The sequence below is a fragment of the Pseudomonas graminis genome, from assembly GCF_001705435.1.
Lineage (GTDB): Bacteria > Pseudomonadota > Gammaproteobacteria > Pseudomonadales > Pseudomonadaceae > Aquipseudomonas > Aquipseudomonas graminis_B.
This window is the reverse complement of the sequence record NZ_MDEN01000068.1, coordinates 342,524-457,866: the sequence shown is the minus strand read 5'-3', so window position 1 is coordinate 457,866 and position 115,343 is coordinate 342,524. Positions and strand designations below refer to the sequence as shown.

General features: G+C 58.3%; 93 protein-coding genes and 7 pseudogenes (2 of these 100 running past the window's edge). 42 read left to right on the top strand and 58 right to left on the bottom strand.

All coding sequences use genetic code 11. The annotated features are described in order from the left end of the window. Both BBI10_RS22055 and BBI10_RS22050 read right to left on the bottom strand, forming a co-directional pair. A protein-coding gene (locus BBI10_RS22055) for a DUF6710 family protein (protein ID WP_065991725.1) crosses the window boundary here: on the bottom strand, positions 1-524 show its 5' portion. Its footprint begins 181 nt before the window's first position; the window shows 524 of its 705 coding nt (coding positions 1-524); the start codon lies at positions 522-524; its stop codon lies off the left edge, out of view. Positions 525-760: 236 nt separating this feature from the next. After that, positions 761-1,321, bottom strand: coding sequence for a 3'-5' exonuclease (locus BBI10_RS22050; protein WP_065991724.1), 561 nt, complete (start codon positions 1,319-1,321; stop codon positions 761-763). Between the two features lie 537 nt (positions 1,322-1,858). Here BBI10_RS22050 and BBI10_RS22045 point away from each other — a divergent pair. Both BBI10_RS22045 and BBI10_RS22040 read left to right on the top strand, forming a co-directional pair. Next, positions 1,859-2,320, top strand: coding sequence for a hypothetical protein (locus BBI10_RS22045; RefSeq protein WP_065991723.1), 462 nt, complete (start codon positions 1,859-1,861; stop codon positions 2,318-2,320). A 230-nt stretch (positions 2,321-2,550) separates the two neighbouring features. Beyond that, a complete protein-coding gene (locus tag BBI10_RS22040) occupies positions 2,551-3,603 on the top strand; it encodes a hypothetical protein (RefSeq protein ID WP_065991722.1) in 1,053 nt (350 codons plus the stop codon). 338 nt (positions 3,604-3,941) lie between these two features. On the opposite strand, the gene BBI10_RS22035 is transcribed toward BBI10_RS22040, so the two are convergent. Beyond that, positions 3,942-6,725, bottom strand: a complete 2,784-nt coding sequence (locus tag BBI10_RS22035; RefSeq protein ID WP_065991721.1) for a tetratricopeptide repeat protein — start codon at positions 6,723-6,725, stop codon at positions 3,942-3,944. Positions 6,726-7,206: 481 nt separating this feature from the next. Between BBI10_RS22035 and BBI10_RS22030 the strand changes: the two genes are divergently transcribed. After that, positions 7,207-8,412 carry a HEPN domain-containing protein gene (locus tag BBI10_RS22030; RefSeq protein WP_065991720.1) on the top strand — a complete coding sequence of 402 codons (1,206 nt, stop codon included), beginning with the start codon at positions 7,207-7,209 and terminating at the stop codon, positions 8,410-8,412. A gap of 801 nt (positions 8,413-9,213) precedes the next feature. Next, positions 9,214-9,408, top strand: a complete 195-nt coding sequence (locus BBI10_RS22020; protein ID WP_065991718.1) for a hypothetical protein — start codon at positions 9,214-9,216, stop codon at positions 9,406-9,408. A gap of 161 nt (positions 9,409-9,569) precedes the next feature. On the opposite strand, the gene BBI10_RS22015 is transcribed toward BBI10_RS22020, so the two are convergent. Continuing rightward, positions 9,570-10,139, bottom strand: a complete 570-nt coding sequence (locus BBI10_RS22015; protein WP_244160415.1) for a hypothetical protein — start codon at positions 10,137-10,139, stop codon at positions 9,570-9,572. Between the two features lie 269 nt (positions 10,140-10,408). Continuing rightward, on the bottom strand, positions 10,409-10,627 hold the full coding sequence (locus BBI10_RS28120; protein ID WP_065991716.1) for a hypothetical protein: 219 nt from the start codon (positions 10,625-10,627) through the stop codon (positions 10,409-10,411). A gap of 323 nt (positions 10,628-10,950) precedes the next feature. On the opposite strand from BBI10_RS28120, the gene BBI10_RS22005 reads away from it, so the two are divergent. Further along, a complete protein-coding gene (locus BBI10_RS22005) occupies positions 10,951-11,661 on the top strand; it encodes a hypothetical protein (protein ID WP_065991757.1) in 711 nt (236 codons plus the stop codon). 192 nt (positions 11,662-11,853) lie between these two features. On the opposite strand, the gene BBI10_RS22000 is transcribed toward BBI10_RS22005, so the two are convergent. Further along, entirely contained in the window at positions 11,854-13,854 is a 2,001-nt protein-coding gene (locus BBI10_RS22000) for a 3'-5' exonuclease (RefSeq protein WP_065991715.1), read from the bottom strand. Positions 13,855-14,354: 500 nt separating this feature from the next. Here BBI10_RS22000 and BBI10_RS28390 point away from each other — a divergent pair. From BBI10_RS28390 to BBI10_RS27370, 4 genes and pseudogenes are all read left to right on the top strand, one after another. Further along, positions 14,355-15,763 (top strand): annotated as a pseudogene (locus BBI10_RS28390) (AAA family ATPase); the annotation flags it as partial. 47 nt (positions 15,764-15,810) lie between these two features. Continuing rightward, positions 15,811-16,854 (top strand): hypothetical protein, encoded by a 1,044-nt coding sequence (locus BBI10_RS28115; RefSeq protein WP_244160414.1) that lies wholly within the window; start codon positions 15,811-15,813, stop codon positions 16,852-16,854. Between the two features lie 240 nt (positions 16,855-17,094). Further along, the gene (locus tag BBI10_RS26845; RefSeq protein WP_083233221.1) at positions 17,095-18,492 is read left to right on the top strand and encodes an AAA family ATPase; all 1,398 of its coding nucleotides are present in this window, start codon (positions 17,095-17,097) and stop codon (positions 18,490-18,492) included. A 13-nt stretch (positions 18,493-18,505) separates the two neighbouring features. After that, positions 18,506-19,282, top strand: a complete 777-nt coding sequence (locus BBI10_RS27370) for an HNH endonuclease (protein WP_122240965.1) — start codon at positions 18,506-18,508, stop codon at positions 19,280-19,282. Between the two features lie 101 nt (positions 19,283-19,383). Here the strand turns inward: BBI10_RS27370 and BBI10_RS28755 are convergent, their stop codons facing one another. Beyond that, complete coding sequence (locus BBI10_RS28755) at positions 19,384-20,121, bottom strand: histone-like nucleoid-structuring protein, MvaT/MvaU family (RefSeq protein ID WP_141695242.1); 738 nt, start codon at positions 20,119-20,121, stop codon at positions 19,384-19,386. Positions 20,122-20,362: 241 nt separating this feature from the next. Between BBI10_RS28755 and BBI10_RS21960 the strand changes: the two genes are divergently transcribed. The 3 genes and pseudogenes from BBI10_RS21960 to BBI10_RS27365 all read left to right on the top strand — a co-directional run. Next, positions 20,363-21,226: a hypothetical protein gene (locus BBI10_RS21960; RefSeq protein ID WP_065991709.1), complete on the top strand. Its 864-nt coding sequence runs from the start codon at positions 20,363-20,365 to the stop codon at positions 21,224-21,226. A 915-nt stretch (positions 21,227-22,141) separates the two neighbouring features. Then, positions 22,142-22,858, top strand: a pseudogene (locus BBI10_RS21955) (ATP-dependent endonuclease); the annotation flags it as partial. Next, positions 22,855-23,400 (top strand): annotated as a pseudogene (locus BBI10_RS27365) (UvrD-helicase domain-containing protein); the annotation flags it as partial. The pseudogenes BBI10_RS21955 and BBI10_RS27365, both read left to right, overlap by 4 nt. A gap of 401 nt (positions 23,401-23,801) precedes the next feature. On the opposite strand, the gene BBI10_RS21945 reads toward BBI10_RS27365, so the two are convergent. From BBI10_RS21945 to BBI10_RS21925, 4 genes are all read right to left on the bottom strand, one after another. Next, positions 23,802-24,431, bottom strand: a complete 630-nt coding sequence (locus BBI10_RS21945) for a hypothetical protein (protein ID WP_065991707.1) — start codon at positions 24,429-24,431, stop codon at positions 23,802-23,804. A gap of 677 nt (positions 24,432-25,108) precedes the next feature. After that, a complete protein-coding gene (locus tag BBI10_RS21935) occupies positions 25,109-26,128 on the bottom strand; it encodes a zinc-binding alcohol dehydrogenase family protein (RefSeq protein WP_065991706.1) in 1,020 nt (339 codons plus the stop codon). A gap of 10 nt (positions 26,129-26,138) precedes the next feature. Further along, complete coding sequence (locus BBI10_RS21930) at positions 26,139-26,432, bottom strand: putative quinol monooxygenase (RefSeq protein ID WP_065991705.1); 294 nt, start codon at positions 26,430-26,432, stop codon at positions 26,139-26,141. Positions 26,433-26,661: 229 nt separating this feature from the next. Next, positions 26,662-27,660: a zinc-dependent alcohol dehydrogenase family protein gene (locus BBI10_RS21925; protein WP_065991704.1), complete on the bottom strand. Its 999-nt coding sequence runs from the start codon at positions 27,658-27,660 to the stop codon at positions 26,662-26,664. Between the two features lie 102 nt (positions 27,661-27,762). On the opposite strand from BBI10_RS21925, the gene BBI10_RS21920 reads away from it, so the two are divergent. Next, entirely contained in the window at positions 27,763-28,650 is an 888-nt protein-coding gene (locus tag BBI10_RS21920; RefSeq protein WP_083233219.1) for a LysR family transcriptional regulator, read from the top strand. A 774-nt stretch (positions 28,651-29,424) separates the two neighbouring features. Here the strand turns inward: BBI10_RS21920 and gloA are convergent. Then, the gene (gloA, locus tag BBI10_RS21915) at positions 29,425-29,820 is read right to left on the bottom strand and encodes a lactoylglutathione lyase (RefSeq protein ID WP_065991703.1); all 396 of its coding nucleotides are present in this window, start codon (positions 29,818-29,820) and stop codon (positions 29,425-29,427) included. 202 nt (positions 29,821-30,022) lie between these two features. Between gloA and BBI10_RS28100 the strand changes: the two genes are divergently transcribed. Both BBI10_RS28100 and BBI10_RS21910 read left to right on the top strand, forming a co-directional pair. Then, positions 30,023-30,202, top strand: coding sequence for a helix-turn-helix domain-containing protein (locus BBI10_RS28100; RefSeq protein WP_244160413.1), 180 nt, complete (start codon positions 30,023-30,025; stop codon positions 30,200-30,202). Between the two features lie 78 nt (positions 30,203-30,280). Beyond that, positions 30,281-30,883, top strand: coding sequence for a LysR substrate-binding domain-containing protein (locus tag BBI10_RS21910; protein ID WP_244160412.1), 603 nt, complete (start codon positions 30,281-30,283; stop codon positions 30,881-30,883). Positions 30,884-30,979: 96 nt separating this feature from the next. Here the strand turns inward: BBI10_RS21910 and BBI10_RS21905 are convergent, their stop codons facing one another. Next, positions 30,980-31,471 carry a phosphate-starvation-inducible PsiE family protein gene (locus BBI10_RS21905; RefSeq protein WP_065991702.1) on the bottom strand — a complete coding sequence of 164 codons (492 nt, stop codon included), beginning with the start codon at positions 31,469-31,471 and terminating at the stop codon, positions 30,980-30,982. Positions 31,472-32,115: 644 nt separating this feature from the next. Here BBI10_RS21905 and BBI10_RS21900 point away from each other — a divergent pair. Beyond that, positions 32,116-33,099, top strand: a complete 984-nt coding sequence (locus BBI10_RS21900; RefSeq protein ID WP_065991701.1) for an LLM class oxidoreductase — start codon at positions 32,116-32,118, stop codon at positions 33,097-33,099. A gap of 359 nt (positions 33,100-33,458) precedes the next feature. Here BBI10_RS21900 and BBI10_RS21895 read toward each other — a convergent pair whose 3' ends face one another. From BBI10_RS21895 to BBI10_RS21875, 5 genes are all read right to left on the bottom strand, one after another. Next, on the bottom strand, positions 33,459-36,218 hold the full coding sequence (locus BBI10_RS21895) for an AAA family ATPase (RefSeq protein WP_432213766.1): 2,760 nt from the start codon (positions 36,216-36,218) through the stop codon (positions 33,459-33,461). Between the two features lie 278 nt (positions 36,219-36,496). Further along, positions 36,497-37,036 carry a DsbA family protein gene (locus BBI10_RS21890; protein ID WP_065991699.1) on the bottom strand — a complete coding sequence of 180 codons (540 nt, stop codon included), beginning with the start codon at positions 37,034-37,036 and terminating at the stop codon, positions 36,497-36,499. A gap of 8 nt (positions 37,037-37,044) precedes the next feature. Then, on the bottom strand, positions 37,045-37,590 hold the full coding sequence (locus BBI10_RS21885; protein WP_065991698.1) for a redoxin domain-containing protein: 546 nt from the start codon (positions 37,588-37,590) through the stop codon (positions 37,045-37,047). Positions 37,591-37,955: 365 nt separating this feature from the next. After that, positions 37,956-38,258, bottom strand: a complete 303-nt coding sequence (locus BBI10_RS21880) for a putative quinol monooxygenase (protein WP_065991697.1) — start codon at positions 38,256-38,258, stop codon at positions 37,956-37,958. A gap of 265 nt (positions 38,259-38,523) precedes the next feature. Continuing rightward, positions 38,524-40,734, bottom strand: coding sequence for a putative bifunctional diguanylate cyclase/phosphodiesterase (locus BBI10_RS21875; protein WP_065991696.1), 2,211 nt, complete (start codon positions 40,732-40,734; stop codon positions 38,524-38,526). 821 nt (positions 40,735-41,555) lie between these two features. Here BBI10_RS21875 and BBI10_RS21870 point away from each other — a divergent pair. The 3 genes from BBI10_RS21870 to BBI10_RS21860 all read left to right on the top strand — a co-directional run bounded on the left by BBI10_RS21870 (position 41,556) and on the right by BBI10_RS21860 (position 44,799). After that, entirely contained in the window at positions 41,556-42,656 is a 1,101-nt protein-coding gene (locus BBI10_RS21870; RefSeq protein ID WP_065991695.1) for a low temperature requirement protein A, read from the top strand. A 748-nt stretch (positions 42,657-43,404) separates the two neighbouring features. Continuing rightward, positions 43,405-43,881, top strand: coding sequence for a hypothetical protein (locus BBI10_RS21865; protein WP_065991694.1), 477 nt, complete (start codon positions 43,405-43,407; stop codon positions 43,879-43,881). A gap of 408 nt (positions 43,882-44,289) precedes the next feature. Next, a complete protein-coding gene (locus BBI10_RS21860; RefSeq protein ID WP_244160411.1) occupies positions 44,290-44,799 on the top strand; it encodes a hypothetical protein in 510 nt (169 codons plus the stop codon). 516 nt (positions 44,800-45,315) lie between these two features. On the opposite strand, the gene BBI10_RS21855 is transcribed toward BBI10_RS21860, so the two are convergent. Next, complete coding sequence (locus BBI10_RS21855; RefSeq protein ID WP_065991693.1) at positions 45,316-45,564, bottom strand: CsbD family protein; 249 nt, start codon at positions 45,562-45,564, stop codon at positions 45,316-45,318. 255 nt (positions 45,565-45,819) lie between these two features. Here BBI10_RS21855 and BBI10_RS21850 point away from each other — a divergent pair, with 255 nt between their 5' ends. Continuing rightward, a complete protein-coding gene (locus tag BBI10_RS21850; protein WP_065991692.1) occupies positions 45,820-46,446 on the top strand; it encodes a glutathione S-transferase family protein in 627 nt (208 codons plus the stop codon). 124 nt (positions 46,447-46,570) lie between these two features. Here BBI10_RS21850 and BBI10_RS28095 read toward each other — a convergent pair. Further along, positions 46,571-46,666 (bottom strand): annotated as a pseudogene (locus BBI10_RS28095) (transcriptional regulator); the annotation flags it as partial. A gap of 127 nt (positions 46,667-46,793) precedes the next feature. Further along, positions 46,794-47,738 carry a LysR family transcriptional regulator gene (locus BBI10_RS21845; RefSeq protein WP_065991691.1) on the bottom strand — a complete coding sequence of 315 codons (945 nt, stop codon included), beginning with the start codon at positions 47,736-47,738 and terminating at the stop codon, positions 46,794-46,796. A gap of 103 nt (positions 47,739-47,841) precedes the next feature. On the opposite strand from BBI10_RS21845, the gene araD1 reads away from it, so the two are divergent. The 4 genes from araD1 (at position 47,842) to BBI10_RS21825 (ending at position 53,532) form a co-directional block, all read left to right on the top strand. Then, a complete protein-coding gene (gene araD1 / locus BBI10_RS21840; protein ID WP_065991690.1) occupies positions 47,842-48,840 on the top strand; it encodes an AraD1 family protein in 999 nt (332 codons plus the stop codon). 69 nt (positions 48,841-48,909) lie between these two features. Beyond that, positions 48,910-50,232 (top strand): MFS transporter, encoded by a 1,323-nt coding sequence (locus BBI10_RS21835; protein WP_141695239.1) that lies wholly within the window; start codon positions 48,910-48,912, stop codon positions 50,230-50,232. Positions 50,233-50,287: 55 nt separating this feature from the next. Further along, on the top strand, positions 50,288-51,844 hold the full coding sequence (locus tag BBI10_RS21830; protein ID WP_065991688.1) for a UxaA family hydrolase: 1,557 nt from the start codon (positions 50,288-50,290) through the stop codon (positions 51,842-51,844). A 107-nt stretch (positions 51,845-51,951) separates the two neighbouring features. After that, positions 51,952-53,532 (top strand): aldehyde dehydrogenase (NADP(+)), encoded by a 1,581-nt coding sequence (locus BBI10_RS21825; RefSeq protein ID WP_065991687.1) that lies wholly within the window; start codon positions 51,952-51,954, stop codon positions 53,530-53,532. Positions 53,533-53,628: 96 nt separating this feature from the next. On the opposite strand, the gene BBI10_RS21820 is transcribed toward BBI10_RS21825, so the two are convergent. Continuing rightward, positions 53,629-54,087, bottom strand: coding sequence for a winged helix-turn-helix transcriptional regulator (locus BBI10_RS21820; protein WP_065991686.1), 459 nt, complete (start codon positions 54,085-54,087; stop codon positions 53,629-53,631). 135 nt (positions 54,088-54,222) lie between these two features. On the opposite strand from BBI10_RS21820, the gene BBI10_RS21815 reads away from it, so the two are divergent. Next, a complete protein-coding gene (locus BBI10_RS21815; protein WP_083233217.1) occupies positions 54,223-55,506 on the top strand; it encodes an MFS transporter in 1,284 nt (427 codons plus the stop codon). Here BBI10_RS21815 and sfnG read toward each other — a convergent pair. Beyond that, positions 55,471-56,571 (bottom strand): dimethylsulfone monooxygenase SfnG, encoded by a 1,101-nt coding sequence (gene sfnG, locus BBI10_RS21810; RefSeq protein WP_065991685.1) that lies wholly within the window; start codon positions 56,569-56,571, stop codon positions 55,471-55,473. The genes BBI10_RS21815 and sfnG overlap by 36 nt on opposite strands. 400 nt (positions 56,572-56,971) lie before the next feature. Between sfnG and BBI10_RS21805 the strand changes: the two genes are divergently transcribed. After that, a complete protein-coding gene (locus tag BBI10_RS21805; RefSeq protein ID WP_065991684.1) occupies positions 56,972-58,210 on the top strand; it encodes an acyl-CoA dehydrogenase family protein in 1,239 nt (412 codons plus the stop codon). Positions 58,211-58,314: 104 nt separating this feature from the next. On the opposite strand, the gene BBI10_RS21800 is transcribed toward BBI10_RS21805, so the two are convergent. The 4 genes from BBI10_RS21800 to BBI10_RS21785 form a co-directional block, all read right to left on the bottom strand. Then, the gene (locus BBI10_RS21800) at positions 58,315-59,016 is read right to left on the bottom strand and encodes an MlaA family lipoprotein (protein WP_065991683.1); all 702 of its coding nucleotides are present in this window, start codon (positions 59,014-59,016) and stop codon (positions 58,315-58,317) included. A gap of 105 nt (positions 59,017-59,121) precedes the next feature. Further along, complete coding sequence (locus tag BBI10_RS21795; protein ID WP_065991682.1) at positions 59,122-60,516, bottom strand: efflux transporter outer membrane subunit; 1,395 nt, start codon at positions 60,514-60,516, stop codon at positions 59,122-59,124. Next, entirely contained in the window at positions 60,513-63,647 is a 3,135-nt protein-coding gene (locus BBI10_RS21790) for an efflux RND transporter permease subunit (protein ID WP_065991681.1), read from the bottom strand. Before BBI10_RS21790 ends, BBI10_RS21795 begins: the two co-directional genes overlap by 4 nt. 2 nt (positions 63,648-63,649) lie before the next feature. Next, the gene (locus BBI10_RS21785) at positions 63,650-64,834 is read right to left on the bottom strand and encodes an efflux RND transporter periplasmic adaptor subunit (RefSeq protein ID WP_065991680.1); all 1,185 of its coding nucleotides are present in this window, start codon (positions 64,832-64,834) and stop codon (positions 63,650-63,652) included. Positions 64,835-64,977: 143 nt separating this feature from the next. On the opposite strand from BBI10_RS21785, the gene baeS reads away from it, so the two are divergent. Beyond that, the gene (gene baeS, locus BBI10_RS21780; protein WP_065991679.1) at positions 64,978-66,363 is read left to right on the top strand and encodes a sensor histidine kinase efflux regulator BaeS; all 1,386 of its coding nucleotides are present in this window, start codon (positions 64,978-64,980) and stop codon (positions 66,361-66,363) included. A 3-nt stretch (positions 66,364-66,366) separates the two neighbouring features. Beyond that, on the top strand, positions 66,367-67,050 hold the full coding sequence (locus tag BBI10_RS21775; RefSeq protein ID WP_065991678.1) for a response regulator: 684 nt from the start codon (positions 66,367-66,369) through the stop codon (positions 67,048-67,050). 27 nt (positions 67,051-67,077) lie between these two features. On the opposite strand, the gene BBI10_RS21770 is transcribed toward BBI10_RS21775, so the two are convergent. Together BBI10_RS21770 and BBI10_RS21765 are read right to left on the bottom strand one after the other, a co-directional pair. After that, positions 67,078-68,571 carry a chemotaxis protein CheW gene (locus BBI10_RS21770; protein ID WP_065991677.1) on the bottom strand — a complete coding sequence of 498 codons (1,494 nt, stop codon included), beginning with the start codon at positions 68,569-68,571 and terminating at the stop codon, positions 67,078-67,080. After that, positions 68,568-70,334, bottom strand: coding sequence for a methyl-accepting chemotaxis protein (locus tag BBI10_RS21765; RefSeq protein ID WP_065991676.1), 1,767 nt, complete (start codon positions 70,332-70,334; stop codon positions 68,568-68,570). Before BBI10_RS21765 ends, BBI10_RS21770 begins: the two co-directional genes overlap by 4 nt. 564 nt (positions 70,335-70,898) lie before the next feature. Between BBI10_RS21765 and BBI10_RS21760 the strand changes: the two genes are divergently transcribed. Further along, positions 70,899-73,145 (top strand): putative bifunctional diguanylate cyclase/phosphodiesterase, encoded by a 2,247-nt coding sequence (locus tag BBI10_RS21760; protein ID WP_141695237.1) that lies wholly within the window; start codon positions 70,899-70,901, stop codon positions 73,143-73,145. A 355-nt stretch (positions 73,146-73,500) separates the two neighbouring features. Beyond that, positions 73,501-74,640 carry a glutathione-independent formaldehyde dehydrogenase gene (locus BBI10_RS21755; protein WP_065991674.1) on the top strand — a complete coding sequence of 380 codons (1,140 nt, stop codon included), beginning with the start codon at positions 73,501-73,503 and terminating at the stop codon, positions 74,638-74,640. Positions 74,641-74,766: 126 nt separating this feature from the next. Here the strand turns inward: BBI10_RS21755 and BBI10_RS21750 are convergent, their stop codons facing one another. From BBI10_RS21750 to BBI10_RS21730, 5 genes are all read right to left on the bottom strand, one after another. Beyond that, positions 74,767-75,729, bottom strand: a complete 963-nt coding sequence (locus BBI10_RS21750) for an ankyrin repeat domain-containing protein (protein ID WP_083233216.1) — start codon at positions 75,727-75,729, stop codon at positions 74,767-74,769. A 20-nt stretch (positions 75,730-75,749) separates the two neighbouring features. Next, positions 75,750-76,313, bottom strand: a complete 564-nt coding sequence (locus BBI10_RS21745; RefSeq protein WP_065991672.1) for a DUF6891 domain-containing protein — start codon at positions 76,311-76,313, stop codon at positions 75,750-75,752. A 24-nt stretch (positions 76,314-76,337) separates the two neighbouring features. After that, positions 76,338-76,994 carry a dTMP kinase gene (locus BBI10_RS21740; RefSeq protein WP_083233215.1) on the bottom strand — a complete coding sequence of 219 codons (657 nt, stop codon included), beginning with the start codon at positions 76,992-76,994 and terminating at the stop codon, positions 76,338-76,340. A gap of 130 nt (positions 76,995-77,124) precedes the next feature. Then, the gene (locus tag BBI10_RS21735) at positions 77,125-77,673 is read right to left on the bottom strand and encodes a glutathione peroxidase (protein ID WP_065991671.1); all 549 of its coding nucleotides are present in this window, start codon (positions 77,671-77,673) and stop codon (positions 77,125-77,127) included. Between the two features lie 185 nt (positions 77,674-77,858). Next, the gene (locus BBI10_RS21730) at positions 77,859-78,440 is read right to left on the bottom strand and encodes a CGNR zinc finger domain-containing protein (protein WP_065991670.1); all 582 of its coding nucleotides are present in this window, start codon (positions 78,438-78,440) and stop codon (positions 77,859-77,861) included. A gap of 72 nt (positions 78,441-78,512) precedes the next feature. Between BBI10_RS21730 and BBI10_RS21725 the strand changes: the two genes are divergently transcribed. The 3 genes from BBI10_RS21725 (at position 78,513) to BBI10_RS27350 (ending at position 81,774) form a co-directional block, all read left to right on the top strand. Next, a complete protein-coding gene (locus BBI10_RS21725; RefSeq protein WP_065991669.1) occupies positions 78,513-79,700 on the top strand; it encodes an MFS transporter in 1,188 nt (395 codons plus the stop codon). 97 nt (positions 79,701-79,797) lie between these two features. Then, positions 79,798-81,381 (top strand): putative bifunctional diguanylate cyclase/phosphodiesterase, encoded by a 1,584-nt coding sequence (locus BBI10_RS21720; protein ID WP_065991668.1) that lies wholly within the window; start codon positions 79,798-79,800, stop codon positions 81,379-81,381. Between the two features lie 231 nt (positions 81,382-81,612). After that, complete coding sequence (locus tag BBI10_RS27350; protein ID WP_141695236.1) at positions 81,613-81,774, top strand: hypothetical protein; 162 nt, start codon at positions 81,613-81,615, stop codon at positions 81,772-81,774. A 126-nt stretch (positions 81,775-81,900) separates the two neighbouring features. Here the strand turns inward: BBI10_RS27350 and BBI10_RS21715 are convergent, their stop codons facing one another. Next, positions 81,901-82,830 carry a helix-turn-helix domain-containing protein gene (locus BBI10_RS21715; protein ID WP_065991753.1) on the bottom strand — a complete coding sequence of 310 codons (930 nt, stop codon included), beginning with the start codon at positions 82,828-82,830 and terminating at the stop codon, positions 81,901-81,903. A gap of 290 nt (positions 82,831-83,120) precedes the next feature. Here BBI10_RS21715 and BBI10_RS21710 point away from each other — a divergent pair, with 290 nt between their 5' ends. Next, complete coding sequence (locus tag BBI10_RS21710; RefSeq protein WP_065991667.1) at positions 83,121-84,434, top strand: ABC transporter substrate-binding protein; 1,314 nt, start codon at positions 83,121-83,123, stop codon at positions 84,432-84,434. A gap of 55 nt (positions 84,435-84,489) precedes the next feature. Then, complete coding sequence (locus tag BBI10_RS21705) at positions 84,490-85,263, top strand: L-iditol 2-dehydrogenase (protein WP_065991666.1); 774 nt, start codon at positions 84,490-84,492, stop codon at positions 85,261-85,263. 31 nt (positions 85,264-85,294) lie between these two features. Here BBI10_RS21705 and BBI10_RS21700 read toward each other — a convergent pair whose 3' ends face one another. Then, positions 85,295-85,537 carry a LysR substrate-binding domain-containing protein gene (locus BBI10_RS21700; protein ID WP_244160410.1) on the bottom strand — a complete coding sequence of 81 codons (243 nt, stop codon included), beginning with the start codon at positions 85,535-85,537 and terminating at the stop codon, positions 85,295-85,297. A gap of 110 nt (positions 85,538-85,647) precedes the next feature. On the opposite strand from BBI10_RS21700, the gene BBI10_RS21695 reads away from it, so the two are divergent. Next, entirely contained in the window at positions 85,648-86,430 is a 783-nt protein-coding gene (locus BBI10_RS21695; RefSeq protein ID WP_083233213.1) for a YkgJ family cysteine cluster protein, read from the top strand. Positions 86,431-86,464: 34 nt separating this feature from the next. Here BBI10_RS21695 and BBI10_RS21690 read toward each other — a convergent pair whose 3' ends face one another. Continuing rightward, the gene (locus tag BBI10_RS21690; protein WP_065991663.1) at positions 86,465-87,421 is read right to left on the bottom strand and encodes a threonine dehydratase; all 957 of its coding nucleotides are present in this window, start codon (positions 87,419-87,421) and stop codon (positions 86,465-86,467) included. A gap of 123 nt (positions 87,422-87,544) precedes the next feature. Here BBI10_RS21690 and BBI10_RS21685 point away from each other — a divergent pair, with 123 nt between their 5' ends. Next, entirely contained in the window at positions 87,545-88,354 is an 810-nt protein-coding gene (locus BBI10_RS21685) for a helix-turn-helix transcriptional regulator (RefSeq protein WP_065991662.1), read from the top strand. Between the two features lie 12 nt (positions 88,355-88,366). Here the strand turns inward: BBI10_RS21685 and BBI10_RS21680 are convergent, their stop codons facing one another. Both BBI10_RS21680 and BBI10_RS21675 read right to left on the bottom strand, forming a co-directional pair. After that, entirely contained in the window at positions 88,367-88,993 is a 627-nt protein-coding gene (locus tag BBI10_RS21680; protein WP_065991752.1) for a glutathione S-transferase, read from the bottom strand. A 17-nt stretch (positions 88,994-89,010) separates the two neighbouring features. Beyond that, positions 89,011-89,226 carry a DUF6434 domain-containing protein gene (locus BBI10_RS21675; RefSeq protein WP_065991661.1) on the bottom strand — a complete coding sequence of 72 codons (216 nt, stop codon included), beginning with the start codon at positions 89,224-89,226 and terminating at the stop codon, positions 89,011-89,013. A 158-nt stretch (positions 89,227-89,384) separates the two neighbouring features. Between BBI10_RS21675 and BBI10_RS21670 the strand changes: the two genes are divergently transcribed. The 3 genes from BBI10_RS21670 to moaA all read left to right on the top strand — a co-directional run bounded on the left by BBI10_RS21670 (position 89,385) and on the right by moaA (position 92,954). Further along, positions 89,385-90,734 (top strand): cation:proton antiporter, encoded by a 1,350-nt coding sequence (locus tag BBI10_RS21670; RefSeq protein ID WP_065991660.1) that lies wholly within the window; start codon positions 89,385-89,387, stop codon positions 90,732-90,734. A 318-nt stretch (positions 90,735-91,052) separates the two neighbouring features. Beyond that, positions 91,053-91,880, top strand: a complete 828-nt coding sequence (locus BBI10_RS21665; protein WP_065991659.1) for a formate/nitrite transporter family protein — start codon at positions 91,053-91,055, stop codon at positions 91,878-91,880. 75 nt (positions 91,881-91,955) lie between these two features. After that, positions 91,956-92,954 carry a GTP 3',8-cyclase MoaA gene (gene moaA, locus BBI10_RS21660; RefSeq protein ID WP_065991658.1) on the top strand — a complete coding sequence of 333 codons (999 nt, stop codon included), beginning with the start codon at positions 91,956-91,958 and terminating at the stop codon, positions 92,952-92,954. A gap of 229 nt (positions 92,955-93,183) precedes the next feature. Here moaA and BBI10_RS28750 read toward each other — a convergent pair. From BBI10_RS28750 to BBI10_RS21575, 19 genes and pseudogenes are all read right to left on the bottom strand, one after another. Next, positions 93,184-93,783, bottom strand: a pseudogene (locus BBI10_RS28750) (methyl-accepting chemotaxis protein); the annotation flags it as partial. Between the two features lie 525 nt (positions 93,784-94,308). Then, a pseudogene (locus tag BBI10_RS28745) lies at positions 94,309-94,932 on the bottom strand (PDC sensor domain-containing protein); the annotation flags it as partial. A gap of 397 nt (positions 94,933-95,329) precedes the next feature. Next, positions 95,330-96,079, bottom strand: coding sequence for a phosphonate metabolism protein PhnP (gene phnP / locus BBI10_RS21650; protein WP_065991656.1), 750 nt, complete (start codon positions 96,077-96,079; stop codon positions 95,330-95,332). Next, on the bottom strand, positions 96,070-96,636 hold the full coding sequence (gene phnN / locus BBI10_RS21645) for a phosphonate metabolism protein/1,5-bisphosphokinase (PRPP-forming) PhnN (RefSeq protein WP_065991655.1): 567 nt from the start codon (positions 96,634-96,636) through the stop codon (positions 96,070-96,072). The genes phnP and phnN overlap by 10 nt, the downstream gene beginning before the upstream one ends. Further along, positions 96,636-97,811 carry an alpha-D-ribose 1-methylphosphonate 5-triphosphate diphosphatase gene (locus tag BBI10_RS21640; RefSeq protein ID WP_065991654.1) on the bottom strand — a complete coding sequence of 392 codons (1,176 nt, stop codon included), beginning with the start codon at positions 97,809-97,811 and terminating at the stop codon, positions 96,636-96,638. The genes phnN and BBI10_RS21640 overlap by 1 nt, the downstream gene beginning before the upstream one ends. Continuing rightward, a complete protein-coding gene (phnL, locus tag BBI10_RS21635) occupies positions 97,805-98,554 on the bottom strand; it encodes a phosphonate C-P lyase system protein PhnL (RefSeq protein ID WP_065991653.1) in 750 nt (249 codons plus the stop codon). Before phnL ends, BBI10_RS21640 begins: the two co-directional genes overlap by 7 nt. Before the next feature lie 22 nt (positions 98,555-98,576). Further along, positions 98,577-99,407 (bottom strand): phosphonate C-P lyase system protein PhnK, encoded by an 831-nt coding sequence (gene phnK / locus BBI10_RS21630; RefSeq protein ID WP_065991652.1) that lies wholly within the window; start codon positions 99,405-99,407, stop codon positions 98,577-98,579. Then, positions 99,404-100,291 (bottom strand): alpha-D-ribose 1-methylphosphonate 5-phosphate C-P-lyase PhnJ, encoded by an 888-nt coding sequence (locus BBI10_RS21625; protein WP_065991651.1) that lies wholly within the window; start codon positions 100,289-100,291, stop codon positions 99,404-99,406. Before BBI10_RS21625 ends, phnK begins: the two co-directional genes overlap by 4 nt. Next, a complete protein-coding gene (locus BBI10_RS21620) occupies positions 100,288-101,361 on the bottom strand; it encodes a carbon-phosphorus lyase complex subunit PhnI (RefSeq protein ID WP_065991650.1) in 1,074 nt (357 codons plus the stop codon). Before BBI10_RS21620 ends, BBI10_RS21625 begins: the two co-directional genes overlap by 4 nt. Next, complete coding sequence (phnH, locus tag BBI10_RS21615) at positions 101,361-102,008, bottom strand: phosphonate C-P lyase system protein PhnH (protein ID WP_083233228.1); 648 nt, start codon at positions 102,006-102,008, stop codon at positions 101,361-101,363. The genes BBI10_RS21620 and phnH overlap by 1 nt, the downstream gene beginning before the upstream one ends. A gap of 26 nt (positions 102,009-102,034) precedes the next feature. Beyond that, positions 102,035-102,517, bottom strand: coding sequence for a phosphonate C-P lyase system protein PhnG (phnG, locus tag BBI10_RS21610; RefSeq protein ID WP_065991649.1), 483 nt, complete (start codon positions 102,515-102,517; stop codon positions 102,035-102,037). Positions 102,518-102,531: 14 nt separating this feature from the next. Then, the gene (gene phnF, locus BBI10_RS21605; protein WP_065991648.1) at positions 102,532-103,254 is read right to left on the bottom strand and encodes a phosphonate metabolism transcriptional regulator PhnF; all 723 of its coding nucleotides are present in this window, start codon (positions 103,252-103,254) and stop codon (positions 102,532-102,534) included. Between the two features lie 96 nt (positions 103,255-103,350). Beyond that, positions 103,351-104,139 carry a phosphonate ABC transporter, permease protein PhnE gene (gene phnE, locus BBI10_RS21600; RefSeq protein ID WP_065991647.1) on the bottom strand — a complete coding sequence of 263 codons (789 nt, stop codon included), beginning with the start codon at positions 104,137-104,139 and terminating at the stop codon, positions 103,351-103,353. Between the two features lie 90 nt (positions 104,140-104,229). Further along, positions 104,230-105,234, bottom strand: coding sequence for a phosphonate ABC transporter substrate-binding protein (gene phnD, locus BBI10_RS21595; protein ID WP_065991646.1), 1,005 nt, complete (start codon positions 105,232-105,234; stop codon positions 104,230-104,232). 66 nt (positions 105,235-105,300) lie between these two features. Further along, positions 105,301-106,134: a phosphonate ABC transporter ATP-binding protein gene (gene phnC, locus BBI10_RS21590; protein ID WP_065991645.1), complete on the bottom strand. Its 834-nt coding sequence runs from the start codon at positions 106,132-106,134 to the stop codon at positions 105,301-105,303. A 987-nt stretch (positions 106,135-107,121) separates the two neighbouring features. Further along, positions 107,122-107,886 carry a methyl-accepting chemotaxis protein gene (locus BBI10_RS28740; RefSeq protein ID WP_432213765.1) on the bottom strand — a complete coding sequence of 255 codons (765 nt, stop codon included), beginning with the start codon at positions 107,884-107,886 and terminating at the stop codon, positions 107,122-107,124. 93 nt (positions 107,887-107,979) lie between these two features. Then, a pseudogene (locus BBI10_RS28735) lies at positions 107,980-109,014 on the bottom strand (HAMP domain-containing protein); the annotation flags it as partial. 551 nt (positions 109,015-109,565) lie between these two features. Next, the gene (locus BBI10_RS21580) at positions 109,566-110,237 is read right to left on the bottom strand and encodes a response regulator (protein WP_065991644.1); all 672 of its coding nucleotides are present in this window, start codon (positions 110,235-110,237) and stop codon (positions 109,566-109,568) included. Continuing rightward, the gene (locus tag BBI10_RS21575; protein ID WP_065991643.1) at positions 110,212-113,613 is read right to left on the bottom strand and encodes an ATP-binding protein; all 3,402 of its coding nucleotides are present in this window, start codon (positions 113,611-113,613) and stop codon (positions 110,212-110,214) included. The genes BBI10_RS21580 and BBI10_RS21575 overlap by 26 nt, the downstream gene beginning before the upstream one ends. 260 nt (positions 113,614-113,873) lie before the next feature. Between BBI10_RS21575 and urtA the strand changes: the two genes are divergently transcribed. Further along, positions 113,874-115,118, top strand: a complete 1,245-nt coding sequence (gene urtA / locus BBI10_RS21570; RefSeq protein ID WP_065991642.1) for an urea ABC transporter substrate-binding protein — start codon at positions 113,874-113,876, stop codon at positions 115,116-115,118. 160 nt (positions 115,119-115,278) lie between these two features. After that, positions 115,279-115,343, top strand: partial view of an urea ABC transporter permease subunit UrtB gene (gene urtB, locus BBI10_RS21565; protein ID WP_065991641.1) — the start only. Its footprint extends 853 nt past the window's final position; only the first 65 of its 918 coding nucleotides appear in the window; it begins with the start codon at positions 115,279-115,281; its stop codon lies off the right edge, out of view.

Here is a 115,343-nt window from a genome sequence, read left to right as displayed (position 1 = left end):
GCCAGAATCCCTGCAGCGATCGAGTGATTCCCTCCATATACAAAACCGATACCCCAAGGTAACCAAAGATGCACACTATGATTATCGTCCTGAACCCACGGCCCTTGATAGTTACGGCTGTAGGGCCTTGTAGATGTCTGGCTCATGGCGACGGGTGCTTTGGCGGAGCCAATAGTCGCCAGAGCTGAAACGTAACCTCGGAGACTCCATGGCCATGGAAGCACGATATCCCGGGAAAGCTTGAGGACGTACTGGTTTTGGGGAAGTGGTCGGCCAAGCCAGCGAGATCCAGAGGTGGAGAATAATCTGTCGCGCACGGCTGATCCAAAGAACCAAGCACCATCAAGGTTTGGCAGCGCGTCTTGACCACGTTCAGCTACCGCTAGCAGATGTTCGGACTGAAGCGGCCTGAGGATTGCGCGGATCAAATCAGGAAGACCTTTTGGATTGGTCAGCGCAATCTCCTTAGCGACCTTCATGAGGTGGTTGTATACCGCAATATTGGTGCTGTCGGTTGTGTACATGGAGCCCTCTTTTGGAGTGATACCTCCTATTCAACGGTAAGCGGCCCACAAGCGCGCACCGTCTAACGGATCAATCACACCCACTGCTATTTTCGATTGTCCATTGATTTTCCTGAGATACACGATTTCAGTGTCAATCCCAGCTTCAGCAACCACCATGGCCCATTCTGATCACCGGCTAAGCCCTCAAGCCAAGTTGGTAACAGTAAAGTGCTTGGCAATCCACCCACAAAAATTTACGAGCGCTTGCTAGCAACCAGCTTCTGTCGAATCAAATTGAACAGCTCTGCCTGATACACGGCATCGTCCAACGCATCGTGATTGCCAGACGTTTTAGGGCTTACGACCTTCTCAATCTCGCTCGACCGAGTCGATTTCCAGGTGCACTGGGCGGTACCGAAGAACATCGATTTGATGTCCAACGCTGCGATGCCAAATGGGTTCTCACCGAGGTACTGGTGGAAGTAGTAATTCACGAAGCTCCAATCGAAGGATGCATTGAAGCCCACGAACACTACCGACTGGTCTGCACCGGCAAGAGACTCAACCCAAGCCTTGAACTGTGACATTGCCTCAGTTGGCTCCAAGCCCTCTTTACGCAGCTTATCCAAGGACAAGCCCGTCACCTCCAGAGCTGCAGGAACGAACTTTTCAGAGATCGGTTTCAGGTAGCAAGAAAACTGCTCCTCCGGGTTTGAGGTCAAGCACGCCCCGATTGACAGCATGCTGTACTTCCCGGGAATTGGGCCTGAAGCCTCAATATCTACGGAAACGAAAATTTCTTTGTCGGCGTTCATAGTTACCCCGTTTGAGCAGTTGCCAGGCTGACAACCACAGCGTCCATTACCAGACACCAAAATGCTGGAAATGATCGGCAGGCAAATTCGATGGGAGAGAAGGCAAGTCGCCCCGCCCTAGCCCCATCAAACCCTTTCACCGACCACGGTCTTGGTCGATTACTTGTCTTCCATCACCGGAGACGGCCGCATCGACAGAATCGAGTCGGTCAGATCTTGAAAGGTCAGCGGCCTGTTCGGGAAAGCCTTTGCCATCGCAGTAGGATACAAACGAGTCCGGATACGGGGTATTCGACGCCTGCGATAAGCAGGAAGTCCCCGTCTTGGTTGTGCGCGGCATCAGCGATTACGGCGACATCACTAAAGACAATGCTTTCCATAAGATAGCCTCGGAAGCGGCAGCCATCGTGACCCTTGACTACGCCACGCATGGCTGGAGTCGGCGGATTTAACTACGGTCAGGGGCCGACAGACTCAACGATCGAGGTGACCACGCGATCGCGACTGACGGCCCCTTTTAGACTAAGAGATTAAGGCATGAAAAGATCAAACCCGATCGAAAACTACTTTGACGAGTCAGCCAAAGAGTTGCTGTTTTCACTGGTGGATCGTAAAAGTCCGTGCGGCATCGCGAGCGGTGATGACGATACTTACATGCACACCATATCTGCGGTGTTTGGCTTATTCGCGTCCCTGCTGGACGAAAACACACCAGATCTTTACCCGTCTGAATGGCAAATCATTGCAGAGTCTCAGCGAGAAAGTCAGGGCGCACATCGCTTACCGCTGAGTCCAATCGAGTTGAAGTCACGGCTGGTCGTAGGTGTTGAAGACGTATCGGATGGACGCGGGGAAATCTCAAGTGGCCTGGTGGCCAATAAGCTCGCAGGTTTCAGCTCAGCGCAGCTGTGCTCCGTAGCTGTCCATGTCCAGCGTTACCATGTAGCTAGGAAGCGGGGTCAGGGTTACAAGTTCCCTGAGATCAAATTCAAAGGATGATCCTTGCTGGCGGAAGGAGCTCCCTCAAATAATAAAGGGGGGCGCGCTACCTTGATGCAGGATGTTTCGGCTGAGGGTTCGTCGCAGGGCTACGGTGAAGATGCAGGTCACTCTGAACAGAGAGGCCATTAAGTCGAACAAGATGCCGGTCACAAGAACTCTAGGGCGCGGCCAACCTCCTCACCCATGAGTTTCGTCACGTGCTGGCATCATATTTAGGAACGAGTCAGATGGATCTATTTACTCCAGTTGTCCCTGCAGAGCGGCAGCATGAAAACTTTAGACGCGTTCTGGTGCCGGGACGAATCTCCGAAAGAGCAGTCGTGACAGGTTGGTCTGAAGGTTTTCCAGATCGTGATAACAAATTTATAAATGAGTTCCAGACGACATTTAATTCGTCATTTTGGGAGGTGTATTTATACGGAGTATTTAAATCTTATTCGTTCGACATGGATTGGTCTCAGGCGCGCCCTGACTTTTGGCTCTCGACACCACACGGAGAGATTATAGTCGAGGCTGTTACCGCGAATGCTGCAGAAGGTAAGGAGCCTGAATGGGACAAGAAACGCCTGATGAGTGACCCAGTAGCTAGAAAGGAATTTTGGCCTCTTAATCGCGAAGCAATCATTCGCCTTTCAAATGCTCTGAGCTCAAAGGTGAGAAAATACAACAAGAGCTATAAAAATTTGTCCCATGTGCCCGGCAAGCCATTTGTGATAGCTGTAGCTCCGTTCGAGCAGCCAGATTTCCAGCACCAATACGATCGTGCCATGCGGGCCTTGCTGTACAACGACTACGTAGATGAGACAGCGTACTTCAAAGATCCAGCCCAATTCCCGGACGGCCCACCTAGCGTTAGGCTTGATGAAATCACAAAGGACAACGGCTCGACCTTCGATTTAGGTATTTTCGAGAATGATGATTGGGCGGAGGTTAGTGCAGTCATTTTTTCTTGTGTCGCGACGTGGGGAAAAGCAGTTGCGATGTCAAACGACCGCCGTGATGGATTCATCATGGCGAGTTGGGGCACTGATGTATCCGGCAAGTCAGAGGCAAGGAGGAGCCGGGTCGGCATCCCTAGTGAAGAGATTCATGACGGACTTCAGATATTCCACAATCCACACGCTTCAAATCCAGTAGACCTGCGAGTCTTTCGTCGGAAGGGGGTAGTACAACACTATCTATCTGAAGGGGTTTGGATACGCGAAGGTTATGACAACTGCCTGCAATTCAGATTTACCTACGCATCAGGGTTACCTCTTACAGACTCTCCGCACAGGTAACAGCTTTCCGAACGTTAGCGAATGACGCAAGCCTCAGCACCCATACTAACAAAATGGTGCCACAGTGCTGGATCCAGGTACCTGCGCAGCAGGGCTGCGCTGAGTGCCGCGACGTATAGGTTCTGGTGGGTGCGCTGAGGATGGCGGGGTCGCGTTGACTGTGGGTTAGGGGTTCCCAAGTTCGATTTGTTCAGTGATGTACGCCGCTAAAATACTGGCTAACGTTGAGGCAGATATGACAATCCTTCAAAAGGCGCAGGCCCTCGGGTTGCCGACGTAAATCATCAGCACCCCGGCCGCCAATTTCGGCGGCTCGCGGGGGATGTACCTCATTCAGCTCAAGATCGATGCTCAGCAAGTATCGTCTCTCCTATGGAGAGCTTTTTCTGAACCTTAGCTTTCAAGGTAGTGCTCAGATAGGGCATGGCCTTGCGATAGTTTTCAAGTGCTAGCTCTATGTGCCGCACATCACCGCCCCTCTGGCCCAAAGTGAAAAATGCATGCCCAAGCCAGGCGGTGGTTCTTCCCCAAGCAACCGCATCGCGCTCAAGGGTGCGCTCCAGCAAAGCCCCCTGATAAGCCTCGATGGAGGAATGTAGGGATCCGAGGCTTGCATCAAAGTCCGCGAGTGCACACAGAGCATTACCCAAATTATGTTTCGTCATCCCCCAGTCAAGGGGGACGCGCTCTCGCGTTCGTTCCTCCAGAGAATCTTCGTATGCGTCCACAGCCTGCAAAATCAGAACTGAGTCCTCTTCCCGACTTCCGAGCTCCAGAAGTACGTTGGCTAGAATGTTCTGCGTTCGAGCCCAATCTAATGGTACGCGTTGCCTGGTACGCTCTTCCAAGGCGGCTAGGGCTGCCTCTAACGCCTTCTCAAGCCATTCAGAGCTGCCATCACGGACGGCAAGCTGAAAATACACATGAGAGAGATTATGCTGCGTGTTAGCCCATTCGAGGGGAATGTGCTCTCGCTGCACGTGAGACAACGCAGCATGATATGCCTCAGCCGCTTGATGGAAGAATTCGAGATTTTCGGTATGTTCACCCAAAGCGAGTAGAGCATTGGCGAGATCGTTCTGCGTGATGCCCCAGTTCAAAGGTGAGTCCTGCGTGCGCTCAGCCAACGCTGCTCGGAAAGCCTGAACACTTTGCTGAAGGAGCGAGAGGTTATGTTCACGCTCACCAAGGACACGTAAAGCATTCCCCAGATTATTCTGGGCTCTTGCCCACTCGTGTTTCATTCGGGTGAAAGCAGGTTCAAACACCGCTTCCTGAAGACAGTCTACCGCTTCGTGAAGCCGGGTCACACCGCTCTCACGCTCCCCTGCAAGGCGCAGCGCCGCACCAAGATTACTTTTTACGATAGCTACCGTGACTACGTCCCCCGCATCGCTGAAAAACTGCAAAGGGAGGGTGAAACAGTCAACGGCCTGGAGTAGCAAATCCTGTCGGCTATCTCTGATGCCCAAAGCCAGGCGCACTCCGCCGAGACCAATGAGAGCGTGAGCATATGTGGCTGAAATCGAGTCGCTAGAAGCCAAGGCGTTCTGATACACCACCTCTGCTTGTCGAAGAAGTTCGTCATGAGGCACGCGTTCGCCTAACACTACCAAAGACTTCCCTAGCCAGAGTAACACCACACTCCCATTCTGACTGTCCACCGCTTGATCAGCCCAGATACAAGACAGTTCTACCGCTACTTCCAGCGGAAAGTTTAATCCAAGCATTTCTCCCTTCCGGAAGTAGTCCTCCAATCGATTCATGAAGGCGAGGCTAAGGAAAGGGGCTTCCGGGTGATCAAGCGAGATGAGTTTCAGCACCTCATCAGCCACTCGCCGAGGGTTTTGCAGCAACGTGTACTGCGTAATCGAAGCTTCGAGCAGTTCCGTGCGCTGACGTTTGATCGACTCACGCGCATCAGCCTCTTGCTGGTCAAGGGATGCAAGGGCTTGCTCAATCGTCGATGCGCCCTGTTCAAGCTCTCCAGTTTCAATGGACTCTCGAACTCCAGCCATCGTCTCATTGACCAGTTGATCCCGACATTGAGCAGCGTCTGCGGTTGAATTCATTTTTTCTATTAAGGAGAGGTCGTAGTCCAGCTTTTTGTATGCTTGCGACGGATCTCGCACGATGTCTGGATAACGGCGCTTAACCAATGCAAGGATTGCTTTATCCGAAGCGGGACTGCCACTGTCGCTGTGGTGAGCCATGACCAGCTTGAGGAGGTGAGCAAGCCCCCCCTTGATCTGAGCAAAGTTCTCGTTGGCATCGGAGAAACCGTTGTCAACCTTGGAGCCAAGCTCCTGTAGTAAATCGACAGCGATCTTCAAGCGCTGCGTCAAGATGGCATCAATGTCTCTGACCCAAGACTGAAGTCCGTCAGCACTGGGCATATCCCCTAGCGTCTCGAGAATGATGTCGATGCGTTCGTCCAGCCCTTCTAAAGCCTTCAGGCACTCCCGCCCTAGATCTATTCCGAGGCTGCTGACTGCGATCTGAAACGCCTTTTCGGCCTGCGGGTATTTATTCGGGGTCTGAATAGTCTCAACAAACGTCAAGTAGACGAGGTCGCCAAAGGTCATCCGAGCAGTGCCCCCGGGGATGACAACTCCAGCCTCAGCCGTCTGAGAGTACAAGTCGGGAATGTCACTTGGCTCACAGCTTACGATTTCGGCAACGATGTTGCGGAAAGCTCGAGTGAGTGGGTCATCGCTTTCGACCTCTTTACCTATTAGCGTCGCGGGAGCGTTGAGCACTACACGTTCAAAATGGTGATCAATCGGTGAGGCCAAGAGAGGGATTCGACGATCAAAAGCGATAGCGCGCAGCTCTTTGAGTCTTGTCTGAAGGATGCCTGAGAAGGTGTTAACAGGAGCCGCCTGCCCATCAGCCTCAGGCGTTTTACAGGCGCTCAAGACCGTACGGTCTACCTCCAGGGCTGATTCGATCCAAGAGATCCTCAAAACGCGAAGCAAGTCATCACGCGCTCCAAGCGAGGAGAACGGATTGTGGTCGTTCAGCCGTGCTGTGATGTCTTTTCTTTGCCGCTCGGGCACCAGCTTGATCAGCGCCGGTAGGCTTTTGACTACCGTGCCGACCAGCTTTACCGTCCACACCATTCCGCACCCCGCTGCAAAAAATTGCCGTAGCCTATCAATAAGTCGTCTCTTCCGTGTAGCAGGAGATAGAGCGGCCATGTGGAAAATGCGTACTCGGTGCCCCCATGATCGAATACTCGCGGCGACTTGGATGACGAGGGGTGGCGAAGCTGGTATGAGCCGAGCAGTGGTAAGCATGATGAGGATGCTCGACCGACTATGAGACATCCGCTTTCTAGGCCTTAGGCTGGAGACTGGGCCTTAGTCGCCGTCAGCAATACTTCTGTCCCCTCAAAAAGTTGGGGAGAGTGCGGTCAAGCCTCTGCGTTTACAGATGATTTTCACTCAGAAGCGCCCTCCGCTGGGTGAGACCTAACCGGCCGTTCTGTAAATCTCGAAATTACATCGCGTCAACCTGTAACGACCAGATGATAACGTTACGGCGGGAGCCTAGTAGGCAAGCGAACGGCAATTGAAGGATGATCAGCAAGGGAGTGTTGCGATGAGTTTTACAGAAAAAATGAGCGCCATGATGGAGCTCTTGAGGCTGATCAACACCGATGACCTGATCAAGGAAACATCGTATAAGTCTTGGACATCGCTAGACGGCACATCGATTGTTGCAACGGATAGCAATACCTATTTTATAGTGATCGAGCTTTTAGCAATCGAAAATTCGACAATAGCAAGTAGATTCAGTCGCAAGACTATTTACAAGTTCATTGAAGACCGCTTACCAAAAATCAAACGTTCTGGAGAGATCCCCGTTTCCGCTGAGGTATTTTTTTCAGAACTCCTGGAGCAACAACCGACGTCAATGAAGATCACCGTTCCCATTTCGGGCATTCGCCTAGACGATGGCATACGTGAGTTCGAGCTGGCGTGCTTCAATTTTGGATATTTGCAAGATTTAGAAATGCCTTTGGCCAACCAAAAAGGCATGTACATCAGCACGACTATCAGCGAGGTTTACGATAAAGAAATCGCTTATGAAAAGGCCGAAAACGCATTCCTTAACTTTGGTAAGCTGATCGTTTTTCTGGCGGGAAAACAGGACAAAAGCATATTGATTGAGACCGGGCTTCCGCTAAAGCCAGATATGTCTCATGAGCTAATGTATGTGAGCACTAACTCTTATCAAATTCGCGACGCCAAAGGTTTTATGTCGACGGGCGATATCCGGAACAAAACGATAGAGAAAATTCCGGTAAACAATCAGTTCTTTACTTCGCGTGAAGAGCTAGGAAAGCTTTGGGGGCTATACGAACGCAAGCATAGAGGCGCTAAGCTTCAGGATCTGGAAGCAAGGATTTTGAATACTGCCCTCGCCCTAGGTGAGTCGGCGTCAACCAAGGACATGCGCAACTCAATACTCTATACCTGTATAGCACTGGAAGTTTTGTTCTCCCACAATGACGCATCGCTCTTCCAGAAAAGCATTGGTCAAAACGTTGCCGACCTGTTTGCATTTATCGTAGCGAAAGATGTTAACGGACGGAAGCACGTTGCGAAGCTAACCAAGAAGGTTTATGGGATGCGGTCAGCGATTGTCCACGGTGGGGATAAGGAATTGTCTAACGACAACATTACTGTAAACCACTTCATGCGTGGTGCGCTTACAGAGCTTTTGACTGCCGAGCGCTTCAAAGATACAAAGCGACTTTCCACTATCTACGACATGATGCAAGACGCTCAATACTCTTACTGAAGTCAATTAACGTGAGCGTAGCTATCGTGCGCTCACGTTTATAAAATAATCCAGAATCTTTCTACCCAGCACCTCCTTACGTAAGTGCGGCTAATTTTTAAGGGCATGCCTAGAGGTTACGCTTTTTCGTCGGAAACGCTTCCCCCGAGCTGCTTATCACCTTGACCCCCCTGGTCATCTTTATATCCCGACTACATCCAGAGGAAATGAGATGACGAATTCATCCTTGCCTAGCCTCCAAAAACACACGTTGTCTGACCCTGCAAACCACACAATGGTCACGTGGATTGTGTGGCGAGAGCTGTCCGACGAGGGGAACAGCACGTACAAAGCAAGCATCCATGACGACAGTCTTGATCTGCTTCTGGTCGGCTTTCTAGGGCAAGATTTAGAGCTTACGCATGACATGCTCTTGTTTAACGATGAGTGGGCGCCAGAAAATATCTGCGGGCTTGCCCGTGCTGGGGAACACGAGGCGGAGGCGGAGCATGCGCAAAATGTCTTATGGATGTCTTTGACGATGACTTGGATTTGTGGCGAGAGTCGGCTACCGGTTGCAAATCGATTCCAAAGAAGCTGGTGCTGTCCCGTGAGGTGAACATAACGTTTGCGTGCCCTGCCGGGACGGCTGTCGTAAATCAGGCCCGGCGATGCTCGCCGTTGTCCTGACCCTGCCGGGCTTCCATCCTCACGTCCGCGCGCTCCGCTTGCATAGAGATCGAGGTCACTAGCTAGCTTGGACATTCCCTGCGGCTACCACATACTAGCTTCCATCCATCGTGGAGTGAGGTTACGCAAAAAATGGCATGGTCATTTTGGAAGGACAAACGCCCTGCCTGGATACAGGCGGAGGAACGAGATTTTATCAAAGCAGCCAACAGCCTGAAGACACTGCAGGTGACACCACGAGGCGGCATGAGGATTGACCCCGAAGAACTGAGAGATCAGATCCTCGCCGCACGAGAACAGTACAAAGATTTGGTCAAGAAACAGTGATGCTGGATGTCCTACCTATGTTGTAGCTGTGGCTGAAGCCGCACCGGGTCGCGAGACACGTGCTGACCTAACGAAGGAGGGTCGGCAGAGTCGAAAGGCGAGCCTCTACGATACCGGGCACCTCCACCACTGAACTCTCGCGGGGCCCACGCAGGTGGATACTAAGGTTTCCACGCACCGTATCCTGCTTCCAGCAAGCGCACTCGGGGGTGCTGCTTTGGAGGCTGCTGGATTACCTCGAGGAGCTTCTCTTGCAACCAGAGTGCATCCTGCGTAGAAAACGAGTAGCCCATCTCTTCAAGTTCTAGTTCGAAGCCGCCCTCCTCTATGGTTCGAACCGCAACAAAGGTGCCTGCGCTTTGCGTACCTTTAAGAAGCTCAATGCTAGCATTCTCAACGGGAAAAACACCGGTAGCACTGAACTGCCATGCGCCATGCGAGAATCGATACTTTCTTTTGAGCAGGCCCTCGTAACGTAGTGCTGCCGTCGCGCTTTCTACTTCCGTTTGCTCCGTCATGGCCAGAGCTTCGGAAAGGCAAAAGGCAATATCCGCCGCTACTTCCGAGCCGACATAGATTCCTTCGAACTCAAACTCAATACTCGCGCCCCTTCCCTCGATAGCTGCAACACGGCATTCATAGCGATCATCGAACTCCCGGCCCCGCCAGCAGAGAAATTCCCGCTTGAAAGAGAGAGTGCTAGTCAAATCAGGTGACTCAAGCATATGCATTTACCGTCTCGGCTAAATACAAACATAAACGGTTTGTCATTCAAAAAACTTTAGCGGACATGAAAATTAATTATGACAACGCTGCCGCGATGACAGGAGCGTTTGTAAAGTTGTCTGGGCGCGTCCTCCGGGACGGCTGTGGTGAACCGAGCCGCTCAACGCGGCTCGGCCCGGTGGGCTTCCATCCTCGCGCCTCGGCCTTTCGGCCTGCGAGCTCCGCTTGCCAGTTGCATCTGACTCGGATGTTGGAAGGTTTCGACTTAGAGGTATCAGTGTGGCCGCCGGCCGAGTCCGCCTTCGCAACGGATTTGCTCCTCGACGAATTCTATCGACGAGTCCAGCTCGTACTGTATCTCTTCGAAGACTGCGCCTAGTCCAGGATGGCTGCCTGATGCTCGTAGCTCAGCCACTAAAAGAATGAGCTCTCGCCCCTTGGCTATAGGCATCTGAACGTTGCAGTAAACAGTGTCCTTGGTGTCACGAGTCATAAAGCCTCCAGTTTGCAATGGATGGTAGCTTACCTGGATGGTAAATCGTATTTGTGGTGATGGAAGCGCCCGAAGGGACGGCTGTCATGCACCAAGCCGCCTAGCGGCGGCTCGGCCCTTCGGGTTTCCATCCTCGCCTCTACGGCTACGCCTGCGCGCTCCGCTTGCCTGTTGGATCACACATATCGCCTGTACCATCAAGTTTGAGTAATAGTCGCCCGAAGCAGTAGGCGCACAAACTGATCCGCATCTTGACCTGGTAGGTTTCCATACGCCCGGCTAAGACCTTGCTAGCCTATCCAATGCTCATAGAGAGGGAATTCATGACCTGTATTCTGGTTGCTCATCTAGGTGATGAGGTCATCATCGCGGCTGACAAACGTGTAACCCAAATCACTGAGAACGGCGCAAGAGTCCCTTGCGGTGACAATGAAGAAAAGCTCGTCAGGACAGAGACTGGCGTCATCACCGGCGCCGGCTCGCTGGCGATGCTGGATCCCGTCAAATCCCTCGCTAGAGATCGTGGTTTCGACAGTTCTGATGTCGTACTGAAATGGATCTTGAACACCCGCAAATCATTTTCAGAGGCGCATGCCAACAGCCCTCGCCTGGCAGCAGATCTGGCCGAGACATCATGGATGTTCACATACCCGACTGTGGTGAATGATCAGCCCGTTACACGGTTCGTCTACTTCCACCAGCATCACAGCACCGAATCGTTATGCGTCCTGACCGAGGGTAGAGCGATGTGCTTCCCGGGTGGCTTCTCCATGGAGCAAGCTCAGGCATTACAGGCCAAGCTGCAGGCTGTGGTTACTAAAGCCCTCGAGTCCCTGCCAGCCAACCAAGTCAGACAGACGGTGGTGTCTGGGATGCTCACGTTGATGAGTGAGACTGCAGAGATCAGCGAGACTGTTTCGAGCACCTGTGATATTGCGGTTATAAACGGTAGGCAGGTAGATATAGCTCTGTCCGTCACGGAAAGTAATGGTGTTCGGGAGTTTATTCCGATGGCCCACGTAGCAGCTTCGTGAGCTGTGCCAGGCTGCAGGCAAAAGCTGGGCGGCCTACGGGCCTCCTGAGCTAAGCAGCCAAGGTATCGGGCTGTATTACACCGTCGCCACCATTCCTGGCTGTGCGCTCCACTTGGCAGACATCCCAGACCATGTAAATGCATTCTGATCGCCCCTGCTCTCGAAGAATTCGGTAGCTGGGACGATGTTTACTTACTTCCGGAAATCGCGAAAGTAGGGTTGGCGCTCGTCAATCTTTTCTGACGCTTTCGGGAAGCTCTTCGCACCACCCTTCGACTCGTCTAGGAACCAGTAGCAGTGGAGCTTCGCCCTGGTGATAGCCACATACGCAAGCCTCATCACCTCTTCTCCTTGTGCCAGGTCATATGCCCTCGCCTCACCATTCATCTCGAGCTTGGCTAAGGCATACGCTTGATTGCGCCAATCGGACGAGGTCAACTGCTCACAGTCGCCTAACATGAACACGGCGTCGGCCTCCAATCCCTTGGAGCCATGATAGGTCATGAGGCGAATTTGGTCGGGGTGCTTGTCATCACTTGCTCGCTGCTTGAGATGGCTTATCAGCTGACCCGCTTCTTTCAGCGTCCTTCTGGATCGAGACAGCACCATAATCTCGTGGCCGCGCTCGTAATGTTGCTCGACCAGATTAACAAGCTGCTCGTCATCTCTGTCCCATAGCTGGACTGGGTCATTTGAATCCTTCACATCGGGATGCGCCGCTTCGCCATGCTTACCAGGGATACCTCGAGTGTGCTTCACGATGCTTTCAGCAGCGTCAATGACCATCTGCTGAGATCTGTAATTCTGCTGTAACTTAAGATCTAGAGTTTTAGGAGATGGAAAGTATTGCTTGAAGTGCTGGAAGAACTTGGGTGAGCTTCCTCTCCATCCGTAGATGCTCTGCCAATCATCCCCAACCGCCATGAGAGAAGGACAGATCAGGCCACTGGGGGAATGGAAATTTAGCTCACGCTTGCGAAGCTCTCCCAGGACACCGCGCAGCCAGCTAATGGTATTCGCGCCACAATCTTGGAATTCATCCACGAGGGTAACCATCTGAGCGCCCAACACAGAACTGGGGATTTTTTTGAAATTATCCTCCGCATGCTCGTTAAACATCGAAAACATTTTGTTAAAAGTGAAAACTGGCGGGTTCTGATTGGACAAGAAGTCTTCAAATGCCGGCCAGAAAATACCGAGCGCTTCAAAAAACTTTGCCTCAATGGCGTTTTTCTTGAAGTCCATACCCTTGGTGGCGACGGGAACAGCCAACCCGAGATTCTCTAAGAAAGAAGCACAGCTGTGAAACGCCTCCATGATCGGGGCTGGCTTGATATCCCCTCCGACCTGATAGCTAAACTTCGGGACACCTGAGACCTTACCTCGCAATGTCTCAAGAGAATGCAACGCATCGGCATAACTGGTGAAGTAGAGGACTCGCTTCGAGAAGAACAGCTGGAAGAAGATTCTCCGCATGTGCAATGCCAGAGAAAGCTTGACCTGTTTTTTTCCATCTTTAATTTTGATTGTATCTGGCTCATTTGCGTCAAGCCCGAGCACCACGTAGGCATTCAAGTCTTTAGCATAGCCATGGGCATGGAACGTCTTCCCGAAGAGGGTTACCGGCTCAAGCTCCGCGTTGATCCCTGGCAGAGGCCAATGACCAGCCTTCCGCCATAGCGCCTCTACCGCCTGGCAAACATCCTCATCCCGATCCGAGCAAGCTTTGATGGCAGAAATGCGTTTAGCGTTCTCTGGATCATCAGGATTTAGGCGATCCCCTACTCCGATACCGTGCTCGAACAATGCCAAGATGAGCTCTCGGAAGCGCTTGTCAGTTTCGAAGAGATTTTGATAGCACCGATCCATCAAATTCAGCTGCCGCACGTTGAGCCGGAGGTCTAAAACATTTTCTGGTTCTTCGTCCTCGCCGATTGGATCCTTGCTAAGGAATTCAAAAGCCTTAGCGCCCTGGAGCTGCGGCGACCACCTGAAAAAATCTAGGATACGAGAGTGGAATGTCCGTACGAAAGATTTCCCCTTCTCTTCGTCCATAGGAATTCCCCACTTGGTGAACACCTTGACCACCTTGGAGATAAAGTCGAAGCGAGAGTCACGCGTAAACGTTACGACGGTGATTTTTGATTCAGGTACTTTCAGATAGTACCGCAGCACGAGAAGGCGCAGAACCATCGTGGTGGACTTGCCACTAGGCGCTGCGCCACGATATGGAAGAAGGTAGCACGATGCCATACCTGATCAGCAAGCTGAGATAGGTGAGAAACTCCCCCAAGGCTCAGGGATATGTATCCACAAAGCCACCTCGATATCGCAGTAATGACGTTTCACCAGCACAAAATCATGATCATCATCGGGCTCAAGTAGCTCGTGGGTGGTATTCCAGTCGCTACTCCCACTACGCCACAAATGGACACATCCGCTCCCTTGAGCTCTGGGACTTGGCACATCGGCTTCAGATTGACAGAACTCGCCAAATCCAAAATAGTGGCACGATGACAGCTCATGCTCGCACCCGCTTACCGGACGTTATGAGCACAGTGCGCCTCCCATCTGCCTACAAGGATGTGAATATGCAGACCGAAATTGAGCGGTTCGCGCATGTCATTTTTGCCTCCAACCCAAACCAAAGGGATTTCTGGCTAGGTAGAAAAGCTTTATCAGCGGAGAGTTTGGTTGAGCGGTACAACGGCCTGAAGCCGTGCTTGCATGGCAGCGATGCGCATCAAACTGCCAAGACTGGGGCGCCTGATGGGAAGAGATTCAGCTGGCTCAAGGGAAGCCCTACCTTCGATACGCTTCGTCAGGCTTGTATCGATCCGGCAGGCCGGGCTTTCATCGGTGAGGAACCACCACCTTACGGAAATGCTTCCGAGGTCATCTCCCAAATCGATATAACCAATGCACCATGGCTCAAGACACCATCCCTGGCTCTGAACCCAGGCCTGATTGCCGTGGTAGGCGCAAGAGGCTCAGGAAAGACCGCGCTTGCTGACATCTTGGCGGCAGGCTGTGACGCACGAGGCAACGCAATTACAGGGCACTCGTTCTTGGTGAGAGCCCAAGACTACCTACAAAATGCCGAAGTGAATATCACCTGGTGCAACGGTGACACGCAAGCCAGCCCGCTCAACCAGACGACTGACGATGAGTTCGTGTACCCAAGAGCTCGGTAACCGACCATGTGGGGGCCTCCCAACGTCTCGAAGTCTTGGTGAGTGAACGGTGCGATTCATACAAGCGCGTTTTCTCTGCCCTCATTGCTGAGGAGCAAGTTCTCCAAGAGCTTTACTCGCCCATCAAACAGCGCCTGGAAAGTGCCCAAGGGACTCTGAACAAGCTTTCTTTCTCGGTAGCCCGAACTGTCGACATTGAGGCATGGTCAGCCGAGGGTGAGTCCTTGCTCAACCTATCTAAAAAGGGCCCTTTCAGAGGCCGAGGTACCTTGCGCGAAAAAGTGCTCGAGTCGCTGAATACTCCCTGGCTCTGCGGGGATGACGAGACCGTGCTAGCTGCGCTGAGAGAGTTTATTAAGAACTACCATGAACAGCTCGTTGAGCATGCACCAGTCGCCACATCGGATCTGGCAGAGTATCGGCGGTGGACGAAACGCTTAGCCCAATGGCTCTATGGTACTGACCACATTTCTGTACGTTATGCCATAAATTACGACGGCGTCGAAATCCAAAAGCTCTCTCCTGGCACCAGAGGAATTGTGCTGTTGCTGCTTTACCTTTCGCTTGATGCGAAAGACAGCCGGCCACTGATCATTGATCAGCCAGAAGAAAATCTAGACCCCAAATCGATCTACAACGATCTCGTTCCATTGTTCATGGCCGCCAAGTCGACTCGACAAGTCATTATGGTGACCCACAATGCCAACCTCGTCGTGAACACGGATGCCGACCAAATCATCATCGCCGAATGTGGCCCTCATGGTAACGGGCAGTTGCCTCCTATCACCTACTTGTCAGGAGGACTTGAGGACAGGTTGATCCGGGAGCGGGTATGCGAGATTCTCGAAGGTGGTGAGACCGCGTTTAAGGAGCGTGCTCGCCGACTGCGAGTCCGGCTTTCACGGTAATTTCCAAGATCGCTGCTCGCTATGGTGTTTTGTCATCGAGCGGCGGATTGGAAACATTATCAATGGTGAGCGGCCATCTTTTGGAGCTCATAAACAGGGATTTCGGTAAGGAGAAAGGGATGTCAATGCGGGATAACGCTGTAGCTTCCATCCGGCTTGGAGTGGAGGATTTCAGGGCTGCAGAACACGATGAGGCTCGAGCTCTCTCCTCTATTCGAAATCTGACATCGGGGCTTTTGTTGCTTTTCAAGGTCAAGTTACAAGCTATGAGCACACCTGGTTCAGGTGAGGCGTTGCTCAAAGAAAAAGTGACGCCCATCATGGGGCTAGATGGTCAGCCCATTTGGATGGGCAGTGGAAAAAAGACGGCCGATGTACAGACGATAATTTCTCGACTCAATGGGTTGGGAATCGCTGGAGTCGAGTGGAAGCTGCTTGAAGCACTCACCAGCACAAGAAATGATATCGAACACTATTACAGCACCCGTCCGACATCTGTGCTGCTGGAGACCGTGGCCAACTGCTTTCACCTGATACAACAGTTTGTTCCGACCCACCTAGGGATTAGTCCAGTAAGTCTGCTTGGGAAAGACATCTGGACGTTTCTAACTGAGCAGGAAGCTTTCTACGAGCGAGAGCGAAAAGCGTGTATGGAATCACTCAGTATCGTCTCTTGGCCCTCGCAAATTCTTGCAACGGCTACAGAGCATCTGAGTTGTCCTAAATGCAGGGCGAAGCTCATGAAAGCCTCAGGCGACGTCGATACACATTCTCTAACAACGTTTCACTGTACCCGATGCGATGCCACATCGCAGTTTGGTGATGTGGTCGACTCCATGCTCACAGGAAAATATTTCACAGATCTTTATATTGCGGCCACTCAAGGTGGGGAAGGCCCTCTAGACGTCTGCGATAACTGTGAACGTGATTCCTACGTTATCGAGGAAAACCAGTGCGCCATCTGCGGAGATGGCCCAAAAGCCCCCGCATGCAGGCAATGCGGGACAATACTTGATGACGATGCGGACATTGAAGAAATTCATTCGGATGCACTGTGCGACCATTGTCGCTACATACTCGAAATGGATTAGTGAAACGGCCTGAAGGTCAGTTGACACAACCAGATCACAGATGCACTGACTAGGCGATTCGCTGACAAGGCCGACCTACTTGATTGATGCGCCTCATTAGCCAATCAAATGCGGTTGAGATAATCCTTCGAAGCAGATGAAACTATTAGCTGACAGGGTGGCAAAGCGCTATCAAAATCGATACCATCCGTAGGATGCTATTTTGCTTAACAACTTAATGAGTTAGAAAGGACTCTTGCAATGCGGATTCGTGAAATACATACCTCCGTTGGATTCACAAATGGGCTCGGAAAACATGATTTCAACACTAACAGAATAGACGTTATTACAGGCGCAAATGGATCCGGGAAGACCATCCTTCTGAACTCGATTCTGGAATTTTTCACAGAGAAACGAAAACATTCAGTATCCACACCCTCTGTGATTTATACTATTGACAATGTTAATTACGGTGATCCCGCCAAAGCAAAACCTCTAAAACTTGTCGCTCAAACATTCAGCCCATTCAGTAGATTCCCGCCTCCCAAACCAACTCAAAAATCGTTACTTGAACGTTACACTACTGAATCACGATCTATAATAGATGAATATATTTGTGCAGGAATTCATCGCAGCACTAGGTCAATTGGCCCCAACCTCTCCAAATCAGTTTTAGAAAATTCGATATTTAGGCTGAGTGAGTCATCTGAATATACTGGAGCCTTGGCCCACGCCTTATCAATTTTAAAGTTCAGCAGCAAACTCACCTTTATATATTCATCAAGAAAAATATTGACAGGTATTTTTTCTGCAAGAGACCGGAAAACGGCCATTCTAAACCTGATCACAGAAGCGATCAACGCTGTCCCCATTGGTGCAAAGCCGCGCTCACCACTGGCAGTTGAAGCATCACTATCCGACCACTCAGCCTTAGCCAGTCTAATTGAAAGTGCAATGGAGCAACTTGAACGAACAACATTAGACTACCGACATTTCGAACTCAGCTTTGACTTCAACAATCGGCACCTTCTTGACTTTGCGACACTTCAGTCCCTGGCTTTTTTAAGAAAACTCGGGTTTTTGAAAATCGTCAATTGCTTCGTCGGATCAGAACAACATCCGGGCTCGGATATTGCCTACTCAAGTTCTGGTCAGCAGCAAATACTTTGCTCACTACTCAGTTTAGTCTCCTCGCTATCCGATGGCGCGGTGGTATTGATTGACGAACCTGAGCTGAGTCTTCATCCCACTTGGCAGCAACTCTATTTCGACATCCTACTGGCTTCGATCGCCCCGTTCAAAAACTGCCACGTAATCATAGCAACGCATTCGCCACTCATTGTACAACGTGCTCAGAACGCTGGTGCAGGCGTGATACGCATGGGGACGAACGTCCGGGAGGTAGATTTAAAAGATGAAAGAGCTTCTGTGGAGGATGCGTTGCTAGACATTTTCGAAACTCCAATCACTGATAGTGTAGAGATGGCCAGTAAAATATTTGATGCTGTAACCGAAGCGGAAGGCGGCTCTAAAGCGGAGCGAGCGTTGGCCTTAGAAAAGCTCAAAAGGCTTCAGCACATTTATTCGGGCGGGCCTACGCGAAGCGATAAAGACCTGGCCATGATCAATGATGCTTACAGAATGCTTTCTGAAGATTAATTCGGGGTGAGTGATGAATAGAGCTAGGCCACCTATTTTCAAAACTCCAAAATCGTTCACAGATGATGAGCATCAACTGCTCAAGACGAAAGGAGCAGCTGACAAGAACTTTTGGGAAACGAAAGTACCTGCCGATAAAGCTGTGATTACTAGGTTCAAGAACGAGATAAAAGACCACTACTGGCACGGTCAACTTAGGCGTTGCTGTTACTGCAGTTCGGAGCTCCAAAGCCACAAGGCGACTTATGATGCCGAACACATTATAGATAAGTCTGGACATCCTCAATTCATGTTTGAATATACAAATCTGGCTGTTGCATGCAAGGTATGCAATCGAGGGAAGTGGGATGCTGAGATCACTGTGGGCCCGCCGACCACACCTGGCCCACCATCACTATCAAACGACTATACAATCGTGCACCCGCACTTGGATGAGTGGCATGATCACTTAGAGTTCGATCGTTGGAACCGAATACACGCCAAAGCAAACAGTTCAAAAGGAACGCGCACTATTGATCTTTGCAAAATTCACAACTTGAACGCTGCTCGCTTGGCTGATCGCTTCGCCACCGACCGTAAAGAGGCAGAGACTTACCTTCGTCAAATTTACGCAGAGAAAAGCATCCAAAAAAAGGAAGCCGCACTAGCCTTGCTGCGTAAGCTCGCTGACCAATACAACTTGCCACAAGCCAAGGCGGTTGTAGGGGCTGTCGAAGAGGAAGTTCTAAGGATTCGTCAAGAAAGTGAACAGTCCGAACTTGAGCTGCACCTACTGCGCCAAGCTGAGTAGCAAGATTTCAATTGGGGCACAGAGGTGCGCATGGCGAACGGATAATTTTAGCCCCTTAAGAAAAGAAGGGCCTACTGGCCCTTCTTTACACTCGGCACACTTTAATTCGAGAGCCAGCTCTCAACTTGATCAGAGCCGTATTCAGCTTTCCATTCCTTCAAAACCTTGTGGTTACCGCCTTTGGTTTCAACGACCTCACCGGAGTGCGGGTTTTTGTACACCTTAACGGAGCGAGCCTTCCGGGTACCTTTGGTCTCTGCGGCTGCAGGGGTGCGGCGGGTTGCGGCCTGAGGATCAAGGATAGCGACAATATTGCGGAGGCTGTAACCATACTCGCCTAATAGAGTGCGGAGCTTCTGCTCGAACTCTATCTCGCGTTTGCCGAAATAATCCTCGACCGAAGACATTAATGCCCCGTCGCGATCGTTGACTACGACTGATGCTTCGTAGTTGCTCGAAAAACCTCCAGCAGTCATGTTCGCCGAACCAACGATCACTTTATGGCCACTTAGCCCACGTACCGCATAGATTTTTGGGTGGAAAGTGTCTTCGGTATTGCTCAGATACAGTTCCAGCTTGGTCGGAAATAGCTTTTCCAACCCGAGCAACTCAGAAAGAATCTCAGGATCGGTAACGAACAGGCTCAAGCCAATCGCGACTCGAGCCGTCATCCCGCGATCAATAGCTTGCTTGAGAGGCTTCAGAAATGTCTCGCCAACCGACAACTTGGCAAATGCGACCATGCATTCCAAATGCTGCGCATCAGCAAGCAGCCCGATGATCTCGTCTCCGTGACCAGTGTCATGGCCGTTAAGTAAAAGCTTTAATCCTTCTGCCATCTCATCTCTCACTGTCTATGCCATGACTTGCTTTCATCAGAATTGAAGGGCTGTTCAGGTGCCAAAGAGATGGCCAAGCACCTCCTCTCAGCCGAGACCTTCCTCGATCGGCTACCACCCAATGCATGCATCCGAGGAACGAGCCCAGGCACCACCCATGGGATTCAGCATTTGTTGATCGGTGATAGATCTCTGAACTTGATTGCGATACGGTTGGCACAATGCCACCACGATTACTCGGATGATGCAAGGCACTCTGATCCACCGACTCAAAACCAAGATCTGGCCACAACTCCCGATAAGCGATCATTTCTATCGTGCAGCCATCGGCGCAGGCATCCTTGCAATCATCTGTCTGTTTGCAGGCCAAGCACCGTCGTCTCGTGCTTTGTTTTTCCTATCTTGGGCTCTCGCATGCGCGGGCTTTTGTACCTGGCTGATCAAGCATGCAATCAATCTCTGGAAATTTGAGGTCAGCAAGGCTCTGTTGGCGTGGCTGCATGCCGCGATGCTATTGGGTGCCTATTTACTTTCGAGATGGTGTGTTGCGTTGACGTTGGGCTTGCCGGCAAAGGACTTCGATGGCGCTGTCGCAGTTATGACTATCCTGTGCGCGTGCATCGTCTACCTCGCGATGATTTTGCTAGGTTGCATAGCGGTTGCGGTTGGATGTCTGATCCTGGCCCCAGTGCTTGAGTCAGCCTGGCTCATCTCCACCTTCCCTGAGGGTGAGCGGTTACGTCAATACCTATCGATGAAACTTGGCATCCGCTTCTTCAAGCAGCCCAGCCCCATGCACAAACCCTCAGGTCTGAACCTTCTGGCTCACCTGTATGGCGGTCTGTGCGTAATATTTGCGCTTGTTGAATCAGTACAACCCATCCTGGACTTCTCAATCAACAACGCGCAACTCACGAGACGAGTTGCCTACTATGCGGACTACCATTTTCAGGAAAGGTACCCGGGGATCGTTCCAGGCCAGCGCTTCATCCTCCACGACAACAATGTCATTTCCGTCGCCAGAGAGGTCGAAAGCAAGATCGAGATCGCCGTGGGTGTGATTGATCCCCTGAAAGGAATTACATTGCTTTCACCGTATAGATGACGATATCGGGGGGACGAAGCGGGGCCGTATAGGCTAGGTTCAAGAAAGCCACCCGCAAGAACGGCCAATCAAGACGTAGATCAAGCCCCACTCCCTCAGTCTCATACGTTCAGATAGGCAGTGCTGGTAATCGCAAAGTGTTTTCAAGCGCACCTAGACTGGATTCAGTTCGTATCTTTCTCCACTGCAGCAACGACAGAGGACGCCTGGCCATCCTCTTTCAGCTTCGCGCGATGCCGCCGGTCTTGACCGCGTTGCCGCGAGGCTTGTCGCTTCGCATGCATAGCTTGAGACAGTTGACGCCTGGTGCTGGATCGGCGTTGGTAAGCTAGCTACGCAGTTGGTAGAGACATACTGGATCAGGTTGCCTTGCCAGCACCTTCCCCACCCTGGCCACTTAGCCCATAGCATATCGTCAGGCCACCGGCCATCGGGTGGTCATTCCCATCACCACTAAGTGAATCCGCTAGCTGACGCTCTAAAGGCGCACTGATTCAAAGCAGCCGGACGGAATCATCCCGCCATTCAGGAAGCTCAACTACCCATCTAGAAATTAACGTCTTTGATTTTCTTTTGATTCCAAAAAATAGCAGAGGGCCTAGCGGCCCCAACGGACGACCTGCTGAACAGAGGCGCGTAACCGCCCCCCTTCCCTGCTACGAATCAAAAATAGTGACGTAAAAAATAGCCGTATCAAGGGCAAAAACAGCCAAAGCACATGACAGGGAAAGCCAGAACAAGCCGACTGCCAGGCCCACGAATCAGAGCCACCGCAGCTTTTTTTTGGTATCAAATAATAGATCTCCGGTTTTGAAAAACGATTTCAATGGTGGCCATTTGAAATTTGTGTAGAGTTGTTATCAAAGGCGCGGAAACCAGCGTTTCACGACGACACCGGGCTCTGTGATCTTGGGTGAACTGTACTTCGCTCGCTTGGTTGTGCTGGGGGAAGGTGACAGCGAAGAGATTGTTCTGCCTAGAATTCTACAAGCGAAAGGCGCCCCCGTAGATGAGTTCGCAGTTGCCATTGCTCCATTAGGCGGACGGCACGTGAATCATTTCTGGCGGCTCCTTTCGGCACTTGGAACGCCGTACATCACCCTTCTGGACTTGGATGTTGGTCGCCATCAGGGCGGGTGGGGACGGGTGAGCTATGTAAGGGATCAGTTAGAAAAATATGAACCAGAGGACAATCTGCCAAGCCATTGGGAACGTCACGCATGGAACGACCCTCTAGTGCCAGTGACGACCCATCATTTCTTCGAAAGAAACCTCGTCAACCTATTCGATGAACTTGAGAAACGAGACGTTTTCTTCTCTTGGCCCTTAGATCTCGATTTCTCAATGCTGTGTGCTTTTCCGGACGCATTTAAAGCAGAAGCAGCTCCTGCCACACAGAAAAACTACGTGGCAGTGCTTGGCGAAAACTATTTCAATCCGGGGCAATACAATGAGGAGCAGCAGAGCTGGTTCGCTGCTTATCACAAACTTTTCAAATTGAGCAGCAAGCCAGCCGCACACCTTGATGCTCTAGCGAACCTCAGTGATAGGGAGCTACTGAAGGCCCTACCCGCATCCCTACACCGACTGGCTGATCGAGTGATCGAGCGCCTGGCAGAGTCCCCAGAATGATCAACCCAAATCGATGGGCTCCTTCTCTAGGGATTCGCTTAGAGAAAAATGCTTGGGAGGTCATTCGGGAATGCGAGAGATCAGTGGTGCTGACTGCTGGGCCTGGCGCAGGAAAAACCGAAGTTCTTGCTCAACGTGCCGACTTCCTCCTGCGCACCAACAGCTGTCGCTACCCGAAAAGGATCCTCGCTGTCTCGTTCAAAACAGACGCCAGTCGGAACCTCAAACAACGTATACAAATGCGTTGCGGCGTGGAGCATGCTTCCAAGTTCGACAGCGTGACCTTCCACGGTTTTGCGAAGCGGATCATTGACCGGTTTCGGCCTGTCCTAGTGGATGAGGCGCTTTGCCAAGATTATAAAATCGGGCCGGAATACATCGCCGGGAAACAGATTACATTCAAGCAGCTTCTGCCGTTCGCATTGAAAATTTTGAGAACCAGTCAGATTGCGCGCAATGCGATACGCAAGACGTACTCCCATGTGTTTCTCGATGAGTTTCAAGATTGCACTGGCGATCAATACGAACTCATCAAGCTCCTACTGCCCTTAATAAGTAGGATCACATGCATGGCAGCAAAAAAACCGCCACACCCTTTACGAGCAAGCGAAATTGAACGTTTCGAACGAAACCTTGCGAACTGGCTGAAACTGGACGCTGCGGATGCGATGTACCACCGATTCCAAGGGATACTGGAAAGCCAAATCACGACACTACAAATCTGTGGAGTAATCACCCGCCAAGGAGCAGTGAATTTGCTGATGCGCATGGGTGAAGCGAGGCGAGAAAAGGATGCAGCCGCCGACGTCGACACACCCGGTGGTTTGAGATTGGTTTGAGACGTGGGAGGCCACACGCCCATCCCGTACCGTCTCAACCATGCGTGACCCGAGCCTGGTAAACCACCCTTGCTCGTCGCCCGGGCCGTCGGTGGATCCGTGCTCTAGAGAAACTCACCGCCGCTGCGCTGGAACTTGAGGCCAGCCCGCCCCGCTTTGGAAAACTTGACCCAGCCAAAACAACGGATAGCGTCCACCGCCTCAAGATCATCATCGTCGGGATCAGCACGATCATCCATTCCATGGACTGTGCCAAAACCAGATACTTCCCAAGTATCAGAAGCCCCCCAAAGCGGCTCGCTGAACGATCTTCCCTCCTCCAGCTCGACCGAAAATGGCTCAGATCCTGCCGCAGCGATGACACCCTCATCCGAAAGAATCACATCCCGAAGCTCGTGTTGAACGTAACCATCGAGAAAATCGGGCAGATCTGAAAACACACCATCGCGACAGCTGGCGATAGCATCGATGAAATCCTGAACTATGAAGGCCTGCAGTACCTCGAGCTCAGCCAGCCGGGATACGCCGCCTTGGTAATCGAGTACGATAACCTCAGCATCAGCCAGATGATGTTTCAGATCCTCCCTACGTTCTTCAACCACAAACGCGGCGTAGGTTTTGTAGCCGAGAAACGCAGCGACGACCTCCAGCGCGATACCGTGCTGGACTTTGATGCCTTTCGCGGCAAGCGAAGTTTTGGCTGCAAATGCAGCTGCCTTGACGAAGTCTGTCATCTGAAAATTCCGGAATGTGTCGCTGTGCTGGGCGTTTTGTCGTTAGCGAATAACCGGGAAATCCGGATGCGAGAACAGAATATTGAGGCGGGTGTGACGTTCTCTTTTTTAAGCCGACCAGAGCTTCGGCGGAGAGCCGAGGACGATCGTATCGGAGGGGGTGATACCGGACAAGACCTTAAATGAACGATGAAAACCAGATTCTTAGACTGCTCGTCACTCAAGGCGCGCACGTCTCCTGTGAATGCTGTGCCACTAGGTCGCTGATTGGCGCTTGGCGGTGGCCCAAGCCCCCCGCCAAGCCCACCACAAGGCGCGCGTCACTCAATCAACCAATACGCCCGGGTGGCATTTACGGGGCGTGCTGAGCAATCGTGCGTCCGACGTGGGCATCCGCCAGCCGATAGATATTCAACAGTTCAGCATCAAAGGCCTGTGCTATCTCTTCCAGGGTTGGAGAGTCACCTACTCGGTCAAACGTGCGTCTGAGCCGGGACTTCACCTTCTCGTAGACTCTGCTAAGCACCTGGTCGCTCTCCAGATACCTTTTCAAGCTAGAAAGCTTGTAGGGATCAGTAAATCTAGCTGCCGCATCCTGAACCATCTCGTCGTATTTCGACGTATCTACCGAAAATGCGGGGACAGTGTAGATTACCCAGTCGTTTCTGTAGTACCTCTTAGAAGCCCTTCAGAACGATCTTGCCTTTCGCCTTGCCGCTTTCCAGTAGAGCATGGGCACGGCGAAGATTTTCTGTGCTGAGGCGTCCGTAGTTATCGCCGAGAGTGGTGCGCAAGAGACCCGAATCAACGTGCCGCGCAATTTCGTTGAGGATGTTGTGCTGCTCCTGCATGTCCTCGGTTTCGTAAAGCGAGCGGGTATACATCAGCTCCCAGTGCAACGACAGGCTCTTACGCTTCAGCGGTACAGCGTCAAGCGTGGCCGGATCATCGATCAGGCCCAGCTTGCCCTGAGGCTTCAGTGATTCGATGATTTGCTCGTAGTGCCGATCAGTCTGGGTCAAGCTTGCGACATAGCTGACTTGTCCAATGCCAATGCGCTTGAGCTCTTCGCTGAGTGGCTTGGTATGGTCGATGACGTGATGCGCACCCAGCTCGGCGACCCAAGCCTGGGTTTCCGGGCGCGAAGCCGTGCCGATGATTGTTAGTCCGGTCAGTTGACGCGCCAACTGAGTCAGGATCGAACCCACCCCGCCCGCAGCGCCGACGATGAGCAGCGTTTCGCCCCGGTCGGTGGTATCACTTGCAACACCGAGGCGATCGAAGAGTAACTCCCAGGCGGTCAGGGAAGTCAGTGGCAATGCCGCAGCCTGGCTGAAATCCAGCGACTGGGGCATTGAACCGACGATACGCTCGTCCACCAGTTGCAGCTCACTGTTGCTGCCCGGGCGGATCAACGATCCGGCGTACCAGACCCTGTCACCAGGCTTGAACAGCGTCACGTCGCTGCCGACCGACTTGACCACACCGGTAGCGTCCCATCCGAGGATACGGGGCTGGCTTTCGTCTTCGTGCGGTACGTAGCCCTGTCGCACCTTGGTATCGACAGGATTGACCGATACGGCCTTTACCTCTACGAGCAGGTCGCGCGGCTTCGGCACTGGCTCGGGTATATCGATCTCCACCAAAGCGTTGGGATGTTCGATAGGCAGGCATTTGAAGTGTGCAATGGCTTTCATTCGAAGAACCTCAGGAGATGCGATACATTTTCGTGATGGTGAGTTTTTCAGCAGCACGCTCGATGAAAGGGAGCGCGGCCTGAAAATGCGGTGTCGCTTCGTGAGCAGTCAGCGCCGCTTCAGTGCGCCACTGTTCGATCATGTGGAAAGTGCGAGCCTGCTCGGCATCACGATGGAAATCGTACTGGATGCAATCCGCTTCGGCTCGGCTCGGGCCTTGCAGGCGCTGCAGCGTCTCCTCGAGTTCGGCTTCAAACCCGGCCTTGGCGGTCAAAGTGGCAATCAGTGTCAAAGGGGTGGTCATCAAACCTCCTGCTTGTGGGCGTTATAAAGAGAGAGCGCATTGGCTGGCACGGGTGTATCGAAGATATCCATGCCGTCGGCCGTGCGACCAACAATTTGAATCCGCGGTGCTGCGAGATGGCGGCCTGGTCGAGATCCAGGTTATCGGCACGACACACATGAACTCGTCGCAGGGGAAGACTGAGTCACTGTCTTCCAGGCCCGGTGCACACGATCCTGTGTCGGCGTGACTAAGCCTTTCGCTCAATGACGACTTTGCCAATGGCACGACCTGACTCTAGGCGATCATGTGCCGCACTGACGCCCGCAGCAGTGAAATCATGGCGCTCATCGATCAGTGGCTTGACCAAGCCGCGATCAACCAGGGCAGCCAGTCTTTGCAGGATCTCGCCATGGTGCTTGCGGTCTTGGTTATGAATGATCGAAACAGCCATAAATACCAGGTCGAGTCTCAATGCCTTGAAGTGCATTTCGGTCAGATCGTAGGTGTCGTAACCGATGATCGAGACGACGTGGCCCTTGAGCTTCGCGGCTTTCAGCGAGGTCTGTAAGACCTCGCCGCCCAGGGTATCGAAGACCGTATCGAATCCCTTTCCTCCAGTGATTCGCTGACTGTATTCCTCAGGCGTCTCGCCGTTATAAAAAATAATTTCATCGGCGCCCAACCGACGGGCAATTTCCGCTTTTTCCGGTGTGGAAACCGTCGTCGATACCTTGGCTCCCAGAACCTTGGCCAATTGAATCCCTATGTGCCCTACACCGCCGGTGCCACCATGTACAAGGACATTGTCATTGGGTTTGATCGAAGCACGGTCGATCAGCGCCTCCCATGCAGTAATCGCCACGAGCGGCAAGCTTGCTGCTTCGCCAAATGAGAGTGACGTGGGTTTTAGCGCCAGCATATTGGCATCGACCTCCATCTGATCTGCCAGCGCACCGGGAATCCCCACGATGCCGCCGAAACAGCCATAGACTTCATCGCCTGGGTTGAAGCGAGTCACGCCAGTACCGACGGAGCTGACCACCCCTGAAACATCAATGTGAAGAGTGGCCGGGAAAGTCAGACCAGCCGTACCTTCGCTGCCACGGCGAATTTTCGTGTCCACTGGATTCACGCTTGTCGCCCGCACATCGACAATCACATGACCTGCTCGCGCGCGGGGATTGTCCGTCTGAATTTCGACAAAAAGGTCTGAGCTACCATGCTGATTTATCACAATGGCTTTCAAGGGTTTAACTCCGAGGAACTATAGGCCACCAAATTATCATCAATAAAATTGGATAAGTACGTTAGAGTTGTTGAATCTTTCGGTCCTGTTGGTTGGTAATAAGTGCTGGATTCCATCGATGAATTGCGTTTGTTTGTTGCCGTTTTTGAAGAGGGATCCATCCGTGCGGCTTCCGAACGGCTGGGGATGACAGCTGCGGGTGGAAGTAAGCGTCTTCTGGCCCTTGAAGACAGCGTGGGCCGGAGACTTTTTAACCGAACCACCCGTAAACTCAGCCCCACTTCTGACGGTGAGAAGCTTTATCAGCATGCCCTGAGCATCCTCGAAAGCGTCGAGAAGGCCGAGGGAGGATTTTTCCAGAAGACCGAGATTACCGGTCATCTGCGCATAACCGCTTCCGCGACATTTGCCCAAGGTTATTTATCGAGCGTCGTAAGCAGTTATCTCAAACGCTACCCTGGCGTCATCGTCGATCTTCATCCAACGGATCAACTGGTCGATCTGGCCGCCCATGGTACCGATCTTGCGATTCGGCACGGCGTGATGGCCGATTCGTCCCTGATCGCGCAAAGAGTTGCTGCCTCTCGACGTCTGATATGCGCCGCCCCCCAGTATTGGGAAAAACAGGGCATGCCTATCTCTCCAAAAGAACTGGCCATGCTGGACGGGCTGATCGTTGGTAAGGATTCCAGCTGGGCCATGTCCCGGGGAGGCGTCAAAAAAACCTGCAAAATACGCAAACGGTTTTCATCCAGTCTTGGGGAAGTGGTTCGCCAGATGGTGATAGATGGACATGGAATAGCGCTGCTCATGGACTGGCATGTACGAGATGATCTTGATTCAGGCGCTCTGGTGGAGGCATTGTCCGACTGGGCCATTGAGCCGCCGGTGGGAATTTATGCGGTCTACCCTTCAAGAGAAAACATTGCTCCGACTGTCCTGAGCTTTGTTGCTCATCTCAAAGAGTGGGTCGCGGCCCACCCCGTTTGAAGAAAGCGACAGTGCCGCCACGATAAATCCTGCCGGATGGAGTAAGAAGACCAGATGGACCCTCGCCCTCACTGTTCTGATTACGCTCGTCGGTATATGCCTAGCACTCATCGCTAGCAAAAAAACACCCAACCTCAATGGCACCTCTTTCGCACAGGGCCATTGTCGCTCATTACGCTGCAACGCCATTGTTTGACATGCGCAAACGTGGTTCCTCCCGTTGGACACACTGCTCTCGCCACGTCCTTGATCGGCGTATGGATCATCGAGATAGCGATGAATACACCCAGCCGAAATCGCGCAACCAAAGCTATCAAGAACATGCAATTGTCAGTGGCGCGCAGAGAAAACAACTTCGTTGTCATCGGGCCGTACAAAAACGGGAAGGACGCAGTGCGCGTCGTAAGAGACCTGAATGACAGTTATAGCATTAGAGGTTGGATTATGAAGGGTAATTGATTTCTGACACTGACAAATTTGGGGATCAGAGATACGCGCGTGCATCAGAACATACAGGAGTTTCCGAACGACCCAGTGCATCCTGATTATTTGAGCCCATACGCCGCCATTTTAATGCGGCGTTTTCGGCGAAGTTGATATTTTTATCGGCAGTCAGGGTGCTGTTTTAAAGCGGTAGGATTCGTTACCGGCTTGAAGATGTGGCAGTGGAGGATCAGTTTATTCAATGATGCACCTAAAACTTCAAGCCTCATGCAAATGAGGTGTTGAGTGGATATATGGTAACGATCCTTATCGCGCGATCGCGGCGCTCGCTCAGTCGAATTGCGTACCTTTTTGAATCAGCTCAATCTTATATCCATTGGGGTCCTCAATGAACGCGATGACCGTACGCCCATGTTTCATAACACCTGCTGGTCGCGGAACGCGATATCCCATGATCGCAGCACGGCTGCATAACGCGTCTGCATCTTCAACCTCGATAGCGACATGCCCGTAAGCATCACCAAGCTCATAGCTGTTTTGTCCCCAATTATGCGTCAGCTCCAGGGCGACCGCCTCGGTCTCCGGACCATAACCAAGGAAAGCCAGTGTGAACTCGCCCTCTGGGTAGTCTTTGCGTCTTAAGAGGCTCATGCCAAGCAGCCTCGTGTAGAAGTGAATGGATTTGTCCAGGTTCACTACACGCAACATGGTATGCAGTATGCGCATCTACTTCTCCGCGGCAGCGTCGGCCATTGCATAGCCAACATCTCTAAAAATACTTTCATCGTAAGCCCGATTTCAGCTCTGGTGCTCAGCCAATAGCCAGTCTGTTTAAGGCTGGATGCATTTGACGGGACAATGTTAAGCTGCAAAGCCAATCACTAAAAGTGATCAGAAGTGAGCCAGGCCATCACAAAAGGAGATTCTCTTGAAACTTTCGCAGCTGGGCTTTTTTTGCGCTGTCGTCGACCACGGCACGATAGCCGCAGCAGCCGCATCGCTGCATTGTGTGCCGTCGAACATCACGGCCAGACTGCGAGAGCTCGAAATTCAACTCGGCGTCGTTTTGTTCAACCGCGAAAATAACCGATTGCTGGTCACTCCCTAGGGCAGGTTGGTATACCGAAAAGCCAAACAGCTCATTGACCTGGCAGCTGAAACGCGCTCGTTGTTCTCAAACGATTCCATGCAGGGAGTGCTTCGCGTCGGAGCGCTGGATGTAGCACTGGCCAATCATCTACCGGAGCGCCTCGTACGCTATCGCCTTGAGGCGCCGGGGGTAGAACTTCACATTCGCCCGGAGCACTCGCTATTCCTTGAGCGACTTTTGATGGATGGCGAGCTTGACTTGATTCTTACTGACGGCCCGATCCAGCATCCTTTGCTGGATAGCCGACTAGCGTTTCGTGAGCGCTTGATCAGAGTAGTGCCCAAAGCTCTTTCCTCGCCCACTCCCCAAGACTTGTCGGGGCTCGAACTATATGTATTCGGTCGCACGTGTCACTACAGACAACAGGTCGATAACTGGTTGGAAAGCAGCGGTATCCAGCCTCGGGCTATTCTGGAAATCGAATCGTATCCGAGTATCTTCGCCTGTATCGCGCAAGGGATAGGTTTCGCCTGCATACCAGAGAGTTACGTGGATCGTTTTGCCAGTCAGGCGCACACGTTTCAGGCTGACCAGGTGCCCAGTCTGGATTCAAGCGATATCTATTTCGTCTGGAGAAAGAACCAGCAATCACCCCTGATCAGAAACTTCATCGAGGTCATCGACAGTCAGGGTGTTTAATTGCAACCACGTCTAAGCGATTCGAACTCGTCAAACCCCGACGGCGTCTTTTGGCGGGGAATGGTTGTAATCCCCAACGAAATAGGGCTGGGCCGTCTATTCCTCCAGCCATCTGCCCCGTTTTGTGAACAACCAATAGATGATCCCCAAGACCAGCGTTGCAAACCCCAATGCAGCGATAGTGGCGGCGGGCGTTGAAGCGGAATCAAGAATCACGAATTTGCGACTCAGGGCCAGGAGCGAGATAAGAATCACTGTTCGCAGTTGCACGATGCTACCGTGCCTGAACGCCGGACGAATGATGGAGTGCTTGAACTCCAAGGCGATCAATACAGTGAAGATCGAACCGAACAGTAACTGGAAATCGCCGTGATCCAAGGGATCAATCGCGCCGCCTACCACCAGCGGCAGCACTCGTCTATAGAGCTGGATCAAAGCAATGACGATGACGCACGAGATCATCACGCCAAGCGCCAGCACGATGATCTGCTCGAATCGCTCATAGGCGTTCATCAGTGACCACTGGACACGAAGGCTTTTCAACGTCGATCTCGGAGGCAGTGGCGCTGAGGGGTCCGGATTCTTCATTAGGTTTTTGCTCCAGCACGTGTGGTTTCAGCCGTCGGCATGGCTCGCCTGTAGCCGCTGATCCAGCGCGCCAGATAGTTGAGTGAAGCAGAGTTTCGGGGGTACGGCCGAATCATTCCCAGTGCTCTCGATGCGCTACCCGCATCGGAGTCTGCCCGACCTCCTCGGCAACAGTGAACCCAGCTGTTGACGTGAGCTGGTCTGGGTTCTAGTCACTGACAATGGAGATCTTATCGTTGCGCTCGATGATTGCGAGCGTGATCTGTTCAACCCGCTCAATCCCCTGCCCAGTATTGCCGCCAGCGATCGCGGCTGGCTCATCGACGCGTATCAATCATCGTCACAACCAGCATGGCGATTCATTGCAAACCCGCCTACGCTTGTTGGATGACCCCACGCCTTTACTCAGTTGAGGCAAAGGCTGGGGCAATCAGATCCCTTCTGACTGTCCGTTCGCCGCGATCTGGACCTGCCCGCGTGTATCGCCAGCCACTGGCCCCTTTATACGTCCCGCCCGACCAACATTTATCGCACAACGGGTAAACGTTTTACGCACTCCCCCACCTGTCGTTCTCAAGCGACCGATGCCGCAGCACCTTTGGAAATGAGACCGCTGTTCACGTTCTCCATTGAGGAAAATCAGTATGTATCGGCCGAGCACCATTACTTATCAGCAGCATCGAGGGTTCAGCCGGACCTTCACTCAAGGTCATTTGAGCCTTGGATTGTTTTTCCCTTTGGAGGCTTTCGATGGGGACATGCCCAGCATGCTCAACCAGGTCGCTTTGGCCAAACGAGCGGAGGCGTTGGGTTTCTGCGCACTCTGGTTTCGTGATGTGCCTCTTCGGGATCCCGGTTTCGGCGATGTTGGCCAACTGTTCGACCCTTGGGTTTATCTGGGCTACATGGCCGCGCATACGTCTGAGATTGCGCTTGGCACTGCGTCCATTGCCATACCGTTGCGCCATCCGCTGCATACCGCCAAGGCATCTGCCAGCGTCGATCAACTGAGCGCAGGTCGCTTGATTCTGGGGGTGGCTTCCGGCGATCGTCCGGTGGAGTTTTTAGCTTTCGGCGTCGATCCCGAAAGGCGCGGAGAGATCTTTCGAGAGCACTATGAGGTGATCCGCCGCGCCCACAGCACCAGCTTCGAACCCATCCGCTGGAGCAGTGGTGAGATGCAGGGCGCTGACTTGATTCCCAAACCCACAACCCAATCCATTCCAATGCTTGTGACTGGAAACAGTCGCCAGTCGCTGGACTGGATCGCGCGCGAAAGCCTCGGATGGATCAACTATCCACGCATACCGAACATGCAGCGGCTGATCGTTGAAGACTGGCGACGTGAGGTCATGAAGCAATGTGGCGCCGTCTATAAGCCCTTCGCTCAGTCGCTTTATATCGACCTCGACGAGACTCCATCCACGCCGCCTACACGCATTCATTTAGGGTTCAGACTGGGACGCTACCATCTGCGATTTTTGCTGGAGTCGCTTGAGGAGATAGGGGTGGACCACGTTATCCTGAACCTCAAATACGGAAAGCGCCCTGCTGAGGAAGTCATTGAGGAGCTGGGTACTCACATTGTTCCGGAATTCGCAGTACAGCCGCGTCCTGAAGCGGACTGATACACCCACCACCGCCACGCCCGAGTAATGTGATTTCCGGCTGGGTGACCATGAGTTGCTTTCACCCGAAGGCGAAGCCTGCCAGGCTGGCGCTGTTCCAGCGCCATGGAGAGCACTACGATAGCCGTCATGTTGGCGTTGACTTCGGTACTGATGACCTTGAGTTTGAGCCTGGCAAATGGCACAAACGCAATTTCGCCGCCCTGTGCCATCAATGGACCTTCAGGACCAGGCACCTCCTGAGCCTGCATCAAGCACGCATCATCGTCTGCCGGGTTCGTCCAGGCATCCGAAGATCCCGTGCTTGATTGCACGACGTCATCAACAGTCCTGCTACCCAATGACGGGAGCACGTTGAGCTAAGTCCCTGTCCCCGCGATAGACACGCGATCATCAGGCTGGTCGGGCGGACTCATGTTTGCCGAGGCGCTTGGCGCATCCAGCTTATTGAAGAGCACTTCGTTACGCGCTTTGTCGTAACCCAGCTCAACGCTGTCGCCGGCCTGTAGCTTGCCAGCGAGCATTTCCTTCGCAAGCCACGTTTCGACGGTCTGGCGAATCTGACGTTTCAACTCGCGCGCGCCAAACTCGGGCTGATAACCAACATCCGCCAGATGATCAATGAGGGTGTCAGCCACTTTCACCGTGATGTTCTGGGCAGCCGCGGTTCGAATGACCCGATCAAGTTGAATGCCTACAATCGATCTGATGTTGTCACGGGTAAGGGCATGGAACACGATGATGTCATCAATACGGTTCAGGAATTCGGGACGAAAATGCCCTTTCAAGACTCCCATTAATTCATCACGTAACGCTTTATCCGTAAGGCGTTCATCTTCCGGGCGCTCAAGATTCTCCATGATAACGGGTGAGCCCAGATTGCTGGTGGCGATGATGATCGTATTGCTGAAGTCGACAACACGCCCCTTGCCGTCCGTGAGACGACCATCATCGAACACCTGCAGCAATACGTTGCTCACATCGGGATGCGCCTTCTCGATCTCGTCGAGCAGAATCACACTGTAGGGCTTGCGGCGGACACGCTCTGTCAACTGACCACCTTCTTCGTATCCCACATAACCGGGTGGCGCACCGATCAACCGGGCAACCGCATGACGCTCCATGTACTCCGACATATCGATGCGAATGATCGATTGATCGTCGCCAAACACCGTCTCTGCCAACGCTTTGGCCAACTCGGTTTTGCCCACGCCGGTTGGACCAAGAAAGAGAAACGTGGCAATAGGTCTGTTGGCCTGTCCAAGGCCGGCGCGGGACAAACGAACCGCATCGCTGACCGCAAGCACGGCGTCTTCCTGCCCGACCAGCCGATCACGCAAAGTGTCTTCCATGTTCAGCAGCTTCTGACGCTCTTCCTGGGTGAGTTCGGTTACCGGAATACCGGTCAGACGGGAGAGTACTTCGGCAATCGACTCGAGGGTCACCTCGAGGGTTTCGGAACCCGTCTTGCGCTCCCAGGCTTCTGTCTCCTCTCCCAACTGGGCTTGTTTTTGACCGATGCGCTCTTGGAAGCCTTTGGATTCATCAAAGCGTTTACGCGAGGATGAATAGTCCTGTTCGCGTTTGAGCTGGGTGATTTCTGCTTCCAGCTCCTGAATGCCAGCGGGCCTTGACGAGGCGCTGATGCGCACGCGGGCCGCAGCCTGGTCGATCAGGTCAATGGCCTTGTCCGGCAGAAAGCGCGAGGTAATGTAACGATCCGACAGCTCCGCCGCTGCCACGAATGCTTCGTCGGCGAACGTCACCTGATGGTGCGCCTCAAGCTTATCGCGCAGCCCACGCAGGATAATGATGGTCTGTTCTACAGTGGGCTCGGATATCAGGACGGGCTGAAAACGTCTTTCGAGCGCCGCATCCTTTTCGATGTGCTTTTGGTACTCATTGAGCGTCGTCGCACCGATCAGACTGAGCTCCCCGCGTGCCAGTGCGGGTTTCAATACGTTGGCAATGTCCAAGCCGCCCTCTTCACCTCCCTGCCCCGCGCCAACGATCGTATGCAGCTCATCGATGAACAGAATCAGCTCCGAGCTCTTTGCAGCCACTTCATCGAGCAGTTGCTTGGCGCGCTCCTCAAATTCACCACGGTATTTGGAGCCCGCGACCATTGAGTTCAGATTGACTTCAACTAGCCGTCTGCCACGCAGAATTTCCGGGACATCGCCCTTTACTATGCGCTGTGCAAGCCCCTCAACGATGGCGGTCTTGCCAACGCCGGGTTCGCCGATCAGGACCGGATTGTTCTTCCTCCGGCGGGCCAGCACCTCGATGGTGTTTTCGATTTCCACCGCGCGGCCCAATACGGGATCCAGCTTGCCCTCACGAGCCAATGACGTCAGGTCGCGACCGAACTTGTCGAGTGTCGGTGTTCCCGTGGGGGTCTCGACTCTCCCGTCCTCAGCCCCCTTACCCACCACTTTGACCACCTTCTGCCGCAAAGCTTCAGGGGTCACGCCGTATTTTTTCAGCAGCGTTCCGGCAATGCTTTCGGGCACCGAGGAAAGCCCGATCAACAGATGCTCGGGGCCAACATACGAGTGCCCTAAATCACGAGATGCCTGGAACGCAAAATTGAACACTTTCTTCAGTCGAGGCGAGATGCTCATCTGATCCACCGGAGCCTGCGCCTGCGCTGCGCCCCTTTGAGCGTGTTGATCGATGTAGCCTTTGATGTCGTCCGCAGAAAGCTTCAATTCTTTGAGCAACGCTGTGCCTACGTCGGTATCGGCAAGCACATACAACAGATGCTCAGTATCGAGCTCGCTGCGGTTGAACTCATGGGCTTTATCTCCAGCGCGTTGCAGGATTTCCAGCGTCTGGGAGCTGAATGCATCAGTTGCATCGACAGATTCGCGAGGCACATGCGCAGAGAGCCTTAAGTCATCACCCCCCTGTTCCGCCGCTCCGCCAATGCTGTCGAAAAAGCGGGACACTCCACCGCCCAGCAAAGAGTCGAAGGGGTTCAACATGCTTTGATGGCGTAAAAGTTGACGGTAATCGTGGTCGCAAATTGACATGGTTCTGGCCTGACCATTTTGCGACACGGTCACTCGCGCGACAGCGGGTCTGGCGTTACATATTTCACAGAGAGTAGCCATGATGAGTTGTCTCCAAAAATGGATAACACGGACTCATACAGATGGATCTACGTGCCCTCAACGATGCTCAGGAAACAGGGGCATGAGACCAGCAATACGCTGAGCTTGGTCGGCAAGACGATGACGTGGGAGGGAATGGCAGCCTTGGGAAACGATGCCACCCGATCAACATAGTCGCGATCTCATGAAAGCGCGCCACGGCTACTTGATTACCGACGAACGACGACCAGACATTTCGTGTAAATAAAAAGCCTATCGTTAGCTATCAACCCAGGCGCTAGCTAGCGATTGAGTCCACGCATCGAGGAAAGCTCAATCGCCTGACTCATCTCGGTGACCTCGGGAGGCCCGTCATAGCGAAGCCCGTCGATGTAGAACGCAGGCGTGCCGTTTACCCCGCTACGTACGCCGCCATTGAAATCGGATTGTATTTTGGGCAGATAGATATCGGTTTGCATGGCAACAACGAGTTCATCGCTGGAAAGGCCGTGTCTCAGTGCGATGGCGCCATACAGCGGCACGCCCAATCGATCCTGATTTTCATACAACTCGTCGTGGGCCTCCCAGAAGAATCCTCGACTCCCGGCATATTCAGCGGTGACAGCTGCACCCAGCGCATGCGGGTGAGCAGTGGTTAGTGGAAAGTTGCGGAAAACAAGCAACAGATCCTCGCCAAAATGCTGCTGCAGCTTCTTGACGACCCAGTACGCCAAACCGCAATAGGGGCATTCGTAGTCGCCATATTCCACCAGTGTGACCTTGGCATGCGCCCTTCCCTGGCGATGGTCGTTTGCAGTTACCGGGACTTTGAGAGTGGCCATGTGATCACCTACTGGCTTTTGGAGGGCGTGCTGTGTGGGGAATCCGCCAGAGCATCCAGCGCATCCAGAATGCCGTCCGCTCCAGGATTGATTGCCATCGGTGAAACGTAACTCCAGACGACCACCCCCTCCTTGTCAATCACGAACAACGCCCGCTTACAAACTCCAAGGTGGGATTCGTACGCGCCATACTGTCGCGCCACCGCTCCTTTGGGCTCGAAATCGGCAAGCAGGCTGAAGTGAAAACCACGATCTTTGACGAAGGCCTGATGACACCAGACGCTGTCCACGGAAATACCCAGCAGCGTCGCGCCGTACTCTCTGAATGTGGGGAGCACCTGGTTGTACAAGGTCAGTTGGTCGCCACACACCGAGCTCCAGTCAGCGGGATAGAACGCCAATATTACGGGACTTCCTTTTAGCTCGTGCAGGGACAGCCGCTGATCGGGGGTCGCGTACAGGGAGAAATCGGGGGCGACAGTGCCGGCTGGAAGTGGTCCTTGAACCGGGCCGTCGGTCGTTTCTTTTGCATCATCCAATGCTGAAGTGTTCATTGCTTGAGCCCTGATAGATGGGGGTGGGTTCTGCTCAGCCGGATACGACTCGCCCGGCGGGATAACTCCATCCACCGTCAAGGGATTCAGAGTGGCGAAGAGGCCTCGATACAAGCCTGAGTGTCTTCGGCTGCGAGGGTTATGGTCCGCATCAACGAGCACGAGGCGATCCGCCGTGCTTTTGCGGAACGGGGTTGAGGCCAAGTTGGCAGCACAACGGCTGATTTGATCTGACGCACCAATGACTATAGTCGCTGTTGGCACCTCCCCCGCGAAAAGAGACCCGCGGTAACGTCCAGACTCAGCCGCGTCCCTGACGCGGCAAACGGCGGCAGGGACGGGTTGGAATGCCTCGTCGGGCTTGCCTAGCCGGGCAGCTTTGCCGCAAGGACGTCAACCTTCTCGATTGACGGCGGTTCGGCAAACAGATCGGCAGCCTTTGCCATAAGCGCGGCGGCGACCTTGCCCGAAAGATGAGCCTGTCGGCCTGCTTCATCCGGGAAGGCGTCAAAGATGCCAAAGGTGGAAGGTCCCAAGCGGATGGCGAACCAGGCCGTGGTGGCTGGCTCCTCCGCCACGATTGCAAGACCACTCACTAAAAAGCTCTCAACCTCTTTCTCTTTCCCGGGTTTTGCTTCGAGACGAACGAACAACGCTACGTTGACCATGACGTGTGTCCTCTTGTTATGACCAGGTCATCATGCGCCATGCTTTCCAGTAAGCCCAACGGGATATTTGCCGACTTGGCAGCAAGCTCCAGCGTCGTGGGGATGGGAGATAGCGTCGAGTCATTCCGCCGGCAGAGCAAACGGCCAGAAGCAGACGCCGGACTGCCTCGCACCCGTCATTAGCTGCACCCAGCCCATTTACTCGACAGCGGCGCCCTTTCCCTCAGCATCCGATGTTCAAGACGCTGACCAACCGAACGGCCGGTCAGCGATGAAACTCTGGATGGCTCAGGAACGCTTCGAGGGCGGCAAACGGCATCGGTCTGGCGAAGTGATAACCCTGAAAAATATCGCAGCGACTGCCTTTCAGGAATTCCATTTGGGACGCCGTTTCAACGCCTTCGGCGACCACAATGAGGCTGAGGTGGTGGGCCATGGAAATAATGCCCTGGGTGATCGCTGCATCGTGATGATCGGTAGCGATTTCCCGGATGAACGAACGGTCGATCTTGATTTTGTCGATCGGCAAACGCTTGAGGTAGCTGAGGCTGGAAAAACCGGTGCCGAAGTCATCGAGTGCAATCCGCACCCCCAATGCCTTGAGCCGGTGCAACGTCTCGATCGCCTGTTCAGCGTTGTGCAACAGCAGCGACTCGGTGATCTCCAGCTCCAGTTGTTCACCTCGCAGACCATGTTTGTCCAGCGTGGCCTGGACATACTGCACGAAATGGCCACGCTGAAAATGCATCGGTGAGATATTGACGGCCATCGAGATGCCCGTGATGCCCTGCTCGTCCAGCAGGCGCAACTGAGCGCAGGCCGTATCGAGCACCCAAAGGCTAAGCGCGATGATCTGACCGCTGTCCTCGGCCACCGGTACAAACACCGCTGGGGGGATAAATCCCTTTTCCGGATGCTCCCAGCGCAGCAACGCTTCGATCCCGACCACACGCCCGGTGCGTGCGTCGATCTGCGGTTGATAATGCAGCTGTAACGACTGAGTCTCGATAGCCTTTTGCAGGTCATTGCGCAGCGTGGCGTGCTCGCAAACTCGCTGATTCAGGTCGCTGGTGTACCACTGAAAGTTGTTACGCCCTTGTTGTTTGGCTTTGTACATAGCCATGTCAGCCTGCTGGATCAACTGCATCGGCTGCTCAAGGTGACCATCGCTCAGAGTGATGCCGACACTTGCGCTTACGTGCAGGTCGATGCCCTGGATGCAGTAGGGTCTGGCAATGCTGGCCATCAATCGCTCGGCCACCGGCACGACGTCTTCATCACGCAGCAGGTCCGGCAACAGAACGATGAATTCGTCACCGCCCATGCGCACGATCGTGTCCCCGGGCCTAACCTGCTCGGCCATGCGTCGCGCTACCTCGACCAGCACCTGATCGCCAAAGTAGTGGCCGATCGAATCATTGATGGATTTGAAACCATCCAAATCTATGCACATCACCGCCAACAGCCGCTTACGCCGACGACTGAGGTGACAATCCAGAATAAGCTGGTCTTCAAGCGACACACGGTTAAGCAAGCCGGTCAGTTGGTCATGGCTGGCGTTGAAACTCAACTGGCGCTCGAAATGCTTCTGATCGCTGATGTCACGGGCAATGCCAAACACACCAACGATCTCGCCGTTGACCATGATGGGCAGGTTCGAAATGTCCATGGTCAACAGTTTTTCATTCTCGTCTCGAAGCCGTGCCTCGAAGCGTTGAGGGGCTCCGGCGCGCGCTGCGGAAAAATGCCGACTGACCCGCATCAGGTCTTCCTCAGGCACCAGACGGGAAAAGTGATGGCCAATGAACTGGGTTGCAGTCTGCGGCTTAAGCTTCAGGCCTGCGGGATTCACACTCTGGATGTTGCCGAGCAGATCGAGCGCGAACACCGGGTTGGGGTTATAGGTGAACAGTGAACGAAAGCGTTGCTCGCTCTCCTCCAGACGCTGACCGTCACGCTCATGGCGGATTGCGATGACTGCCAGTTGGGCCGCGCACGCAAGTTGTTGAATCTGTACTTCGTCTGGCGTATGGGTGCGATTCTGATACAGGGCAAATGTGCCCAAAACGCTGCCTTCATGGGAGAGCAAAGGAACCGACCAGCACGAATGCAAGTTATGCCCAAGCGCCAGGCTGCGGAAACGCTCCCAATTCGGATCTTGAGCGATGTCTTCAGTGACCACCATTTCGCGCCGGAAAGCTGCCGTGCCGCAGGTGCCTTCCATTGGACCGATCGCCATTCCATGAATCGCCTCACTGTATTTGGCCGGCAGGCCGGGCGCTGCGCCGCTGAGCAAGTGCTTACCCTCGGCGTCAGTGAGGAGAATGGAACAGAACGTATCGGGGCTCAGGGCGTTTTGCATCTGGCAAATAGCGGAAAGTATTTCGTCCAGATGCTGGTCGCTTGCGATCATGCCGAGAATGTCACGTTGCGACTCGGGGAACGTATTGCTGTGAAAATCGGGACGAGTATTCATGGTGGTTCCTGAAGACTCTCGAGGTCGTCCGCTCTACAGAGAGCCAGAAATAATGGGCGGCCGATCAGTGTCCACTAGTGCGTCGGTCGCGCACTGTAGGCAGCGGCGCCCCGCTGAAGAAAGGCTCAGAGGTGACATAAAAAGCAGTGTCAGATTGACGCCGTTTGGCGGTGAACGGACCACGACCATTCGGCCGATGTGATCGCCCTCTGCCCGAACGATCATCATGAAGCGCACTATCGAATGAACAAGGCAGAGGTGCGCGAATTTCCTCACCTTGGCCCAGGGTTTTTACCTGATCGTCACACGTTCGAGACGTGGCTCTGGTCAATTTCTGGGTGCCGTAACGAGCAGCGATTGTCCTTCAGAATGCAGAAGTACCCTCGACTTAGGTAGCTAAACAGCTGCAAAAACCATCGACTGAAAAAAGTCGCCTGAAACTGCAGCGAGAAAAGTGCGCGAACTGCTGGTGGTCTCGGATGCCGAAAATTCGTTCTACGGCTACGGTAGGTGCCAAACACGACTATAGTCACTGGTGAGCCAAGAGGCATCCAACCGTTCTGCTACACACTTGGCCCTCAATCCAATACCGCGAAGACACGGAGGATTACCTCATGCTTCTTCCCGCGAAACTTGAACGTCTGGCTGCTTAAAACACTCAGGCTCAGGCTGAGATTAGGGCCCGTTTCTTTTGTGAATCCACTGATAGTGGATTGAGTGATCCCGCCGGGCACGTTGCATCCCGCTAAGCATGCCCTAACCACCCATCTATCAAGGTTCAGGCAATGGACTCTTCTAGATGCACGCGGAGCCAGCAGCGAATGAAATCTTTAAAGTATTATGAACAAAATCGACACGCCACCTGGTTAGAGTTGTTTTTTGACCTGATTTTTGTCGTGACTATTGGCAAGGTGACTCATACGCTCGGGCATCTACATCAAGGCCACTTTGAACCTGAGCAGATATGGAGTTTCTTACTGCTTTTCGTTCCATTATGGTGGATCTGGTCAAGCCACACTATTTACTCCAACAGGTTTGACACGGACAGTAATCTTCACCGTCTGTCAACATTATTTATAATGCTGTTGCTCATTGTGCTGTCCGCACGGATTGGGGAAGAACTGGAAGTATACTACCCGCTTGTTATCGTCTGCTATGTGGGTATACGTGCCATCATCAGCATCATGTACATCTCGACCATCAATACGGTCGACGGCCGTAGCGAATACGCCTCCAGGCTTGGCTTCGCCCTTTTGGTAAGCTCAGCGATCAGTCTTTCATCCCTTATTTTTGACCCTCCGATTCGATACATTGTAGCTTACATTGGAATTTTTCTTGATATTCTGCTTCCTGTTTTCCCCTGGAGCAAACTAAAACCCCTGCCAGCGCATACAGACCATTTGGTTGAACGACTAGGCTTGCTTACCCTTATCTTATTGGGCGAGTCAGTGATCAGCCTTGCTGGAGGGTTATCTGACATTCAATGGAATCCTTATAATGTAATGGCGGCAATTACCGGATTTGTCATGACATGTAGTATATGGTGGATCTATTTTGATAGCTTTTACCTGCTGAGCAGAAATGAAAGCAGCATGAGTGGGCATTCCTTGATCTACTCGCACCTTTTCCTGTTTTTAGGGCTGGCCCTACTCGCTAACTTGATCAGACACGCGATCTTGAACGACATTGCGATACACGATTTTCAAATTATGTCAGTCATCGGCATGGTCTTATTTTTCGTAGGCAAGCAATATGGCTACTTCATAGCCGTACCTAAGATCAGGAAATACATACTTCAAAACACGTTGATCGTATTTTCTTTAGGTGGCTCATTTATATGGCTGCCTCGTGTCGAATACATATTGATCGGTCTAACGTTAACCATGATCAGTTATGTTTTGCTGAATTTCAGGTATCGTTGAGTGATTCTTGTTGACCAGAGATTTGGGGGAGTTCCGCGACACCCCGCAGAGGGGATTGAACTTCCAAGCGGCTAAACTGATGTCTTTGGCGCGTTGTTCAATCCCTACTCCTGAACCCAGTTCACCCGCTGGCGATCGCTCGCCCGGAAGCCCTACCCCCTTAAGCACGGCTCTTAATAGGGGAATTATACCGTTCGGGTGCAAACCTTTCTCCGAAGTGCCCTCAGCGATCAATGCTGCGGAATATCGGGATCGTCAGAGGTTGGGGCAGCGAGGCTAAACGGGTTGGGAAACTGGTTCTAGGGACATGAATCGATGAACAATCTACTTAATTTCTAGGGTGCTGATGCTGAGTGAGCAATTTCAAGGCCCGTAAGCTTCTTATGGACATAAGACATCGCCCATAAGTTAAATTGTGTGTCTGAATGTCGAATCACTTGCTGATACTCCAACTCTTCGCCCTGGGTTGCTCCTTCCCGCTACGCATCCCTACTTCCAAACAACCTGGTAGCGCCGGACAAGCATTCCGCAGCCACCAGCTCGAGCTGCCAAATGAAGGTTTAATAATCTTGTGCGAACCTGATTAGTACGTGAAAAATTCTTGCCTAGGCGAAACGCGAGCCCGCTTTGACATGCTCCTTTTTTACCCTGTGCTCAATTACTAGCCTTCCATCCTTGTTAGCGGGTCTGTTAACAGGTCGAACCGCGCAATCAATCGTTCCCATCCTCAATGGAGTTATCAGACCTCATGGAATCTTCACTGCATAGCTATGTTAAGTGGTACATCACTGCCCGAGCTGAGTTTTGCCAGCGTGTCTATATCGACCGCAGCACTTGGCTAAAAAGGAAATTGATGCCGTTTGCCGACTGGGACTGTGAATCGGTCATGTCCCAAGAGGTTGATTTCAGCATCGCTGCTCTATCAGAATTGAAGAAAAGAGAATTAGCGAAACACTCCCTCTCCCTTGCAAGCCTGACGCTGAGTAACCGCAGCGAATACATCAGTGATCAAGCCGATGCCTTTACCACCTTTGCCTCCCTGATTGTGGTGATGCTGGCCTTCTTCAGCTTGACTCTCTCGCCTTGGCTGAAACTGGTCGTTGCGAGTGTCGCCTTCTGTGGTCTGGTTTGGCTGCTCCTTCAAAGGATAGAGCTTCGCGGGAAAGTGGCGTGTTACAAGGAGATTATCAATCTGCTTAAGCAGTATGAATCTAGACATGCGTGACGCGGCGCGGGCGCCGTAAGTCCTCCTGCTGCTTGGATCAAAGCCTGCGATTACGGGTTTCTCCTCCCACCCTAACGCTGCTGAAGCAAAGCGCCAGAGCAGTGCTCTCTCATTCTCTGGTGTACCGCGCAAAGCCCCACAGGCAGCGCCGCGCTCTGCAATTTGAGAAAGCAGGCATCTCGCGTGTGCCCCCCCGGGGCTTTCATACATACCGCTGAGCGTAAGCTATGGGTATATAGCTGCCGCTAGGAATTGGGCACTTGAGAGAGGGCGACACAACTTGGCGGTCCACCTCAGCTTCAACGAAGGAGAAAGCAGACCTTGCTGACCTCCAGTCCATTACAATCGTTCTTCGCCCACCATTAGGTGAAGCGAACCAATCAACGCAGTAGTGAATGGAATCATCTCATGCTGAAAGCAAGCAGTCTCGGTATTGCAACAGTCCTGGCGTCCCTCGGCACAGCACAGGCGGCGACGCTAGCGGAAGTGTTTACGGGCGATATGCTGGGCACCAATCAACGGTACTTTGAATCGATAGCCGGCATTCCTCGTGCGTCAAATGGGAACGATCACAAATTCAAGGTCCAGGGCTGCAACGTTACGGCGACGATCGAGGGTGGCAATGTCACCAGGCTTAGGCTCGAAAGTGGGCCTAAATGCCCTGCAGATCTTACGAAATTCGTAGACAGCTACGCGCCGGCCCCAGGCAAGCCGCTTACCTTCGGAGCGTTTGGAGAGTCCTCCGGTGGTGGCTTCGCCTACTCCGCTGACTGCCTCACCATGTGTGGCAACGCCTTCGATCCGTCCGTCTACGCCCTTTGGGAAGGCCCCCATGCGGTGAACTACATGCAGGTCCTGCTGGAGGTCACTCTGTCTTCAGATGAAGCGATCTCGGCTGCGGATGCATGGAAGGCCTAGATCGTAAAAGCCAAAGGGGAGGATTTCGTTACAGATATGACCTTTAACTGTGACCCCCAGTTCTCAGCTGGGGCGAAGAATGCCTTTGCAGGCGTTCCTGTTACCGCTGTGACCATTGGTACCGATTTGAAATCTCCAGGCTGCATAGAATAGGGTGTGAGGGCTTGTTGAACACGTAGTTGTGTACTCAAGAAGCTTTGAGTACTGCTTCATTAGCTACGACGATTAAGCTCCCAGACAGCCTCTGCAATGTACAAAGGTTGCAGTGCAGAGGATCTGTCGCGGCCCAAAATGATACCTCGTACGGTGGTGTCTTTGTGCAACGTGAATGCTGTCGAATTAAAGCGTAGCAGCAGATAACCTGCCCTAGTCATGGGCAGATTATTATTGGCCCCATCTATGCCTGCTTTTCTCAGGGTTGCTTTCCACTGATCAAATTCCTGTGAATCGATCCAGCTGGTGAGCTGTACGTAAACAAACGTGGACGCCCCTATCGGAGCTTCCCTTTCTGCTCAATCAGCGGCGAAAGAGACGGTCCAGAATCAGCAACGCAATTCCACCAATGGCAACTGCAGCGACTGGTTTTTCTTTAACAAACGCAGATACGCTCTCCATGGCATCGCCGTAGGCCTGGGTCAACTGACCAGAAGCCTGGCGACCGGTACCCTCCGCCTCCAGCTTCGAATCACCAAACAGTTTCCCAACTGCGCTCTGTGCTTTGCCGGCAACCTGCTCTACAACGCCTTCTACCTGTTCGCTCTTCATGATTCACCAAACCTTCGTGTGTGAGTGACCCAGGATCAGCCTGGGATTGGGCAACGTGCGCAGAATTAGGGGACGGGCGCAGTGATTAGTTCAGCGAGGATGAGCCGATGGATTCCTCGCGCATTAGGTTTTGCATCATGATCGAGGCGCCGCCTTCGGGACGGTGCTACTGACTGCTGATTTCGCAACCATTTAGAACCTCAGTGGGCCACGACAGGCTGTCCCTACACACCTTTACCCCTCATAGGGAACTTCATGATCATCGTTCACCATCTCAATAATTCCCGCTCGCAGCGCATCCTCTGGCTACTCGAAGAGCTCGCCCTGCCCTACGAGATCAAGCACTACCAAAGAGACGCCAAGACCAACCTGGCGCCCCCTGAACTGAAAGCCATTAACCCGCTGGGCAAGTCACCGGTTATTCAGGACGGACCTCATGTGCTGATCGAATCCGGTGCTATCGTCGATTATCTGATCCGCCGACACGGCGATGGCCGCTTGCAGCCTGACCCGGCCACCGCGACCTACGACGAATACGTGCAATGGCTGCATTTCGCAGAAGGGTCGGCCACGCTGCCGCTGATGCTCAGCCTTTATATCGGGCGTCTTGGGGACGCTGGCAAGCCGCTGCAGCCGCGAATTGAATCTGAACTGGCTAACTATCTAGGTTATCTGGAGACCGCGTTGAAACTTACCCCGTATTTGTTGGGTGAAGAAATCAGCGGCGCGGATATCCAAATGAGCTTTATTGGCGAGTTTGCAAAATCCCAAGGCATGCTGAACGACTACCCTGGCCTAGCCGCCTGGATCGACCGGTTCCAGGCGCGGCCGGCCTATATCAATGCGATCAAAAAAGGCGGTGATTACAAGTTCGCGGGCTGAGTGGTAAACACGCAGGCTTGGTAGGTCCTGCCCTGAAAAGCGTCTCCAAGCCTCCACTGATCACGTCAGCGCGATCCCAGCGGAAAAAAAGCCGTCTCACGACGGCTGCTACAGCTTAAGCGGATCATTTAACCAACCAATTCTCAACCTCGTCGCCGAACAGACCTTTCCAGGCGTTCAAACGCTTATGGTTGCCGCGTTTGGTTTCTACGACCTCACCTGCAGACTCCAAACACCCCTGCTCTTCTCGAGGATTAATCACATGCTCCAGACGGCCTCGCTGTGCGATCACATGGACTATAGCTAGACATTTGCATCGTGGCTGCATGAACAGTTCGCGGGCGAGCCTACTCATCCCTTGTTGAATCCAAACCCACCCCCGTCATCTCCTCAATCAGCAACACCATCGACGCCGTGTACTCCACATTCGATCGAGTAACAATCTCATAAGGCTCGCTGGTGGACTGAATCGTCAGCGGCAGTTTGACCAACATGCCGTGATCCAGCGCCATCTGCGCGACATCGTTCGGCATCACCGCCACCAGATTCGGATCCTTCAGCAACAACGACAACGTCGTAAACGTCGACGAGGTTTCAATGGCGTAAAGCGGAAAGCTAAGCCCCACCTGGCGAAACTCGCGCTCCAGCGTCAAGCGCATGGGCATGTTGACCGGGAACACCACCCAGCGGCTGTCCATCAAGTCGTCCAGTTGCAGCGTCGGCGCATGGGCCAGGCGATGCGCAGGATTGGCCACCACCACCAGCGGTTCCTGTGCGCGGAAGCGGGTTTGATAAGCGCCCGGACGTGGGCTCACGCTGGTTCGGCAGATCGCGACATCCACCCTTCCCTGATCCAGCAAGCTCAACAACCGCGAACTGGTGTCTTCGACGATGGAGATCGACAACTCCGGCTGTTTGTCGCGCAGTCGCGCCAGGCTGTCCACCAGCGTCGGCACGGCGCCCATGATGGTCCCGATGGCCAGGCGCCCGCCTTGGCCTTTGAGGATGCCGACCATTTCTTCGCGAAGGTGCTCAAGGTCGGTGTGAATCAGGCGGGCATAACGAATCACGCAGCGGCCAAGATCGTTGGCCTCCAGACCCTTGCTGGTGCGCTCGAAAAGGCTTGAACCGAAGACAGTCTCGATTTCCTGCAATGCCTTGGTGGCGCCCGGTTGCGACAGCGCCATGATCTCGGATGCCTTGCGCACCGAGCCATGCTCGTCGAGCGCTATCAATAGCCGCAGCTGCTTGAGTCGCAGACGAGACACCATGGATGAGAGGGACGGCAGCATGGGTATACCTAAAGGTTATCGCTTGGGTCGTAACTCTCATTAGGCAGCAGCAGGCTGGAAATTTAAAGTGACCTCAACGATAACAACACGTCGAGGCCTCACCATGCGTTTAATCCAGTTTGAAGATGCCACGGGTCAGCGCCGTGTCGGCGTGGTCGAGGGCGACTCGATTCAGGTGGTCAACGGCACAGCCAGCACCCGCACCCTGGCCCTCGCCGCCATTGCCAATGGCCACAGCCTGCAGCAGGAAGTACGGAGCGTGGGCACGGTACTGAGTGCCGACAGTTATACCCATCTGCTGGACACCGGCCGCGTCCTGCCGCCACTGGACCATGAAGACCCCGCTCACTGCCTGATCAGCGGCACCGGCCTGACTCACCTGGGAAGTGCTTCGACCCGCGACAAGATGCACCAGAAAAACGCCGACAGTCAGGCTGCGCTGACGGACACCGCGCGGATGTTCCAGTGGGGGATCGACGGCGGCCGTCCGGCGGCGGGTACCGTGGGCGCTCAGCCAGAGTGGTTCTACAAGGGCGACGGCTCGATTGTGGTACGCCCGAACCAGGCGTTCCAGTCGCCGGGCTTCGCTGAAGATGCGGGCGAAGAGCCCGAGCTGACCGGCCTCTACGTCATCGGCCATGACGGCACGCCTTACCGCCTGGGCTTCGCCTTGGGCAACGAGTTCTCCGACCATGTCATGGAACGACGCAATTACCTGTATCTGGCCCACTCCAAGCTGCGCAACTGCGCCTACGGGCCAGAGCTGCGCGTCGGTGAATTGCCACGGCACCTGGCGGGCACCAGCCGGATCTGGCGCGACGGCAACCTGTTATGGGAGAAAGAGTTTCTCAGCGGCGAGGACAACATGTGCCACAGCCTTGAGAACCTGGAGTATCACCACTTCAAGTACACCCAGTTCCTGCGCCCGGGCGATGTGCATGTGCACTTCTTCGGCACGGCCACCCTTTCGGTCGCAGACAACGTCAAAACTCAGCCGGGTGATCGGTTCGAGATCAGCATGAACGAGTTCGGAAAACCCCTGTGCAACTCCTTCGAAGTCGTCGACTCAGCGTTCAATGTTGGAGAAACAAGATCGCTCTGACGGGTGAGGCCCTGCACCGGGCCCTTAGCAACGGATGCATTTCATAATAAACATAAGAGTGAGATGAACATGACCACTGGCAATGTACAGGTCGTCACGCCTGCTGCTTCCACGAGTGCCGCAAGCGCCCGTCCCACCACGGTGCGATGGAGGATCTTCCTGCTACTGCTGCTGCTGCTCTCCGCCATCAACTACATCGACCGGGCTTCCTTGTCCGTTGCGCTGCCGCTGATCTCCGCTGATTTCAACATGACGCCGGCGCTGGAAGGTTTGATGCTCAGCGCGTTCTTCTGGTCGTATGCGCTCATGCAGATTCCTGGCGGCATGCTGCTCGACCGTTTTCAGACCCGCAATATTGTCGGCATTGCCACCATTGGCTGGGGCCTGTTTCAGGCGCTGGCGGGCGGCGCGCACAACTGGATCACCCTGCTGATCACGCGCATCGGGCTGGGCGTCGCAGAGTCGCCGATCATGCCGGCCGGGGCCAAGCTCAACGGTGCCTGGCTGACGCCCAATGAGCGCGGTCGCGGCGCGACCCTCGTCGACGGCGGCGCACCCCTGGGCACTGCACTGGGGGCCATCCTCATTGCGGGACTGATCACCTGGTTTGACTCCTGGCGGATCGCCTTCGTCATCGCCGGCGTGGGCACCATGGTCGTAGGCGTCTGGGCGTGGTGGTACATCAGAAACCACCCCAGTGAACACCCCAAGGTCAATGCGGCAGAGCTGGCGTACATCACTGACGCCAATGAGGCCGCCAGAAAAGCCACGGGCGGGCGCAAGGCGATCCTCAAGGAATTGCTCAAGAGCCGTTCCGTGCTGGCGATGTTCGCGGGCTTTGCTTGCTACAACAGTGTGTTTTACGGCCTGCTGACCTGGATGCCGAGCTACTTGCACCAGGCCCATAACCTGGACATCAAGGCCATGGGCGGCGCGACCTTTCTGATCTTCATGTGCGGGTTCATCGGCGAATTGTTTGGCGGCTGGGTGGCCGACAAATGGAAAGCCGCCGGCGGCCAACCCAACACCGTCATGCGCAGCATGTTCGCAGGCTCCGCGGCCATTGCCGCCATTTGCATTCTCGCTGTGGCTTATACCCGTAACGCCGTCGTTGTTATCTCGCTGCTGTGTGTGGCGCTGTTTTTCATTCGCTGGTGCGGCATGTACTGGTGCCTGCCCGCGATCCTCGGCGGCCAGTCCAAAGCCGGTGTGTTGGGCGGCAGCATGAACTTCTGCGGCAACATGGTCGGTGTGATTGTGCCCATCCTGATTGGCCTGATCGTGCAGTACACCGGCTCGTACTTCTTGGCGCTGATTTTCTTCGTCGTCATGGCGTCCGGTTTGATGCTGTTCTCCAGCCTGATTGATTACCGCGAGCGTGGATTGGCCTGACCTGCCCTGCTCTCCCCATTCCCATTGCGCTCACTGAATAACCGAGGCAATCGTCATGCAGCTCATAACAACAACAGGCAGCGACACCGCTGCCCATGCCGTGATCAGACTCAACCCGCTGGACGATGTGCTGATCGCGCGGCAACCACTGATCAAAGGTCTGGTGCTTCAAACCGAAGGTATCGAGGTGCTTGAGCCTGTGCCTTCCGGTCACAAAGTCGCGGCCCGTCATATCGACGTGGGCCAACCCGTGCGCCGCTACGGTCAGATCATCGGCTTCGCCAGCCAGCCCATCGAAGCGGGGCAGCACGTGCATGTCCACAACGTCGCCATGGGGGATTTCTCTCGGGACTACGCGTTCGGTGTCGACGCCAAAGGCAGTCCTGCCCCCACCGCAGAGACGTTCATGGGCATCGTGCGCGCCGATGGCCGTGTGGCCACTCGCAATTACATCGGCATTCTGACGTCGGTCAATTGTTCGGCCACGGTGGCGCGGGCGATTGCCGACTATTTTCGCCGCGACATTCACCCTGAGGCGCTGATTGAATACCCCAACGTCGACGGTGTCGTTGCCCTCACCCACGGCGTGGGCTGCGCGGTCGATCCGGGTGGCGAGGCGCTGGCCATGTTGCGCAGGACCCTTGGCGGCTATGCCGTTCACCCGAACTTTGCCTCGGTCCTGATGATCGGCCTGGGTTGCGAGACCAATCAGATCCCCGATCTGCTGGCGGCCCAGGGCCTGACCAGCAGCCATTCGCTGCGCACCTTCACCATTCAGGGCACGGGCGGCACGTCGAAAACCATTGCCAGCGGCATCGCGCAAGTCAAGTCCTTGCTGGCAGAGGCAAACCACGTCAAACGCGAACCCGTCAGCGCCAAACACCTGATCATCGGCCTGCAATGCGGTGGATCCGACGGTTATTCGGGCATCACGGCCAACCCTGCATTGGGCAATGCAGTCGATCGTCTGGTGGCGGCCGGCGGCACCGCGATTCTGTCGGAAACGCCGGAGGTCTACGGCGCCGAGCACTTGCTGACCCGCCGCGCCGTCAGCCAGAACGTCGGTGAGAAACTCATCGCCCGTATCCACTGGTGGGAAGCCTATTGCAAGCGGATGGACGCCGAGCTGAACAATAACCCTTCAGCGGGCAACAAAGCCGGAGGCTTGACCACCATTCTGGAAAAATCCCTGGGTGCCGTCGCCAAAGCGGGCTCCACCGATCTGGTGGATGTCTACGAATACGCTGAAACCGTCAGGGCACACGGCCTGGTGTTCATGGACACCCCCGGCTACGACCCGATCTCTGCCACCGGCCAAGTCGCGGGCGGGGCCAACCTGATTGCCTTCACCACGGGGCGCGGTTCGGCGTATGGCTGTGCGCCCTCGCCGTCCATCAAGCTCGCCACCAACACCCGTCTGTGGGAAACGCAGGAAGAAGACATGGACGTCAACTGCGGCGGGATTGCCGACGGCACCATGACCATCGAGGAACGCGGTGACTACATCTTCCGCATGATGCTGCGCATCGCCTCGGGTGACAAAAGCAAAAGCGAACAGCATGGCTACGGCCAGAACGAGTTCGTGCCTTGGCAGATCGGGGCGATCACGTAAGACCTTTCATTCACTCCAGCACTCCGGCTTCCGTCGTCCGGCACGATGGGGAGCCGCTTGGCTCAGCGGGAGTCCCGACATTTACTCAATCAATCAGGAGCCCTGACATGACTCAGATTCTCGGTCTGAACTACATCGGCGGACAGCGACTCGGCGCCGGCAGTGTGCAGTTGCAAAGCTTCGATGCGACCACAGACGAGGCCCTCCCAGGTCATTTCATCCAGGCGACGCAAGACGAAGTCGACGCGGCGGCCAAGGCGGCCGCTAGTGCCTACCCGATTTACCGCAATCTGCCCGCCTCGTGCCGCGCCGAATTTCTCGACACCATCGCCGACGAGCTGGATGCCTTGGGCGACGATTTTGTCAGCACTGTCTGCCGTGAGACGGCGTTGCCTGCCGGGCGTATCCAGGGCGAGCGTGGTCGCACCAGCGGGCAAATGCGCCTGTTCGCCAACGTGCTGCGGCGCGGTGACTTTTACGGGGCACGCATTGATCGCGCCCTGCCGGATCGTAGACCCCTGCCCCGCCCCGATTTGCGTCAGTTCCGAATCGCGCTGGGTCCGGTGGCCGTGTTCGGCGCCAGCAACTTCCCGCTGGCGTTTTCCACTGCCGGTGGCGATACCGCCTCTGCCTTGGCGGCGGGCTGCCCGGTGGTGTTCAAAGCCCACAGCGGCCACATGGCCACCGCCGAATGGGTGGCGGACGCGATCATGCGTGCCGCGGCGCGCACCGGTATGCCCGACGGTGTGTTCAACATGATCTATGGCGGGGGCGTCGGCGAGTGGCTGGTCAAGCATCCAGCGATTCAGGCCGTGGGGTTCACCGGTTCTCTCAAAGGCGGCAACGCCTTGTGCAAGATGGCGGCGGAGCGTCCCCAGCCGATTCCGGTGTTCGCCGAGATGTCGAGCATCAACCCGGTGATCATTCTCCCCCAGGCCCTTAAGGTGCGTGGCGACACCCTCGCCAACGAGCTCGCTGCCTCGGTGACCCTGGATTGCGGGCAGTTTTGCACCAACCCCGGGCTGATCATCGGCGTGCAGTCGGCCGATTTCACGGCGTTCCTGGAGCGCTTCACTGCACAGATGAACGATCAACCGGCGCAGACCATGCTCAACGTCGGCGCCCTCGCCAGCTACAGCAAGGGGCTGCAACACTTGCTCGCGCACCCGGGCGTGAAGCATCTGGCGGGACGTCCGCAACAGGGTACACAAGCCCAACCGCAGTTGTTCAAAGCCGACGTCAGCTTGCTGCTCAAGGGTGACGAACTGCTCCAGGAAGAGGTATTCGGGCCGGCCACGATCGTTATTGAAGTTGCCGACCAGGCGCAACTGGCCGCAGCACTCAATGGCCTGCGCGGGCAGTTGACGGCCACCGTCCTCGGCGAAGCCGATGAGCTGCTGGAATACCGCTGGCTGACCGAGTTTTTACAGGAAAAAGTCGGCCGGATTCTGTTGAATGGCTATCCGACGGGGGTGGAAGTCACCGAGACCATGGTGCATGGCGGCCCGTACCCGGCGACGTCGGACGCACGCGGGACGTCGGTGGGGACATTGGCCATTGACCGCTTCCTGCGCCCGGTGTGCTTCCAGAATTACCCCGATGCTTTGCTGCCCCCTGCGCTGCAAGACGCTAACCCGTTGGGGATTCAGCGGCTGGTGGATGGGCAACATACGAATGGGCCGCTTTGACGGTCAAGCCGTGGGAGCAGTGAAAAACCGCCTGATTCGGGCGGTTTCTGTCAGCGATTCAGCCCAGCTGATGGTGCCACGCGCTGTTTTCAAGATTCAAACATCGTCAGGCGTGACTCTGATGCGATGGCAATCCGCTGGCCCAAGCGTCTCGCCACTCGCAGATTGAACCGCCATCCTCATCACCGGCTGACCGGTTGCGTTGTCCACCAGCACTGAGCGGGTTTCATGGGGTGCAAACTGAAAACGTTCGCCCCACTGACGCAGGCTGACCACGATCGGAAATAGTTCACGTCCTTTTTCGGTGAGGACGTATTCCTTGTAGGCGCTGCCATCGGACGCCGGGCAAATCTCAAACACCCCGACCTCGACCAACGCCTTCAAGCGCGCAGCCAGAATATTCTTGGCCACGCCCAGGCTCTTTTGAAACTCGCTGAATCGACGAATATCGTCGAACGCATCGCGGACGATGAGCAACGACCATCGGTCACCGATGACCTCCGATGCTCTGGCAACCGGGCACTCGTGACGGTGTGAGGAATCGTGGTCGAGCATTTTTAACCTTCCGAGCCGTGAGTCAGGTGGAGCCCTGCGCAACACCTGAAAAATCTGGTTGCAAACTAAAACAGGATTAAGCCAGAATCCAAGCAGGTTGCAGATTGCAACCAGTCTACCGGCAAGGAGCGGGTTATGACAGAGGGTACTGATTCGAGACTGGGACGACTGTCCCCATCTTGTCCACCGCCATCCAGGCCGCACAGAAGTCCGGACGTCATCCCCCAAGAACCGGCGCTGTCGCCGTGGCTGACGCTTTTGTTATCGGTCACCTGTGCGCTGGCGGTTGCCAATGTTTATTTCGCCCAGCCCCTGCTCGACGCCATGGCCTACAGTCTGGCCGTTGACGCAGGACTGATCGGCGTCGTCGTCACGGCGACTCAGGCCGGTTATGCACTGGGTTTGCTGCTCATCGTCCCATTGGGTGATCGGGTCAACCGCAAAAGGCTGGTGCTGGGTCAGACAGCCATATCGGCCATTGCGCTTGCAGCAGTCGGCGCGGCGCCGTCGTGGCTGGCGCTACTGGGGGCCTTGATCGTCGTGGGTTTGATGGCCGTGGTGGTTCAGGTGCTGGTCGCCTATGCCGCCGTCCTTGCCGCGCCGTCACAACGGGGGCAGATCGTTGGCACGGTCACCAGCGGCATTGTGCTGGGGATTCTTATGGCGCGTTTTGCCTCAGGCCTCGTTGCGGACCTGGCGGGCTGGCGTGCGGTGTATTTCGTGTCCTCGGGCTTGATGCTCACGCTCTGCGCAGTGCTGTGGCAAGGCTTGCCTGACTCCCCATCGCCCCGCGGCTCAGGCACCTACCTGAACCTGATCGGGTCGGTTTTCAAGCTGGTGATCAGTGAGCCTGTGTTGAGGATACGCGGGGTGCTGGCGCTGCTCATCTTCGCGGCGTTTTCTGTGTTGTGGACGGCGATGGTGCTGCCCTTGAGCGCCCCGCCGCTCTCGCTTTCGCACACGGTCATTGGCCTGTTCGGTCTGGCCGGAGTGGCAGGTGCGCTGGCCGCCAGAAGGGCAGGACGCTGGGCCGATCAGGGGCTGGGGCAACGAGTCACCGGCGTTGCGCTGGGCGTGCTGACGTTTTCCTGGTTACCCATCAGCTTTGCGCAGACGTCACTGCTGGCCTTCGTCTGCGGCGTGATCCTGCTCGACTTCGCCGTCCAGGCAGTCCATGTCACCAGTCAGAACCTGATCTTCGCGGCGCGCCCCGATGCTCAAAGTCGAGTGGTCGGGGCGTACATGTGTTTCTACTCGATAGGCAGCGCATCAGGCGCGGTGGCTGCAACCCAGGCTTATGCGCGCTGGGGATGGTCTGCCGTGAGCCTGCTGGGCGCCTGCATCAGCGCCGCTGCGTTGATTGTGTGGTTTGTGACCCGTACCTCAAGCGCTTTGAGCCACAGAAACAGTGTGATCTGACGCTTCCAGCTCCCGTACAAGTGGCAGTACGTGTTCACCGAAATACGCCACTTCCTCCTGAAAGTGCAGAAAGGCAGAGAGCACCAGGTCCACGCCCACGGCTTTCAACGCCACAATGCGCTCGGCAATCTGTTTCGGCGTCCCAATCAGATTCGTTTTAAACCCGTCGTTGTATTGGACCAGGTCTTCGAACGTGGACTTGGCCCAATTACCCTCGCCTTCAGGGCTGGCCTTGCCGGCCTGTTTTGCCGCATCGCCGAACGCATTCACCGCTTCAGGATCAGCCTGATCGATGATTTCCTGAAGCACCGCGCGCGCTTGCTCTTCGGTTTCGCGAGCGATGATGAAAGCGTTGACGCCGATCTTGACCGAATGCCCGTTGGCCACTGCCTTCGCGCGAATATCATCCACCTGCGCCTTGATGCCTTCTACCGTGTTGCCATTGGTGAAGTACCAGTCGGAGACGCGTGCAGCCATGTCGCGGGCGGCGCGGGAGCTGCCGCCCTGAAAGATTTCAGGGTGGGGTTGCTGAATGGGTTTCGGACGCAGCGTGTAATTGTGGAAGCGATAGAAATCGCCTTTGAAGGTGAAATTGTCGGTTGTCCAGATGCCTTTCAACGCCTGGATGAACTCCTCCGAACGACGGTAGCGCTCGTCATGCTCGAGCCATGGCTCACCAATGGCTTGGAATTCACCTTTGAACCAGCCACTGACAATGTTGATCGCCACACGGCCGGCCGTGAGTTGATCGATCGTCGCCAGTTGCTTGGCAACGACGGCGGGCGTCCAGGGCCCGGGGAGGATGGCGGCGATCACCTTGAGTTTCTCGGTCGCCGCCAACAACGCATGGCTGAACGCAACGGACTCATGCTGGTTGTCGGCGCCGTAGCCGGCTGTGAAACGGATTTGCGTGAGCCCGTACTCAAAGCCCGACTTTTCAGCAATCTGCGCCAGCTTGCGGTTGTACTCGATGCCCCAGTCAGTGCGCTGCTCGATTTTACTGACGATCAAACCGCCGCTGACGTTAGGTACCCAGTAAGCGAATTTAATTGCGTTCTGACTCATCTGCCTATCTCCAAATAGAGCAAGGAAGCCGCCCGGCGTGGTCGCCAAGTACGGTGTGTCTACCTGCCTGATGAGGAAATAGCAGCAACTGTGCCAGCTGTTTATACCCTGCCTTTTCAATAGGTTACGACCGGGCCATGTCTTTATTCGACGTCTGGCAAACAACGTTTTGCTGAACAGGTGTTTCCACGCAAACAGTTGTCTTTACCGCACGCCGTGAAACGCTGTCGCGGGGCAGCCAGCGAAACAGCACAACTGTTGATGCATCAACAGTAGCGTCCGTGGATTCAACGGATTAACCGCGATGACTCGGCTATTTATGTTTCGGCATGGTGCATGCACATCGGATGTATTTAACGCCGTTACCACCGAGCGGCTTTCATCATCACGGGAGTTCCCCATGCCTGACACGCCAAACAATCCGCTTTCTCTGGGCACCGACTACGAAGCACTCGCCAATCGTTTTCGGCCGTTGTTCCAGCACATTGCAGCGGGCACCGTTGAGCGAGAAAACGCTCGTACTCTCCCATACGAGCCCATCAAGTGGCTCAAACAGGCCGGGTTCGGTGCTGTGCGCGTGCCGAGGGGATATGGCGGCGCCGGCGCTTCTGTTGAGCAGCTGTTCCAGTTGCTGATCGAACTGGCCGAAGCCGACTCCAATATTCCGCAGTCCCTGCGCGGCCATTTTGCCTTCGTCGAAGATCAACTGAATTCGCCCCCGACGGCCGAACGCGACACATGGTTCCGGCGCTTCGTTGAAGGCGATTTAGTGGGTAACGCCTGGACAGAAACAGGCGATGTAAAGCTCGGTGAAGTCATCACCAAAGCGACTCCGGAAGGAGCGCAGTTTCGTTTGAGCGGCAAAAAATACTACAGCACCGGCAGTCTGTTTTCTGACTGGATCGATGTGTACGCGCAGCGTTCCGACACTGGGGCGGACGTGATTGCGGTCGTGGATGCCCGTCATGCCGGCGTACAACAAAGTGATGATTGGGACGGTTTTGGACAACGCACTACCGGCAGCGGGACCACAGTGTTCAATAACGTGCCGGTTCCCGCTACACACATCATCCCCTTCGAAAACCGTTTCAACTATCAAACCGCGTTCTACCAACTGGTGTTGCTCGCCGTATTGGCGGGCACAGGTCGGGCGATAGAACGCGACATTACCCAGCAGATCCGCGAGCGCACACGTGTTTACAGCCACGGCAATGCCAGCCGCGTGAGCGCCGATGTTCAGATCCAACAAGTGGTCGGTCAGATTTCCGCGCAGGTTTACGCTGCACAGGCAACCACCCTTCGCTCTGCAAGGCCGTTGCAGCAAGCCTACGAGGCTCGCTTTTCGGGGAATGCCGAGGCAGAACGAACGGCAAACATTGCGGCGGAAATCGAAACGGCAAAAGCACAGGTCGTCGTCTCTGACCTGATTCTGCGAGCCGCTACCGACCTGTTCAATGCGCTTGGCGCCTCAGGCATCAGCGTCAATAAAGCCCTGGATCGACACTGGCGTAATGCGCGGACCGTCGCGTCCCATAACCCGCTTATTTACAAGGCCAAGATCGTCGGTGACTGGAGTATCAACGGCACCGAGCCACCCTATGTCTGGCAAATCGGGCAGGGAGAGCCCAAGGCCAGTTGAAAGGGTTGTTCCCAGCCAGGGATTTCGATCCCTGGCCTTAAATCTGGCAAGCCCGTTGCGGTGCCTCATTGTGGCACGCGCCGTTTTGCGGGTCGTCCAGCGGATCAAAAATCATCCTGCACCTCTCCCCCGTTGATCTTGAACGCTCGGGTTTGCAGATAGACGCTTCGGATGAAGTTGTACTTGTCGCCGGTGATGAGCTTTTCAGACTTCAGGTATTGAGCCCGTCCGTCGATGATGCTCGCGCCATACAGGCTATTACGCGTTGGGACGTCGCCGATGTAGCGAATCGGGTTGGCGTAGGCATCGGGGAGGATCGCCGGTGCATCGCGCAGTGTGCTCGGCCCCAGCAACGGCAGCACCAGGTACGGGCCGCTCGCGACACCCCAGCGACCGAGGGTTTGGCCAAAGTCCTCGTCACTGCGAGGCAAGCCCATCGGCGTTGCAACGTCGATCAAGCCCGCCAGGCCAATCGTGCTGTTGAACAAAAATCGACTCGTATCAACGCCGGCGCTGTGAAACCGGGCTTGCAGCAGATGGTTGGCCAGATTTTTCACCTCACCCAGATTGTTCAACACGTTGTGAATCCCGTCCCGGACAAGGTGCGGGGTGACGAATTGATAACCTTGAGCCAGGGGTTTGAGCGCATACCTGTCCAGGGTGTCGTTGAACGAAAACACAGGCCGGTTGAAACCTTCCCATGGGTCCGTTTCCGGATCCGCATGGCAAAGCGGTGAAACGGTGATCAGGCAGGCGCAGGTGAGCCCTTGAAGGCGACGGCTGAGTGCGGAACGAAAAGCGCACATATTTATTCCCCAGTGAGTGAAGTAACCCGATTTGTGGTGCGCAGGCCGTTCCATCGCTGCGGTTGTTGTGTGTGTGCACGTGGCAGCGGCGTTTCGCCGTCACCTTCAGTACCAGCCGCCCCCCAGCACTTTGTACAAGGTGATGCGGTTGCTCTGCTCGGTCAGGCGCAGCGTGATCAGGTCTTGCTGGGCGCTGTAGAGCGAGCGTTGTGCATCCAGGGCTTCGAGGTAGCTTTTCGAGCCACCGCGATACAGCGCATCCGAGAGTTCGAAGCTTTTGCGGCTGGCGTCGGTCAGCGCCTGTTGCGCGGCGATACGGCGATCCAGGGTACTGCGCACGGCCAGCGCGTCAGCCACTTCACGGAACGCGGTCTGCAGGGTTTGCTGATAGGTCTGCACCTGAATGTCACGTTCGACCTTGGCCGAATCCAGGGTCGCGCGGTGACTTCCCCCGTTGAAAATGGGCACGCTGATGCTCGGCGCGAAGGTCCAGGCCCCGCTGCCGGCTTTAAACAGGCCGGCCAGCGCAGCGCTGGATGAGCCGGCGCTGGCGGTCAGGGTGATGCTGGGGTAGAACGCCGCACGGGCCGCGCCAATGTCGATGTTGGCGGACCTGAGCGTGTGCTCCGCTGATAACACATCCGGGCGTTGTTGCAACAGGCTGGAGGGCAAGCCCGGCGGAATGTCCACCAACACCGCCGCCGACTCCAGGTGCGTACCCGGCAGGAGCGCTTCTGGCACATCACTGCCCACCAGCAGGCGCAAGGCGTTGCGGTCCTGCAGAATCTCGCTCTCATAGAAGGCCACATCGCCCCGTGCCGTTTCGACCGTGGTCTGGGCCTGGGCCACGGCCAACTCCGCAGACCCGCCCAAGGCATAGCTGCGCTGTGTCAGGTCGTAGGTGGCCAACTGGCTGGTGAGGGTTTCCTGGGCCAACAGCAACCGTTCGTTGTCGGCGGCCAACGTCAGCCAGGCCGTGGCGACCTCGGCCACCAGGCTGATCTGCGTGCTGCGCCGGGTCTCCGTCAGCGCCAGGTAGTCTTCCAGCGCTTCGTCACGCAGGTTGCGGACCCGGCCAAACACGTCCAGCTCATAACTGCTCAGCCCCAGTTCAGCGCTGTAATCGTGGGTGGTGACCGCAGAGCCGGAATTGGACAGCCCTCCCGGCGTGCGGCTGTGGGTGCCGCTGACGCTTGCGTCAATGGCAGGAAACAGGTCCGCGCGCTTGATGCGGTATTGCGCCCGGGCCTTTTCGACGTTCAGGCTGGCCAGGCGCAAATCCCGATTATTGACCAGCGCCAGGCTCTGCACCTGCGCCAGGCGGCGGTCAGTGAAAAACTGCTGCCATTTGATGTCGGCGCTCACCTGCCCTTTTGGCAGGCTGGCGGCTGGCAACCATTGCTCGGAGACGGGCGCTTCAGGCCGCTCATACTGCGGCGCCAGATTCACGCAGCCGCCCAGGGCCAGGGCGGCCAGCAGAGGCCAGTGTGATTTGATCATGCATCACCTGTCGGGGCAGATTGGTTAGCGTTGCGTACGCGGCCAAAACGGCGGCGAATCAGCAAAAAGAACAGCGGTACAAAGAAGATGCCCAACGCCGTGGCGCTGAACATGCCGCCCAGCACGCCCGTGCCGATGGCCTGGCGCCCGGCGGAGCCTGCGCCGGTACTCAAGGCCAGTGGCAACACGCCGAACATGAACGCCAGGGACGTCATCAGGATCGGCCGCAGGCGTTGCCGCACCGCGATCAGCGTGGCGTCGATCACGCTGTTGCCCTGCTCTTGCAGGTGCTTGGCGAACTCAACGATGAGGATCGCGTTTTTCGCCGCCAGCCCCACGGTGGTCAAGAGACCCACCTGGAAATACACGTCGTTGCTCAACCCGGCGACACGGGTCGCCAGCACTGCACCGATCACCCCCAGGGGCACCACCAGAATCACCGAAAACGGCACCGACCAGCTCTCGTACAGCGCGGCCAGGCACAGGAACACAAACAACACCGATATCCCGTAGAGCAGCGGTGCCTGGGAGCCGGACAGCCGCAGTTGATAGGACTGTCCGGTCCACTCGTAGCCGATGCCTTGGGGCAATTGCCCGACGATGGCTTGCACCGCGTTCATCGCGTCCCCGGAACTGACCCCTGGCGCGGGATCGCCGACGATTTCCAGGGACGCATTACCGTTGTAGCGCTCCAGCAACGGCGAGCCGTAACTCCACGCGCTGCTGGCAAACGATGAGAACGGCACCATTTCGCCGTTGCTGTTGCGGACAAACCAATGATCAAGGTCCGCCGCCTGCATGCGTGAGGAGGCCTGCCCCTGCACATAGACTTTTTTCACTCGGCCCTGGTTGAGAAAGTCGTTCACATACGTACCGCCCAAGGCCGTCGACAAGGTGGCGTTGATGTCGCTGGTGCTCAGGCTCATGGCGCCAGCCTTGCGGTCGTCGATGCTGATCTTCAGCTGCGGCGCATCGTCCAGGCCATTGCTGCGAACCCCCTGCAGGCGCGGGTCCTTTCGGGCCAGCTCAAGCAACTTTTCCCGAGCCGCCACTAACGCATCATGGCCGAGACCGCCAAGGTCCTTGAGTTGCAGGTCGAAGCCCGAGCTCTGGCCCAGGCCGCGCACCGTTGGAGGCTGCATGACGAATGCGTCGGCATCACCGATGCTGGACAGCGCCATGGTCGCCCGCTGGGCAATCGAGGCCGCATCCTGGCCGGAGCTGCCACGCTCGGCCCAGTCCTTGAGGCGGATAAAGGCCCGCGCGGTATTCTGGCTGTTACCGCCCATACCCAGCCCGCTGATGCTGATCATCGATTCGACTTCGGGCTGTTTGAGAATGTAGTCCTCGAATTGCTTGATCACGCTTTGCGTACGGCTGTCCGTCGCGCCTACCGGCAACTGGATCTGTGCCAGCAGAATCCCCTGGTCTTCGTCCGGCAGGAACGAGGTGGCCAGATTCATGTAGCCCACCGCCATGACCGCCAGCACCAGCCCATAGAGCAACAAGCTTCGCCCCCACCGCCGCAACACCACACCGACCCAGCGCTCATAACCGGCACTGGCCCGTTCAAAGGTGCGGTTGAACCAGCCGAAGAACCCGCCCTGAGCACCCGGCGTCTTACCGTCGGGCGCTTTGAGCAGCGAAGCGCACAACGCGGGTGTCAGGGTCATGGCGACCAGTACCGAGAGGACCATGGCCGAGACGATCGTCACGGAAAACTGCCGATAGATAATCCCGGTGGAGCCGCCGAAAAACGCCATGGGGATGAACACCGCACTCAGCACCAGGGTAATGCCGACCAGTGCGCTGCTGATTTCACTCATCGATTGTCGCGTGGCCGCCATGGGCGACATCCCCTCGCCCATCAACCGCTCGACGTTTTCCACCACCACGATGGCGTCGTCCACCAGCAAGCCGATCGCCAGGACCATGGCGAACATGGTCAGGGTGTTGATCGAGTAGCCGAACAGCGACAACACGCCGAACGTGCCCAACAGCACCACCGGCACGGTAATCGCCGGGATCAGCGTGGCGCGCAGGTTCTGCAGGAACAGAAACATGATCAACACCACCAGCACGATCGCCTCGCCCAGGGCCTTGACCACCTCCTCGATGGACAGGCTCACAAAGGGCGTGGTGTCGTAGGCAATCACGTTCTTCAACTGCATTTCTGTGGGGTAGAACGGCTCCATTTCCTGAAGCTTGGCCTTGACCGCGTCGCCGACGCTCAGCGCATTGGCGCCTGCCGCCAGTTGCACGCCCATGGCCGCAGCGGGCTTGCCGTTGAGGGCCGTACTGATGTCGTAGCTTTCACTGCCCAATTCCAGGGTCGCGACGTCGCCCAGCAGGACCACGGCCCCATCGCTGTCGGACTTGACCACCACGTTGCGAAACTCGTCGACGGTTTGCAGTTTGCTGCGGGCGCTGATGGTGGCGTTCAACTGCTGCCCCTTGACGGCCGGCAAGGCACCGAGCTGGCCGGCAGAGACTTCGGTGTTCTGCGCCTCCAGGGCACTGCTGACGTCCGAAGGCATCAGCGCGTATTTTTCCAGCAGCGCAGGGTCCAGCCAGATACGCATGGCGTAGCCTGATCCCAGCGTCTGCACGTCGCCGACACCGTCTATCCGGCTGATCGAGTCCAGCAAGGTGGTGGAGATGTAATCACCGATCTGGGTGCCCGTGACACTGGGGTCGGCCGACGCCAGCGCGACAATCATCAAAAAGTCCGAGCCGCCCTTGGTCACCGTCAGCCCTTCGCTTTGCACCGTTTGCGGCAGTCTTGATTCGGCTTGTTGCAGCTTGTTCTGCACCTGCATCTGGGCGACATCCGGGTCGGTGCCGGCGGTAAAGGTCAAACTGATGCTGGCGCTGCCAGCCGAACTGCTGGTGGCCGACATGTAGGTCAGGTTATCCAGCCCCTTCATTTGCTGCTCGATGACCTGGGTCACCGAGTCTTCCACGGTCTTGGCCGAGGCCCCGGTGTACGTGGCGGAAATCTTGACGGTGGGCGGCGCGATGTCCGGGTATTGCTCAAGGGGCAACTGGCTGATGGACAGGCCGCCGCCGAGCATGATCACGATGGCGATGACCCAGGCGAAAATCGGTCGATCAATGAAAAAGTGCGCCACGTTCAACCCTCCTTCACGGGGGTGGACGGTGTGGCTGCCTGATCACTCGCGTCCTGCACCTGGACGGCGGCACCGGCACGCACTTTTTGTCCGCCTTCGACGATCAACTGATCACCCGCCTTCAAGCCGCCCGTGACCCACCACTGATTGCCCACGGCCCGATCGATGGTCAGCTCGCGCTGTTGCACCTTGCCATCCACCACCAGCAACGCCGTGGTCAGGCCGCTGGCGCTACGGTTCACGGCTTTCTGCGGCACCAGAATGGCCTGGTCATTGCGCGCCTGCTCCAGCACCCCGCGGACATACATGCCTGGCAACAGCAGGTGATCCGGGTTGGCGAATTCAGCCCGAAGGGTGACGGTGCCCGTGCCCTCGTTGACACTGACGCCGCTGACCTTGAGCCGCCCCTCGTGGGTGTAGGTGCTGCCATCGTCGAGTGTCAGGCTGATGCGTGCCTCGCCCTCGCCAGTGGACTGTAAGGCGCCGCTGGCCAGGTCACGCTTGAGCCGCAGCAGTTCGGTGGTCGACTGAGTCACATCCACATAGATCGGATCGAGTTGCTGCACCGTGGTCAATGCGCTGTCCTGATTGGCCACCACCAACGCCCCCGGGGTCACGGTGGAGGTTTCAATCCGGCCGCTGACCGGCGAGGTGATACGGGTGTAAGCCAGATTGATTCGGGCGGTCTGGACTTCGGCCTCGGCGACTTTTACGTCGGCGGCCGCCGTCAGCAAGGTCGCCTGAGCGTCTTCGTTGTCTTGCTGGCTGATGGCGTTGATTTTGACCAGCCCGGCGTTGCGCCTGGCCGTGGCCTGGGCTGAGTTGAGCGTGGCCCGGTACTTGGCCAGACTTGCCTGAGCCTGGGCCAGCGCGGCGGTATAGGTTGCCGGATCCAGTTGGTACAGCGGTTGTCCGGCCTTCACATCCGCGCCCTCGACAAACAGACGCCGCTGGACGATGCCACCGACCTGCGGACGAATCTGCGCCACCATGAAGGCCTGGGTGCGCCCCGCCAGCTCGGTGGTCAGCACCTGGCTCTGGGGTTGGATGGTGATCACCGAGACTTTCGGGATCACCGCTTCAGGGGCAGGTTCGCCGCCGGAGCAACCGCCCAGGATAACCAGAATGATCAGGGCCAGGAGAACCGCGGCGGTTACCAGGAATTTGGCGAGTATTTTCGTCGACATAGCTGCCTCTGCAAGACGGAATGGCTTGAGTCGGCGCCATCGTGCAAGGCAAATGTGCAGGAAAATTGAAGATTGCCCGGCCGGCTTGAATCTTTCTTTCGTGAGGGCCTAAATGCCCCATCCCTTCTTACCGGCCGGCCTCCATGAAGTTGAGCATCTCCACCAAGCTGTTTATCGCCGTACTGGCTGGCGTGCTGCTGGTCATCCTGAGCATGGGCCTGGCGACGAGCTGGAGTTTCGGGCGGGGCTTTCTGGGCTACCTCAATGAGCAGGCGCTGGACCGCATGGCGCCGGTGTTACCGCGCCTGGCCAGTGCCTACGCCCGTGAGGGGAACTGGGAATTCCTGCGCAACCAGCCGGACCGCTGGTTTGACATCATGCGGCCGGAACTCGGCGAGGATCCGTCGAAGAACGATTTGCGCACACCCCTGGCCTCGGACCTGACGGGCGCGCTGTTTCGCATCGCGTTGCTGGATCAACACAAAAAACGCGTGAACGGCTACCCGGACATCGGCAACGACGCCCTGTTACGCCCGATCGTGGTGGCGGATGAAACCGTCGGCTGGCTGGCCGTTACCCCGTTCCAGAGCGTGACGGAAGCCGGCGGCGAACGGTTCCAGCAATACCAGTTGCGCACCAGCCTGGTCATGGGGGCTTTTTCGCTGCTGCTGGCGATGCTGATTGCCTGGTGGATCGCGCGCACATTGCTGGAGCCGGTCAAGCGGGTGGCCGCTGCCACGCATCGCCTGGCCAGCGGCGATTACAGCGGGCGGGTGGCGGTGGCGTCCAATGACGAGGTTGGCCAACTGGCCCGTGACTTCAATCAGCTCGCCTACACCCTGGAACGCAACGAACAGATGCGCCGCGAGTTCATGGCGGATGTGTCCCACGAGTTGCGCACCCCGCTGTCGGTATTGCGGGGTGAGCTGGAGGCCATCGAAGATGGCGTACGCACCCTCAACCAGGGGTCGATGAAGTCATTGCAAGGTGAGGTCAGCATGCTCAGCAAACTGGTGGATGACTTATACGAGCTGTCCCTGGCGGATGTCGGCGCGCTGACCTACCGAAAACAGCCCTGCGCACTTGATCAACTGCTGCAGGACAGCGTGTCGATGTTCCAGGAGCGCTTGACCAACCGGCAGTTGCGCGTCGAACTGGACCTGCCGTCCCAGCCTCTGGAACTGTCCGCCGATGCCAATCGCCTGCAGCAACTGTTTTCCAACCTGCTGGAAAACACCGTGCGCTACACCGACCCAAACGGGCTGATCCACATCCGGGCCGTCCTGGATCGCGACGACGTATGCATCGAATTCCTGAACTCCGGTCCCGGGGTGTCGGACGAGCAACTGCCACGCCTGTTCGAACGTTTCCATCGGGGCGAATCGTCACGCGCCCGGGCCAGTGGCGGAGCCGGCCTGGGGCTGGCGATCTGTCACAGCATCGCCCTCGCCCACGGCGGCAGCCTCAGCGCCGCTCACTCGCCCCTCGGTGGGCTTTGGCTGACCCTGCATCTGCCACGGAATATCTGAACCATGACCGACGACTGCCCGATCCTGATCGTTGAAGACGAACCGAAGCTGGCCGCATTGCTGCAGGATTATCTGATCGCCGCGGGCTACCCGACTCGATGCCTGGATAACGGCTTGCAAGTGGTGCCGACCGTGCGCGCCCAGACACCGCGCTTGATTCTGCTCGACCTGATGCTGCCCGGGCGCGACGGTATGCAGGTCTGCCAGGACCTGCGCGGTTTCAGCGCCGTGCCGATCATCATGATCACCGCTCGCGTCGAAGAAGTGGACCGCCTCCGGGGCCTTGACCTGGGTGCGGACGACTATATCTGCAAGCCGTTCAGCCCCCGCGAGGTGGTGGCCCGGGTCAAGGCCATCCTGCGCCGCGGCCCGCAACTGCTGACCGGCGCTGCGCCGCGGCTGATCATTGATGACGCACAGCACCGCGCGTCACTCAATGGTGTCGAGCTGGACCTGACACGCCTTGAACTGCGGTTGCTCAGCACGTTTGCGCGTTCGGCCGGACGGGTCTTTTCCCGAGATCAACTGCTCGACAAGCTCTACTCCGACCACCGCGTGGTGACTGACCGTACGGTGGACAGCCATATACGCAACCTGCGGCGCAAGCTGGAGCAGGCCTGCCCTGGTGAGACGCCCATTGAATCGTTGTATGGCGTGGGTTACCGGTTTCAGCTCACTGATGCGTAAAGCGTCAGCGAGGCAAATGCCCCTGGCTCACCCCGCGAGGCGCTGGGTCTGCACCTCAGTCCCGGTCATCTCCAACCCTCTGACGATGTTGCTCAGATTGATCAGCGTCATCCAGCGGACCTGATCACCCTTGCCGATGCTCACCAGGCTGCGCATGCGGTCATTGACTGAACCCCGGATGCTTGCGCCGTGCTCCCAACCCTCGGGATGCTCGGAGGCCGGATGGGTGAAGGTTTCTATGGAGTCGGTCCGGTTAACCACCAGCCCGAAGCTATGACGTTCGCCCTTGACCAGCAGCACCCGTTCCAGCGTATTGCCGGGAGGTGTTGTGCCTTCAATCAAGCTGCTCAGGCAAACCAGCGGGATCTGCTCGCCCCGCAAATTGAAACTGCCCAGCAGATGCGTCTCTTCTTGCGCAAACCGCACGAAGTGCTCGGGCATGTCGAGGATTTCCAGCACTTGATCAAGGGGCACCACGAACGGCTGGGCCGCCTGGAACACCAGGCAGGTCTGGTTCATCTGCATGAGACGAGAACCCGGCGCGTCCTGGCTGGACGGGCTGGTCTGATAGATCCTGGCGAAACTGAGCGTCTCCTTGCGCTCGAGCAACTCGCGGTACTCAAGCAACAACGCCTGCTCTCCGTTCTCCAGCCCGACAACGCCGGCAAACAGGCCCGGCTCCCGTAACCCATAGCGGGGCAACGGCAGGATTTCGTGAGCACGCTTGCGCACAATCGAAATCATCCGGTCGTACACCAGCCCGATGCGATAGCCTTCTCGCGAAGTCAACACCAGCAACTGGTTCTGGTTCTGGGCCGCCTGCGCCGTCGCCGGGGAATCAATGCCCAGTACCCGGTTCAGGCTCAAGGCAGGCACATCAATGCCACGGCGGTTGACGACGCCCAGGCAATAATCCCCACCCAATTTGCTTGGCAGCATGTCCGGGCGGTCCACCAGCTCGGTAATCGCCCTCGCGTCCAGCGCATAGCGCTTTCCTTCGCACTCAAACAACAGCAAGTGATGCAGCTCCCGGGACGGATCCTGAACCTCCACCGTGTCGCCGACGTCCCTGGACTGCGCAGTCAACACCTGGGGCAAACCGCACAGCGCGTCCAGGTCGAGCCGGTAAATCATTCGCTCATTTTCCACCAGCACGAGTTCTGGCAGCAGCGCGACCGCGGTGCCCTCGCCGCCGAGACGGCACAGGTTTCGCACTTCGACTTTCATCACGTCACTGACGCCGCTGACCGCAATGCCCAGGCGCCGGCCTTGATGGTTGACGATGGCAACCATCTCCAACGGATCATGGCAGGAGACGTCATGCGCACCCAGCAACGACCGCAGCTCAATCAGTGGCAGGGCCTTGCCGCGCAGGCTGAACATGCCAAGCAAGGCGCCGCCCTGCAGCGGATGAGGCTGCAGCCGCGCGGGCCAGTTGATCACCTGCTCCAGTGCCTGGGCGTCAATCGCGACTTCCAGCCCGCCCAGCCTGACTACCCCAAACGCAAGGGCCTCGCTCATAGGCTTTCAACCTGGCCCGGGGCGCTCAAGCCCTTGCCCAACCCGGTCGCCAGCTTGATACGGTTGAGCTCGCCGATCAGTTCCGATACCCGCTCAGCCAGGTGATGCTGTTCCTGCGTGGCGGCACCGATGGTACTCATCGCACCATTGGTCTTTTCGACCCCGGCCACGATCCGCTCGAACGCACTGCCCGCGCTGCGGGAGATCTCGCTGCCGGAATTGATGCGGCGAACCGTCTCCTGGATCAATTTGTTGATTTTGGTGGTGGCGTGGGAAGACTTTTCAGCCAGCTTGCGCACCTCATCGGCCACCACTGAAAAGCCCAGACCGTGCTCACCCGCCCGTGCCGCCTCAATCGCGGCGTTGAACGCGAGCATGTTGGTCTGACCGGCGATGGTACTGATCACCTCAATGATTTCCTGGATGTCCTCAGCCGATTTGCCGATGGTGTCCATCGCTGCGGACGCCTCGTTGAGGGTCTGGGAACCACGCTGGGCTTCATCCTGGGTAATGCGTGCCTGATCGTTGGCGTCGCCGGTGGTTTTGACCACTTCGGCAATGGCGTCCATCAGACGGGTGACTGACTCATCCATCGCCTGGGTCTTGGCTTCAATGGCTTCTTCCAGCTCGACCTGAGCGGTAATGTCGGTGGCGAACTTGACCACCTTGTAGGGTTGCCCCGTCGCGTTGAACACCGGGTTATAGGTCGCTTGAATCCAGATTTTCTGGCCGTACTTGCTGATGCGCATGAAGCGCCCGGTGAAGAATTTGCCGCTGCTGAGTGCGCCCCAGAATTCCCGGTAAGGCGTGGTTTTGACGTACTCGGGTTCGCAAAACAGCGAATGGTGGCGGTTCTTCAATTCCTCCATCCGGTACCCCACCAGATCCAGAAAGTTAGCGTTGGCCGAGAGGATATTGCCGCTCAGGTCGAACTCGATCACGCCCTGGGCGCGGTTAATGGCGTTGACCTTGCCTTCGTGCTCCATCGTGCGAAGTTTGGTCTCGGTCACATCGGTGGCGAACTTGACGATCTTGTAGGTCTGCCCCTGGGCATCGAGGATCGGGTTATAGGACGCTTGAATCCAGACATCCCGACCGTCTTTGCTCAGGCGCTTGTACTCGTTGGAGTCGTACTCGCCTTTGCCCAGCTTCTCCCAAAATTCGCGGTACACCAGAGAAGCTGCGTATTCCGGCTCACAAAACATGCGGTGGTGCTGGCCCACGACTTCATCCAGCGTGTAGCCCATGGCCGAGAGAAACTTGCTGTTGGCGGTCAATACATAGCCGTCAGGGGAGAACTCTATCAACGCCTGGGAGCGCTCGATCGCCTCGATTTTGCCTTCCCACTCGGCATTGCGATTGCGCACTTCAGTGACGTCGCTGGCGAATTTGACGATCTTGAATGGCTTGCCGTTATTGTCCATCACTGGATTGTAAGTGGCCTGCAGCCAGATCTGGCGCCCGTCCTTGGCCTGACGCTGGTACTGGCCGGCGTCAAATTTGCCGGTGCCCAGCTTCTCCCAGAACATCAGGTATTCCTTGCTGGTCGCATAGTCGGGCATGCAAAACAGCCGGTGATGGCGCCCGCGAATTTCATCGAGGTCGTAGCCCATGCAGTCGAGAAAATTCTGGTTGGCGTACAGCACATTGCCCTGCAGATCGAATTCGATGACGGCTTGGGAGCGGTCAATCGCGCTCAGCAGAGAGTTCAGGTCGGCGCCGGTTTGGGCGAGTTCTGCAGTGGCATTGGATTTATTGTTCATGGCGCAGGTCCGCTAGCTAAATGATGTTGAGTGGGCGGGGCTCCTTCCCTGAAAAGCGTTAGGCGACCGCTGTTTTTTATCCGCGAAACGCCTCGGACAGAGGCGCGCTCAGGCCGGACTTACGGGTGCTCGCCTTGGATTAAACGTTTCAGATATTCGATCGGCAGCGGATGCCATGAACTTTAGCGAGGGTTGTACATTTATTTAATGCTGTATAGGTTTGAACCTTCGTCGCGGATGACAAGACCGTCCCAAAGACGGAGCGTTTAGCTGTCCAGCGCGTGGTAGTGTCTTCGCTGCAACCACGTATGGAGCGATATTTTCCATCGAGCCCACCTTCGATGCTGTCATAGTGAAATCGCGGAGTGGCCACCCCTTGGTCCTTTCCTCATTTCGCGCAGATTGTTTGCCACAGGGTCCTGTTGAACTTCGTCGCCACGCCGATACCGAAAGTGCTAACCGGCGCCAGGTGCACACGCTCTACTGCGCGGCTGCTACTGGTTCCCGATCTCTACGCGTGTCGAATGTCCACCTGGTACATCGTCCCTCTTTCAGGTAATGCATATGGCCGGCAAGGCTCATCTCGGTTTGAAGAATCATGAAGTGTTGGGTCATTTCCTGGACGCGGCTTCCCACCTGACCGGGGCGACCGGCGCCATTCTGATCGTGCGAGACCAAGAGCAGTGGCGCACCGTGGCGACCTACGGCACGGCACCGGAGGTGCGCGCAGACGAAATCACCGGTGGATGGCTGAAGATGGTGTTGTCCTACGGCGACGTCGTCGACGTTGGCGAGGCCATGCCCGCTGATGCCGCGCTGCCTGCCGGGCTGGATCGCGTGGTCAACGAGTCGCTGGTCTGCGTCGCCATTCGCGATGGCAACGCCGCCCTGACCGGCGCGGTCTTGATGACGATCCCCCTTCCCCACAAACGTCTCAGCGCCGCGCACATCTATGGCGTGCAGACCCATGCGGCCGATCTCTACGACTCCCTCAAGTTGACCCCGACACAGGCGGCTGGCGGATCAGCGGTCATCGAGCGCCTGCGCTTGCTGGAGTCGGTGGTGGTCAACGCGAAGGACGCCATCCTGATCACCGAAGCCGAACCCATCGATCTGCCCGGCCCGCGCATCGTGTATTGCAATCCGGCGTTCCTCACCACCACCGGGTTCAGCCTGGAAGAAGTCATGGGGAAGACGCCCCGGATTCTGCAGTGCGCCGAGACTGACCGCGCCACGCTTCAGCAGATCAGGGACGCGCTGCAGCGCTGGGATCCCGTCGAGGTCGAGCTGATCAACACCCGTCGTGACGGCACCAAGTTCTGGGTGCAGCTCAGTATCGTACCGGTCGCCAACGAGAAAGGCTGGTTCACCCATTGGGTTTCCGTGCAGCGCGACATCACAGAACGTAAAGACGCAGAGCAGAATTTTCGCCAGGCCCAGCTTGATCGTGAGGAGCGCGTGGCGCTCGAGTCACGGCTGATCGAGCGGGAGCGCATTCAGGACGAACTGTCCTACGCAGCGTTCCACGACGAGTTGACGAGGCTCAAGAACCGCGGCTATTTCATGGCCCGCATCCATTCGGCCTTGAGCAAGGGGAACGCCGATCAACCCGGCGCGGCCACGGTGGTGTACCTGGATCTGGACCGATTCAAATACGTCAACGACGGTATGGGGCATCATGCGGGCGACATCTTGCTCAAGAGCGTTGCAGAACGCCTGAGCGAGTGCATTGATCCCTCGGCGGTGATCGCCCGCATCGGTGGCGACGAGTTCGCGATCCTGCTGACCGACGAAGGCCATCAGGAACAGGCCATCGAGACGGCCAAGCGCGTGACCCACGCCCTGAGCCTGCCGACCGCCATCGACGGGCAACAGCTCTTTATCTCCTGCAGCATCGGCATTGCGACGCTGGACGTTCAGCACACCACCGCCGAAGACCTGATCCGTGACGCGGACGTGGCCATGTACGCCGCCAAAAAGAAAGGCCGTGGCAGCTGGGCCGTCTTCGACCTCTCGATGCGCCAGGCCTCGATTGACCTGCTGGTGATGCAGAATGCGCTCAAGCACGCGATAACCCGCGACGAGTTCTATCTGGTCTACCAGCCGATCTTCTCCATCACCACTGAGACGATTGTGGGCGTTGAAGCATTGGTCAGGTGGCGCCACCCGACCCTGGGGATTGTCGCCCCTGATGTGTTCATCAGCGTCGCCGAAGACATTGGCGTGATTTGCAATCTGGGTCAGTGGGTCATGCGCAACGCCTGTCGCGAGGTCAAGAAGTGGGCTGCCGCCACCGGTTCGGGCGGTATCAAGCTGAACGTCAACGTGTCAGGGGTCGAGCTCAATCGCAAAGACTTCGCCCTTCAGGTCGCCGAGATCATCGCAGAGACCGGGTTCGATGCCCGTGCCTTGCAGATCGAGATCACCGAGTCAGTGTTCCTGCATGAACCGGAGATGGTCGCCAAGACCCTCGAAGACCTTCGCGCCCAGGGTATCCGGATTGCGCTGGACGATTTCGGCACCGGCTACAGCTCCCTGGGCTACATCGATCGCTACCCCATTGACGCCATCAAGATCGATCGGTCATTCGTCACGCGCATGATGAAACATGAGCGCAGCGTCGCCATCGTCAAAAGTATCCTGTCCCTGGGCGAGGCGCTGGACCTGGCAATTGTTGCCGAGGGCGTCGAAACCCTCGGCCAACTCGACCAGCTCAGGGAGCTGGACTGCCCTTATGCTCAGGGTTTTCTGCTCAGCCCACCGGTGCTGGCCGAGGATGTGCTGGCGTTGCTGGTTGCGAGCAGGCGATGACCAGGCGCCGGCGCTGACCTCCTGAGTGCCCGCAGTCTGTCTGCGCAGGACCGGTTTCAGCCGCACAATCGCTCAGGCTTCTCACACGGTGTCGTTGACCACACCGCCGTCGACCCGCAGCAGGGTTTCAACGCCAGGTGGGAAGACCGAGCTCACCCTGTTGGACCTGCCACGGCTTGCATAGACGCCGTGATGTTTTTGGCCATCGACTGGCCACAAGCCGCGTGTCAGAGCCTTTTGCCAGCATTTACCGTTCGTCACTCCCGGCCAATCTCTTTGAACGACAGGCCGGCACGGTCGTACTAAATCTGGCGCATATATGTCCGTATCTGCACCTCATTCTTCTGGAGAACCCATGAAAGCCATTATTTACAACGGTCCTTACGACGTCAGCGTTCAGAACGTTCCCGATGCCAAAATCGAAAAAGCGACCGATGTCCTGGTCCGCATTACCACGACCAACATTTGTGGGTCCGACCTGCACATGTACGAAGGCCGCACCAGCTTCGAGACGGGCCGGATTCTGGGTCACGAGAACCTGGGTGAAGTCATCGAAGTGGGCGCTGCGGTCGATCGCGTGAAAGTGGGCGATATGGTCTGCCTGCCGTTCAACATCGGCTGTGGGTTCTGCGAAAACTGCGAGCGTGGTCTCACCGGCTACTGCCTGACCGTCAACCCCGGCAGTGCTGGGGGCGCGTATGGTTTTGCCGAGATGGGGCCTTACGAGGGCGGCCAGGCCGAACTGCTGCGCGTGCCGTATGGCGACTTCAACTGCCTGGTGCTGCCTGAAGATGCCAAGGAGAAAGAAGACGACTACGTCATGCTGTCGGACATCCTGCCTACCGGCTGGCACGCGACTGAATTGTCCGGCCTGCTGCCAGGTGAGAGCATCGCCATTTACGGCGCAGGCCCGGTCGGGCTGATGGCGGCCCATGCCGCGATGATCAAAGGTGCCTCACAAGTCTTTGTGGTCGACAACCACCCAGACCGTCTCGCCCTGGCAGCCAAACTGGGCGCCACGCCGATCAACACGGCACAGACCCAGGCGGTTGAGCAGATCATGAACCTGACCAACGGCAAAGGCACGGACCGTGGCTGCGAATGCGTGGGTTATCAGTGCTGCGACAAGCACGGCCATGAAGCCAATCACGAAACCATGAACAACCTGGTGGCCTCCACCAAGCCCACCGGCGGTATCGGTGTCGTGGGTGTCTTCGTGCCGGAGGACCCGAACGCTGCGAGCGATCTGGCGAAGGAAGGCAAAATGGCCTTCGACTTCGGCTCCTTCTGGTTCAAGGGTCAGCAGATCCGTACCGGCCAGGCCAACGTCAAGGCGTACAACCGTCGCCTCGCCGAGCTGATTCACCACGACCGTGCCAAGCCGTCGCAGATCATCTCCCATAGCCTGAAGCTGTCCGAAGGTCCGGACGCCTACAAGCACTTTGATCAGCGCGACGACGGCTGGACCAAAGTGGTGCTCAAGCCTTCGGCATAATCCTCTGGCGCACTCCGTTGAGCTGTTGGGACGGTCGCGCCTGAAAGATGTTAATGGGTGATCCGTGCCGAAGCGTTCGCTTTGGTCTGGATCACTCCCATCAACATGGCAGCTTCAAGGTTCCTCTCACAGTATCGACCTTTCCCAATCAGCGGCTTCGCCCCAACCGCGCCGCTTCTTTGTATCAATGCGCCAGATATCACCTTTGCGGGTCAGGCCGAACAGCACCTCATACCGCAGTCTCGTACTGGGCGCCTGCCGCGTCATGATCACCGCCCGGCGAGCCTCACGCTCGACACTTACCAGTGCATCTTTGGGCGAATACTCCGGTGGAAACCCGAAGCTGCCGAGGCGCCCGTAATTACGGGGCTTGGACGTACAAAAACGCTCGATTATTTGATTCTGCGCCGCCTGAATAACCGACCAGGCAAGCTCGCCATCATCGATGCGTTGCTTTTGGCTGTAGCAGTCGGTTTCCCAGGCATACATGGCCAGGATGAAGCCACGCAGGACGCTTGCAGGGTTGCTGTCATCCACATCTGACCCGTCCGCTGCCACGGCGGGCCAAGGCATCGAATACTCATCAGGCGGGGAAGGCGCCAGCGCACCGTGCTGCTGCAACAGCGCCACGATTTCCGTGTGGTTTCGCGCATCGGCCATCGACAGCGCATTGTGGCCGTTGCCGGTTTGTGAATGCACATCGGCCCCGGCCGCCAGCAAGGCAGCCACGACACCAGCGTGCCCCTCACGGGCAGAGAGCATCAAAGGCGTCTGTTGATAGGTGTGGGCTGTCAGATCGACGGACGCCTGAGCCACCAGTAACGCGTTCACTGCGTGAAGATCACCTCTGTCGGCGGCCCAGCCGAGGGCCGTGAACCCCAGGGTCTTATCAGCCTTGTCCAGGCTCGCGCCGCGGGCGATCAACAGGTTGAGGGTGTGTACATGGCCGGCAATGGCCGCTTCGATCAATGCCGTACGACCGGGCATCTTGTCGATAAAATCGATGTCGGCGCCACCGTCCAGCAGGCTCAGCAACGTATCGTTCTGGCCTCGGGAGGCCGCCTTTAACAGTTTCTTGCTCAAGGGCATCTCCTGATATTGATCGCCGTTCAGTCGCGGGGCGCTCTGCGCTGCCAGTTGAAGTTGTGAATTTCCACACGCTGCTCGACGGTTTCATTCCAGAAGACTTCAAAGCCAGCGGCTTTCAACACGCTGCACAACCGGTGCCCTACCTTGAGACTCTGTGCAGGATCATCATCGATTGCGCCAAAAGCGATGAGCAGGGCCTCTCCCTCTACAGCGCGTTCCACGTCTTGTCCGTGATAAAAACAAAAACCGTGGTAATGATCGTTCGGCGCTTGGTGAATCGCTTCGGCTACCTCCGTGAATCCGTCCGACAAGGTATAACCCGCATTGGACAGGGCACAGATACCCTCTTCATGGAGATCGTAGAACACTGCATCGAGCCGCTCGCAGGCAGTCGCCTCTGGCCAGTCACGCTCTGCGTCGAGCTTGCGTTGCCACTCCGGCAGGATCAACGCCTTCAGCGCTGGTACATCACAGTCATCGTCAATGATGTCATCGACCATCTCATCCATCTCTTCAGGGGTGTAAAAGCCCGACCACACCCACGTCCGTATGCTGTCGGCCACGTATTCATTGCTGTCGGCCATTGGCACCTCGCCTTCGTTAAACAATCAATAAAGATCCAAGCCTCGCCCCTCGGGGCAGCGAAAGCCTCTAGTGTCTTGCGCGTTGCATACCTCGGAAACCACCTGCACCGTCGCGTCTTCCAACCGCCCTTCATTGCGACACAAAACCCACCCGTTAGCTGAAACCGCCCGCTCGAACGCCTGGGTGCACGCGGCGTGTTCTTCCAGCCTATGCACCACTGTACTGCTCAAGCCACGCCGACGTGCCGCTGCCCGCGCCCATGAAATTTCGGCCGCAGTGACAACCCCGACATGGAGGTCCGGCACGCGCACGTTCCTGTCAATGTTCAACTCCAGGATCTCGGCAAACGGGACGAGCCGGCGAAACGCGGCGTCCGACGGGTACCAGCGATCGATCAGGATGATGCTGTCGGCGGGCTGCTTGGTCAGGACGTGCCGGGAGATCCAGGCACGGCTGTCGGCGAGGCGCTCACACACCTCAAACTCCAGATCGCGGTTGGGATGCCTGGCGAGTTGGTTGACGAGGGCCATTATTTCACCCCGGTGGGGATCACTTTTGCTCTCGCTCAGCCGGATCACCTTCTTGCCATCGGCCCTCAGCGATTTCGTGACGGCCTCCAGCAGCGTGGTTTTCCCGACGCCCTTGGGCCCATCCAGAGATACAAAAAGCGCAGGGTTCATGCTTCACACAACAATTCGATAGACAGCCTTGTTTGCCCTGCCCGCTCACAGCAGCCGCTGCATGCGCCGCTGTGACTCGGGTGCTGGACGCTCGCGCTCAGGCTGGGCGCCCGGCTAAATCCTCAGGCGCTCAGGAGGCGCTCAGGGCTTCGTCAATGGCCGCGGTCAGCCGTGGATCATCTGCGGTCACATCCGGCGCAAAGCGGCCAATCACCTTGCCGTCTCGCCCGATCAGGAATTTCTCGAAGTTCCACAGCACGTCGGTGCCCGCGCCGCTTTCGATGCCGTAGCCCTTGAGGCGTTCACGGAACGGTCCGTCGCCGGTGGCTGCGGGCTGGGCGGCGGTCAGTTCGCGGTAGAGCGGATGGGTGTCGTCGCCGGCGACGGAGATCTTCGAGAACAGCGGGAAGTGCACGTCATACGTGGTGGAGCAAAAGGACTGAATGTCGCTGTCACTGCCAGGCTCCTGCTCCTTGAAGTTGTTGGCCGGAAAGCCCAACACTTCAAGTCCGGCGTCCTTCTTGCCCTGGTAAAGGCTTTCAAGCCCTTCGTATTGCGGCGTCAGCCCGCATTTGGAGGCCACGTTCACCACCAGCAGCACTTTGCCCTTGTACTGGCCCAGATTGGCTGGCGTGCCATCGATTTGCTTGAGGGGAATGTCGTACAGAGAATCGGTCATGGGTGGCTCCTGTTTGCTGGTTTGACGTGTCTGGGGCCAACCCTCATCGGTCGGCCTTCAGGGACACCTTAAAGCATGCGGCCGATGATTCGGTCATGTTTTGCGAGGCGTTGGTCGATCGTCTGCCCACTCTGAAAGAGCCAGGTCCTGCAGTTCAAGCGTTCTCATCCAGGCCAGGCTGGCCGCTAGCCTCTGTCCGCTACCGGGCTCTTTTTCGCTGCAGCGCGCGCTCTGAAGGCGCTAACCTTGGCAATTGTCCCGCACGCCCTGCCCTCCGCGCCGCCCTTGGTCATCCCACACCAGCGTTTACTGACGTTGCGAGTGTTGTCATAGAAAGCCCAACGGCAATCGCCACAGGTCTTGAGTCGAGACCATGTCCCTGATGAAAGGGCATTGGCCACCGCCGCCAATAGGTGGGCGCTGCAGCTGTCGTCGGCCGGCATCACCACTATCTGCGGCACGCCCTTCACCGACTTGACCTGCACTGACAGAGCCACGCGCGAGAACCAGGCGTTAAGCAAATGACTCCCGTCATCCAGACCCTCGCAGGACTTGCGCAGGTCCGAGCGCAACGTCAGCAGTCTGTCCAGCGTATCGCTGGCGGCCGGGGGACGAAGCGAAAGCTCGTCGCGCCATCGCTCGGCGTCATGGCATAGCTGCGGCAGTTCGTCCGTCTCCACACGCGTCTGGTTGGGAATCGACCAGGTATTGATAAAGCGCCGAACGCATTCGAGATCGCCCGGTGCTGCTTGATTCTGAGTCTGCATGCCCGCTCCTGTTGCAAAGACCGTCGATGTAAGTAACCATCAAACTATCATTGATGGTTACGAGTCCTCAATATGATCAAGGAAGACCCAGCCGAACAACCGTCCTGGCCCCCGGATATCCGCAGATTGCTGTGGATGCAGGGGCTGATGAACGCCTCCCATTTCATGACGATACCGCTGCTGGCGCTGTACATGTCAGCCAACCTCCAGTTCGGCGCAGCTGCACTGGCGTCGGTGATGTCCGCCAATCTGCTTTGCGCACAAGTGCTGCCACTTGCCGCGGGCGCGATCGCTGATCGGTTCGGCTCGCACTGGGTCATTACCCTGGGCCTGCTGCTGAGGGGCTTGGGATTTCTCGGGTTCAGCGCGTTCGATGGAGTGAGCGCATGGATTGGCTGTGCGGTGATCGCAGGTTCCGGAGTCGCCTGCTACGAGGGTGGCGTTTATGGGGTGTTCGGCCGGCAACCCAGAGAATGCCACTCGGCCCTCTTCGCTTCCAACAACCAGATGTTGAACGCCGGAGCGGCGGTGGGGCCCATTATCGGTGGGCTTGCCGGCCTGGCTGACATCCGCGTGGCCTTCGGCATGAGCGCAGTAGTGTTCATCAGTCTCAGCGCCGTTGCCTGCCGATCAACGTATGGATCATCAGTGAGGTTGAGCAGGCAGCCCGTCCTTAAAAGCCTGAAAACTGCGACTACAGACGGCGGGCTGTGGCGATTGATCGTTGTTTCATTGCCATGGTTTTTCCTGTTCCCGCAGCTCTACGTCGCATTCCCGATGTACGCGGGGCAATTAGCCGGCCCCCATGCAGCTTCCGCCATTTACGTCGTAAACGGGGTCGTCGGTCTGGCGTTCATCCTTTTGGCGAAGCGCTGGCTGACGAAAGTGAATCCGGCATCACTGACAACCTGGGCGTATCTGGGAGCGGCAGTCACGTTCGCCAGTGTCGCCATGCTGCGCGGCATCGAATGGTTTCTGCTGTTTATCGTGGCCTACACCGTTGTCGAGACCATCCTGTTGCCCACGCTTGAAAGCATGACCGCATCGCTGGCACCGGATGGCAGCCAGGGAACGTTCTTTGGCCTGATGAGTGCGATAGGGGCACTCAGCGGCACCGGGGGTTATTACGTGGGAAGCTGGCTCATATTGAACCGAAGCCCAGTCGAGACCTGGTTAGCGCTCGGAAGCGTAGGGCTCGCAGGCGTTCTCGCCTCCTTGCTGCTACTGCACAGATCGGGGCCCAGAGCGTCTGTCGGCTGATCAGCTATTCAGGAACTCTGCGATCAACGGTATGAACCTATGTGAGAAGATGGCAGTCTGACATCACGATTATCCTTCCGGCCCAGTGAGGCCTGACATGAATGACCTGCACCGCCGCAACCCCTGTCGCCTGCCAGTACTGCTGCTGATCACGCTGTCCACAGTGGTCGGACTTTCCATTGTGTGGGAATTCGAGCTCGAAGCCTGGGTGATGCACTGGCTCGCCCTGCCCTATGACGCTGACTTTGAGGATGCCGAAAGATGGCGATTCGTCCTGACCGTCACGGGGTTTTCTCTGATTTCACTGATCATCCCGACCATTCTGCTCAGACGCCTGATCGCCAATACCCGGTCCAGCTACCTCAGGCTGAAACAGGCACAGGCGCAGACTGAAACCCTGGCCACTTATGACTCGCTGAGCGGGCTGATCAACCGTCGCATCTTCATGGACATGGTGAGAAATCAGCTCGGTTTGAAGCGGCCCGCGGCGGTCATGCTCATCGATCTGGACCACTTCAAGGCGGTCAATGATCAGCATGGTCACGCCGCCGGCGACATTGTGCTGGTGGAAATCGCGCGCAGGCTCGAAGCCATCGCTGACGATAACGGCGGCGTGGCGGTGCGATTGGGCGGCGATGAGTTCTGCCTGCTGTTTCTCACGTTCAAACACCAGTCCGAGCTGTGCCAGATCGCCGAGGCGGCTGTGTCCCGGCTCGGCGCGCCATTGTCCGGCGCCGTCGAACCTTCGGCGTTGGGCGCCACCATTGGCATTGCACGGTCGTGGACAGACGCGCAGGACGCTTCGGCATTGCTGCACTGTGCCGACACCGCAATGTATCGGGGCAAGGAAGACGGGCGTTCAACCTATAACTTTTATGACAGCCAATATGAAAAGCAGCGCCGGGCCCAGGCCGATCTGGAACTGGCACTGAGACGGGCGGTGGAAGCAGACGAAATCGTGCCGTACTTTCAACCGATCGTCGCGCTCCCTTCTCAAGAGGTTGTGGGCTTTGAAGTTCTCGCGCGCTGGCTCAAGCCCGACGGCAGCACCGCCCCACCTTCCGACTTCATTCCGGTGCTTGAGCGCCTGGGGTTGATCCCGTCCATGACGCACTCGTTGATCAAGCAAGCCTGTCGCGCGGCCAATCGTTGGGATGACCGCTTGCGCTTATCAATGAACGTCAGCGCCAGCATGGTGACCGACGCGCTGTTTCCCGATCAGTTGCTGGAGCAGCTTAGGCAAGAGCAGTTTGCGTATCATCGCTTCGAAGTCGAAATCACCGAGGAGGCCCTGGTCGGCAACCTGGACGTGGCGCGGCAGAACCTGAGCAAATTGCACGACCACGGCGTTACCGTAGCGCTGGATGACTTCGGGATTGGTTATTCAAGCCTGTATCACCTGACCCGCCTGTCCATCGACAAGATCAAAATAGACCGGTCGTTCTTTGAGCCCGGGCAGACCGATCACCTGCCGATGGTCGAAGCGATTCTGGGCATGGCGCGCAGCCTCAAAATGCAAGTCACGGCTGAAGGCGTCGAGGAGTTTCACCTGCCTCACCTGCCGTCGTGGCTCGCCAACAGCGGATGCAACTACGCCCAGGGCTATCTGTACGGCCGTCCGAAGCCGGCTTCCAGCCTGTTCTGCTACACCCATTCGTCGTTTGCGCAGCAAGCCGGCTGAAAGTTCGCGGGCACATGCGCTGGCAATCTCCTCTTGCGCGCGGTTTCCCGGTCATGGCGGGTCGGCCATTGCCGATCAGCTATTTCGCGTCAGGTATTTCAGCTCGGTGATCGCGGTTTGAAATGCACTGAACGCTGAAGCCGGCACTGACTCCAAACCTTGCCCCGACACTCACGGCTAACGTGTTGCGTCGGTGGGCATTCGAATCATCTGCCAGATCAAGGAATTCCCATGACCGATCCACGTAACGTCGCCCACGACAAAAAAGTCCAGCAAGAGAAGAAGAACCACGGCGAAGAAGTCGCGCCGGATGCCGTGCACGCGCCGCAGCCAGGCATGAAGCCGGCGCTCAAGCACGACGATGATGCGACCGAGCACGACGAACAGGCGTGAGTCAGGCACTGGCCTGAGTGTGAGATCACCGGGGGGCGGCGCTGACTGACCGTCAGCTGCCTCCCTATCGGCGCCCAGCCATCGTTTGGACGTGGCATGGGTTCATCTCAACACGGTAAAGATCGCCTACGACGCCTTGAACGTGTTCAAGCTGAATAAAGCCGCCGCCGTGGCTCTTCGATAATCCGACGGCGTCTGCTTCATCTCGTAGCGAAAATGTCGATTGAAATTCGACAGGTTGATGTAACCCACCTCAAAACAGACATCGGCAATGGACATCTGCGTCTGCAGCAGCAGCCGACAGGCCTTCTGAATGCGCAGCTTGCGCATCAGGTCGATGAACCCATGCCCCGTGGCGCGTTTGAAGAACCGCGAGAACCCCGGTTCGCTCATGTGCAACCGCTCGGCGATCACCGACAGCCTGATATCCCCCGTGAGCTCCCGCTGCAGGTAGTCGAACGCCCGGTGTACACGCTCGGCGCTTTTGGCATCCAGTGTCGGCGCATAACACGCACTCGCCAACGTACGGGCTTCTCTGTCAGACGCTCCGCTCAGCGTATTGAGCAGCTCAAGAAACAGCAGCAAGCGCTGTAACCCGTTCGCCGAGCCTATGCGCTCGAGCAGGTCGGCGGCCCGCAGGGCGGTCTCGCCGGTAAATTCCAGCCCGCGGCGGGCGCGGTCGAACAATCCCTGCAATTCACCCAGCTCAGGCATCGACTCGCGCAGCGCCAGCAACGTAGCGCCGTCGAATTGCAGCACGACGTCCCGGCCTTGCAGGTGCTCCCCCGGCGCAAGATCGCCCATCCAGTCATGGGGCAGATCGGGGCCAATGAGCGCCACATGGCCGGGGCCGAAGGCGCCGATGTAATCGCCCGCCACCAGTTTGCCGCTGCCTTTGCGGATCAGATGAATCTCGTACTCGGGATGGTGATTCCAGCGCGCGAGCGCATAGGGATAGTCGTGCTCGTACCAGCGAAAACTCTGCTGGGGCGCCGGCAGGATGATTTCCAGCTCGGCAGGCAACTGCTCGAATAAGGCGGTTCGGCTCGCAGGCATGGTCTGCCCCTTTTTGTCGTTGTTGGCGCACGCATCGACGCACCATACGCCCATCGCATCGCCCTGCTCCACCTCGGCTGTCACTGCACACTGATACTTTTTTAGCCTGGCGCATGGCTGGGCTGTGCGGTTAAAAAAGCATCAGCGGCACATCCTCAGCGTGTTTGTTGCAGGCCGTCCAAGCTGCTGTAATCGACACGCCACTGCCCCGAGGTGACACGTCAGATTGATCGGCAGGGCTCAAAACAACAATAACGATTCCGCGCTGCCAGCGCGGACTGGAGATCACCATGAAGATCACCCATCACGCGCTGCTGCTGTCTGCCGGTCTGTCACTGGCGGGCATCAGTCAGGCTGCCGAAACGATCACCATCGCTACGGTCAATAACAACGACATGATCCGCATGCAGCGGCTGTCCAAGGTATTCGAAGAGCAGCACCCCGACATCACGCTCAACTGGGTGGTGCTTGAAGAAAACGTCCTGCGCCAGCGGCTGACCACCGACATCGCCACCCAGGGCGGTCAGTTTGATGTGCTGACCGTCGGCACCTATGAAACGCCGTTGTGGGGCGCAAAAGGCTGGCTTGAGCCGATGAAGGACCTGCCGGCCAGCTACGACCTCGAAGACATCATCCCGTCCGTGCGCCAGGGCCTGTCGGTCAAGGACACCCTGTATGCGTTGCCCTTCTATGGCGAGAGCACGGTGACCTACTACCGCACCGACCTGTTCAAACAAGCCGGGCTGAGCATGCCCGAGCACCCGACCTGGACCCAGCTCGGCGAGTTTGCCGCCAAGCTGCACCACCCGGACCAGGGTCAGTACGGCATGTGCCTGCGGGGCAAGGCCGGCTGGGGCGAGAACATGGCCTTGCTGACGACCATGGCCAACGCCTTTGGCGCCCGCTGGTTCGACGAGCAATGGCGACCCGAGCTGACCAGCCCCGAGTGGACGGCCGCTGCCAACTTCTACGTCAACACGCTGAAAAACTATGGGCCACCGGGTGTTTCCAGCAACGGTTTCAACGAAACCCTCGCGTTGTTTAACAGCGGCAAATGCGCGGTCTGGGTCGATGCCAGCGTGGCAGGCTCGTTCACCACCGACAAAGAACAAAGCAGGGTCGTGGACAGCGTGGGATTCGCCGCGGCGCCCGTTGAAGTGACCGACAAGGGGTCGTCCTGGCTGTACGCCTGGTCCCTGGCGATTCCGGCGACCTCCAAACACAAGAACGCCGCCAAGACGTTCACCACCTGGGCCACGTCCAAGGAATACATCCAGCTGGTGGCCCAGAAGGATGGCATCACCAACGTGCCGCCTGGCACCCGCACCTCCACCTACAGCGACGCCTATCTCAAGGCCGCGCCGTTCGCCAGGGTGACACTGGAAATGATGAAACACGCCGACCCGACGCACCCCTCGGCCAAGCCGGTGCCCTATGTCGGCATCCAGTACGTGACCATCCCGGAATTCCAGGCCATCGGCACGTCGGTGGGCAAACTCTTCTCGGCCGCACTCACCGGTCAGACCTCCGTCGAGCAGGCACTGGCGGCCGCGCAGTCGACGACGGAGCGGGAAATGAAGCGCGCCGGTTACCCGAAGCAATAAACCCCCCGCCGACGGAAGTCGGCCGGACCTCACCCCATGACGGATGACTCTTTCAATGAAACGACTCGAAGGTAAAAGCGCCCTGATCACAGGCGCGGCCCGGGGTATCGGGCGGGCCTACGCCGAGGCCTATATTCGCGAAGGCGCGACAGTGGCCATCGCCGACATCAATCTGCAGCGCGCGACCCAGACCGCCAACGAACTGGGCGCCAGCGCCTACGCGGTGAAGATGGACGTTACGGATCAATCCTCCATCGACGCGGCGATTGCGGCCGTCGTCGCCACCACCGGCAAGCTGGATATCCTGATCAACAACGCCGCACTGTTTGATCTGGCACCGATCACCGACATCACCCGCGAGAGCTACGAGCGGCTGTTCTCGATCAATGTCGCCGGCACGTTGTTCACCCTTCAAGCGGCGGCAAAGCAGATGATTGCCCAGGGTCATGGCGGCAAGATCATCAACATGGCGAGCCAGGCCGGGCGTCGCGGCGAGGCACTGGTGGGCGTCTACTGCGCGACCAAGGCCGCCGTCATCAGCCTGACCCAATCCGCCGGACTGAACCTGATCAAGCACAGGATCAACGTCAATGCGATCGCACCGGGGGTCGTCGACGGCGAGCACTGGGATGGCGTGGATGCGTTGTTCGCCAAACACGAGAACCGGCCGTTGGGCGAGAAGAAAAGGCTCGTCGGCGAGGAAGTGCCCTACGGCCGCATGGGCACCGCCGAAGACCTCACCGGCATGGCGATCTTTCTCGCGTCAGCGGAAAGCGATTATGTCGTCGCCCAGACCTACAACGTCGATGGCGGCAACTGGATGAGTTGAGCCCTGAAAAGACGCCACTCGCCGGGCCCATTCACCTCTGTGCGTCGCGCCGCGCCTGGCCCGCCCACTCCTGCACCGCCTGCACAAACAAGCGCAAGGCCATGGGCGGATGGCGGTTCGCGGGGTAATACAGGCACAGGCCTGAATAGTTGGGGCTCCACTCGGCGAGCATCTGCACCAGCCGCCCGCCTTGCAGATGCTCGGCCACCAAGGACAACGGCACCCACACACCGCACGGGTAAAGGTGACCGGCCAGATCGATTAAAGATCGCACTGTTGTTGCCGGCGGTGGTCCCACTGATAGAGGGCACATAACCCCAGGACTCACGCGATCGCGCCCTCGTCCGAATCATTCCCGCTTAACGAATACGCGACCCAGGTGACATGGATAGCCAAGAATCAGAAAAGGTTTCAATAGCCGGCGCACCAGGCGTCGACACCGACCAACGATTCGAATGCGTCGGGTGTGGCGCGTGCTGCCGTGGCCGCTTCGTCCCTTTGACCCTGGCCGAAGCCGTGACCTGGCTCAAACGCGGCCACCCCGTAGGGGTGTTGCTGGAGGCGTTCGACGATTCTCTCTGGCCCGTCGACTCGCCCGAGTATGCCTACAACGCCGGGCGGTCTGCGCCGGTCATTGGCGGTTCGGGCACGCTGCGGGTGACGGTGATTCTGGCCGCCAATGCGATCCCTGAATGCCCGAACCTGCAAAAAGACGGTCTCTGCTCGGTGTACCTGGAGCGCCCGATGGTGTGCCGGATCTACCCGATGGAGATCAGTCCTTTCATTGAGCTGAAACCTCAAGCCAAGGACTGCCCGCCGGAAAGCTGGCAGCAGGGCAGCCTCTTGGCATCGGATCAGGGGCTGGCGATGCTGGTCCAGCAATCGCGCCAGACCGACCGCGATGATGCCCGGCGTAAAGTGGCGGTGTGCGAAAGCCTCGGCCTGACCGTCGCCGGCTGGAAAGGCAACGGTCTGGTGATTCACCAGCCCTCGGTCGAAACGCTGCTCGCCGCCTGCGAAAGCGCTGAGGTCGATGCCAACCCCACGGATCAACCCTGGCAGATCAAGGCAGAAGACCCGCCGTTGAGGGCGTATCTCAACGCTCAGTCCGTGCCCATGGCCGACTCACCCAGCGACGATTACATCTTCCACGCGATCCCCCGCTGACCGGCGCCTGCTGAATCGCTTGCCGCTTACCGCTTCAGGCAATTACCCGCGCATACACCGACCGGTCCACATTCCCGCCGGACAGAATCACCCCGACCGTTTTCCCTGCCATGGACCGGCGTTCCTGAATGAGCGCCGCCAGTGCAGCGGCCCCTGCGCCTTCGGCGAGGTTGTGGGTGTCGGTGTAGTACACGCGCATGGCCTCGGCAATCTCGTCTTCGCTGACGGCGACAATGCGCTCCGCCCCTACGCTGTAAATGGCGAATGCCGCCGGAACGGGTCGGCGCACGGCGAGGCCGTCGGCAAAGGTGTTCGCCGACGGGGTTTGCAATATGGTGCCTTCCTCGAACGACCACTTGGCGGCCGCCGCCTCGGTGGACACCACGCCGACCACCCGGGTTTTCAGGCCCAATGCGTCGCGGGCGGCAATCACTCCGCAAATTCCTGACCCACACCCGACAGGCACGTAAACCGTGTGCAGATCCGGCGCTCCCAGGAACAATTCCAGCGCATACGTGGCCACGCCCTTGAGCAGCTCGATGTGGAAAGGCGGGACCAAATAGTGCCCATGCACGTCCGCCAGCCGCGCGGCTTCCTCCCGCGCTTCGTCGAAATCCCGGCCGCATTCGATCACGTTGGCGCCGAGCGCGCGCATGGCGTTGTTCTTTTCAGGGGAGTTGCCTTCCGGCACCACGATCAACGCACTCAAACCCAGCGCAGTGGCGGCCAGCGCCAGGCTCTGACCGTGGTTGCCGCGCGTCGCCGTGACGATGCCCCTGACGCTCGGGTAGGTACGCTTGAGCCAGTGCATGAAGGTAATCCCGCCGCGCACTTTGAAGGCGCCAGTGGGCGTGTGGTTTTCGTGTTTGACCCACACCGTGCTGTTCAGCCGCTCAGCCAGTAACGGCCAGGCATATTGAGCGGTCGGCGGCATGACCTCGTACACCTGGCGAGCGGCCTGTTCGATATCATTGCGGGTCAGTCCGTGCATGGGGCGACTACTCCTCAAAATCGTGTCCTCCAAAAGGTGGCCCAGTCTAGGCAGACCCGCGCCGCGCCGGCTTTCAGAAAACTGACCTGACTTTTGCCGAATTACTTGATTACTATCAAGGCCATGAACCCGACAAAACTCCCCCCTGACCCGCTCCCGTCTGAACCGGTTCGCCGTGTCGAGGCAGGCCCGTGGATGATCGAATTGCTCCCTGCCGCCGCTTATGCCACGCGTTATGTGGCGACCCAGGCGGCGGTCGGCTTTGCCTTCGAAAGTCAGCGCGGCCTGCACGCCATCGGCAGCGACCGGGTGCAGCCCTTCGACGCGGTGCCCAATGGATTGGCGTTCGTGCCTGCCGGTTGCGACGTGTTCTCGGCGTCGCCCACGGGCGGTGAATACCTGCGGCTGGTGCGCACGGACGGGCTGGCGCTGGCGGGCGACCACGCCTTCAATAACCGCATTGACCCCCAGGCGATCGCCCTCGCCATGAAGATGCGCGCAGCGCTGTTGCAGACGTCGGCGGCAGACGATTGGGAGGGCTGGGCGCTGGCCCTGGCCGACCGGATCGACGACAAAAGCGCTGTCGACGCGCCGCTGCAAGGGTTGATAAACGCCAGCCGGATGCGCAGACTCGATGAGTTCATCGACGCCGGTCTCGACGGCCCGCTGGGGGTGCAGGCGATGGCGCAGGTGCTGGGGTTGTCCGAGGGCTATTTCATGCGGGCCTTCAAGCACACCACCGGCAAAAGCCCCCACAGTTATCTGATCGACCGACGCCTGGCCAAGGCCAGAGCCCTGATGCGTGACTCAACGGCGAGACTGGCCGAGATCGCCCACGGCTGTGGCTTCAGCTCCCAGGCGCATATGGCGACGGCCTTTCGCCAGCGCATGGGCATCAGCCCGGCGAAGCTGCGCAGTCAGTTGTCGCCGTGACTGACCTCGCGTTCACCAACCGTGGCGCTGCAGCACCGCGTGGATGACGGGATGTCGATCAATGACCCCGAGGGCGGCGTAAAACTCGGGGCGCGACCTTCCCAGATGCTCCCGCGCCCCACTCCAGTGGCTGACCACGCAAGCGAGGACCTCAACGGCCCCGGGCGCATGTGGGTGCCAGGCAACCGGGTTGTCAAACACATCGCTGAACACCTCCCACTGACTGTGCAGCTTGCGCGTCGCCCCCGCGACCAAGCGGTCTAAATGGTCAGGCTCGCCGTCCGGCAGCCACCGTTCCGGGTAGTCGATCAGTCCAATGGACGCGTAGCAGTTGGTGGTGAGGTACGCCAGGGCCCGGAGTTGCTGGGCACGTTCGTGGACGTCGTGAGACAAGAGGCCGGACAGCGGAAAGGCCAGGCCCAGGTGGGTGAGGATGGCTGCGCTCTCCGTCAGCACGTCGCCGCCGGGGATGACCAGCGTCGGCACCTGCATCAACGGGTTCAGGCGTTTGAGCTCATCGCGCCCAGCGCCGGCCGCCTGCGAACTGGCGCCCACCAGGCGGTAATCAGCGCCGCACAGCGTGAGCGCCATCTCGATGGCGGCCGAGCCGGATCTGTCCGCCCCGAATAATGTGAACATGCTGCCTCCGGTTTTCATCAGGCGTTATCGCCGTGGCGTCGTTGCCACTCATCGACCACATCGCCCAGGGTCTTGGCGCTGTCGTTGCGTATCCAGGCCATGAAGTCACGGTCGAACTTGAAGGCCGGCCCGCACTGCGCGGTCATGAAACGACGCACGTTCTGGGTGTTTCGGTAATCGTGAGTGACCGGGGTGTCTCGGGAAAGCGTTTCGCTGTGCCAGTCAAATGCCATGGGGCTCAATCCAGGTGAGGGGGTCGCGCACAGTCTAGTCGGCAAACGCGCGCTGTCGCGCCTCACCGGTCGCGGGATCCATTCCACATTAGTTTCAACTATCCCCCCCTCCTACAGTCACACACTCATTCCCGCCCATTGACTGATGATGTTTCCGCATGAGTTTCATTCTTTGCATGACCGTCTTCGGTGTCCTGCTGATGCTGCTGGCACTGACTTCTTCCTATCTGCGCTGGCTGCCGGTCACGACGTCGGCGGTGTGCCTGGCGTTTGGCGCCGCGATCGGGCCCTGGGGCCTGGACATCGCGCAGCTCGACATTCGCGATGCGCGCCACTGGCTGGAACGGCTGACTGAAATCGCCGTGTTGTTCTCGCTGTTCAATACCGGTATCAAGCTGCGCCTGCCCCTGCACCGCAGCGGCTGGTATTCGGCGTACCTGCTGGCAGGGCCAGTGATGCTGGCGACCATTGCCGGCGTCAGCCTGGTCGCCCATTACCTGTTCGGCCTGTCATGGCCCATCTCCTTGCTGCTCGGTGCCATGCTTTCGCCCACCGACCCGGTGCTGGCCGGTCTGGTGCAGGTCAACAGCGCCCAGGACCTGGATCGGGTGCGCTTCGGCCTGTCCGGTGAGGCCGGTCTTAACGACGGCACTGCGTTCCCCTTCGTGATTTTCGCCCTGATGTTCATCACCCACGGTTTTTCGGATTTCGACTGGACCCAGGGCTGGCTGCTGAAAAACATCGTCTGGGGCGTACCCGTCGGGCTGATGCTGGGTTACGGCCTGGGCCGAGGCGTCGGTCATCTGATGATCTACCTGCGCATCAAGAACGCCGACAGCACCCTGTCGCCCAACGACTTCCTCGCCCTGGCGCTGATTGCCATTGCCTACGTCACCGCCGAAGGCCTCGGCGCCTACGGATTCCTGGCGGTGTTCGCGGCGGGCATTGGCGTTCGTCACGCCGAGTCCAACGCCACCCAGTCGGAGGTGCCGTCGGAACACGTGGCCATCCCGATGGTGGGGCACACCCACAGCGATCCGGAGTCGGCGATCATGGGCGATCGCGATGCGCTCTCAGACAGTCAGCTCGCAGCCGGCGTGATGATGGGCGACATGATGGTCTTCGGCAGCCTGGTGGAGCGCGCGATGGAGGTGCTTCTGATCACCCTCCTCGGCGCCGCCCTCGCCAGTTACTGGGACTGGCGCGCCGTCGGCCTGGGGCTGGCGCTGTTCTGCGTGATCCGGCCGTTGAGCGTCTGGCTGTTAATCAGTGGCAAACTGCTGACCCGCCCGCAAAAAGCCCTGGTGGGCTGGTTCGGCATTCGCGGCATCGGCACGCTGTATTACCTCTGCTATGCGCTGACCCACGGCCTGCCGGCCGAGTCAGTCCACACCACCATCAGCCTGACATTGTCCGTGGTGGCGCTGAGCATTCTGCTGCATGGCATCAGCATTCAGCCTCTGCTGGAGCGCTACGAGCGCAGCATCACCCGGACCGCCAAAGACTGACCTCACGACCGCGTCCGCTTCCCTTTATGGAAGCGGCTGCCTGATCAAAAGCCCCATGATAGACAGCGTCGATGATCCTATCGGAACAAGCGATTGGACGCTCAAGGGTGCGATCGGTAGCGTGCTCACTAATTGATCAGGTCTTTTGAGCGTTCTCTGCAATGCGGTTTAACGTCGCAGCAGCGCCCAACAGGGATCGGCGCCGTGTCGGCTGACACCCCCGCGCACCAAGACTGGATGCTTGAACCCCTCTTTCGTTTTCGCGCCGCCGGCGGGTTCAGCCGCGGTGCGGTCCATTGCTTGTGAGCCTGAAAGCCTATGTCCATCAATACACCGCAGCAGATCGCCGAGATCACCATTGAAGCCGGCGTGAAAAAGTCCCATATGCCGACCGCGGCAATTCTGGTGCTGGGCTTTCTCGCCGGCGCGTTCATCGCCCTGGGCTTTTTGCTGGACATCCATGTCAGCACGATGATCCCGGCGCCCTGGGCGTCACTGGGCAATCTGATGGGCGCTGCGGTGTTCCCGATCGGGCTGATTCTGGTGATACTGGCCGGCGGTGAGTTGCTGACCGGCAACATGATGAGCCTGCCCACTGCCATGTTCGCCGGGCGCATTCCGCTGTCGGCGGTGGCGCGCAACTGGGTGCTGGTGACCTTGGCCAACCTGCTGGGCGCGCTGTTCGTCGCGTACTTCTTCGGCCATGTGCTGGGGCTGACCGAAGGCGCGTATCTGGCCAAAACCCTGGCCATCGCCAAGGCCAAGGCCAGCGCGGATTTTGCCCAGGCGTTTATTTCCGGCATCGGTTGCAACTGGCTGGTGTGTCTGGCGGTCTGGTTGTCGTATGCGAGTAAAGACGTGACCGGCAAGATCCTCGGTATGTGGTTCCCGATCATGGCCTTCGTCGCCATCGGCTTCCAGCACGTGGTCGCCAACATGTTCGTGATTCCGGCAGCGATCTTTGCCGACGCATTGAGCTGGACCGAATTCGTTGAAAACTTCGTTGCGGTGTTCCTGGGCAACGCCGTGGGGGGTGCAATTTTCGTCGGGCTCGCGTATTACGTGTCCTATTCGAAAGCCATTCAGGCTTCGGCAACCGGCGTCACTGCTGCGTCCATCGAGCAGCAGACCGGTAGCCAGATTTAACGCTGCAGCCGCGCGCCTCATTTCCCGAGGCGCGCACCCTGTTTCTGCCACGCGTCACGTTGTCGAGAGTAATCAATGTCAGATCGAGTCCTGATGGACAGCTATTCACGCAAGGTCGATTACGTCCGCATGTCGGTGACGGATCGCTGCGATTTCCGCTGCGTGTATTGCATGGCCGAGGACATGACGTTCCTCCCCCGTCAGCAGATTCTCTCCCTCGAAGAAATCCACCAACTGGCCGAGCGCTTCGTCGCGCTGGGCACAAAGAAGATTCGTCTGACCGGCGGTGAACCACTGGTGCGCTCCGGCATCGTCGGGCTGGTTCGCAGCATCGCCGCCCTGCCCGGCCTGCGCGAACTGTGCATGACCACCAACGGCTCGCAGCTCGACAAACTCGCCGTGCCGCTGTTCGAAGCCGGCCTCAAGCGCCTCAACATCAGCCTCGACAGCCTTGACCCGGCGCGCTTCAAGGAACTGACCCGCACCGGTGACCTGAGCAAGGTCATCGCCGGGATCGACGCCGCCAACGCGGCCGGTTTCGAGCGCACCAAGCTCAACTGCGTGGTGATGCAGGGCCGCAACGACCACGAGATCAATGATCTGGTGGCCTTCGCCATTGATCGTGGCGTCGACATCACGTTTATCGAAGAGATGCCCCTCGGGACCATCAGCGAGCACAGCCGCGCCGAGTCGTTCTACTCCAGCGAGCAGGTGCGCGAACGCATCGCCGAGCGCTACACCCTGGTGCATTCCACCGAGTCCACGTCCGGGCCCTCGCGCTACTGGCGGGTGGCCGAGGCGCCGCACATCCGCATCGGCTTCATCTCGCCCCACAGCCACAACTTCTGCGCGACCTGCAATCGGGTTCGGGTCACGGTGGAAGGACGTCTGTTGCTGTGCCTGGGTAACGAGCATTCCGCCGACCTGAAAGCCGTGCTCCGGGCCAATCCGGGGCAGCCGGACAAGCTCGAAAAAGCCATCGTCAACGCCATGCAGTTGAAGCCATGGAAGCACAACTTCGAGCTCAACGATGACGTCCAGGTGGTCCGCTTCATGAACATGACCGGCGGCTGAAGCCGGTCCTACGGCACGCGGTTTTTTTAGTGGGACCGGCTTCAGCTGGTCCTACAGGCACGCGGTGTCTTTAGTAGGACCGGCTTCAGCCGGGAAGAGGCCGGCTTGACCACCCTCAATTTCTTGCCAACACAACCCATGTGGGAGTGAGCTTGCTCACGAAGACGGCGTAGCAGACGCCGAAGATTTGATCGTGCTCACGCCCCGCATGGACAGCGCGCACAGCGCCTTACCCCTCTCTGCCACCGCGGCTCAGTGCACCTAGGCGACCGGAGATCGACTGCATGCCTTTGCCCAGTTCGCGCAGGGTGCCCGCGTCCCGCGCGCCCTGTTCGCTGGAGGCGTGAATGCGCACGGCCAGTTCGTTGATTTCGTGGGTGACGTGGCTTTGCTCCTGGGCAGCCACGGCGATCTGATGGGCGCGCTGAACGATGTCGTCGAAGCTGAAGACGGTCGTGCCCAGTGTGGCAGCGACATTGACCGCCTGCTGCACCGACTCGCGGGTGCGCGTGGCACCGTTTTGCATCGTCGAGACCGCCGCACTGGAGGCCTGACGCAGTTGCGAGATCATCTCCTGAATCTCGTTCGCCGACGCCTGGGTTCGCCCGGCGAGGGTGCGCACCTCATCAGCCACCACCGCAAAACCACGCCCCTGCTCCCCTGCCCGCGCCGCTTCAATGGCGGCGTTCAGGGCCAGCAGGTTGGTCTGCTGGGAGATCGACTTGATCACCTCCAGCACACTGCCCACGCGCTCGATATCATCGCCCAGCTGGGTGATGGCGCCCGCCGCCCCGGCAATGTCCGTCGCCAGGACTTCGATGGACTGACTGTTGCTGTTGACCTGATCCTGGCTCTTCTGCGCATCGCCCAGGGAACGGCGTGCGGTGTCGGAGCAGTCTGTGGTGTTCTGGGCGACTTCATTGGCACTGGCCGACATCTCGGTGATCGCGGTGGCCAGCAGCGTATTGTCCTGACGCTGGGATTCGGCCCGTTCGGCGACGCCTTGGGACAGCTGCGCCAGCTCGTTGGCCTGGCGCTCCAGAGACACCGATTCCTCGGCGATGCGGTGCAGCATATCGCGCAGGGAACCGGCATAGCGGTTGACCGACTCACGCAACGCGCCGATCTCGTCGGCGCGCAAAATCGCCAGTTGAGTGTCAGTCTGCCCGCCTTGGCCCAGGCTTGAGATCTGAGCAGTGGTTTCCTCCAGTTGCGCCAGCAGCCGCTTGCCGGCCAGCCAGGCCAGACCCAGCAGCACGCCCAAAAGCGGCAACAGGAACAACAGAATCTGTCCGGTGAGGCGGTTGGCCAGGCCGACAACCCGGGCTTCCGGGGTCACAAGCCCAATGCGCCAGCCCGTGCCGGCCATGGTCGCCAGGGTGACGTAGGCCGGGCCGTTGAGCCGACCGTCGTGCTCAATCCTCAGGGTCGAGAGGGCCGAAGTGTTGCTCGCAAGCTGATCAGCCACCGGCTTGAACCAGGTTTGCTCCTGGCTCAATCCGGTAATGGTCAACAGGCCCTTGGTGCCCTTCGCATCAGGGAAATACAGCAGATTCCCTGACGGATCCACCGCGAAGGCGTAGCCGTCGGTGACGCCGCCTTTCTCTTTGAGAAAGGCGGCCAGACCGTCAAGCTTCAGGTCGATGGTCGCGACACCGGCGAACGCGCCCTGGGCCCGGTAAGGCACGCTGCAGGTGGTCATTGCCACGCCGCTGACCGGGTCCTGATACGCATCGGACCAGACGCAACGCCCTGCCGGTGCGGACTTGGCCCCGGTGTACCAGGACTCAGCCTGATAAGGCGGCGTCTTGGCCTGGTTGTATTCGTCCGAGAAGTCCAGTCGGTTGGCAGGGTCGCGGGCCCAGAAAAAACTGCGACGCTCGGTGCCTGCCGCAAAGGCGTTGGGCTCCGGCCACACGCCGCCACCGGCAATGGCGGAATCCCCCTGGCTGTCGATCAGGCCGGGGAAATTGCTCATGTACAGGGTTTCGTCGTGGGGCAGCGTCTCGGCCAGCAGCGCCATGGCCGCCGCCGTCCCTTCGATGCGGCTCAACGGTAACGCCAGCTGACGGGTGATGGCGCTGGCTGACTGCTCTGCCGACTCGGTGCCGGCAGCCACCAGTTGGGGTTTGCCGCCCAGGGTCATGACCGCGTAAATCGCCACCGCCGTCAGCACCAGCAATGTCAGGATCCCCAGGGTCATTCGTCCAGCGATGCGGCGAGGAATCAACGACATGGTCAAGCTCCGAAGGAAATGTAGGGCTACATTTGCAACGGCCGTGACAGACAAAAGTTGAGGCGGGACAGGTGTTTAAGCGACCTGAGCGACAGGAGGTCATAGGATGACTCGCCAACCGTCAGCCCCCCCGCCCCGGTCAGACTTCCATGGCGTCCCGCGCCACCCGAACGTGGTCAGGCAGTTCTGCGGCATGTTCCATCAGCCACGCATCCAGCGTATGCCCGACATGGGTCAGCACGGCCTGTTCGGGCTTGAGCGCGTCAATGATCTGCAGCGCCAGGTTCACATCGTTGTGGTTGCGCGGCGTCTGCGGCTGAGGGGGCATGGAGCAGTCGAGGACCAGCACGTCGAGCGCCTCGCGCTGCAGAAAGGCCTGGGTGTCATGGGGCAAGCCGACAGTGTCGGTGAGGTACGCGATCCGCCGTCCCCCGCCTTCCAGCAAATAACCCAGCGTCGGTTTGGAGTGCAGCAGCGGCAGCGCGGTGACTTGCAGTTCGCCCAGGGCGCGGCTTTCGAAGGGCATGAAAGGCTGGCTGAAATCGAGAATGCCCGGGTGCTTGTACAGGTCCGATAATCCTTCCGGGTCGACCGGGCCGTGCACCGGAATCACAAGGCCCTGGCCCCAGCGAAGGTGCAGCAGGCCCTGGGCATGGTCGGCGTGGTAGTGGGTTTGCAGGATGCCGCTGAGGCTGCGCGGCGGGAAACGTTCGGTGAGGTCCGGCAGGCCGCTGTCGATCAACCATCGCTGCTCGCCCAGTTCCACCAGCGCGCAACAGGGCCGGCGGCGCAGGCGGTGGTCGGCGTGGGCGGCGCGACAGGCCGGGCATTCGCAGCCGTAGACCGGCACTTGCCGCGCATCCCCCGTGCCGAGCAGGGTCAGGCGCATGCGGGGGTTCGCTCCAGTCGCTGCAACAGTCGGGCGACGGTTTGATCCAGCGCGCCGGAGTTGTCCAGCACGATCATTGACGGGTCACTCATCTGCAAATCGTCAGCGAACTGGGCATTGCGCGCCAGTCGGGTTTCGATCTCATCCGCCGATTCCCGCGCCCGACTGAGCAATCGATCCCGCAGCACCGATTGATCAACGGTCAGCAACACCACCCACAGCGACGGATAACGCGCCCGCGCGTGGGGCAGATGGCCGCGCGAGCCGTTGACCAGGACGTCGTGCCCGTCGGCCAGCCATTGGTCGATCTCGTTGGGGATGCCGTAATGCAGGCCGTTGGCGAACCAGCTCAAGGCAAACGCGCCCTGGGCCTGCAGGGCCTCGAAACGCTCGACGCTGACGGCCTGGGCCGCTTCGCCCTTGGCTTCTGCCGAGCGGGTAATGACCCGCCGCACGATCCGGCAGTCCCGCGCGGCCAATGCCTCCCGGGCCGCGTCCAGCAGGCTGTCCTTGCCCGAACCCGACGGCCCGATGAGATAGATCAACCTGCCTGCCATCAGAACACCCTCTTCGCTTGTCGCCAGACTTGTTGAATGATCGGCAGTGTGCCCACAGCCCGGGCGTGGATCAGGTCGGCGCGCAGGCCGACGCGAATCTCGCCGCGATCGTGCAAGCCCGCCGAACGGGCCGGTGCGAGGCTGACGGTGGTCACCGCACGCGCCAGCCCGGCGCCTGTCGATTCATCCGCGGACACCTGCGACTCATCCAACTGGGCGCCCAAGGTGAACGCCGCCTGCAACAGGCTGGCCGGATAGTAATCGCTGGAGAGAATATCCAGTAGCCCTTCTTCGGCCAATGTCGCCGCCGCGATGTTGCCCGAGTGCGAGCCGCCACGGACGATGTTCGGCGCGCCCATCAACACGCTCATGCCCAGACGCCGGCAGCCCTGCGCCGCTTCCAGGGTGGTCGGGAACTCGGCGATGCTCATGCCGTAGGCCGCCGATTCCTCGACATGGGCCAGGGTGGCGTCGTCGTGACTGGCCACCGACAGCCCGCGTGCCAGGCAGATATCGACAATGGCACGGCGATAACGGTCGCTGTAGGTCTTCGAATTGGCGACCTGCTCGACGATGAACGCGTCCATCTGCTCGCTGCTCAGGTGGTACTTGCCCATGTAGTACTCACGGTACTTGGATTCCAGGGCGAACTGGCGCTGGCCCGGCGAATGGTCCATGACCGACACCAGCTGCACCAGCGGCTGCTCGACCAAGTCGCGGAACACGCTGAGGGTGTCCGGATGACAGACCTCGCAGCGCAAGTGCAAGCGGTGCTCGGCGCGGGTCATGTCGGCGGCGTTGGCCTTGGCGATCGCCTCGACCATGCCCGGCAGTTGCTGCATGCGCTTGCCCTTGGGGTTGACGTCGCCGATGGACAGCGCGTCGAACACCGTGGTGATGCCCGCCGCGATGATTTGCGCGTCGTGGCTCATGACCGCCGACGCTGACGGCCAATCCACACCGGGGCGCGGGCTCAGGTGTTTTTCCAGGTTGTCGGTGTGCAGCTCGACCAGCCCCGGCAGCAGGTAATCGCCATTGAGGTTCTGCGCCTGGGGCAACTGGCTGATGCCCTCGTCGATTTCGCTGATCAACCCGTCACGCAGCACCACGGTGCCGCTGAAGACGCGCTCGGCGGTGACGATCTTGGCGTGGGTCAGGATCTGTTCGTTCAGCATTGTTCGGTCTCCTTCGGGCTCGATGCCATCGATGCCATTGAGGCTTGCGGGTCAAGATCGGGCGGGGTCATGTCCAGATGACGGGCGGACACCGCTTCCCGGGCCAGACGGTCGTGGAAGATGCCGATCACCGCAGCACCGGCGCTCTTCGCTTCATTGATCAATTCGAGGACCACCTGACGGTTGCCGTCGTCCAGCGACGCGGTCGGCTCGTCCAGCAGCATCACCGGCCACGGCACCATGAAGCCGCGGGCGATGTTGACGCGCTGCTGTTCGCCGCCGGAAAACGTCCCCGGCGCCAGTTGCCACAGGCGCTGGGGAATGTTCAGCCGGGCGAGCAGATGCTCGGCGCGGGCCTGGGCATCTTCGCGTTTCCAGCCACGGGCCAGCGCCGGTTCCATGACCACCTCGACGGTGGCGACGCGGGGAATAACCCGCAGAAACTGGCTGACGTAGCCGAGGGTTTGCTGCCGCACTTGCAGCACCTCCCGGGGCGCAGCGCCCACCAGTTCCAGCCACTCGCCCTGATGCTGCACGCGAATGCTGCCACCGGCCGGCAAGTAGTTGCCGTAGAGGGTGCGCAGCAGCGTGCTTTTGCCCGCGCCGGAATGGCCGTGGAGCACCAGGCACTCGCCGCCGCTGACGGAGAAATTCAGGCCGCGCAGCACGTTGAGCACCACGCCGTTCTGCTGGTGCAGGCTGAAGGTTTTCGAGAGGTCACGGACCTCGATCAGCGTGTTCATTGAAGGCATCCCGAAAGTCGGATCATGGCTGCAGCACCGAAGACACCAGCAGCTGCGAATACGGATGTTGCGGGTCGTCGAGGATCTGATCGGTCAGGCCGGTTTCCACCACGTGGGAACGGCGCATGACCATCAGCCGATCGGCGAGCAATCGGGCCACGGCCAGGTCGTGGGTGACGATCACCACCGCCAGGTCCAGCTCGCGCACCAGCCCGCGCATCAGGTCGAGCAAACGCGCCTGCACCGACACGTCAAGGCCGCCGGTGGGCTCGTCCATGAACACCAACCGTGGGCCGGACACCAGATTTCGGGCGATTTGCAGGCGCTGCTGCATGCCGCCGGAAAAGGTCCGTGGCAAGTCGTCGATGCGCGCCGGGTCGATCTCCACCTGGTTGAGCCAGTCCAGCCCCGCCGCCCGCAGCGCCTGATAATTGCGCACGCCCTGGGCCATCAGCCGCTCGCCGATATTGGCACCGGCTGAAACGCCCATGCGCAGGCCGTCCCGAGGGTTCTGCTCGACGAAGCCCCATTCGGTGCGCAGCAAGGTGCGCCGTTCGGCCTCGCTGGCGCTGTACAGGTCCAGCCATTGGCCGGCATTTTTATGGGTGTCGGCGAGGCGGTAATCGATGACGCCCCGGTCGGGCGGGCAACGGCCGCTGAGCAGCGACAGCAGCGTCGACTTGCCGGAGCCGGATTCGCCGACGATGCCCAGCACCTCCCCCGGGTACAGCTCGAAACTGACGTCCTGGCAGCCTTTCTCCGGACCGTACAACTTGGTCAGTCCGCGCACTTTCAGCAGTGGCTGGGTGCGGTCGCTGACGGCATCACGGTCGATCTGTTGAGCAGCATTCATTGCGCGGCCCTCCCCTGACTGACCCGTTGCGCGCAGTAGTCGGTGTCCGAGCAGACGAAGCTCTGGGTGCCCTGATCGTCGAGGATCAGCTCGTCGAGGAACGACTCGTGGCTGCCGCAGATGGCGCAGTTGTGTTCCCACTTCTGCACTTCAAAAGGGTGATCTTCAAAATCGAGGCTGGTGACGCGGGTGAACGGCGGCACCGCGTACAGACGCTTCTCGCGACCGGCGCCGAACAGCATCAATGCCGGGCTCATGTCGAGTTTCGGGTTGTCGAATTTGGGGATCGGCGACGGGTCCATGACGTAGCGTTCATCGACGGTCACCGGGTAGGCATAAGCCGTGGCGATGTGGCCGAAGGTGGCGATGTCTTCGTAGAGCTTGACGTGCATGACGCCGTAGTCGTTCAGCGCGTGCATGGTGCGGGTCTCGGTCTCCGACGGCTCGATGAAGCGCAACGGCTCCGGAATCGGCACCTGATAGACCATGATCTGGTCGGCGTGCAGCGGCGTTTCCGGGATGCGGTGGCGGGTCTGGATGATCGTCGCTTCGGGGGTGCGCTCGGTGGTGGCGACGCCGGCGGTGCGGGCGAAAAAGCGGCGAATCGACACGGCGTTGGTGGTGTCGTCGGCGCCCTGATCGATGACTTTGAGCACGTCTTCGGCGCCGAGGATCGCGGCGGTCAGCTGCATGCCGCCGGTGCCCCAGCCGTAAGGCAGCGGCATTTCACGGCCACCGAAGGGCACTTGATAGCCGGGAATGGCCACGGCTTTGAGCAGGCCGCGACGGATCATGCGTTTGGTCTGTTCATCCAGATACGCGAAGTTGTAGGCCTCGTCTCGGGGGGCCTGTGGCTGAAGACGTGGCGGCGTGGCAGCGTTCATTGAGCCTGCTCCTTGGAGGGCTTGCGCAGTGTGCGGATCAGTTCCAGTTCCGACTGGAAGTCCACGTAGTGCGGCAGTTTCAAGTGCGAAACGAAACCGGCGGCTTCGACGTTGTCGCAGTGGGCAAGCACGAATTCTTCCTGCTGCGCGGGCGAGACGATTTCCTCGCTGTACTCACCGGCGCGCAGCGAGCGATCCACCAGTGCCATGCCCATGGCTTTGCGTTCAGCGTGCCCGAAGGCCAGGCCGTAGCCGCGCGTGAACTGCGGCAGCTCGGTGGCGGAACCGACGAACTGGTTGACCATCTCGCACTCGGTCACTTCGATGGCGCCAATGGAGATCGGGAAGCCCAGCTCTTCCGGCTCGATCCACACCTCCACGTCACCGACGCGAATCTCGCCGGCAAACGGGTGGTTGCGGCCGTAGCCCCGCTGGGTCGAATAGCCCAGCGCCAAGAGAAAGCCTTCATCGCCGCGGGCCAGCGCTTGCAGGCGTTCGGCACGGCTGGCCGGGTACTCCAGCGGCTCGCGGGTGATGTCAGCGACCGGCGCGCCGGTGTCCTGTTCTTCCTTGATCAGGCCTTCTTTGGCGAGCAGCCCCAGCACCCGCGGACAATCCTGAACGGCCGCGTCGGCCTGCCCTTCAGGGCCAGGGAATTCGCCCTCGGCCAGCAAGGTGAAATCCAGCAAGCGGTGGGTGTAGTCGAAGGTCGGGCCCAGTAGTTGCCCGCCGGGGACGTCCTTGAACGTGGCCGACAGACGCCGGTTGAGCTGCATGGCCGAGGTGTCGATGGGCAGGCTGGCGCTGAAGCGGGTCAGCGTGGTGCGGTAGGCGCGCAGCAGGAAGATCGCTTCGACCAGATCGCCGGCCGATTGCTTGATCGCCAGCGCGGCGAGTTCGGCGTCGTACAGCGAGCCTTCGGTCATCACCCGGGCGACGGCGAGCGGCAGTTGCTGACGGATTTGTTCCACGCCCAGTTCGGCGACGGACGTGTCGCCCCGGCGTCGTTTCGCCAGCAGTTTGTGGGCATTGTCGATGGCCTGTTCGCCACCCTTGACGGCAACGTACATCAGACGGCTCCTGTCGACGGTTGAGGGCTGGACGGTTGCAGACTGGACGGCTGCGGCTTGAACAGCACTTGGGTGCTGCGCGGGAGGCCGAGCAATTCGCTGCCGGCGACGAAGAACACGTCGATCCCGCGGGGGAAGTCATTGCGCGATTCGCGCTCCTGCCAGAACGCCTCCTGCAACGGCAGGCTGACGTGGTTTTTGCTTTCGATCCCTGGCCCGCGCCAGGCCAGTTGCGTGCCGCCCTGCAGACTCGGCAACTGGACCAGCAGCGTGCAGGACTGGTCGGGATAGCGATCGTTGCCCAGGTCGAAACCGCTGAGGTCGTGTAACTGGCTGTCGTCGAGCAGCGCGAAGCGGGCGTTCTGCCGGTCGCTGACGATGGGGCAGCCACAATGGAAGGTCAGGTTGGCGCGGATGGTCTGGGTGTCGAACTTCGGCGCGAGCCACAGCGGCGTGTCGATGTCCAGCAAGGCCAGGCACAGGGCGTGGCTGGCCGCGGCAAGGCCTTCAAGGTGCGGCGGGGTTTGCATGGCGAGCAGGCTTTGCGCGACACCGGGGCCGGCCAGGGCCCTGAGCGCGGCGCGAAAACTGCGCTGGGCATCCAGCACCGGATCGGTGAATGCCGGCTGCAACAGCGAGGCGGGCAAGGATTGAGTGGCGAGAGAGGTGCTCATCAGTTTTCTCCTCTGACCAGGGTGAAGAAGTCCACTTTGGTCGCGGCGGTTTCGGCTTGTTGTTTGGCCCGGCGCAGGTCTTGCGCGCGGGCCAGCGGGTCGATCAGGTCGCTGATCCAGTGGGCCTGTTGCGCGCCCTGCAAATGGGCGTCGGCCAGGGCGGCGAGCTCGGCGTGGGCCTTGTCGCGCCCCGCCAGGTAGCTGAAGCCGGTGCGGCCGTCGGCCAGGCGCACCACACAGCGGGTCACGGTCATCTCGCCGACGTTGAACGGCGCGCCGCTGCCGCCCATGCGGCCCCGCACCAGGGTCATGCCGATTTCCGGCGCGCGGATCAGTTGGTAGTCGGCGTCACGCAGGGCGGCTTCGTGGGCCTGCAGTTCGGCGCGGCGGCTGCGCGACAGCACGCCGATCCAGTGCTGGCGAGCGGCATGATCGGGTGCCGGGGCGTCGGCCGCGTTGGAGGAAACGGGTGTGGCAGTCATCGAGGGCATCTCCATCAGGTGACGATCTGATACTGGAAGCGGTCGGAGCGGCTGGTGGAATGGGCAATCTCCACCGGGTTTCCGTGCGCATCGTGGGAAAGGGTCAGCACCGTCAGCGCCGGCAAGTGGCGCGGCATCAGCAGCACGCTGGCCTCTTCGCGACTGGGCAGGCGCGCGCCGATCAGGCTGAAGGTCCGGGTCAACGGCAACTGCCGTTCGGTGAGGAACTGGCGCACCGAGCCGCTGACGTAGTCGGCGATCAACGACGCGCGGGTGGCGCAGTAACGGTGGCGAATCAGGCAGACCGGCTGGCCGTCGAGGCGGCGCAGGGTTTGCAGTTCGATCAGCGGCGCGTGGGGTTCGAGGCCCAGATGCGCGGCCTCCTCCACCGTCGCCGTGCAGTGCCGGCGTTGCAGCAGCACCGCTTCGACGCCGTGGCCGAGCGCGGCGAGGGATTCGCTGTAGGCACTGCCAGCGGCGACCGGGTACACCAGCGGACGGCCCAGCACTTGGGTGCCTTTGCCCTGTCGGCGCAGCAGGCTGCCTTCGCGCACCAGTTCGTCGATGGCCCGGCGCACGGTGTGGCGGTTGACCTCGAAGCGCGCGGCCAGCTGGACTTCGGCGGGCAGGTATTCGCCGGCGGTGTAGCGGTCGAGTTCACTGCGCAGGGTCTGCGCCAGTTCGCGGTACCTGGGTTCACGGTGCAGGGGCTCACGCTGCAGGGGCTCACGGGTCATGGATTCACGGGGCAATGACCCGCGGTTCATCGTTTCGGTTTGTCTAGACAACTGCATGGCTAAAAAAAGGGTTCGCACCCTCTCCTGTCGTGGTCGTTAGATGAACTGCTTGCGCAGGCGCTGGGAGAAAATGTCGATGACGCTCACCACCACGATGATCACCAGCAGCACCGAGCAGGTCTGGGTGAACTGGAAGGCGCGGATGTTTTCCCAGAGGATCACGCCGATCCCGCCAGCACCAACCATCCCCACCACCGTCGCCGAGCGCACGTTGGATTCGAATCGGTACAGCGCGTAGGAAATCCACAGCGGCATGACTTGGGGGATGACCCCGAAGATCACTTCCTGCAAGGCACTGGCGCCGGTGGCACGCACGCCTTCGACGGGACCGGGATCGATCGCTTCCACCGCTTCGGCGAACAGCTTGGCGAGCACGCCGGTGGTGCTGATCCACAACGCCAGAACACCGGCAAACGGGCCCAGGCCGACAGCGACCACGAAGAGCATGGCGAAGACCATTTCGTTGATCGAGCGGAACGCATCCATGACCCGGCGCAATGGCTGGTGAATCCACCACGGCGTGATGTTGTCGGCGCAGAGAATGCCCAGCGGCACTGAGCAGACGATCGCCAGCAGCGTGCCCCACAGGGCGATCTGCACGGTGACGATCATTTCCTTGAGGTACGCGCGCCATTCGTGGAAGTCAGGCGGGAAGAAGTCGGCGGCGAAGGTCGCCATGTTGCCGGAGTCGCGGTACAGCGTCAGCGGATTCATTTCCGCGCCGTGCCAGGCCCAGGCCATCATCGCCAGGAACAAGCCCCAGCCCAGGTATTGCGGCCAGCTGCGCTTGCCGGCGGCTTCGATGTAAGCAGCGTGAGTGGTCATAAAAAGTCCGGTTGCGAACGGATGAAGCGTCATGACTGGCGCGCCGTGCCTGCACGGGGTTGGTCCCCACAGGCAGGCGCGCCCCGTGCATCAACCCGCCTTGGCGGTGCCTTGTTTTTCCAGCTCGGAAATACGGTCCTGCAGCTTGGTCAGCCCGGCGTCGATGTCTTTCAGGCGAGAGGCCTTCTCTTCGGCGCTCAGGGTGGTGCTGGCCGTGGTTTCGGTCTTCTGCTTGAACAGCTCGAGCTGGCGGATGGTCAGCAACTGGTCGTCCGAGGACTTGAGGAACTTGCCCATCTGCATGTTCTTCAACACGGCCTTTTCCTCGTCGGTGTCGCCGTAGTTGGCGAAGAAATCGCGGATCTTGTTCTTGTCCGCGTCCGACAGGCCCTTGCGCCAGACCATCGGGTCGGCGGGGATCAGCGGCGATTTCCAGATGACCTTGAGCATGGCGGCCTTGTCCGGCTGGGTGACTGCCAGACGGTCCCAGCTTTCGGTGTTGAAGGTCGCGACGTCCAGTTGCCCTTTGGCCACGCTCAGGGCATTGACTTCATGGCTGGAATTCAGCGTGCGTTTGAAGGCGGTGGCGGCGTCGACGTGGTTCTGCGCGAAGACGTAGTAGCCCGGCACCAGATAGCCCGAGGTGGAGTTCGGGTCACCGTTGCCGAAGGTCAGTTCCTTGGCGTGCTTGAGCATGTCCTCGACCGAATTGATCGGGCTGTCCTTGCGCGCAATGATCACGCTCCAGTACCCGGGCGCACCGTTGGCAGCAGCGGTCTGGGCAAAGATCTCGCCACCGGAACGGTCCACCGCTTCCATGGCCGCCTTGTTGCCGAGCCAGGCCACATCGACCTTGTTGAAGCGCATGCCCTGGATCAGGCCGGCGTAGTCGGAGGCGAAGGTGGCGTTGACTTTAAGCCCGGTCTTTTTCGTCATGTCGTCGAGGAACGGCTGCCAGACGCTCTTCAGGTTCTGCGACGACTCAGTGGACATGATGCCGAAGTTGATGACGTTGTCATCGGCCTGCGCAGTGCCCATCAGGCAACCGGCGACGACAGCGGCAGACGCGAAGACGCGCCCGATACGGTTCAACATGGGGAACTCCCTGAGCTGGGTTTTGGGTGTGGGTTGAGTGTTTCGGTTACCGGTGCCGCCACTGAGTCAGGCACGGGCCATCAGCAGTCGCGAGGGTCGTTCGGTGTCCCGTGCGCTGCCGTCGAACATCAGGCTGGTGTCAGCGTCGGCGCCGTACAGGTCGTTGAGAAACTGGCTGTTGAGCTCGGCGCCGTTGCCGTCGAAGTGAATGCGCCCGCCCTTGAGTGCCACGGCACGCGGGCAATAGCGCACGGCGTAATCCACCTGATGCAGGGTGACGACGACGGTCTTGCCGTCCCGGCGATTGATGTCGGCGAGGATTTCCATGACCTTGCGCGCGGACTCGGGGTCGAGGGAGGCAATGGGTTCGTCGGCAAGAATCACTTCGGCCTGCTGGGTCAGCGCGCGGGCAATGGCCACCCGCTGCTGCTGGCCGCCGGAGAGGGTCGAAGCCCGCTGCGGCGCCAGATCGGCAAGGCCGACGCGGTCAAGATTGGCCATGGCCCGGGCTTTCTCCTCGGCGTTGAACAGGCCGAGGCTTCCACGCCAGCGCGGCATGCGACCCAGGCAGCCGAGCAGGACGTTGTCGAGTACGCTGAGGCGATTGACCAGATTGAATTGCTGAAAGATGTAGCCGATGTCCGCACGCAGGCGACGCACCTTGCCGTTGAGCCGTCCCGAGGCCTGCACTTCACGGCCCAGCACTTGGACGCTGCCGCCATTGCTGCGGTCGCAACAGGCCAGCCCGGCCAGGTGACGCAACAGCGTGGATTTACCGGACCCGGACGCGCCGATCAGCGCGACCATCTCCCCGTGTTGTATAGACAATGCAAGGTCAACCAAAGCGGTCTTTCGGGCGAAGGTCTTGTTGAGGCGGTCGACGTGGATGGCTGCGGTCATGGGCTTCTCTGGTTTTGTGATTCCAGCGTCCTGCCGGGAGTGAATGATCAGCCGCACGACCGTCCATGGCCGCGTTCGGTGCGAGTGACATTAGGGGCAGCCTGTGGCAGTTCCATGAACCGACGATGACTGTGGGATTGCACTTCGGAGACGGTTTGCTACGGGACTTTTCGGGGTTTTTCTGGACAGGTTGGCGCCCAAGGGCGATCTAGCCGCTGTGCGGGCTAGACAAGTTGCGCGGATGTTGAAGGCAGGACAGCGGGGTCAATGCCAAGACTGAAACAAATAATTCGTGCCGTTGGTCCGTTGGCACAACGCTATGGGGTTAGCAGTACCAGCGTTAGCGGGCAAGGCGTCGGATGGCGCGCTGCGGGATTGAGGGTGTAAGAGGCTGGCCCCTTCCCGGCTGAAGCCGGTCCCACTATGGAAATGCATTTCGACCGTAGAACTGGTTTTAGCTGGGAAGGCGTCGGATGGCGCGCTGCAGAATTGAGGGTTTGGAGACTGGCCTCTTCCCGGCTGAAGCCGGTCCCACAAGATCACCGCATCCCGTCAGTGAGGCCTGTGACGCGGAGCGTCAGGGAATGCATTCCCACGCGGAGCGTAGGGAACGATCCAATGTTGGCGTCTGAGCTAACCTCTTCCCGGCTAAAGCCGATCCTACTACCCGTGCTTTGATCTGCTTTTGATCTTGAAACACAAATAGTTCAGACGACGCCCATCGCGACTTGGGTGCAGGCTGAACGTAGACGACGCGTAGTGGGCCGAGCCGCAGGGATGCGGCGAGAGCGCCGTCAGGACATGGATGTCCGTTCGGCGCGGGCCCACGGAGCGTCGTCGGAGTGAGGGTATTCCGACGAAGGAGGAACCAAGCCAGGAGCAAGCACCCTTGGTTACTTGGGGTGCTTTTCCAAGTAACTCGCCGAAGGCGAAACAGAGGCCCTTAGGCCGACGCTCTAGATCTTGATCTTGATCTTGATCTTGCGTCTAGATCCTGAAGGTCCCCACCAAATGCTGCAGCCGCGCCGTCTGATGCTCCAGGTGCGCACAAGCATCAAGAGTGGACTTCAGATTATCGACCCCCTCCTGATTCAGCGTATTGATCTCGGTAATGTCCACGTTGATCGCCTCAACCACCGCCGTCTGCTCCTCGGTCGCCGTCGCCACCGACTGATTCATCCCATCGATCTCACTGATCCGGCGGGTCACGCTACTGAGCCGTTCGCCCGCCTGATTGGCGATCGTCACGCTGTTCTCGCTCTGACGCTGGCTCTCGGTCATGTTGATCACCGCGTCCCGCGCGCCCACCTGCAACTCCTCGATCATCCCCTGCACCTGCTGCGCCGAATCCTGGGTGCGGTGCGCCAGGTTCCTCACCTCGTCCGCCACCACCGCAAAGCCACGACCCGCTTCCCCTGCCCGCGCCGCTTCGATGGCGGCGTTGAGCGCCAGCAAGTTGGTCTGCTGAGAGATACCGGTGATCACTTCCAGAATCTGCCCGATGTTCGCGGTCTTGTTGTTCAGCGTCTCGATGTTGGCACACGACTCGCTGATCTTCTCGGACAGCTGGTTCATCGCCTTGATCGTCTGACTGACAACGCCTTGGCCTTCGCTGGCCAGTTGCGTGGCGTCGCTGGAATGCTGCGACGCCAGCGCGGCGTTCTGAGCGATTTCCTGGGCGGCGGCGCCGAGCTGATTGATCGCCGCGGCCACGCTGCTGGTGCGGCTGGTCTGCTGATCGGAATTGCCCATCGACGAGTTCGAGGCTCCGACCACGCGCGCCGCGACTTCCCCCAGTTGCCCGGCGGTCGACGCCACTTCGCGGATCGAGCTGTGAATACGCTCCACGAAACGGTTGAACGACTGCGCCAGCGCGCCGAACTCATCCTGGGACACGATGGCCAGACGCATGGTCAGGTCACCCTCGCCGTCGGCAATGTCCTGCATCGCCCGGCCCATCTGGTGCAACGGCTGCATCAGCACGCGGATTAACAGCCCCAGCAGCACCATGATGATCGCCACGGCAATGACCATGGCGAGAATCGCCGACGAGCGGAATTCGCTGAGCATCGAGTAGGCCGCGTCGCGGTCGAGCACCAGGGCCACGTACCAGTTGGCCGACGACAGCCCTTCCACCTTGGTGAACGAGATGATCTGCGCCTTGCCGCCGGACTCGATTTCCGCCACGCCCGGCGCGATGGTCGGTGCGCCGTTCGGGTAGGCCTCGCTGACATTCTTGAGGATCAGCTTGGTGTCCGGGTGGATCAGAATCTTGCCGTCGGCACTGACAATGTACGCATAACCATGGCCGCCGAAGTTCAGCGAGTTGATGGTCTTGCTGATGGCGTCAAGGGAAATGTCCGCGCCCGCGACGCCGATCATCTGCCCCTGCTGGCGCACCGGCGTGGCCAGTGTCACCACCAGCTTGCCCGACGAGGCGGCGATGTACGGCTCAGTCACGATGATGCCCTGCGCCGCATCGGCCGCCTTGTACCAGCCACGGGCACGGGGGTCATAGTCGGCCGGGCGGTTGCCCGTGGGCACGGAAAACATCACGCCGTCCTTGCTGCCGAAATAACTGAGCTGGAAGTTGTCCGGGTAAACCGGCAGACCGATCGCCCGTTGCAGGCTGCTCACCGCCGGACCGTCAACCGCGATCTGCTGGGCCATGGAGTTGAGCAACTGCGTGCGGCTGTCGAGCCAGGTTTGAATGTTTTGCGTGGTCAGGCTGCCCATCTGTTGAAGTTCGGAGGCGACGCTGTTCTTCAGGGTTTCGCGCTGGCGAAAGTCGTTCACCAGAATGAAACACGAGAAGGCAACTACCACGATGAGTGCAGCGGCCAGCAGGATCTTTTTGCTGAAACCCAGACGTTTGATCATATGCGTGTGTCCATAACCAGAGATGACAGCGACGAGAGTGCGATGCCGATAGGTGCGCTGCGCTTTGCACGAGGGCTGCAAGAGCGAGAAGGCACGGCCTGAACATGTTTCGGCTGGGAAGACGGGGAATTTAGGGCCGGTGAGTAATGAAGATCGGGAGTGGTTATTTGAGGGGTTAAGCGATTCAGCTTCTATCCAAACGCGGGGCGTTTACGGGGTGACTGGATCCAAAGATTGAGGGTGTGCAGCCTGGTCCCTTCCCGGCTGAAGCCGGTCCTGCACAAGCACCTCATCCCGTCAGGGAGACCTGTGACGCGCGGGGACACGGGGACACGGGGACACGGGGACACGGGGACAGATTAATTTACGGTGAAGCGCTGTAAATAAATCAGTCCCCATTAATCAGGAACGATCAACGTCAAACCGCCGAATTGGCATCGCTCAAACCGGCCTCTTCCCGGCTGAAGCCGGTCCCACTGACAGCAGCGGGTGCGTGCATTGCGACCGGCTCCAACTGTAGGACCGGCTTCAGCCGGGAAGCTTTTGAGGGATCACACCCGCTCGGTCATCGCCGCCATGGCTACGGAGGTGGCGGCGGTGCGGGTTTCGACGCCCAGTTTGATGTAGATGTGTTCCAGGTGTTTGTTCACCGTTCGCGGGCTCAGTTGCAGGATGTCGGCGATGTCTTTGTTGGTTTTGCCGAAGGACACCCAGCGCAGCACTTCGATTTCCCGGTCGGTGAGCTGGAAGCGGCGGGACAGTTTGCCGTAGGCGGATTTGTCTTCGAACGTCACCGGCTGCGACGCCGTGCGGGCGGTGTGCAGGATGCGCGCGGTGCGCAAATGCGACGCGACCCGGGCCAGCATTTCAGCGCACTCGATCGGCTTGGTGACGTAGTCGATGGCGCCAGCCTCGAAACCCTGCACCACGTGCTCACTGTCGGTCAGCGCGGTCATGAACAGCACGGGGATGTTGGCGGTGTCCGGTTGTGCCTTGATCTGGCGGCAGGTGTCGAAGCCGTTCAGGCCGGGCATCATCGCGTCCAGCAGAATCAGGTCCGGACGCCGACGCTGGATGCGGGTCAACGCGCTGTGCCCGTCCAGCGCCACCAGCACCATGTACCCCGCCTCGTCCAGGGCATCGGACAGCAGCGCCAGGTTATCGGGTACGTCATCGACGATCAGAATGACGCCGTTTTCAGCGGCTCGGGTCATGGCGTCCATTAAGGGCCTCCTTCAATTGAAGACTGAGTTCATCCAGGCGAAAACCTGACGCCAGGGTTCGCAGGCGGGTGACAAAACCGGTGCTGTGGGTGTTCTCGCGCTCGATGGCGTCGAGTTTTTGTTGGATGCCGCGGATATAGCCCAGGCCGCACAGCTCATACAGCTCTTCCAGATCTTCGCGCGACGGCAACACCACCGGCGTTTGCACGAGCAACGGGGCGCTGCGCAAACGCCGCTGCCAGGTCAGTTGCAGATGGTGCTGAATCCGGTCCAGCAGTTGCGGCAAATGCAGGGGTTTGGCCAGGTAGTCATTGCACACCTGCAGGCTGCGTTCCTTGTCATCGGCGAAGGCATTGGCATTGGCCGACAGCACGATGATCGGCGCCAGGGACAGCGCGTTGCGGCGGATCATACGGCTGGTCGCCCAACCGTCCATGTCCGGCATGGACAGGTCCATCAGGATCAGGTCCGGGTGCAACAGCGACACCTGCCTGACCGCCTCTTGCCCGTTGGCCGCCTGCACGACGTCAAAACCCAGGGGCATGAGCATGCCGCTGATAACCTTGCGGTGCTCGATGTGATCGTCCACCACCAGAATCAGCCGCCGTTGACCGTCGTAACCGATGACGTCGTGGTTGACGTCGATGATCGCCTTGGGCACCCGCACTTCGGACAGGAACAGCCGCACCTGAAACCGCGTGCCTTCCTCCGGCTGACTGCTGACGGACAAGGCGCCGCCCATCAGCGCCGTGAGCATCCGCGTGATGGTCAGCCCCAGGCCCACGCCGTTGTCCTGGCGTACCAGCCCGCCCCGTTCGAACGGCTGAAAAATCCGTTCGATCTGATCCGGCGCGATGCCGATTCCGGTGTCGATGATGTCGAAGGTCGCGGTCTCGCGCCGGTAACTGACCCGCAGGCAGACTTCCCCGCTGTCAGTGAAGTTGATCGCGTTGCCCAGCAGGTTGATCAGAATCTGCCGCACCCGCTTCTCGTCGCCGCGCACCACTTCCGGCATGCGCCCGATCAGCTCCAGGCGAAAGCGCAGGCCTTTTTCCCGGGCCGGGCTGGCGAACATTTTCTCCAGGTCGTCGAGAAACTCCTGGAACAGGATTTCCGTCGGCTCCAGCCGCAGTTTGCCGGCTTCGATCTTGGCCACGTCCAGCAGGCCGTCGATCAGCGACAACAAATGCGAACTGCTGCGCATGATGGTCGCCAGGGAATCCAGATGTTTGCTCGGGGTGGCGCTGTCCCGTTGCAAGATCTGGGTGAAGCCCAGAATGCTGTTGAGCGGCGTGCGCAGTTCGTGGGAAAGCCCGGTGACATAGCGGCTCTTGGCGGCGTTGGCGGCCTCCGAGGCTTCCTTGGCTTCCTGCAACGCCTGATCGGTTTTGTGGTGCGCCTCGATTTCCTGCATCAGCAACGCGGTCTGCCGCTCGGATTCTTCCAGGGCCACGCGCCGGCTCTCCCGGGTCAGCACCACCCACCAGGCCAGTACGCCGGCGAACACGCAAAAGGTCAGGAACGCCTTGAGAAACGCCAGCATCAGGGTGTGATGCACTTGCGGCGATTGATCGATCAAGCCGTGTGAGACCTGGCTGTAAATCATCGTCAGCGCCCCGGTCAGGGTCAGCACCAACACGGTGAGCAGGCCCAGGTAGTGCGCCAGCCGGGTGTGCAGGTATTGGCGTGGCAAGCGGGGCAGCAGGCGGGCGATCAGGTCCTCGAACTGGGTCGACAGCCGCGAGCGGGTTTTGCATTGATCGCCGCAGCGGGCGTCCAGCGAACAGCACAACGAGCAGATGGGCGAACCGTACGCCGGGCACCAGGCCATGTCCGGGGTTTCGAAACTATTGCTGCACACGCCACAGCGCAGGCTGGTCTGGCGGCCGAGGGGGAACAGCAAACCGGGGTCGCTGTCCCGGGCGATGTAGTAACGGCCTTGGGTCAGCCAGGCGATCAACGGCGCCGCGATCAGGGCGCTGGTCAGGGAAATCAGCGGCGGCGCAGCCCGGGCCACCTCCCCCAGCGCACCGAAATGGGCACACATCGACAGCAGTGACGCAATAAACATCGCACCGACGCCCACCGGGTTGATGTCGTACAGGTGCGCGCGCTTGAATTCGATGTGCTTGGGCGAGAGGCCGAGGGGTTTGTTGATCACCAGATCGGCCACCAGCGCGCCGATCCAGGCGATGGCGACGTTGGCATACAGGCCGAGCACTTCCTCGATGGCGTCGAACACGCCCAGCTCCATGAGGATCAAGGCGATAGCGACGTTGAACACCAGCCAGACCACCCGGCCCGGATGGCTGTGGGTGACTCGGGCGAAGAAGTTCGACCATGCCAGAGACCCGGCGTAGGCGTTGGTCATGTTGATCTTGATCTGGGAAATGATCACGAACAGCACCATGGCCGCCAGCGCCCATTCCGGGGAAGCAAACACGTAGTTGAACGCCACCAGGTACATCTGCGTCGGCTCGGCCGCGCGTTCGATCGGCACTTGGTGTTGCAGGGCGAGAAAGGCAAGAAAGGCGCCGGCCATGATTTTCAGGCCGCCGGGGATGACCCAGCCGGGCCCGGCCATCAGCAGCGCGGCCCACCAGCGCTTGCGGTTGCGGCGGGTTTTTTCCGGCAGAAAGCGCAGGTAGTCCACCTGCTCGCCGATCTGCGTCACCAGGGACAACGCCACGCTGAACGCGGCGCCGAAGAGCAGCAGATTGAACGTGCCGCCCTCGCCCTCCCGGCCGGCAAAGGTGGTGAGGTCGGCCAGCGCGTCGGGGTTTTTCCAGATCACGAACACGTACGGCACGATCAGCAACGTCAGCCATAACGGTTGCGACCACATCTGCAGGCGGCTGATCAGGGTGATGCCGTAGGCCACCAGCGGGATGACGATGATCGAGCAGATCACGTACGCCAGCGCCAGCGGAATGTGGGTGTACAGCTCCAGCGCCAGGGCCATGATCGCCGCTTCCAGGGCGAAGAACAGGAAGGTGAAACTGGCGTAGATCAACGAGGTGATGGTCGAGCCGATGTAGCCGAAGCCGGCGCCTCGCGTCAGCAGGTCCATGTCCACGCCATAGCGCGCGGCGTAGTAGCTGATGGGCAGCCCGGTGAGGAAGATCACCACCGTCATGGCGATGATGGCCCATAAGGTGTTGGTGAAGCCGTAGCTCATGACCAGCGCGCCGCCGATGGCTTCCAGCGCCAGGAACGACACGGCCCCGACAGCGGTGTTGGCGATGCGGAATTCCGACCATTTGCGAAAGGACTTGGGCGTGAAACGCAACGCGTAGTCTTCCATGGTCTCGTCGGCGACCAGACGATTGTAATCGCGGCGCACCTTGATGATGCGTTGAGAGCCGGAGGGGCGCACTGAGTGGTTCCTGATGAGAAAGAGCGAATTCGCCACTCACCGTCCTTGCTGGCGCGAAACTGAGACCTGTGTTCAAACAGCAACTTCTGTGCCGCGGGCGCAATCATGCCTCGGTCCGGCGTTCCCGCCCCTACGTCAAATGACGTACGCGCATACGTCACGCTGCGTATACCCCGATTCCCGCGCCCGCCTCATCCTTGCTCGCAGCTCGCGACGGCCCCTCACCCGGCGCCGCGAATCACCAGCACAGGAGCGGGAACATGGATTCACGACTGACAGGCCCCACGCGCTTTTTCCCCCGACGCCTGGCATTGGGGGCGGCCGCCCTTTCGCTGATCGCCGCCAGCGTGTTCAGCCAGATGACCCTGGCCGACGACGCCAACAGCACCGGTCTGGCGGTCACGCCGACCGAAGTGACCGTCGGCCAGCTGCACTCGGCCACCGGCACCATGGCGATCTCCGAGACCGGTTCGATCCAGGCCGAACGCCTGGCCATCGACCAGATCAACGCGTCGGGCGGCATTCTTGGCCGCCAGATCAAGATCGTCCAGGAAGACGGCGCGTCCGACTGGCCGACCTTCGCCGAGAAAGCCCGCAAGCTGCTGGTCAACGACAAGGTGGCCACGGTGTTCGGCTGCTGGACCTCGGCGTCACGTAAAGCGGTGTTGCCGGTGTTCGAGAAAGAAAACGGCCTGTTGTACTACCCGACCTTCTACGAAGGGCTGGAACAGTCGAAAAACGTGATTTACACCGGGCAAGAAGCCACCCAGCAGATCCTGGCCAGCTTGGACTGGATCGCCAAGACCAAGGGCGCCAAGACCTTTTACCTGATCGGCTCGGATTACATCTGGCCGCGCACCTCGATGAAGATCGCCCGCAAGCACATCGAAAACGTGCTCCACGGCACTGTTGTCGGCGAAGACTACTACCCGCTGGGCAACACCCAGTTCGGCTCGCTGATCAACAAAGTCAAATTGAAGAAACCTGACGTGGTCTTCGCCGCAGTCGTGGGCGGCTCCAACGTGGCGCTCTACAAGCAGCTCAAAGCCGCTGGCGTCGATTCCACCAAGCAGACGCTGTTGACCCTGTCGGTTACCGAAGACGAACTGCTGGGCATTGGCGGCGAGAACATGAAGGGCTTCTTCGCCTCGATGAAGTATTTCCAGAGCCTGGATAACCCCAACAACAAGGCGTTCGTTGAGGCGTTCAAGGCCAAGTACGGCAAGGATTCGGTGATGGGCGACGTGACCCAGGCCGCCTACCTCGGTCCGTGGTTATGGAAAGCGGCGGTCGAGAAAGCCGGCAGCTTTGACGTCGACAAAGTGGTCGCTGCCTCCCCCGGCATCGAGCTGAACACCGCGCCTGAAGGCTACGTGAAGATTCACGAAAACCATCACCTGTGGAGCAAGACCCGCATCGGTGAAGTCCAGGCTGACGGCCAGTTCAAAGTGGTTTACGAGTCGGACCTGATCGAGCCGAATCCGTTTCCGAAGGGCTATCAGTAGGCCGCTGCGCGGTAGCTGTAAGCGGTTAGCTGCAAGCGGCAACTGGAAGCGGTGTGCGTTGCAGTTGCTCTCGCTTTTACTTGCCGCTTGAAGCTTACAGCTTGCAGCTGGTCCCGACCCCCAATCCTAAACCCACACAGCTTCCCGAGGAGGGACCACCATGGAATGGCTATCGGAATTTGGTGCCATCGCGGCCATGCAGGGGTTCAACGGGCTTTCCGTGTT

Excerpts from the sequence above, each read along its gene's own strand:
- BBI10_RS22050 (WP_065991724.1), bottom strand. The coding sequence starts at position 1,321 with ATGAACGCCGACAAAGAAATTTTCGTTTCCGTAGATATTGAGGCTTCA.
- BBI10_RS22045 (WP_065991723.1), top strand. The coding sequence starts at position 1,859 with ATGAAAAGATCAAACCCGATCGAAAACTACTTTGACGAGTCAGCCAAA.
- BBI10_RS22040 (WP_065991722.1), top strand. The coding sequence starts at position 2,551 with ATGGATCTATTTACTCCAGTTGTCCCTGCAGAGCGGCAGCATGAAAAC.
- BBI10_RS22035 (WP_065991721.1), bottom strand. The coding sequence starts at position 6,725 with ATGGTGTGGACGGTAAAGCTGGTCGGCACGGTAGTCAAAAGCCTACCG.
- BBI10_RS22030 (WP_065991720.1), top strand. The coding sequence starts at position 7,207 with ATGAGTTTTACAGAAAAAATGAGCGCCATGATGGAGCTCTTGAGGCTG.
- BBI10_RS22020 (WP_065991718.1), top strand. The coding sequence starts at position 9,214 with ATGGCATGGTCATTTTGGAAGGACAAACGCCCTGCCTGGATACAGGCG.
- BBI10_RS22015 (WP_244160415.1), bottom strand. The coding sequence starts at position 10,139 with ATGCATATGCTTGAGTCACCTGATTTGACTAGCACTCTCTCTTTCAAG.
- BBI10_RS28120 (WP_065991716.1), bottom strand. The coding sequence starts at position 10,627 with ATGACTCGTGACACCAAGGACACTGTTTACTGCAACGTTCAGATGCCT.
- BBI10_RS22005 (WP_065991757.1), top strand. The coding sequence starts at position 10,951 with ATGACCTGTATTCTGGTTGCTCATCTAGGTGATGAGGTCATCATCGCG.
- BBI10_RS22000 (WP_065991715.1), bottom strand. The coding sequence starts at position 13,854 with ATGGTTCTGCGCCTTCTCGTGCTGCGGTACTATCTGAAAGTACCTGAA.
- BBI10_RS26845 (WP_083233221.1), top strand. The coding sequence starts at position 17,095 with ATGCGGATTCGTGAAATACATACCTCCGTTGGATTCACAAATGGGCTC.
- BBI10_RS27370 (WP_122240965.1), top strand. The coding sequence starts at position 18,506 with ATGAATAGAGCTAGGCCACCTATTTTCAAAACTCCAAAATCGTTCACA.
- BBI10_RS28755 (WP_141695242.1), bottom strand. The coding sequence starts at position 20,121 with ATGGCAGAAGGATTAAAGCTTTTACTTAACGGCCATGACACTGGTCAC.
- BBI10_RS21960 (WP_065991709.1), top strand. The coding sequence starts at position 20,363 with ATGATGCAAGGCACTCTGATCCACCGACTCAAAACCAAGATCTGGCCA.
- BBI10_RS21945 (WP_065991707.1), bottom strand. The coding sequence starts at position 24,431 with ATGACAGACTTCGTCAAGGCAGCTGCATTTGCAGCCAAAACTTCGCTT.
- BBI10_RS21935 (WP_065991706.1), bottom strand. The coding sequence starts at position 26,128 with ATGAAAGCCATTGCACACTTCAAATGCCTGCCTATCGAACATCCCAAC.
- BBI10_RS21930 (WP_065991705.1), bottom strand. The coding sequence starts at position 26,432 with ATGACCACCCCTTTGACACTGATTGCCACTTTGACCGCCAAGGCCGGG.
- gloA (WP_065991703.1), bottom strand. The coding sequence starts at position 29,820 with ATGCGCATACTGCATACCATGTTGCGTGTAGTGAACCTGGACAAATCC.
- BBI10_RS21910 (WP_244160412.1), top strand. The coding sequence starts at position 30,281 with ATGCAGGGAGTGCTTCGCGTCGGAGCGCTGGATGTAGCACTGGCCAAT.
- BBI10_RS21905 (WP_065991702.1), bottom strand. The coding sequence starts at position 31,471 with ATGAAGAATCCGGACCCCTCAGCGCCACTGCCTCCGAGATCGACGTTG.
- BBI10_RS21900 (WP_065991701.1), top strand. The coding sequence starts at position 32,116 with ATGTATCGGCCGAGCACCATTACTTATCAGCAGCATCGAGGGTTCAGC.
- BBI10_RS21890 (WP_065991699.1), bottom strand. The coding sequence starts at position 37,036 with ATGGCCACTCTCAAAGTCCCGGTAACTGCAAACGACCATCGCCAGGGA.
- BBI10_RS21885 (WP_065991698.1), bottom strand. The coding sequence starts at position 37,590 with ATGAACACTTCAGCATTGGATGATGCAAAAGAAACGACCGACGGCCCG.
- BBI10_RS21880 (WP_065991697.1), bottom strand. The coding sequence starts at position 38,258 with ATGGTCAACGTAGCGTTGTTCGTTCGTCTCGAAGCAAAACCCGGGAAA.
- BBI10_RS21875 (WP_065991696.1), bottom strand. The coding sequence starts at position 40,734 with ATGAATACTCGTCCCGATTTTCACAGCAATACGTTCCCCGAGTCGCAA.
- BBI10_RS21870 (WP_065991695.1), top strand. The coding sequence starts at position 41,556 with ATGAAATCTTTAAAGTATTATGAACAAAATCGACACGCCACCTGGTTA.
- BBI10_RS21865 (WP_065991694.1), top strand. The coding sequence starts at position 43,405 with ATGGAATCTTCACTGCATAGCTATGTTAAGTGGTACATCACTGCCCGA.
- BBI10_RS21860 (WP_244160411.1), top strand. The coding sequence starts at position 44,290 with ATGCTGAAAGCAAGCAGTCTCGGTATTGCAACAGTCCTGGCGTCCCTC.
- BBI10_RS21855 (WP_065991693.1), bottom strand. The coding sequence starts at position 45,564 with ATGAAGAGCGAACAGGTAGAAGGCGTTGTAGAGCAGGTTGCCGGCAAA.
- BBI10_RS21850 (WP_065991692.1), top strand. The coding sequence starts at position 45,820 with ATGATCATCGTTCACCATCTCAATAATTCCCGCTCGCAGCGCATCCTC.
- BBI10_RS21845 (WP_065991691.1), bottom strand. The coding sequence starts at position 47,738 with ATGCTGCCGTCCCTCTCATCCATGGTGTCTCGTCTGCGACTCAAGCAG.
- araD1 (WP_065991690.1), top strand. The coding sequence starts at position 47,842 with ATGCGTTTAATCCAGTTTGAAGATGCCACGGGTCAGCGCCGTGTCGGC.
- BBI10_RS21835 (WP_141695239.1), top strand. The coding sequence starts at position 48,910 with ATGACCACTGGCAATGTACAGGTCGTCACGCCTGCTGCTTCCACGAGT.
- BBI10_RS21830 (WP_065991688.1), top strand. The coding sequence starts at position 50,288 with ATGCAGCTCATAACAACAACAGGCAGCGACACCGCTGCCCATGCCGTG.
- BBI10_RS21825 (WP_065991687.1), top strand. The coding sequence starts at position 51,952 with ATGACTCAGATTCTCGGTCTGAACTACATCGGCGGACAGCGACTCGGC.
- BBI10_RS21820 (WP_065991686.1), bottom strand. The coding sequence starts at position 54,087 with ATGCTCGACCACGATTCCTCACACCGTCACGAGTGCCCGGTTGCCAGA.
- BBI10_RS21815 (WP_083233217.1), top strand. The coding sequence starts at position 54,223 with ATGACAGAGGGTACTGATTCGAGACTGGGACGACTGTCCCCATCTTGT.
- sfnG (WP_065991685.1), bottom strand. The coding sequence starts at position 56,571 with ATGAGTCAGAACGCAATTAAATTCGCTTACTGGGTACCTAACGTCAGC.
- BBI10_RS21805 (WP_065991684.1), top strand. The coding sequence starts at position 56,972 with ATGCCTGACACGCCAAACAATCCGCTTTCTCTGGGCACCGACTACGAA.
- BBI10_RS21800 (WP_065991683.1), bottom strand. The coding sequence starts at position 59,016 with ATGTGCGCTTTTCGTTCCGCACTCAGCCGTCGCCTTCAAGGGCTCACC.
- BBI10_RS21795 (WP_065991682.1), bottom strand. The coding sequence starts at position 60,516 with ATGATCAAATCACACTGGCCTCTGCTGGCCGCCCTGGCCCTGGGCGGC.
- BBI10_RS21785 (WP_065991680.1), bottom strand. The coding sequence starts at position 64,834 with ATGTCGACGAAAATACTCGCCAAATTCCTGGTAACCGCCGCGGTTCTC.
- baeS (WP_065991679.1), top strand. The coding sequence starts at position 64,978 with ATGAAGTTGAGCATCTCCACCAAGCTGTTTATCGCCGTACTGGCTGGC.
- BBI10_RS21775 (WP_065991678.1), top strand. The coding sequence starts at position 66,367 with ATGACCGACGACTGCCCGATCCTGATCGTTGAAGACGAACCGAAGCTG.
- BBI10_RS21770 (WP_065991677.1), bottom strand. The coding sequence starts at position 68,571 with ATGAGCGAGGCCCTTGCGTTTGGGGTAGTCAGGCTGGGCGGGCTGGAA.
- BBI10_RS21765 (WP_065991676.1), bottom strand. The coding sequence starts at position 70,334 with ATGAACAATAAATCCAATGCCACTGCAGAACTCGCCCAAACCGGCGCC.
- BBI10_RS21760 (WP_141695237.1), top strand. The coding sequence starts at position 70,899 with ATGGCCGGCAAGGCTCATCTCGGTTTGAAGAATCATGAAGTGTTGGGT.
- BBI10_RS21755 (WP_065991674.1), top strand. The coding sequence starts at position 73,501 with ATGAAAGCCATTATTTACAACGGTCCTTACGACGTCAGCGTTCAGAAC.
- BBI10_RS21750 (WP_083233216.1), bottom strand. The coding sequence starts at position 75,729 with ATGCCCTTGAGCAAGAAACTGTTAAAGGCGGCCTCCCGAGGCCAGAAC.
- BBI10_RS21745 (WP_065991672.1), bottom strand. The coding sequence starts at position 76,313 with ATGGCCGACAGCAATGAATACGTGGCCGACAGCATACGGACGTGGGTG.
- BBI10_RS21740 (WP_083233215.1), bottom strand. The coding sequence starts at position 76,994 with ATGAACCCTGCGCTTTTTGTATCTCTGGATGGGCCCAAGGGCGTCGGG.
- BBI10_RS21735 (WP_065991671.1), bottom strand. The coding sequence starts at position 77,673 with ATGACCGATTCTCTGTACGACATTCCCCTCAAGCAAATCGATGGCACG.
- BBI10_RS21730 (WP_065991670.1), bottom strand. The coding sequence starts at position 78,440 with ATGCAGACTCAGAATCAAGCAGCACCGGGCGATCTCGAATGCGTTCGG.
- BBI10_RS21725 (WP_065991669.1), top strand. The coding sequence starts at position 78,513 with ATGATCAAGGAAGACCCAGCCGAACAACCGTCCTGGCCCCCGGATATC.
- BBI10_RS21720 (WP_065991668.1), top strand. The coding sequence starts at position 79,798 with ATGAATGACCTGCACCGCCGCAACCCCTGTCGCCTGCCAGTACTGCTG.
- BBI10_RS27350 (WP_141695236.1), top strand. The coding sequence starts at position 81,613 with ATGACCGATCCACGTAACGTCGCCCACGACAAAAAAGTCCAGCAAGAG.
- BBI10_RS21715 (WP_065991753.1), bottom strand. The coding sequence starts at position 82,830 with ATGCCTGCGAGCCGAACCGCCTTATTCGAGCAGTTGCCTGCCGAGCTG.
- BBI10_RS21710 (WP_065991667.1), top strand. The coding sequence starts at position 83,121 with ATGAAGATCACCCATCACGCGCTGCTGCTGTCTGCCGGTCTGTCACTG.
- BBI10_RS21705 (WP_065991666.1), top strand. The coding sequence starts at position 84,490 with ATGAAACGACTCGAAGGTAAAAGCGCCCTGATCACAGGCGCGGCCCGG.
- BBI10_RS21695 (WP_083233213.1), top strand. The coding sequence starts at position 85,648 with ATGGATAGCCAAGAATCAGAAAAGGTTTCAATAGCCGGCGCACCAGGC.
- BBI10_RS21690 (WP_065991663.1), bottom strand. The coding sequence starts at position 87,421 with ATGCACGGACTGACCCGCAATGATATCGAACAGGCCGCTCGCCAGGTG.
- BBI10_RS21685 (WP_065991662.1), top strand. The coding sequence starts at position 87,545 with ATGAACCCGACAAAACTCCCCCCTGACCCGCTCCCGTCTGAACCGGTT.
- BBI10_RS21680 (WP_065991752.1), bottom strand. The coding sequence starts at position 88,993 with ATGTTCACATTATTCGGGGCGGACAGATCCGGCTCGGCCGCCATCGAG.
- BBI10_RS21675 (WP_065991661.1), bottom strand. The coding sequence starts at position 89,226 with ATGGCATTTGACTGGCACAGCGAAACGCTTTCCCGAGACACCCCGGTC.
- BBI10_RS21670 (WP_065991660.1), top strand. The coding sequence starts at position 89,385 with ATGAGTTTCATTCTTTGCATGACCGTCTTCGGTGTCCTGCTGATGCTG.
- BBI10_RS21665 (WP_065991659.1), top strand. The coding sequence starts at position 91,053 with ATGTCCATCAATACACCGCAGCAGATCGCCGAGATCACCATTGAAGCC.
- moaA (WP_065991658.1), top strand. The coding sequence starts at position 91,956 with ATGTCAGATCGAGTCCTGATGGACAGCTATTCACGCAAGGTCGATTAC.
- phnP (WP_065991656.1), bottom strand. The coding sequence starts at position 96,079 with ATGCGCCTGACCCTGCTCGGCACGGGGGATGCGCGGCAAGTGCCGGTC.
- phnN (WP_065991655.1), bottom strand. The coding sequence starts at position 96,636 with ATGGCAGGCAGGTTGATCTATCTCATCGGGCCGTCGGGTTCGGGCAAG.
- BBI10_RS21640 (WP_065991654.1), bottom strand. The coding sequence starts at position 97,811 with ATGCTGAACGAACAGATCCTGACCCACGCCAAGATCGTCACCGCCGAG.
- phnL (WP_065991653.1), bottom strand. The coding sequence starts at position 98,554 with ATGAACACGCTGATCGAGGTCCGTGACCTCTCGAAAACCTTCAGCCTG.
- phnK (WP_065991652.1), bottom strand. The coding sequence starts at position 99,407 with ATGAATGCTGCTCAACAGATCGACCGTGATGCCGTCAGCGACCGCACC.
- BBI10_RS21625 (WP_065991651.1), bottom strand. The coding sequence starts at position 100,291 with ATGAACGCTGCCACGCCGCCACGTCTTCAGCCACAGGCCCCCCGAGAC.
- BBI10_RS21620 (WP_065991650.1), bottom strand. The coding sequence starts at position 101,361 with ATGTACGTTGCCGTCAAGGGTGGCGAACAGGCCATCGACAATGCCCAC.
- phnG (WP_065991649.1), bottom strand. The coding sequence starts at position 102,517 with ATGACTGCCACACCCGTTTCCTCCAACGCGGCCGACGCCCCGGCACCC.
- phnF (WP_065991648.1), bottom strand. The coding sequence starts at position 103,254 with ATGACCCGTGAGCCCCTGCAGCGTGAGCCCCTGCACCGTGAACCCAGG.
- phnE (WP_065991647.1), bottom strand. The coding sequence starts at position 104,139 with ATGACCACTCACGCTGCTTACATCGAAGCCGCCGGCAAGCGCAGCTGG.
- phnD (WP_065991646.1), bottom strand. The coding sequence starts at position 105,234 with ATGTTGAACCGTATCGGGCGCGTCTTCGCGTCTGCCGCTGTCGTCGCC.
- phnC (WP_065991645.1), bottom strand. The coding sequence starts at position 106,134 with ATGACCGCAGCCATCCACGTCGACCGCCTCAACAAGACCTTCGCCCGA.
- BBI10_RS28740 (WP_432213765.1), bottom strand. The coding sequence starts at position 107,886 with ATGGGCAATTCCGATCAGCAGACCAGCCGCACCAGCAGCGTGGCCGCG.
- BBI10_RS21580 (WP_065991644.1), bottom strand. The coding sequence starts at position 110,237 with ATGGACGCCATGACCCGAGCCGCTGAAAACGGCGTCATTCTGATCGTC.
- urtA (WP_065991642.1), top strand. The coding sequence starts at position 113,874 with ATGGATTCACGACTGACAGGCCCCACGCGCTTTTTCCCCCGACGCCTG.